We start from the raw sequence: 115,343 nt of genomic DNA on the forward strand, positions 1-115,343 counted from the left end.
CGCCGCCTGCAACGCGGCCACCTTCTCCGGATCGACGTCGATGCCGATGACCTCATGACCCAGCTCAGCCATGCACGCCGCATGGACGGCTCCGAGGTACCCACACCCGATGACAGTCATCCGCATGACGCGCACAGTAGCGACCCGTACGCGGCGTGAACACATCCTCGTCCGTTCGGGGCGGTGAGATCCTCGTCTCGCGCAGGTGTCGTGACGGTCCCGGGCCGGTGGTGTGACAGAGCACGCAGGAACTCGTGACACCCTGTCACTCAAGATTCGGCCGTTCGGGGTCGAGACCTGCAGCTGACGGCACGTCCCACCGGAAGGTCACCATGCGCTTGCGTCCTCGTTCCCTCGGCCTCGCGGCCGCTCTCGCGCTCAGCACGGCCCTCGTCGCCGGGGGTGCGCCCGCCACCGCCAGCCCCGGCGCCACCCTCAAGGCGGCCGAGGGGAACCGCGTCTACGGCGCCGACCGCGTCGGCACGGCCGTCGCGGCCTCGAAGTCCTACCCGAGCCAGGGGGCCGACGGCGTCGTCCTCACGCGCTCGGACACGTTCGCCGACGCCCTGGCCGGCGCTCCGCTCGCCTCCGACAAGGGCGGCCCGCTGCTCATGACGTCGCGCACGGCGCTGCAGCCCGAGGTGGCCGCGGCGATCCAGGACGTCCTCAAGCCCGGCGGGACGGTGTACCTGCTCGGTGACACCAACGCGCTGTCCGCCGGTGTCGAGAGCGCCGTCAAGGCGCTCGGCTTCACCACCCGCCGGGTCGCCGGACCCGACCGCTTCGCCACCGCCGTGGAGATCGCCAAGCTCCTGCCCGGGGCGCAGACCGTCTCGGTCGTCACCGGCTGGAACTTCCCCGACGGCCTGGCCGCCGGGGCCCTCATGGGCGTCGTCGAGCGCGACGCCGGCCGCAGCATCGGGGTCGTCCTGCTCAGCGACGGCGCCAGCCTCGGCGCCGCGACGCAGAACTACCTGAACTCGCGGTCCTTCGCGACGAAGCTCGCCATCGGCGGCACCGCCGTGACGGCCGTGGGGCGCGGCACGACCGGGTGGGCCCAGCTCGCCGGGAACGACCGGTACGAGACCGCCGGTCTCGTCGCCCAGCAGTTCACCTCCAAGGCGTTCTTCGAGGACGAGACCACGGTGATCGGCGTCGCCACAGGCGAGAACTGGCCGGACGCCCTGTCGGGGTCGGCCCTGCTGGCCTACGCCGGCGGCCCCATGCTCCTGACCGCCAAGGGGTCCCTGCCGGACAGCACGCGCAACGCCATCGGCGTGCTGAAGTCCGACGCCACCTCGAACGGGAAGTCGATCCAGACCGTCCTCGTCTTCGGTGACCAGAACGCCGTCTCGAACACCGCCTACGACGCGGCGGTCGCCGCGGCGAGCTGATCCCCCCGCTCAGCTCCCGGCAGGCCCGTCACCCTCGCGGTGGCGGGCCTGTTCCGGTGGCGGGGCCTCGTCGAGCGCCAGCCGGCGGGCGAGCTCGGTGACCGTCTCCTCCAGGTGCCGGGCGCGGCGGTAGGAGGAGACGACGAACCCCAGGAACGCGATCACCAGCCCGTACAGCAGCAGGTCCGCACCGCGGCCCACCCCCACGACGTTCGCCGCCGCGGTCACGGCCGTCGGGACGAGGATGCTGGCCACGGCGAGCGCCACGAGCGCGGCCAGCAGCAGCCGTCGCACGGCCTGGTGCCGGGCGCCGGCGGTGCTGCGCACGAGGACGACCCCGACGACGAGCACGACGACGATGAGCAGGACCTGGATCGCGAGCACGGCTACCCCAGCAGCGTTTCGACGAGGATGTTGACGCTGTTGAGCACCGACTGGCCCTTGGACCGGGAGTAGTCGGTGTAGAGGACGTGCACCGGCTGCTCGGCCCAGCGCAGGTCCGAGCGCCCGACCTGGTGGACGATCTCGCTGGCGTGCGCCATCCGGTTGTGCCGGATCCGCAGCCTCTGCGCGCCGCGGCGGGAGAACACCCGCAACCCGTTGTGCGCGTCCGTCAGGCGCAGCCCCGTCGTCCGGTTCGTGTACACGACGGCGGCGCGCAGCACGAACCGCTTGAGCCGGTCCAGCTCGGTGCGCCGGTCCAGGAACCGGCTGCCGAACACCACGTCGAGGTCCTCGGCCTCCAGCCGCCGCACCATCGCGGCCGCGTCCTCGACGCGGTGCTGGCCGTCGGCGTCGAACGTGACGACCGAGCGCGTCCGAGGGTCGCGCAGGGCGTAGGCGATCCCGGTCTGCAGCGCCGCGCCCTGGCCCAGGTTCACGGCGTGCCGGACGACGACGGCCCCGGCGCGCTCGGCCTCGGCGGCGGAGGTGTCGGTGCTGCCGTCGTCGACGCACACGACGTGGGCGAAGCGCTCGCGCAGCCCCCGCACGACGTCGCCGATGACGCTCGCCTCGCAGTACAGGGGGACGACGACCCACGTGTCGTCGAACCCGGCGGCGTCGGGGCGCGGCGGGCTCGGGGCGGAGGAGCGGGCTGAGGTGGTCACGGCCCGTCCATCATGGCGCGTCCGGCACCCCACCGGCCGCATCGGCGAGGATGACGCGCGTGAAGTCCCTGCTGTCGACCGTCCGCACGCTCCTCTCGCTCCTGCCGGCGGGCAGTTCGCGGTTCGTGGCGGTCTACTGCACGGCCCAGGCGCTGCTGTCGGTCTTCGACGTCGCGGCCCTGGGGCTGCTGGCGGTCCTGCTGCCCGCGGCGGTCGCCGGCGACGGCCGGCTCGCCCTGGCGCTGCCCGTGCTCGGCGACCGCGTCAGCACCGTGCAGCTCATCGTCCTCATCTGCGTCGCCAGCCTGCTGCTCGTGGTCAAGTCCCTCACCCAGCTCGCCCTCGTGCGCTGGGGCGTCGTGCGCTTCGCCGCCCACGAGGTCGACGTCGCCGACCGGCTCGTGCGCGCCTACCTGTCCGCGTCGTGGGCCTACCGGCTGCGCGCGTCGTCCGCGCGGGCGGTCCGGACCGTCGACGAGTCCCTCAACCAGGCGTTCAACGGCTTCCTCATGCCGTTCTCCAGCCTCGTCGCCGAGGTCGCCTCGCTCGTGGCCGTCGGGGTCGTCGTCCTCGTCGCCGCCTGGCAGACGGCGATCGTCGCGGCCGTCTACTTCGGGCTCGTCGCGGTCCTGCTCTACTCGGTCATCGCCAAGCGCGCCGCCGTCGCCGGGCGCACCGCGACCTCGGCCAGCGTCGACACGATCCGGCTCGTGCAGGAGTCCTTCGCCACGACGAAGGAGATCACGCTGCGCGGCCGCGGCGACCAGCTCGCCGGGGTCGCCCGCGAGGTCCGCACCGGCAGCGCCCGCGCCCGCGGGATGGCGTTCTTCTACTCCGTCGGCCCGCGCTTCGTGCTCGAGGCCGCGCTGCTGGGCGGGTTCCTCGTCGTCGGCGGTGTCGCCGTGCTCACCCAGGGCGTCACGCAGGCCGTCTCGGCCATCGGGCTGTTCGCCGTCGCCGGGTTCCGCGTCGTGCCGTGCCTGACGCGGCTGCAGTCCGTCTTCGCGACCATGCACGCCCACGAGCCCAACGCCCACGAGGTGCTCGACGCGCTGCGCGAGACCGGCGCCGCCGACCGCGAGCCCGCCCGGTTCGACCCCGTCGACCACGTCGGCCTGCCGCCGGGGGCCGTCGAGATCGTCCTGGACGACGTCACCTTCGCCTACCCCGGCAGCGACCGCCCCGCCCTGGCCGGGGTACGGGTGCGCATCCCCGCCGGGGCGCGCGTGGCGGTCGTCGGGCGGTCCGGGTCGGGCAAGTCCACGCTCGTCGACGTCGTCCTCGGCCTGCTGACCCCTTCCTCGGGTCGCGTCCTCGTCGGCGGGACCCCGCTGGCCGACGTCGCCGCCGGGTGGCGCGGGCGGATCGGCTACGTGCCGCAGGAGGTCGCGCTGCTGGACGCCGACGTGGCCGCGAACGTCGCGCTGTCCTGGCGGCGCGAGGAGGTCGACGAGGCGCGCGTGCAGCGGGTCCTCGCCGACGCCCAGCTCACCGACGTCGTCGCGGGCCTGCCGCAAGGGCTGTCCACGCCCGTGGGGGAGCGCGGGCTGCGGCTGTCGGGCGGGCAGCGCCAGCGCCTCGGCATCGCCCGCGCCCTCTACACCGACCCGAAGGTGCTCGTCCTCGACGAGGCGACGTCGGCGCTGGACGCGGCCACCGAGGCCGCCGTCACCGCCACCGTCGCCGGCCTGCACGACGACGTCACCGTCCTCGTCGTCGCCCACCGGCTGGCCACCGTGCGGGACTGCGACGCCGTGGTGCTGCTGGAGGAGGGGCGGGTCGTGGACGTCGGCACGTTCGACGAGGTCGTCGCGCGGGTGCCGGACTTCGCCGTCCAGGCGGAGCTGTCGGGGCTGACGGGCAGCCCCGGCGTCTGAGGCGGCGTTCCCGGTACGCCCGCGCCGGGAGCGGTCGGTGGGCCATGCTCGGGGGGTGAGGACCGCCCTGGCCGCCGGTTACCTGGCCGCGCAGGCCGTCGCGGTCCCGGCGTGGTGGGCCGGGCTCGCGCTCTCACCGGCCTTCCGGCGGCGGTTCGAGCTGGGGGACCGGGCCGTCCTGGACTCCTTCGCCCCCGGCGACGTCGCCCTCGCGCTCGCCTCGGCGACGGCCACCGGCCTGGTCCTGGCGCGGCACCGCGCCGCGGGACCGGCGGCGGACCTCGTCCTGGGACTGGTGGCGGTCAGCACCGCCCGCACCTGCCGGTGCGCCGCGGCGAGCCGCAGCGGAGCCCTCGGCGTCGTCGCCATGACGGCCGCCACGGCGGGCAGCGCCGTGGCCCGGGTGCTCGTCCGGTGAGGCTGTACCGGGTCGCCCGGCCCGCGAGCCACCGCCGGCACCTGGGCAAGACCCTCGCCTGGATGCTCCTGGTCTGGACGCTCGCGCTCGTCGCGCTGCCCGCGGTGCTGCGGACCGCCGAGCGCTGGCTGGGGGTCCCGACGCGGCACCTGCCCGCCGGCCGGGCCGTCGGGGTCGTGGTCCTCGTCGCGGCGAGCGCGCTCGGGGTCCGCTGCGCGTTCGCGATGGCCCGCGGGGAGGGGACGCCGGTGCCGTTCGACGCCGCCGCCCGCCTCGTCGTCGCCGGCCCCTACCGGTGGGTGCGCAACCCGATGGCGGTCAGCGGGGTGTCGCAGGCCCTCGGGGTGGCGCTGCTGGTCGGCTCGCCGTCGTACTACCTCGTGCCGCCGGCCGGGGCGCTGCTGTGGCACCTGGTCATCCGGCCCTCGGAGGAGCGGTTCCTGCTGCTGCGCTTCGGCGCCCCCTACGCGCGGTACCGGGAGTCCGTCCCGTTGTGGGTGCCCGCGCGGCTACGGTGGGGCCGGTGATCCAGCACACCGTCGTCTTCACCCTGGTCCACGAGCCCGGGTCCCCGGCCGAGACCGAGTTCCTCGGCGCGGCCCGGCGCGACCTCGGAGCCCTGGAGGGGGTCGGTGACTTCACCGTCCACCGGCAGGTCAGCGTCAAGAGCCCCGGGTCCTGGCAGTTCTCGATGGTCTTCGCCGACCAGGCCGCCTACGACGCCTACGACGCGCACCCCGTCCACCGGGCCTTCGTGGCCGACCGCTGGGCCCGGGAGGTCGCGGAGTTCTCCGAGCACGACTTCGTGCGCTGGGACGGCTGAGGGGCCACCGCCCGGGAGCGGCGGGCCCTGATCGCGCGGACCGCTGGGTAGGGTTGCCGATCGTGTCGCCGCTGGTCCGCATCGCGACGCGGACCTACCCGCCGGACGTGGGGGCCGCGTCGTTCCGGCTGCGCGCCCTGGCCCGGGCCCTCGTGGCCCGCGGGTGCGACGTGGAGGTCCTTACCGCGTCGGCGACCCGCGCCGAGACGGCCGACCCGGGGGTGCGCACCCGTCGCCTGCCCGTCCTGCGCGACGGCGACGGGGTCGTCCGCGGGTACCTGCCCTACCTCTCCTTCGACGTCCCGCTCGCCGCGCGCCTGCTCACCGGCCGCCGTCCCGACGTCGTCGTCCACGAGCCGCCGCCGACGACGGGGGTCGTCACGCGGGTGACGTCCCGCCTGCGCGGGGTGCCCTACGTCTCCTACCTGCCCGACGTGTGGTCCCAGGGCGCCGTCGCCGCCGGCGCCCCTGGGCCCGTGCTGCGGGCCGTCGCGCTCGCCGAGCAGACCTCGCTGCGGGGGGCCGCGCGCGTCCTGGCCGTGACGCGGGGGATGGCCGAGGAGGTCGTCCGCGGCGGGGTCGACGCCGCGCGCGTGCGCGTCGTCGGCAACGGGGTCGACGTCGACGTGTTCCACCCCTCCTGCGGGACGCCCGCCGGGCAGGGGATCCGCGTCGTCTACAGCGGCACGATGTCGGAGTGGCAGCGCGCGGAGGTCTTCGTCCGCGGCTTCGCCCGGTTCGCCGCCGACCACCCCGGCGCGACGCTGACGATGGTCGGCGGGGGCGTCGACGTGCCGCGGCTGCGGGAGCTGGCCCGCACGGTGCCCGGGGTGGAGCTGCCCGGCACCGTCCCGCCCGAGCGGGCCGCCGCGCTGCTCGCCGGCGCCGACGTGGCGCTGGCCTCCCTCGTCCCGGGCAGCGGGTACGACCTCATGTCCCCGACCAAGGTCTTCGCGGCCACCGCCTGCGGGACGCCGGTGCTGTTCGCCGGGGTGGGCAGCGGAGCGGCGCTCGTGCGCGAGCACGACCTCGGCCGGGCCGTCGACCACGACCCCGCCGCCGTCGCCGCCGCGCTCGCGCAGGTCCGGACGCCCCCGCCGGAGCAGCGCGAGCGCCTGCGCCGGTGGGCGCTCGAGCACGGCTCGCTGGCCGCCGCGGCCGACCGCGCCGCCGACGCCGTCACCGACCTGCTGTGAACCCCGTGACCGTGGTCACGGGCGGCTCGGCGGCCCAGGACGCCCTGACCCTGCTCGTCGCCGCCCTGTGGGTCCTCGTCCCCGGCGCCGCCGTCCTCGCCGCCGCCGGGGTGCGCCGGCTGCCGCTCCTGCTCGGTGGCGCACCCACCGTGTCGATCGGGGTCTCCACGGTCGCCGCCAGCGCCACCGGCGCGACGGGGACCCGGTTCACGTGGTGGGGCGTCCTGGCCGCGGCCCTGGTCCTCGCGGTCCTGTCCCGGCTGGTGGGCGGCCGCGCCCGCGCGGCCGAGGGGCCCGCCCGTGGACCGCTGCTCGCCGGGGGCGTCCTCGTCCTCGCGGCCGCCGCCACGACGTGCGAGCTGTTCCGGCGGGGGGTGGGGGCCCTGTCCACCCCCTCGCAGGAGCACGACACGATCACCCACACCCTCATCACCGCGCGCATCCTGCGGACCGGCGACGCCGCCCCGTGGCGCGCTCAGGCGATCGACGTCGTCACCGGCACCCCCGCGCAGTACTACCCCGACGGTCTGCACCAGTGGGCCGCCCTCGTCGCCCAGAGCGCCCGCGTGGACGCCGTCAGCGGCCTGAACGCCACGAGCGTCGTCGTCCTCGCGCTCGTCCAGACCCTCGGGCTGCTCGCCCTCGCCGACCGCGTCCTACCGCCGCGGTGGCTGCCCGCCGGGGGCGTCGCGGCCGTCGCCGCCTCGCTCGCGTACCAGCCGCTGCTCGCCATGCACCACGACTCCGGGGCCCTGCCCAACGCGGCCGCCGTCGCCCTGGCCCCCGGGGCGGTCGCGCTCGTCCTGCCCCCGCGCGAGGACCTGCCGTGGCGCGGGGTGCTCGGCCGGGTGCCCGCCCTCGCCCTCGCCTGCGCCGGGGCCGTCACCGTCCACCCCAGCGCCGCCCTCACCGTCGGCAGCGGCGTGGCGGGGGTGTGGGTCGTCGAGGTCGTCGTGCGCGCCGGGCACCGGCAGCGCCCGGTCGGTGCCCGGGACGGGCGGTGGCTGGCCGGTCTCGTCGTCACCGGGGCGCTCGCCGGAGCCCTGGTGGGCACCTCGCTGCTGCAGGCCGCCTCCGCCGGTGGCGGGTCCAGCTCCCGCTTCGAGCGGGACATCCCCGCCGAGTCGCTGCCCGACGCCCTGCACCGCGTCCTCACCCTCCCGCTGCAGGGCGGCATCGACCCCACCTGGACGCAGGAGCAGTGGGTCCTCGCCGTGGCGGTCCTCGCCGGGGTCGTCCTGGCCGGGCGCAAGGCCGCACCCGTCGCGGTCGTCTGGGCCGTCTGGTCGGCGTTCGCGGTCGCCTACCTCGTGGGCCTGCGGGGCCCCGGCCTGGACCTCGTGTGGGACTCGGCGTGGAACTCCTACTACCGCGTGGCCGCCCACGCCAGCCCCTGGGCGTGGACGCTGGCCGGGGTCGCGGTCGTGCGGGTCGCGGACCGGCTGACCCGCGGGGGCCGGGGCGCACCCGCCGTGGCGGCCGTCCTGGGGGTGGCGCTGCTCGCGGGGGCGGCCAGCGAGTCGGCTCCCACCGAGGTGCGGGCCCTGCGCGAGCGGTACGCCGACCCCGCCTACGAGCGCATCGACGCCGACGACCAGGCCGCCGCCCGGTACCTCGCCTCCGTCGTGCAGCCCGGCCAGCGGGTGATGAACTCCGGCAACGACGGGTCCACCTACGCCTACGTCCTCCAGGGCGTCCCGGTCCTGGCCACCACCGCCGTGCCGCTGGCCTCCCAGCCCGACGTGCGGGTCCTGGCCCGCGACCTGCGCGCCAGGACCCCGCAGGTGCTCCAGATCGTGCGGCGCGACGACGTCGCGTGGGTCGTCGTCGACGCGCTGGCGCCGGGTCTGCCACTGCGGCCGGCCGACGCGGAGTTCTTCGGCGTCCCCGGGTACGCCGTGCCGCCCGGGCTCGTCGACCTCGACTCCGCCCCGGGCTTCCGCCGCGTCTTCACCAGCGGGTCGGTCGGGGTCTGGGCGATCGAGGGTCAGGCGCAGGGCTCGTGACCTGGCACCCTGTGGCGGTGCCCCGCGCCGTCCCCGACCCCCACCAGGCCGCCGGTGCGACCCCGGTCCCCGAGAAGGTCGTCGCCGTGGTCGTCGCCCACGACCGCCGGGACCTGCTCCTCGCCGGGCTCGACGCCCTCGCGGCCCAGACGCGCCGGCCCGACGCGGTCGTCGTCGTCGACAACGCCAGCGGTGACGGCTCGCCCGCCGCCGTGCGGGAGTGGGCCGCCGCCCGCGACCTGCCTCCCGGCCTGCTCGTGGACCTGGTCGAGCTGCCCCGCAACACCGGCGGCGCCGGCGGGTTCGCCGCGGGTCTGGCCCGGGCCGTCCACCGGCACGCCGCGGACGCGGTCTGGCTCATGGACGACGACACCGTGCCCCGGCCCAGCGCGCTCGCCGAGTCGCTCACCGCCCTGCGCCGCACCGGGTCCGCCCTCGTGGCCAGCCGCGTCGTGTGGACCGACGGCCGCGACCACCCCATGAACACCCCCCGTGAACGGCCCGGCGCGGGCACCGCCGAGGTCCGCGCCGCCCGCGCCGCCGGGTGCGTCCCGGTGCGCTCGGCCAGCTTCGTCGCGGTCCTGCTCGACGCGCGGGCCGTGCGCGAGGAGGGTCTGCCGCAGGCCGCCTTCTTCCTGTGGAACGACGACTTCGAGTACACGGCGCGCCTGCTGCGCCACCGCCGCGGCGTCGCGTGCGCGGCCAGCGTCGTGGAGCACCGGACGAAGGTGTTCGGCGGTGCCGACGCCGACCCGGGGGAGCGCTTCGTCCTCGAGGTCCGCAACAAGCTGTGGACCTTCACCCGGTCCCGCCCCCTCGACACCCGCGACACCGTCCTCTACGGCGGGGCGACCGCCCGCCGCTGGGTGCGCACCCTGGCCCGCTCCCGGCGCCGCGACGTCCTGCTGCGCGGCCTCGCGGACGGGCTGCGCCAGGGCCTGGGGCGGCCCGCGCCCACCGCGACCGTCCTGGCCGGGCTCGGCGAGGTCTCCGACGACGTCCGCGCCGTCGAGGCCGGGGCCGGCCGCGCCCCCCTGGTTCCCGCCGACCCGGCCACCGGGCTGCCCCGCTTCTCCGTCCTGCTGCCGGTGTGGGCGCGCGACGACGCCACCCAGCTCCGGCGCGCGGTCGACAGCGTCACGGTCGACCAGGAGGTGCGCCCCGAGGAGGTGCTCGTCGTGCGCGACGGGCCCGTCCCGGCGGACCTGCGACGCGCCCTGGACGACCTCGCCCAGCGGCCCGGGGTCCGGGTGCTGGAGCTGCCCGCCAACGTCGGGCTCGCCCGCGCGCTGGAGGAGGGCTTGCGGTGCACCACCTTCGACGTCGTGGCCCGGATGGACGCCGACGACGTCAGCCTGCCCGGCCGGTTCGCCGCCCAGCTGCCGCTCATCGCCGCCGGGGCCGACCTCGTCGGCGCGGGGCTGCTGGAGATCGGCGCGCACGAGGACGACGTCGTGGGGCGCCGGGTCCCGCCGACGGGTGCGGCGCAGATCGCCCGGTACGCCCGCTTCCACGACCCGTTCAACCACCCGACGGTGGTCTACCGCCGCTCGGCCGTGGCCGCCGCGGGCGGGTACCGGGACCTGGACCTCATGGAGGACTACTGGCTCTTCGCGCGCATGATCGCCGCGGGGGCCCGGGTCGAGAACCTGCCCGAACCGCTCGTGAAGTACCGCGTGGGGGCCTCGCCGGACGCCGGGTCCTACGCCCGTCGCGGGGGGCTGCGGCTGTTCCGCTCCGAGCTCGCGCTGCAGCGCCACCTGCGCGCGGAGGGGTTCACCACGCCCGGGCAGGCCGTCCGCAACGTCGTCGTCCGCGGCGGGTACCGCTTCGTGCCCACGCGCGTGCGCACGGCCGCCTACCGCACCCTGATCGCGAGAGGGGGGAGCCGGTGACCGCCGTCTCCGACACCGCACCGCCCGCCGACCCGAAGGCCCCGGCCCGAATCCCGGAGGTCCGCTCGATCACGGGGCTGCGCATCGTCGCGGCCGTCTGGGTCCTGCTCTTCCACTGGAAGTTCACCCCGCTGCCGGACTGGGAGCGGGTCCGGGCGTTCCTCACACCCGTCACCGACTCCGGCCACCTCGGCGTCGACCTCTTCTACGTCATCTCCGGCTTCGTCATCACGCTGACGTACGTCGAGAAGATGGGCCGCCGACCCCGGCTGGGCGGCTGGCTGCGCTTCTGGTGGGCCCGGATCTGCCGCGTCTGGCCCGCGTACGCCGTCGTCGTCGTGCTCTTCGGGACCTGGCTGCTGTGGCGGCGCAGCGTCGACCCCGCCTTCTACGCCTACCAGGGCGTCCAGCCCGACCTCGGCTGGCGCAGCTGGGTCGAGCAGCTCCTGCTGGTGCAGCTGTGGCACCGCCCCGACTTCGACGGCGCCAGCTTCGTCGGCGCGACCTGGTCGGTCTCGGCCGAGATGGCCGCCTACGTCGCCTTCCCCGTGCTCGCCCTGGTGCTGTGGCGGCTCAAGCGGCTGCCGTGGTGGGTGCTCGTCGCGGGCGCCGTCGCGCTCATGGTCCCCGCCGCCTGGCGCAGCTACGAGACGGGTGTCATCTACTGGGACTACAGCTGGCTGGAACGGATCTCCACCTGCTTCGGCGCCGGGGCCCTCGTCTGCCTGGCCGTCCGCAGGCTGCAGGCCGGGCCGGTCTCCGGGCCGCGCGCGGCGCTGTGGGCGCCGCGCGTCGCGTGGGTCCTCGTGCTGGAGGCCGTCCTCGTCGTCGGCTGGGCCGCGGGCCGGCCCTACGACCGCTTCGCGACCGTCTCGGTGCTCTTCCCCCTGCTCATCGGGGCGCTCGCGCTCACCGACCGCGGCCCCTCGGCGCTGCTGTCCAGGCCCTCGATCGTCCTCGGCGGGCGCATCTCCTACAGCGTCTACCTCGTGCACGTGCCGGTCTACGAGATCTTCTGGACCTTCCAGCGGACGGTGCCGCAGATCGCGCCCGGCGGGCCGTGGACCAGCTTCCTCGTGCCGAACCTGCCGGTCGTCGCGATCGGGCTCGGGTGGGTCCTGTGGAGGTTCGTCGAGGAACCGGCCCGACGGCGCCTGCGCGACCTCGGCCGGGCGCGTCGCCTGCCGCGGGAGAGCGGCCGGGACGGTTACGCTGACGCCACCATGACCCATGCCGCGCCAGAGCACAGCCCTGCCCGAGGGGACGGCACCGCCCCCGCGACCTCCGCGACCCGGACCGAACGACAGAGGGTGACCGAGCAGTGAACGCAGACCTCGTCGTCGTCGGATCGGGCTTCTTCGGGCTCACCGTGGCCCGCCGGTGCGCGGAGGACCTCGGGCTGAAGGTCCTGGTCATCGACCGCCGCGACCACATCGGCGGCAACGCCTACTCCGAGGCCGAGCCGGAGACGGGCATCGAGGTGCACCGCTACGGCGCGCACCTGTTCCACACCTCCAACGAGCGGGTCTGGCAGCACGTCAACCGGTTCACGAAGTTCACGCCCTACGTGCACCGCGTGTTCTCGACATACTCCGGCGGCGTCTACTCGATGCCGGTCAACCTGCACACGATCAACCAGTACTTCGGCAAGGCCCTCGGTCCGGACGCCGCGCGCGCCCTCGTCGCCGAGCAGGCCGGGGAGATCGACACCGCGGCCGCGGACAACTTCGAGGACAAGGCGATCTCGCTGATCGGGCGCCCGTTGTACGAGGCGTTCTTCAAGGGCTACACGGCCAAGCAGTGGCAGACCGACCCGCGCAACCTGCCCGGGGCGACGGTCACCCGCCTGCCGGTCCGCTACAGCTACGACAACCGCTACTTCAACGACACGTACGAGGGTCTGCCCGTCGACGGGTACACCGCGTGGCTGGAACGGCTGGCCGACCACGAGAACATCGAGGTCCGGCTGGGCACGGACTTCTTCGACGCCTCCCAGGAGGTCTCGAAGGGCAACGTCACCGGCAACGTGCCGGTCGTCTACACCGGCCCGGTGGACACCTACTTCGGCGACGCCGAGGGGCAGTTGTCCTGGCGCACGCTCGACTTCGAGCAGGAGGTCCTGCCGGTCGGCGACTTCCAGGGCGCCCCGGTCATGAACTACGCCGACGAGGACGTGCCCTACACCCGGATCCACGAGTTCCGGCACTTCCACCCCGAACGGGACTACCCGAAGGACAAGACCGTCATCATGCGGGAGTTCTCCCGCTTCGCGGTCGCCGGCGACGAGCCGTACTACCCGGTGAACACCCCCGAGGACCGGCAGAAGCTGCTGGCCTACCGGGACCTGGCGTCGCGGGAGCAGGGTGTCCTGTTCGGCGGCCGGCTCGGGACGTACAAGTACCTCGACATGCACATGGCGATCGGTGCGGCCCTGTCGATGGTGGACAACAAGCTGGTGCCGCACTTCAAGGACGGCGCGGCCCTGGTGGCCGGGGGAGTGGACGCATGACGACTGTGACGCACGGGAGCGACCTGCACCTGCAGGGGACGGCGGGCCTGGCCCCCGACGACGGCGCGTGGCGCGAGGTCCACCGCATCGTCTTCCCCAGCAAGACCGACATCGACGTCCTGCCGCTGTACGTCGACTTCTCGCAGTCGGAGGGGTACGCCTCCGCGGACACCGACTCGATGGAGTTCGTCGGCACCGGGGTGGCCGAGTCCGACACCGAGGCCGCCGGTGACCGCCGCACCCTGACCGTCCCGGCGGGCAAGCGCTACTCCCTGGGCTCGTACTTCAACGCGTTCCCGGCCAGCTACTGGCGCAAGTGGACCCGCGCCGAGAAGGTCCGGTTCGCCGGCACGTTCTCCGGCCACGGCACCGTCACGCTGTTCAAGTCCAACGCGCGCGGCTCGCGCCAGCGCATCACCTCCTGGCGCGTGGAGGGCGAGGCGCGACTGGTCGAGGAGCTGACGCTCGCGCCGTTCGCCGACGGCGGCTGGTACTGGATCGACGTCGCCGGCGGCGGCGAGGCGCTGACCCTCGTCGAGGCCGCCTGGAGCGCGCCGGTCGCCGACCAGCCGGCGGGCAAGGCCTCCATCGGCGTCACGACGATGAACCGGCCCGACTACTGCGTGAAGACGCTGAACGCGCTGGCGGCCGACGCGTCCGTGCTCGAGGTCCTCGACGAGATCGTCATCGTCGACCAGGGCACGCAGAAGCTGCGCGAGCACGAGGGCTACGAGGAGGTCGCCGCGCGCCTGGGGTCCAAGCTGCGGGTCATCGACCAGGCCAACCTCGGCGGGTCCGGCGGGTTCGCCCGCGGCATGTTCGAGGCCGTCCGGGGCGAGCGGAGCAAGTACGTCCTGCTCCTGGACGACGACGTGAACATCGAGCCCGAGGGCATCGTCCGCGCCGTGCAGTTCGGCGACGCCTGCCGCCAGCCGACCCTCGTCGGCGGGCACATGTTCGACATGTACGACCGCTCGGTGCTGCACACCCTGGGCGAGTCGGTGAACCTCTACCGGTTCTTCTGGGGCCCGGCCCGCGGCCTGTACCACGGTCACAACCTGGCGGCCTCGAACCTGCGGCAGACGCCGTGGATGCACCGGCGCGTCGACACCGACTACAACGGCTGGTGGATGTGCCTCATCCCCGTCGAGGTCGTCAAGGAGATCGGGCTCTCGCTGCCCGCCTTCATCAAGTGGGACGACGCAGAGTACGGCCTGCGGGCCATGGAGCACGGCTACTCCACGGTGTCCCTGCCGGGCGCCTGCGTGTGGCACGTGTCGTGGAACGACAAGGACGACACGATCGACTGGCAGGCGTACTACCACGAGCGCAACCGCTTCCTCGTGGCGCTGCTGTACTCCCCGTACGAGCGTGGTGGCCGGCTGTTCCGCGAGAGCAGCTACACCGACGTCAAGCACCTCATCTCCATGCAGTACTACGCCCAGACCCTGCGCAACCGGGCCCTCGCGGACCTGCTGCGCGGGCCGGGCCACCTGCACGAGACCCTCGGCACGACGCTGCCGGCCATCCGCGCCGCCCGCGCCGAGCACCCCGACGCGCAGGTCGAGGCCGAACCGGACGCGTTCCCGACCCCCAAGCGCGGCAAGCCCGCGCACAAGGGCAAGGAACCCCGGCCGCCGAAGAAGGCCACGCTGCTGCCGTGGGCCGCGCAGGCGGCGCTGCGCCAGCTCAAGCCGGTCAGGCCCGAGGCGACGCAGCGCCCGGACACGACGCTGGCCGCCGCCGACGGCAAGTGGTGGGAGCTGTCCCTGTACGACTCGGCCGTCGTCTCGATGGCAGACGGCAAGGGCGCGGTCTGGTACCGCCGCGACGCGAGGAAGTTCCGCGCGCTGCTCGCCGAGTCCGCCGACCTGCACCGCCGGATGCTCACGTCGTGGCCGCAGCTGCGGGCCGCGTACAAGGAGGCGCTGCCGGAGATCACGTCCATGCAGGCGTGGGCGCAGACGTTCGGCGTGGACCTCTCGCAGCCGGCGGAGAACCGCTGATCGTGGCCGTCGACACGACCGCACCGCTGGTAGCCCCGGGCCACGGCTCGGGGCTGCTGGACGTCGTCCGCTACCGGTACCTGCTCAAGCTCCTCGTCCGCAAGGAGATGCGGGTCCGGTACCGCGGGTCCGTCATGGGCCTGCTCTGGTCGTACGTGAAGCCCGGCGTCCAGTTCGCCGTCTTCTACTTCGCGATGGGGGAGTTCCTCCGGCTCAACGAGTCCGTCCCGAACTTCGCGGTCTACCTGTTCTCCGGCATCGTCGTGATCAACTTCTACACCGAGGCGTTCGGCAACGCGACGCGCTCGGTCGTGGGCAACGCACCGCTCATCAAGAAGATCTTCCTGCCGCGCGAGCTGTTCTCGGTGTCCTCGGCGTGGGTGGCCTCCATCCACTTCCTGCCCCAGCTCGTCGTGCTGCTCATCGCGTGCGTGGCGACGGGCTGGCGGCCGGGTCCGGTGCAGCTCCTCGGCGGGCTCCTCGGGTTCGTCATCGTCGGGGTCCTCGCGGTCGGGCTCGGGCTGCTGTTCGGGGCGATCAACGTCCTGTACCGCGACTTCGAGAACATCGTCGACCTGCTGCTCATGGTCGTCACCTGGACCTCCCCGGTCCTGTACGACTGGCAGAAGGTCGCGGCCGCCGTGGGCGGTCCGGACTCGTGGTTCATGACGCTGTACCAGCTCAACCCCGTGACCGCGGCCGTGGAGCTGTTCCACTGGGCGTTCTGGTACCCCACGGGCGGGGTGCGGGAGGCCGCCGTCCCGCCGCCGCTGCCGCCGCACCTGCTGTGGTCGGGGCTGTGGGGCCTGCTCATCGCCGTCGTGCTGCTCGCGGTGGGGCAGGTCGTGTTCCGCCGCATCGAAGGCCGTTTCGCCCAGGAGCTGTGATGAGCGTGACGATGTCGAACTCAGGATCGAACCCCGGGTCGAACCCCCACCCCGGCCGGGCCGGCGCCCCCGGGCCCGGTGCCCCCACCGCCATCGAGGTGCGCGGGCTGGTCAAGGACTTCACCCTGCGCCACAACCGCTCCCTCAAGGAGCTGGCGATGGCCAAGATCCGCAAGCGGCCCATCTCGGACAGCTTCCGCGCCCTGCACGGCGTCGACCTGACCGTCCACCAGGGCGAGTCGGTGGCGCTGCTCGGGTTCAACGGGTCGGGCAAGTCGACCCTGCTCAAGCTGATCTCCGGCGTCATGCGCCCCGACGAGGGCACCGTGGGCGTCCGCGGCCGCATCGCCGGGCTCATCGAGGTCGGCGCGGGCTTCCACCCCGACCTGACGGGCCGGGAGAACGTGTTCCTCAACGGCGCCATCCTCGGGATGGACGAGGCGACGATCACCGCGCGGTTCGACGACATCGTCGCCTTCAGCGAGATCGAGCGGTTCATCGACACCGAGGTGAAGTTCTACTCCTCGGGGATGTTCCTGCGGCTGGCGTTCGCCGTCGCCGTGCACACCGACCCCGAGGTCTTCCTCATCGACGAGATCCTCTCGGTGGGCGACGAGCCGTTCCAGAAGAAGTGCCTGGCCCGCATCGAGGAGCTGCGCGCCGAGGGACGCACCCTCGTCATCGTCAGCCACGACCTCGACATGGTCGCGGACCTGTGCACGCGCGGGATCCTGCTGGAGCAGGGCCGCGTCGTGGCCGACGACACCGCCGAGCGGGTCGTCGCCCGGATGCGGGGGCAGGGGTGAGCAGTCCGGTCACCGACCGGGTCCGGACGGAACCGACCGGCCGGCCGGTCTCGCGGGTGGGGGCGCTCGTCCCGGCCCTCGTCGTCGGCGTCCTGGCGGCCGCGACGTTCGTGCTGCTGCGCACCGCCCTCGTCGACGACGCCTACATCACCCTGGCCTACGCGCGGAACCTCGCGCTGCACGGCACGTGGGGGCTGCTGTCGGACGTGACCTCCAACACCGCGACCTCCCCGCTGTGGGTGCTGCTGCTGGGGGCGGTGACGTTCGTCGTGCGCCGGCCCGTCCTCGCGCTCGGCGTCCTGCACGTCCTCGTCGCCGTCGCGTTGACCCTGTCGCTGACGTCGGCCGCGCGCCGGACCCGGCTGCCCGCGTGGGTGGGGCCCGTCGCCGCCGTCGCGGTCGGGGTGAACCCGCTGCTGCTCAGCTCCGTCGGGCTGGAGTCGGCGTTCCTCGTCCTCCTGCTCTCGCTGCTCCTGCTCACGGCCGTGCAGGGGCGGGCGCTGCCGTTCGGCCTCGTCGCCGGGGCGGTGTTCCTCACGCGGATGGACGCCGGCGTCGTCATCGCCGTCGTCACGCTGCTGACCCCGGCGATCCTGCGCCGGGTGTGGGTGGCCGTGCCCGCCGCCCTCGTCGTCGTGCTGCCGTGGATGGCGTGGAGCTGGTTCGCCCTCGGCTCGGCCGTCCCCGACACCGTCGTCATCAAGACGCTGCAGAAGTCGTGGGAGCAGTACGACGTCACCAACGGCGCGCAGATGTACGTCGAGGTCTACGGGCTCACGGCCGTGCTGGCGTTCCTGCCCGTCGTGCTCGGGGGTCTGGGCTGGTGCGTCCTCGCGGCGTTCGCCTGGACCGGCCGGCGCGCCGGGGACGGGGCCGGGCCCCGGCTGTGGCCGTGGCTGATGCTGGGGCTCGGGGGCCTGGCGCACTACGTCGCGCTGTCCCTGCTCGGGGTCCCGCCCTACCACTGGTACTACGCGGTGCTCCTCGCGCTGTCGACGTTCACGGCCGTGGCTGCGCTCGGGGTGCTGTTCCGCTCCGTCGAGGTCCGGCCCGTCGGGCTCGGCGCGGCCGCGGCGGCCGTGGTCGTGTGCGTGGCGAGCGTCGGGGTCGACCTGCGCGCGGGCACCCCGTGGCGCATCGCGCCCATTCAGACGAACTGGGCCGAACCGGCGCAGTACACGCAGATCGCCCTCGACGTGCAGCAGGTGCTGCGCGAGCGCGGGGGCCCGCAGCACGTGGGCTCGCCCGGGGAGGTGGGCCACCTCGCCTACGTCTGCGACTGCGTCGTGGACTACTTCGCCGACCCCGCCCGCGTGCAGCCGATGATCGAGCAGGTCGAGGCCGAGGCCTCCCCGCTGGGCCGCCGGCTGCTGGAGTGGAACTTCACCCACCGCGACACGGCCGCCGAGCCCGTCCCCGTGGCCGGTGACCTCTTCCGCTTCGACCGCGGCACCGAACCCCCCGCGGCGCGCGACCTGCCCGCGTGGCCGGTCACGACGACGTGGGACATGCCCCTGTCCGACATCGTCCTGCTCCCGGCGGGTGGTCTGTGAACGCAGTGGAACGGGTGGCCGCGCTGGACCTGCGGGTCCTGCGGGCCGTCCAGGAGAAGGTCGCCCTCCCCGGCGCCGTGCCCGTGGCGAGGGGGCTCTCGCACGCCGGTGAGCACGCCGCCGCGTGGATCGGGATCGGCGCGGCGGGGTTCTGGTGGGACCGCCGTCGCCGCCGCGAGTGGGCCGTCGCCACGACCGCGGTCGTCGCCGCGCACGGCGCCTCCGTCGTCCTCAAGCGCGTCGCGCGCCGGCACCGCCCGCTGGACCACCACGTCCAGGTCCGCGTCGGGACGCCGAGCCGGTGGAGCATGCCGAGCTCGCACGCCACGTCGACGACGGCCGCCGCCATCGCGTTCGCACCGCTGCTGCCCGTCCCCACCTGGCCGCTCGTGCCCGCGATGCTGGCCTCCCGGCTCGTCCTGGGCGTGCACTACCCCAGCGACGTCACCGCCGGTGCGGCGCTCGGCGCGGCGACGACCGTCGTGGTCCGCCGGGTCGCCGCCGGTCTCGCGGAGCGGTCCGGGTGAGCGTGACCGGGACGTCCCCCTCCGTCCTGCCCGGGTGGTTGCGGGCGATGCGCCCGCGGCAGTGGGTCAAGAACGTCCTCGTCCTGGCGCCGGTGTTCCCGGCCGGGGAGCAGGTCGGGCTCGACACCCTCACCGGCGTCGGCGTGGCCTTCGTGCTGTTCTGCCTCGTCTCCAGCGCCGTGTACCTCGTCAACGACGCCAAGGACGTCGAGGCCGACCGCGCCCACCCGCGCAAGCGGTTCCGGCCCATCGCCGCGGGCGAGCTGTCGGCCCGCACGGCCGTCGTCCTGGCCGCCGCCCTGGCGGTCGTCAGCCTCACCGGGGGCCTGCTCTGGCAGCCGATGCTCGGCGTCGTCCTCGCCGTCTACCTCGCGATCCAGCTCGCGTACTGCTTCGGCGTCAAGCACGAACCCGTCCTGGAACTGGCCTGCGTCGCCTCCGGGTTCCTGCTGCGGATGCTCGCCGGGGGGACCGCGGGGGACATCCCGCTGTCGGGGTGGTTCCTGCTGACGACGGCGTTCGGGTCGCTGTTCATGGCGGCCGGCAAGCGCTACGGCGAGGCGCGCCGCGGTGAGCTCACGGGCGAACCCGTGCGCCGCGTCGTGCAGCGGTACACGACGACCTACCTGCGGTTCGTGTGGACGCTGGCCGCGACCGTCGTCGTCACCACGTACGCGCTGTGGGCCGTGGAGGTCCTCGTGCCGCAGTCGGGCACGCAGCTCGCGACGCTGACGGTGGTGCCGTTCATCCTCGCCGTCCTGCGGTACGCGGTCGACGTCGACAGGGGCGCCGCCGAGGAACCCGAGGAGATCGCGCTGCACGACAAGGTGCTCCTCGTGCTGGCCCTGGCCTGGTGCGGGTCGCTGCTGCTGGCGGTGTGGCTGTGATCCGGGCCGTGACGCAGCACCACCGCTTCGGCGAGGTCGTGCGGTTCCTCGTCTCCGGCGGCATCGCCTACCTCGCCGACCTGCTCGTGTTCAACGTGCTGCTGTTCTCCGGCGTCGGCTCGGCCTGGTCCAAGGTCGTCTCCAGCGTCATCGCGATCTTCATCGCGTTCCTCGGGTCGCGGTACTACACGTGGCGCGACCGGCGCAGCGCCCACCCGGGCCGGGAGTACGCGCTGTTCTTCCTGTTCTCCGCGATCGCGGCGGGGTTGCAGCTGCTGTGCCTGGTCATCACCCACTACGGGTTCGGCTGGACGTCGCCGCTGGTGGACAACCTGTCCGGCAACGTCGTCGGCATGGCGATCGCCATGGTGTTCCGCTTCGTGACGTTCCGGACGTTCGTCTTCCCGGACCGGTCCGCCTCGCGTGCCTGACCGCCGGACCTGGCTGCCCGCCGCGGCGGGCGCCGCGCTGGCGGTGGTCCTCGTCCTGTCCGGGCTCGGGCAGGAGGCGTGGCAGCGCGGGTACGACCTGGCGGTCTACCGCGACGGGGCCCGCGACCTGCTCGCCGGCCGGGACCTGTACCTGCGCGAGACGTACCGCGGGCACTGGTTCGTCTACCCGCCGTTCGCGGCCGTGCTGTTCCTGCCGCTGCTCCTGCTGCCGCCCGCGGCCGACCTCCTCGTGTGGGACGCCGTGCTGCTCGCCGTCACGGCGTGGGCGTGCCGGAAGGTGTTCGGGTCGGTGGCGGCGGGGTGGTTCGTCGGCCTGGGGACCGCGGTCGTCCTGGTGAGCGACCCGTTCCGCGAGGCGCTCGTCCTGGGGCAGGTCAGCCCCCTGGTCGTCGTGGGTCTCGTCGTCGGCTGCCTGTACGGCGGTCGCGGGGGAGCGGTGCTCGCCGGGTTGTCGGGGGCGGTGAAGGTGACGCCCGCGCTCGTCGTCGTCGCGTTCGTCAACCGGCGCGCCCGCTGGTGGTTCGCCTCGGCCGTCGCCGTCGTGGGCCTGGCCGCCACCGGCGTCGGGGTGCTCGTGGCGCCGGGCTCGGCGGTCTCCTACTTCGGCTCGCTCGTGTGGGACTCCGCGCGCGTCGCGGCACCGGGGACCACGACGAACAACTCCCTCGCCGGGGCGTTCGCGCACGCCGGGCTGTCCTCGGCGGTGAGTTCGGCCCTCGGGCTGGTCCTGGCCGTCCCGCTGCTCGTGCTCGTCGTCGTGGTCGCGCTGCGCGCGGACTGGCTGGAACGGTCCGACCGGTTGCGGTTCGGTCTGCTCGTCTCGCTCGTGACGTGCCTGGTCTCGCCCGTGACGTGGTCCCACCACGCCCTCGCCGCCCCGATCGCGGCCGTCGCGCTGCTGGCGTGGGGGCGGGTGCGCTGGCTGGTGGTGCTCGCCGGGGTCCCGTGGCTGCTGCCGGTGCTGCACTGGGGCGCGCTCGCCGCGCAGACGCGGCCGGTCTCGCTCCTCGTCCTCGTCGCCCTCCTCGCCCTCACGCCGGGCGGCCCTGCGCGTGGACGTCCCGCACCGCCCGCAGCCACCGCTCCCGCTGCCGCACCACCTGCTCCCAGCTGAACCGCAGGACCTGCAGGCCGAGACGGCGCAGCTCCACGTCCAGCAGGTCGTAGCGGGCGACGCTCTCGAGGGCCGAGCCGCACTCGGGGTCGACCCACACGACCAGGCGGCGGCGGGGGTCGTTGCGGTTCATCGCCGCGGCCGCCGCCTGCAGTTCCTCCAGGGCGAAGCGCGGCGGGAGGCAGCGCAGGCAGTCCAGGACGGTGGTCAGCGGATCGGTGCACCCGTCGAGGTCGCGCACCGTCCGGCGGTGGACCGTCGTCCCGGGCCAGGAACCCCTGGAACCGCGCGGGCAGGTGACGTGCGGTCGGGCCGGTGGGTCGACCAGGTCGAGACCGGTGGCGGTCGCCGCAACTCGCCGCTGCGCACGGCCGCCGTCAGCGCACGACGAGGCGTCATCGTGAGCAACCGCGCCGTTCGGGCGGCGCCGCCGCGAGCGTGGACGGCGTCGAGGGGTTCCACGGCACGACAGCGTGCCCGAGGAACGCCGCGCGTGCGTCGACGCCTGTGGACGACGGGGCGGGTGTGCAGGAACGCTGCACCCGTCCGCCGTGGAGGGCCCTCAGCGGGCCTGTTCCCCGGCGTGTCGAGCGATGGGTGCAGCGTTCCTGCACAGGGTCTTCGTGCGGGTCAGACGCGGGCGACCTTGCCGGTCGTGGAGCTGAAGCTCAGCGTCCCGCCCTGGAACGTCTGGGTGAGCGTCGAGCCGTTCCACACCTCGTCACCGGTGGGCATCCCGAGGGAGCCGTTCTCCCAGCCCTGCGCGGCCCACGCGTCGTAGACGGCGCCGCGGACGGCATGGGCGCCGGTGGTGGGGCCCCAGTAGATCGACCCGCCCTGGAACCGGTTGAACCAGCCGCGGCCGCCGGCCAGGGCGGTGTCGCCGGTCACGGGGAAGCCGAGACCGTTCTCCCAGCCGAGCCGGGCCCAGGCGTCGCGGATGGCTCCGCGGGTGAAGTGCGCCCCCGTGGCGGGGGACCAGTAGACGGAGCCGCCCTGGAAGTGGGTGAACCACCCCCGGCCGTCGGGCGTGGGGGCGTCGGAGGTGGTCGGGAAGCCGAGGCCGCCCTCCCAGCCCAGCCGGGCCCACTCGCTGCGGATGGCGCCGCGGACGGCGTGCGCCCCCGTCGCGGGGGACCAGTAGACCGACCCGCCCTCGAAGTGGTTGTAGTACCCGCCGCCGCGGGGGGTGCGGGTGTCGCCGGTGGTCGGGAAGCCGAGGCCGCCCTCCCAGCCCAGCCGGGCCCACTCGCTGCGGATCGCGCCCCGCACGTCGTACGCGCCGGCCGCGGAGGCGTAGATCGAACCGCCGGCGAAGTGCTGGTAGGACCCGAGGCCGTTCGGCGTCGCCAGTTCGGTGCTCGTGGCCCCGCCGAGGGGACCGGACGCGCCGCCGAGGGCGCCGTAGCGCTGCTGCACGGCGCTGACGATCGAGAACCAGTCCGAGCGCAGGCCGCCGAGCTGACGGATCCGGGTCCCGGTCAGGGTCGCGGTGCCGTTCGTGCACAGCAGCTTCGCCGAGGTGACGCGGCCGCCGTAGTCGCCGCGGCCGTCACGGGCGGTGATGACGAGGCCGGTGGCCGTCCCGGCGTTCCCGCACCCGGCGTCGAAGTTCTTCGCCGGGACGGTGGCGGACCAGTCCGCGACGCTGGCCCCGGCGGCCGCGCCCGGGCCGGAGAACGGGTCGGCGCGGGCGGTGAGGTACGGCTTGGACCCCGCGACGGTCCAGCCCCCGTTGGAGGAGGAGAACTGGGTGAAGGCGACCTTGCCGCCGTAGGTGCGGATCTCCCCGGCCGTGGCGGCGATCGCCGCGTTCGTCGAGGACGGGGTGGTCCAGGTGGTGGCACCGGTGCGGTCGCGCAGTTCGGCCCCCCGGTACACCTGGCAGGCGGTGGTGTCGCAGATGTCGGTCTGGGACTGCGGGTTCAGGACGGACATGGCGTAGCTGCGCGCGGCGACCGCCTGCGCCTGGAGGGCCTCGGGGTGGAAGGACGCCGGGGACTCGGCCGGGACGACACCACGCAGGTACGTCTCCAGCGGCACGTCGTTGACGACGGTCAGCTTCGAGCCGGTGACGATGCGGATGGTGCCGTCGTAGCGGACGAAGGTCCCGTCGCCCTTCTGCAGCAGGACGCCGTCGGGACCGCTGACGGTGACCGTGCCGCCCCAGTTCTGCCGCCGGACCTCGGACCCGTCGGACGCGGTGACGGTGGCGGCCAGGCCGTTCCCGGCGGGGGCGACGACCAGACGTTCACCGGGCCCGAGCTTCTCGGCGCTGGAGGACAGCGTGAGCTGCGCGCCGGTGGGGGCGGACACGGCGACGGCGGCGTTGGCGAAGGCGGTGAGGCCGACGCGCAGGGTGCGGTCGGGCTGGTCCCCCACGGACGTGCCGGGGTAGTAGAAGTCGAGGATCGCCCGGTGGGACTGCCCGGACAGGGCGCGCGACTGCGCCCCCCACTGCGACATGCCGATGCCGTGGCCGTAGCCGTGGCCGACGAACGCGAAGCTGCCCCCGACGGCCGGGCGGACCTCGTCGGCGTGCGCGGGCAGCGTCGTGAGGGTCGTCAGGGTCCCCGTGGTGAGGGCGACGGCCGTGGCCGCCAGGGCTCGGGTGAGGCGACGGGTTCGGGTGCGCACGGGGTTCCTCCTGCGGTTCAGTTGCCGGTGTAGCTGGTGGACGTGGTGCGCCGGGCGGCGTCCCAGGTGATCGAGCCGCCCTGGAACTCGACGCGCAGACCACCGGGGACGGGACGCTCGTCGCCGGTGGGGAACCCGAGGCGGCCGTTCTCCCAGCCCTGCCGCGCCCAGGCGTCGCGCAGGGCGCCGCGGACGGCGTGCGCCCCCGTCGCGGGGGACCAGTAGACCGAGCCGCCCTCGAAGTGGGTGTAGTAGCCGGCCTCGCCCGGGGTGCGGGTGTCGCCGCTGACGGGGAACCCGATGCCGTTCTCCCAGCCGAGCCGGGCCCAGTGGTCGCGGATCGCGCCCCGCACCTCGAAGGACCCGGTGGCGGGGGAGGAGTAGATCGAGCCGAACTGGAAGTGGTTGTACGCCCCGGGACGGCGGGGGGTGCGCAGTTCGTCGGTCAACGGGACACCCAGGGTGCCGACCCCGCCGATCTTCTCGAACCGGGCGCGGATGCCGCCGTGCACCTCACGGACGGGGGTCGTGGGGGAGGAGTAGACGGTGCCGTGGCGGTAGTCCTTGCGGGCCACCCCACCGGCGGCGGTGGTGCGCCGGCCGCCGACGTCGGCGCCGAGGACGGACCGTTCGGCGCCCAGGGCGATCCAGTGCCCGTGCAGGGGGTCGGTGGTCCCCGTCCACCAGGACGTCTCGCGGGCGGCGCCGGAGAACGTCAGCGAGAGGTGGACGTGGTTCGTGTGCGGGTCGGCTCCGGTGTACGGCTGCCAGCCCGCGCCCGCCTGGTACGTCTTCCACACCTGCTGGTTCCAGATGACGTACATGACGCCGAGGCGGCGGGCGTTGGCGGCGACGTTCCCCCGCTCGTCGGTCGCGAGCAACCAGGTGAGGAACTCCCCGGCGAGCGCGGCCTGGGTGGGGTCGCTCGCCTCGAGCATCCAGTCGACGGCCCGGCCGTCGGAGTGCTCGGAGACGGGGACGCCGTTCGCCGGGCACGCCCGGGCCAGGCCCAGCGTCTGGCGGCCGTACGCGTCGCGGATGAGCTGGGCGAGCGCGAGGGTCCCGGGCTGCGGTGGTGCGCAGGTGATCGGAGCCTGGTAGCGGGGGAAGGCGTCGACGTCCGCGGGGAGACCGCCGGGGACGCGGGGGGCGGCCTGCGCGGGCAGGCCGGTGGCGAGCAGGCCCCCGGCCAGCAGCGCGGCGAACCCCGCCCGCAGCGCCGCCCGCGACCCGGCCCGCCGCGACCGTCGGCGCCTCACGTCACTTCTTCTTCACGGTGAACTTGTTCGTGGACCGCGTCCACGTGAGGGTGCCGCCCTCGAACTCCAGGCGGGTGCCGCCGTCGACGGACACCTCGTCCTTGGTCGGGAACCCCAGGAAGGAGTTCTCCCAGCCCAGGGAGGCCCACGTGTCGCGGAAACCGCCGCTGACCGCGTGCGCCCCGGTCGCCGGCGACCAGTACACCGACCCCTTCTGGAAGTGGTTGTAGTACCCCTTGCCGTTCGGGGTGCGGGTGTCGTCGGTGGTCGGGAAACCCAGCCCGTTCTCCCAGCCCAGGGCGGCCCAGCGGTCCCGGATCGCGCCGGTCGTCCAGCGCGCCCCGGTGGCGGCGGAGTAGTAGATCGAGCCGCCCTGGAAGTGGGTGTACCAGCCGCCCCTGACGGACTCGTCGCCCGTGACCGGGAAACCGGCGGGGCCGCCCTCCCAGCCCATGGACGCCCACTTCTGCCGGATGGCGCCGCGGACCTCGCGGGCCCCGGTGGCCGGGGACCAGTAGATCGACCCGTTCTCGAAGTGGTTGTAGAACCCGCCCTTGGCGGGGGAGTCGTCGGTCGTGGGGAACCCCAGGCCCGTCTCCCAGCCGAGCTGGCCCCAGCGCTGCAGGATCGCTCCGCGGACGGTGTGCGCGCCGGTGGCCTTGGACCAGTAGATCGCGCCGCCGGAGTAGAACCGGTAGGACCCGCCGCCGCCCGGGACGTCGTTCTCGGGGGTCGTGGGGCCGCCCAGCGCACCGGCTCCGCCGACGGCGTCGTACTTGGCGGCGATGGCGGTGATGGAGGCCCCGCCGAGGAGCTGGGCGACGCGGTCGCGGATCCAGCCCATCTTCGTGAACCCGACGTTGCCCGGGCACGCGGTGAACCCGACGTCGCGGTGGGCGTTGATGGTGCGCAGCTTGGCGGTGGTGCCGCGCGCGTAGCGGGCGGTGCCGCCGCCGGCGGAGGTGAGGTAGGTGGTGCCGTCGGCGGGCACGCCGTACATCGACAGCTTCCAGGCGATGACCTGCGCGACGGACTCCAGGCACGCGGAGCTGGGGGCGGCCGAGGTGAAGTCGCCCATCATCGAGACGCCGAAGGTGTCGACGTTGAAGCCACCGGCGTGGGCGCCGACGACGGCCTTGGTGATGCCGCCGGCGCGGCCCTCCCAGATCCCGCCGAAGCGGTCGACGACGAAGTTGTACCCGAGGTCGGCCCAGCCCAGGGAGACCGTGTGGTAGCGGTACATGCCGCGGATGACCGACGGCACCTCGGCCTGGCTGTAGGTGCCGCCGTCGGCGGTGTGGTGGACCACGACGGCCTTGATGGTGTCGCTGTAGCCGGCCCCGCCCTTGCGCAGGGACTCGTCGGCGCCCCACTGGGCGCGGGTCCTGACGGTCGGCTGCGGCAGGACCTTGGGGGAGGCCTTGGTGGCGAGCGTGTCGGCCCCGCCGGGTGCCTCGGCGGGGCTCGACAGCGTCGTGCGGGCCAGGGCGGAGGACTCCCCGGCGTCGACGAGCTGGAGGTGGGCGTCGGCGACGTCGACCTTCGGCAGCCGGACCTGGACGGTCGCGCCGGTGCCCAGGGCGCCGACCCACAGGGGGTCCGAGGCGGTGACCGAGCGGCGGCCCTCGGCGGTGTCGGGGTCGGGTTCGGAGTCGTTCAGGGGCAGGTCGCTCCAGGCGGTCCACGTCCCGCCGGCCGTCCGGGTGCGGACGGAGATCGTGTCGGTGGAGGCCCCCGAGGGGAACGTGACGCCGACCATGTGGCCGCCGTCCACCTCGACGCCGACGACGGTCAGGCCGGAGCCGGCGCCGGCCTCGCTGGACAGCAGGGCGGCCGAGCGCTGGGCACCGAGGGGGAAGGCGCGGGTGGAGCCGCCGACCTGGAGGGCGGCGGGGGTCAGGGCGCTGGCCGAGCCGGCGCCGGCGGCGAGGGAGGCACCGAGGACGCCGGTGCCGACGGCCCCGGTCAGCAGGGCGCGGCGGGACAGGGGGGTCTGGACGGACCGCATCGGGTTCGTTCCTCTCTGGCGGGGGCGGTGCTCACTGCCGGTGTTCGCTGCGTGTGGGGCACACCCACACGGGCGAACGCTCGGCCTCGGCATCGGCGCGTCGACTCCCGACCTTGAGCGTGTCGCTCCCGGGAGGTACCCGGTGCGTCACGCAAAGTAGGGGACGATGCCCGTGGTGTACAAGGTGCCGGAGTGGTCAACCTCGTAACACCTCTGTGGTCACTCGTTCACTCTACGTCACAATCGGCGCAGGAGTCCCAGGTCTTGAGCACGTTTCCGGCACTGGTTCTCCGGGGAAACGACACAGCCCCCCGTGCCCCGCAGGGGGTTCGGAGGGCTGGTCCGGCGCAGGTTCAGCGCGGGGAGAGCTGGTGGTCAGAGGCGGAACAGGCCCGGGCCAGTCCGGGCCCAGCGTGTTCACAGGGTGGGTTCGGGGGACGCCCGCCCGGGTGTTCCGTCACTCCCAGTCACCAGACGGCTCGGGGTCAGCGGGCGCGCACCACCCCGAGCTGCGACCCGCCGAACCCGGGGAAGATCGTCTGCAGCGACCCGGCCCCGCAGCGCTTCTGCAGCACCTCGCCGATGACGGCGCGGTAGTCCGTGGTCCCGGCCAGGTCGCCGTCGACGAGGCGGTCCGCGCCCAGGCCCGGCCACGCGCCGTGCACCCGGCCGCCCACGACCCCGCCCCCGAGCAGCAGGACCGCGTTGCCGTGGCCGTGGTCCAGACCCCCCGAGGCGTTCTCCTCCACGCGGCGGCCGAACTCCGACAGCGTCACCAGCGTCGTCGAGCCGAACGCCGGCCCCAGGTCGGTCGCGAACGCCGCCAGCGCCGAGGACAGCTCGGTCAGCTTGTCCCGCATCCAGCCGCCGTCGACGCGTCCCAGCCCCGCGTGCATGTCCCAGTCGCCGTAGTCCAGGGCGATGACCTGCACGGGCGCCCCGGACTTCTTCAGCAGCGCCGCCTGCGCCAGCGCGCGCCCGAGGTCGGAACCGGGGTAGGCGGCGCCGTTCGCCGGCCCGGCCCCCGTCCCCGGCAGCTTCGCGACGTCCTCCATCGCCCTCAGCAGGGTGTTCGCGGGAGCCGCGACCTCCGGGCGGGCACCGGTGTGCATGCGGCGCAGCGCGGCGTGCCACGTCGGGCGGTCGTCGCCGGGGCCGATGAGGCTGAACCCCTCCAGGGACGTCGTGGTCGTCTCCTGCGCCGGCCCGGCGAACGAGCGCGGCGGCTGGTTCGAGATGCCCACCGCGTTCAGGACCGACCCCGTGCCGAGCGAGCCGATCGTCCGGTCGATCCAGCCGGTGCGCACCGAGCTGCCCGGCGCCGCCGTCTCCATCTGCTCCATGGCGGCGAAGTGCGACCGCGTCGGGTCCGACTGCCCCACGGCGTGCACGACGCCGAACGTCCCGCTCTTCCAGAACGGCACGAGGGGGGCCATCGCCGGGTGCAGCCCGAACATCTGGTCCAGGCCCAGCAGGGTCGAGCGGGGGACCGCGATGGTGGGCCGCGCCGCGTAGTAGGCGCCGTCCCCACCGGGCACGACGGCGGACAGCCCGTCGAAGCCGCCGTGCAGGCTGAGGACGACGAGGGTCTCCCCGTTCCACCCGGGGGCGGCGAAGGACACCTGCGTCGAGACGTCGCCGACGGCGTACGTCGTGACACCGGCGGCGGCGGCCGCCAGGGCCGTGCGCAGGACGGAGCGGCGCGAGAGGAGGCGGGAGCCCTCCTCGCAGCCGCAGTGCGGGTCGTTCCGGGTGCCGGCGGTGCTCACGGGACTCCTCAGCGGATCGTGAAGGACGGGGTGTCGAGGGTCAGGGCGACGAGGTAGCGCAGGTTGTCCCGCACCCACCGGTCCCCGGCCGAGCAGGGCGAGCCCTCCGACCGGCCGGCGTAGAGCAGGAGCCCGGCCTTCTCGTCGGCGGTCAGCCGGCTGCCGGTGATCCGCACGCCCAGGGCGTCGACGAGGCCGCCGAACGTGGGGGGGATGCTCGCCAGCAGCTGCAGGGCGGGGGTGAAGCGCAGCTCCGGCGGGTACCAGCCCGCGGCGAAGTCCATGTGCCGGTTCCAGCGCGCGAGCGTCCCGCTGGGCGAGGTCCACGCGGCGGCGACGTCGGGGTAGCCGTTGGGGGCGGGCCACGCCATCGGCGCGTGCCCCTGGTCCAGCACGTGCCAGTAGATCTTGGTGATCCCGCCGACGCCGCCGGTCTCCATGCCGGTGCCCAGCGTGCGCAGCGTCGCGACGTAGTCCTCCTGCGGGGTGCGGACCTTCTGCCCCGCCGAGGCCCAGAAGTGGGGGGAGTCGAACATTGTCCGCAGGACCGGGACGACCTGACCGCCCGTCTGGACCCAGGTGCGGGCCATCGCGTCCAGCAGCGCGGCGGGCGGGGTGTCGGAGACGAAGCGGGTCGCGAGCTTGCCGCACAGGCGGCGGGCCGTGACGGGGTGGACGGCCAGCCAGCGCAGGTAGGCGTCGATCCACCCGTCGCCGTCGGCGGCCGAGTGCGGCGGGACGGTGAAGCCGTAGACCGTCCGGCCGCCGCCGTCGTGCCGGCCCGCCTCGTAGACGCCCCCGCCGTCGCGACCGACGGTCAGGCCCGTCAGCAGCCGCGCGGAGCCCTTCACGTCGGCCTCGGAGTACCCGGACTCCACGCCCAGGGTGTGCAGCTCGAGCAGCTCGCGGCCGTAGTTCTCGTTGGGCCGGGCCGCGGTCGAGCTCGCGTTGTCGAGGTAGGTGAGCATCGCGGGGTGCCGGGCCGAGGCCACGAGCATGTCGCCGAAGGTGCCGAGGGCGTGGCGGCGGACGACGTTCCGGTCGTAGTCCTGGCGGCTCGCCCAGACCTCCGAGCTCGGGTTCGTGACGTGCAGGACGTTGTTCCAGACGTCGACGACGACCTCGAACAGCTGCCGGGTGCTCCAGATCTGCCGGGCCAGCGTGAGGCGGCCCGTCTCGAACATGGCGTTCCACTCCGTCGCGGCGTAGCCGCCGGCCCACAGGTCCTGGGCCGAGCGGCCGTAGAACCGCATGCGGCCCGCGAAGGCGTCGACCGCCCCGTCGTCCAGCGCCGCGGGGTCCAGCTGCCGGTCCAGCCAGGCCGCCGTCCCGAGGCGGGCCACCTCGGCGAGGGAGTCCGGGGTCGGCCCCCACGTCGCCCGCCGCAGCAGGTGCAGCTGGTCGGCCGGGGCCTCGTGCGCGAACGGGGCGGGCGCCGCCCGCCGGCGGCCGCGGGGGATGAGGGGCGAGGTGGGCACGGCCACTTCTCGGCAGACGATCTCCGCGGCTTGAGCCGGACGGGTGGGGCCGGCGACCGCGCCCGGCGCTGCGCGCCGTCCACGCAGCTCCCGCCGGTCGCGCAGCTCCCGCGGGGGCGGTCATGCTCGGGGACCGTGACCCGGACCACCCGCCAGATGCCGCCGACCGCGCCGACGACCGGGTCGGCCCGACCCGTCGGCGGCGGCGGCGGAGCCGGGCGGGGCGAGCGGCTCCGGGCGCTGGACGCGCTGCGGCTGCTCGCCGCCCTGGCCGTGCTGGCCTTCCACTTCACCGCCCGCGACCACACCCGCTGGGGTGCGCTGACCGGCGACGTGTTCCCGCACCTGTCCGCGGTCACCGCCTACGGCTACGCCGGGGTGCACCTGTTCTTCGTCGTCAGCGGTGTCGTCATCACGGCCTCGGCCGGGGGTCGCGGCCTGGCCGCCTTCGTGGCCTCCCGGGTCAGCCGGCTCTACCCCGCCTACTGGGCCGCGGTCCTCCTGACCGCCACCCTGCGCTGGGCCTGGCCGGGGTTCGGCGACCGCACCCCCGCCCAGGTCGCGGTGAACCTGACGATGTTCCAGGACCTGTTCGGGGTGCCCCGGGTCGACGGCGTCTACTGGACGCTGTGGGTGGAGATGCAGTTCTACCTGCTCGTGGCGGTCCTGCTGCTGGTGGGCTGGAGCCGCCGGCGACTGCTGGTGGCGGCGACGTGGGTCCCGGCGCTGTGCACCGCGGTCGTGCTGGCCGTCCCGCGGGCCGCGGGGGTGGTGACGCTGCTCGGGTACGCCCCGCTGTTCGCGGCGGGGATCGTGCTGCACGTCCTGCACCGCGACGGGCCCACGGTCCGGCGCTGGCTGCTGCTGGCCCTGACGACGGCCCAGGCCGCGCTCCTGGCCGCCTTCGCGCAGGCCCCCGCGGTGGGGGACCTCGTCAGCCGGACGCCGGTCTCGCCCGTGGTCCTCGCCGCGGTGGTGACCGGGTGCGTGGGGCTCGTGGCGGTCACGGTGCTCGTGCCGCGGGTGCGGGCGGTGGACCGGCGGTGGCTGACCGCCGCCGGGGCGCTGACGTACCCGCTGTACCTGACGCACGAGTACGTCGGGTGGGCCCTCATCGAGGTCCTCGCCCCGCACACCGGCCGCTGGGTCACCCTGGCCCTCGCCGTCACCGGGTGCCTGGTCCTGGCCCGGGCCGTCCACCGCCTCGTCGAACGCCCGCTGCAGCGTCCGCTCCGGTCGTGGCTGCTGGCCCGGCTGACCCGGGCCGCCCCGGAGCACCGGCGGCCACCGGGCTCAGCGGGGTGAACCGGACGGTCCCCACCGGTCGTCGAGGTGGTCCAGCGCCAGCAGGACGTTCGCCGCGCTCCACCCCAGGGGTGCCGGCCCCGCCGGCGACCCGTCCGGCAGGACCTTCTCGGAGATGCTGCCCCCGGCCGCGCGGTGCGCGTCCAGCCACGACAGCCAGTGCTGCGCCCGCGCGTGCCGGCCGCAGGCCGCGGCGGTGGACGCGACCAGGGAGACCTCCGGGGTCCAGGAGATCCCGTCGTCCTTCCACCCCACGCCCGGGGCGAGCCCGCCGGCGGGCCGGGCCGCGTCGCGCTGGTAGGTCCTCCAGGCCGCCAGCACCCCGGGGCGGGCGGCCGTGGTGAACGGCGGCAGCAGGAAGCACGTCGACGCGCACGGCCCCGTCCCGTCGCCGTCCCCGTCGGACTCGGCGTAGCGCTGGTACCCGCTGGGGGCGAACGCCGCGTGCACGACGTCCTCCTGCCGGGCCGCGGCGCGGTGCAGCCCGCGGGCCGCCGCGGCCATCCCCAGGTGGTCGTGCACCAGGGCCGCGTGCCGCAGGCCGAGCAGGATGACCGCGGCGGTGCCCAGCGTGAGCCGGCGCTCCCGGCGTTCCCAGTAGTCCGAGGACGGCGACGGCAGCCGGGCGCCGTTCTCCGTCTGGCGCAGCAGGTAGACGCTGGTGCGTCGCAGCAGCGGTGACAGCGGAGCGGGGGTCAGGCCCGGGTCGTCGAGGTCGGCGGGGCGCTGGAAGGGGCTGCCGGGCGCCGTGAGCACCTCCGCCACCGCCCACGCCGCCCACCCGGCACCGTCGGCCTGCGCGTGCCGGGAGTCCGGGGCCCGCCCCGTGCTGTCGTACCGGGCCTCGAACCCGCCGTCGTCGCTGCGGTCCTGGACCGCGCGCAGCCACGCCAGGATCGAGACGGCCTCCCGCAGGTGCCCGGTGCGCGCGAACGCCGCCGCGGCGAACGCCCCGTCCCGGGGCCAGGAGTAGCGCCAGGCCCCCGCGGGACCGGCGATGAACGTCTCGGGGAACTCCCCGGACCCGTTGCGCTGCAGCAGGCGCCGCAGGTCGACCAGGGCCTGGCGGGACATCGCCTCGAACGCGCCGCCGACGCCGGGGACGCGACCGGCGGCCACCCACGCCCGCTCCTGGTCGGCGACGGCGGACCAGTCGGGATCACCGGGCCACCCCCGCAGGCCGGGCAACGCCCCGGCGTCCGAGCGGGGCCACCACAGCGCCGCCGCCCCCGCGGCGAGCGCGCCCGCCGCGGTGCCGGCGAGGAGCGCGCGGCGGTCCGGGTGCCGCCGGGTGCCCCCACGGGCCGCCGCCGACGCAGGCTGCAGCGACGGCGCGACGTCGTCGGGGAGCCTGGAGCGCACCGCGACAGTCTCCCCCAGGAGCCGGGCGTGACGTTCCCGCACCCCCGGAAGCGTTGGAGCCGTCGGGACGCACGACACCACCTCGGCGTGGCCGGCAACGTGACGGTGGACTGACGGTGGCGACGGTCAGGACTCCGGCTGACGCCGGATGTACTCGTCCATGTGCGGGACGGTGAACTGCAGCAGACCGCGGTCGGGTGCGTAGATGAGTCCCTTCTTGATGAGCCCGTCACGCGTGACGCTGAGGTCGCTGGGCTTCCTCTTGCCGAGCCTGGTCACGAGGTCGGCGATCTGGCTCCGGCCGGCGTCTTCGGCCATGGCTCGCATGAGCGTCTTCTGCGCCGGTGTCGCCCGGTTCCAGCGGGAGTGGAACAGGCTGTCGTCCAGCACCGCGGTGGCCTCGGCGATCGCCACCTCCGCGTCCCGGAGATTGATCACATCGGGACCGGTGGCCAGTCGCCACGCCTGGTCGCCGAAGACCTGGACGAAGTAGGGGTAGCCGCCGGAGACCTCCACGAGCCGATCGAGGGCGGCCCGTTCGTACCGGACGCCTTCTTCCGCGGCGGGGTCCGCGAAGGCCGCCCTGGCGTCGGTCGTGGACAGGGCACCGACCTGCACGAAGTGGAACCGCTCGGCGTAGGAGCGCACCTCGGCGAGTCGTGCCGGCACGTTGGGCAGACCCGCGCCGTAGAGGTGGAACGGCCAGTCGTTCTGCGCGGCACGGTGCTGCACGGAGATGAGGGCGCTCAGCGTCGCGGGGTCGAGGTCCTGGATCTCGTCGACGAAGACCCCGAAGCCGGTTCCGCTCTCCCGCAGGGCGGGTACGACGTCGTGCACCAGTTCCTCGAGGTCCAGCTCGGGGTCCCCGGTGTCGCCGCGGCCGCGGCTGGGGTCCACATCCAGGCTCAGTTCGACCCCCGATGCGCCTGCTGCGACCGAGAACGAGCTGAGGGTCTCGAGAGCGCGCCTCCAGGACTCGCTGAGCGACGACCGCCGGCCAGCGGTCCTGCGGGCTGCCGCGACGAGACCCCGGGCGAGGCGCTGCTTCGTGCGGTGCTGCTCCGCCGCCTCCTGCTTGCCCTCGATCTCGACCGTCAGCCAGCCGGCCGACTCGGCCTGAGCGTGCAGGGCCTTCAGCAGCACCGTCTTCCCGACCCCGCGGAGACCGTGGAAGATCGGAGCGGTGGCGGAGCGGCCGCGAGCGGTCCGGTCGACGACGACCTGCCCGGCGGTGAGTTCGGAGTCTCGACCGACCAGAGCGGGGGGACGCTTGCCGGCGCCGGGGGTGTAGGGGTTGAACCTCTGGTCCATGCGCCCACCTCTCTCACGTCGTATAACAAGATTTATTATACGAGGTCAGAGAGCTTGACGCACGACTCCGTGGGCGGGCTCAGCCCGCGCCGCGCGCCCCCGGGTCCAGCACGTACAGCTTGACGCTGAACGCGCGCTTCTCCTCGGTCGAGACGAGCTGGTAGTCCTCGTCGAGCAGGCGTTTCAGCTCGCGGTCCTCCGGCGTCTTCGTGACGACCTGCCCGACACCGCCGATGACCCAGATCCGGCCCACGCCCGCCACGTGCCTCCACAGCTGCGGCGCCTCGACGGTCGTGCCGACCAGGGTGGAGGACTCCGTCGCCGTCCGCTCCAGCGCGATGTCGTCGAGCCGGGCGAAGTCCTCGGGGTACAGCTGCGTGAGGACGCGGTAGCGGTACTCCCCGTCGGGCAGGAACAGCAGCCCGTCCCCGGGGCGGGCGTGCGCGGCGACGTAGGCCGCCGTGCCCCGCAGGTCCTCGGCGTGCCCGATGGTGGGGGAGCGGAAGACGAACTGCATGTGCAGCCCGGTCACGGTCATCACCGCGACCAGGAGCCCGGCCAGGCCGGCCAGCAGGCGGGGGCGCAGCCGCACGGTGACGACGGCCGCGAGCGCCAGGCACGTGCCGGGGGCGACGAAGACGAGGTAGCGGGTCGTCCAGAACGGGGTGACCTGCGAGATCGCCCACAGCAGCGGCCAGGGCAGGACGCCCCACAGCAGCCCCACGAGGACGAGCCGGCGGGCCCGGCCCCGCCACACCGCCGCGGCGACGGCGAGCGCCGCGGCGGCGACCGCGACCGGCGAGGAGCCGAGGGCGAACAGGACGTGGCTGCCGAGCTCGGCGAGCGCGGGGCGCCGCAGGAAGGCGACCTGCCCGCTCTGGGCGTCCTGGGCCAGCAGCAGCGGGACGGAGACGAGCAGCCCGGCCAGGGCGGCCGCGGCCGCGCGGGCGCAGGTGCGGCGGCCGGCGGCGAGCGCCCACCCGGCCTGGGCGAGCAGGACCAGCGCGGCCACGGTGTTGAGGGCGATGAGCACCGGCACGGACAGCGCGTACGCGACCCACCAGCGACGGGTGGCGCGCGCCGAACCGGCCCGGACGAGGAGGTAGGTGCCGAGCGTGGCGACCAGCGTGGCCAGCGCGTAGGGCCGGGCTTCCTGCGCGTACCGGCTGACGAACGGCATCGACACGAACAGCGCGGCCGCGGTGGTCCCGGCGAGCCGGGCGGTGCCCGGTCCGACGGCCCCCGCCGCCAGCCGGCGCCCCAGGCCGTAGAGCACCGGGGCGGTGAGGGCGGCCGCGACGACGGAGATCGAGCGGGCCTGGACGACGTCGACGCCGGACCCGAACAGGGCGTGGGTCAGGAAGTAGAAGGGCGCGTGGACGAGGTCGACCGTCTGCACGAGCGCCCAGATCTGCTCGGGCGTGCGGGAGGCGACGGCGATCGTGACGGCCTCGTCCCGCCACGGGCTCGGGGTGCCGAGCCGCCAGGAGAACACCACCGCCGCCGCGACCGTCGCCACGACGCCGACGAGGAGGTCGGCCCGCCCCCGCGCGGGACGCAGGGGCGCCGGGGCGGGGCCCCTGTCCCGGCCGGGACGGCGACGCGCCGCCGGGACCTCACCCACGGCCGTGGCCGGGGCGTCGGGGCGGGTGTGCGTGCTCGACAGGGGGACCTCTCAGTTCAGCTGGGCGGTGCGGGCCGGGCGCCGGTCAGATCGGCAGCTTGCGGAACACGGGGGCCGGCACGTGCCGCAGCGCGGACATCACCCACCGCATGGGCTCGGGGGCCCAGACGGTCTCCTTGCCGGTGCGGACCGCGTCCACGGCCACCTCGGCGACCTGCTCGGCGGACACCGACAGCGGGGCCTTGTCGAGGCCTGCGGTCATCTTCGTGGTGACGAAGCCGGGTCGCACCACGACGACGCGCACCCCGCTGGGGCGCAGGGCCTCGCGCAGACCGGTGAAGAAGGCGTCGAACCCGGCCTTGGAGGAGCCGTAGACGAAGTTGGACCGGCGGGCACGCTCACCGGCGACGCTGGACAGGGCCACCAGGACGCCGTGGCCCTGGGCCCGCAGCCGGGCGGCGAGGTGCACGCCGAGGTTGACGGGCGCGGTGTAGTTGACGGTGGCCACGTCGACGGCGGCGCGGGCGTCCTGCCAGGAGACCTCGTTGTCGCCCAGGACGCCGAAGGCCAGGACGGTCACGTCGACGTCGCCGTCGGCGAACGCCTCCTCCAGCACGCGCTCGTGGCCGGGCAGGTCGGTGGCCTCGAAGTCGACGGTGCGCACCCGGTGGCCCCGGCGGTGCAGCCGGGCGACGGCCTCGTCGCGGCGGGCTCCGGCACGGGCGGCCAGGGTCACCTGCAGCGGACGCTGCGGGCTGAGCCGCTCCACGATGGCCAGGCCGATGTCGGAGGTACCCCCCAGGAGGAGGACGGAGGAGGGGTTCCCGAGGGCGTCGATCACGGTGCTCGACCCTAGCAACGCCGTCCGGGGGTCCCCGGCGAACGGACGGCCCCGGCCCCGATCGTGAGCCGACCGTGACCCGTGACCGGGTGCCGGTAACCTCCTGCGGTGATCCGCCCCCGCTCCTGCCCCCCGTCCCCGGGCAGGCCGTGAGCGGCGTCCTCACCGGTTTCGTCGTCGTCGCCACGCTCGTCGCCGTCGGGTACGTCCTGGGGCGCACGGGGGTCCTGGGGCCCACGGGGCAGGTCGTCGTGTCCCGGCTCGTGTTCTTCGTCGGGTCGCCCGCGCTGCTCGTCCAGACCCTCGCCGGGGCGGACGTCCGCTCGCTGCTGTCGGCGCAGCTGATCGTCACGGGTGCCTCGGTGCTCGTCGCCCTCGGCCTGTGGCTGGTGCTCGCCCGGTGGCGGTTGCGGCTGGGCCGGGACGTCCTCGTCGTCGGCGGGCTGAGCAGCTCCTTCGTCAACGCCGCCAACATCGGCCTGCCCGTGGCGGCCTACGTGCTGCAGGACCTGACGGCGGTGCTGCCGGCGATGCTGCTGCAGATGGTCGTGCTCACCCCGCTCGCCCTGGGGGTCCTGGACGTCGGCCGGCACCGCGGGGGGCCGAGCGCCCGCCGCCTGCTGGCGCCGCTGGCCAACCCGGTCCTGCTGGCCAGCGCGGTCGGGATCGTGCTGTCGCTGACGGGCTGGCCGGTGCCGACGGCGCTGGCCCAGCCGCTGGACCTGCTGGCCGGGTTCGCGATCCCCGGGGCGCTGGTGGCGTTCGGGTTGTCCCTGCACGGGCGCAGCACCCACGGGTGGCGGGCGCCGGAGGTGCTCCTGGCCAGCGTCCTGAAGGCGTTCGTGCAACCGGCCGCCGCCTACGTCGTGGCCCGGTTCGCGCTGGGCCTGGACGAGCAGACCGTGTTCGCCGCGACGGTCGTGGCGGCGCTGCCGACGGCGCAGAACGTCTTCACCTACGCCGTCCGCTACGACGTCGGGCGCGACCTGGCCCGCGACACCGTGCTGGTGACGACGGTCCTGGTCGCGCCCGTGCTGGTCCTCGTCAGCGTGCTCCTGCCGCACTGACCCGCTCTGCGACCCGCGGCCCGGGATCCCGGTGGTCCCGGGGCTCGGGCAGGGGTCGGTACTAGCGTGTCGTGGTGAGCGGCGCCCCTGCACCAGCGCGAGCACGGCCGTCCCCGTCGTTCCCGGTGCGCTCGGCCGCGCCGCCCGCCCTCTGGTTCCTGCTGTCGCTGCTGCTGTACGCCGGCACCGGCTCGCTGCGCTACCGGGCGGGACGGGTCGGCTCCTACGACCTGGGGATCTTCGCCCAGGCCGCCGAGGGGTGGGCCGCCGGCGACGGCCCCGTCTCGGACCTGCGCGGACCCGGGTACCTGCTGCTGCAGGAGCACTTCAGCCCCGTCACGGTGCTGTTCGTGCCCGGCTGGTGGCTGTGGCCCGATCCGCGCAGCCTCGTCCTCACGCAGGCCCTGGTGCTGGCCGTCGCGGTCGCGGTCGTCGCCGTCGCTGCTGCCCGCCGGCTCCCACCAGGCGCGGCGGCCGCGCTGACGGCCGCGTTCGCCGTCTCGTCCGGGGTCCTCGACGCGGCCCGTTTCGACGTGCACGAGGTCGCCTTCGCCGCGCCGCTGCTGGCGCTGGTCTGCTCGGCGGTGCTGGAGGACCGGCCACGGGCCGCGTTCTGGTCCGCGGCGCCGCTGCTGCTGGTCAAGGAGGACCTGGGTGCCACCGTCTGCGCCCTGGCGCTGGTGCTGTGGTGGCGCGGGCACCGCACCTGGGCGGTGCGGACCGCCGTTCTCGGCGTGGTCGGCGGCCTGGTCGGTGTCGGGACCGTCGTCTGGTTCAACCCCCAGCACACCGTGCCGTTCCTGGGCTTCCTCACCGGCGCAACCGCCACCGCGGACACGCCGCTGAGCGCCCGGCTGCTGGAGGCCGCCGCGCTGGTGGGGTTGCTGGTCCTGACCGGTGGCGTGGTGTGGGTGCGGTCCTCGCTGGCGGTGCTGGTGGTGCCGACGCTGCTGTGGCGCCTGGGGTCGAGCAACCCCAGCTACTGGCTGTCGCACCTGCACTACGACCTCGTGCTGATGCCCGTGATCACCTCCGCCCTGCTCGACGTCCTCAGCCGTTCCCCCGTGGCTCGTCTCACGGCTGGTCCGGCGGTGCGTTCCCGAGCGTGGGTGCGGCCGGCGGCGTTGACGTGCGCGGTCGCCACGGCCGCGGTGCAGCTGGTGGTGCACCCTCCGCTGCCCCGGCCGGCGCAGGCGTGGTCGGCCGACGTGCCGGCACAGGTGCAGGCCGCGGCCGCTCTCATCCCGGACGGGGCGAGCGTGGCCGCGGACAACAACACCGGCCCCTACCTGGTGTCCCGGTTCCGGGTGCGGATGTGGTCCTACGACCACAGCACCCGAGCCCGGTGGATCGTGGTCGACACCGCTCGCAGCTCCTACGTCGCGCCCCTGGAGGGCAAGGCAGCGACCGTGGCGGCGCTGCGCCAGGTGCCGGGGGTGAGCGTGGAGCAGGTCGGCGACTACGCCGTGATCGGTCTGCCGTGCGAGGGCTGGGTGCGGCAGGTCCAGCCCGCGGCCCCGCGGCCGCAACCGACTCCGGTGTGGGAGTCCGGGTGTTCCTGAACAGCGGGACGGCACGCACCCGGCCGCGCCGCCTCAGCGGCGCCACGCCTCCCAGGCGCTCGTCACGATGTCGTGCAGGCTCTTCGTCGCGCTCCACCCCAGCGTGGAGGTGATGCGCTCGACGTCGGCGATCAGCTGCGGCGGGTCCCCGGGGCGGCGGGCGTGGACGACGGGGTCGACGTCGACGCCGGTGACGGCGCGGACCTCGGCGAGCACCTCCAGCACCGAGGCGCCCGTGCCGGTGCCGACGTTGAACGTGTCGAAGGGGCGCTCGTCGGTGCCGAGGTGGTCCAGGGCCGCCAGGTGCGCCTGCGCGAGGTCCAGGACGTGGACGTAGTCGCGGATGCACGTGCCGTCGGGGGTGGGGTAGTCGTCCCCGAACACGGCGGGTGCCTGCCCGGCGTCGAGCGCGGAGAACACGATGGGGATGAGGTTCATGACGGCCGAGTCGCCCAGGTCGTCCCAGCCGGCACCGGCGACGTTGAAGTAGCGCAGGTTCGCCGTGCGCAGCCCCCAGGCCACCCCGGCGGCCCGGCTCATCCACTCGCCCACGAGCTTGGTCTGGCCGTAGGGGTTGATGGGTTCGGCCGGGCCGTCCTCGCGCACGACCGCCGTCGACGGGGCGCCGTAGGTGGCCGCGGAGGAGGAGAAGACGAGCCGGCCGACACCGGCGGTCTCCATGGCCTGGAGCAGGTTCGCCATCCCGCCGACGTTCTGCGACCAGTACCGCGCGGGCTGGGCCACCGATTCCCCGACCTGCTTGCGGGCGGCGAAGTGGATGACGGCCTCGACGTCGTGCTCGGCGAACGCCGCCGCCAGGGCCGGGGCCGCGGCGTCGGTGCCGAGGTCGACCTCCACGACGGGCGCGTCACCGACCCGCTCGGCCCGCCCGTTGGACAGGTCGTCGACGACGACGACGTCCGTGCCGCGCTGCTGCAGCAGCCGCACCACGTGGGACCCGATGTAGCCGGCACCGCCCGTCACGAGAACGCTCATGGCAGCGACCGTACTCGAACGCGTGTGGCAGCCTGCCCGGTGTGCTGAGACTGACCAACACCGTCCAGCCCTACGCCTGGGGCTCGACGACGGCGATCCCGCGGCTGCTCGGCCGCGAACCCGACGGCCGCCCGCAGGCGGAGCTGTGGATCGGTGCCCACCCGGGGGCGCCGTCGCTGGCCGACGGCGTGCCCCTGGACGAGCGCATCGCGCAGTCCCCGGAGCGGTTCCTCGGCCCCGACGGCGGGCAGCGGCTCGGTTTCCTGCTCAAGGTGCTCGCGGCGGGGGCGCCGTTGTCGCTGCAGGCCCACCCCGACAGCGCGACCGCCGCCCGCCGGTACGCGCAGGAGGAGGCGCGGGGAGTCCCGGCCGACGCCCCGCACCGCCTCTACAAGGACGACTCGCACAAACCCGAACTGCTGTACGCCCTCGAACCGTTCGCCGCGATGGCCGGTTTCCGCTCACCCGGTGCGGCGCACGACCTGCTCGCCGGGCTCGAACTGCCCGCGCTGCCGCCGGACGCGCGCGAGGTGTTCGACGGTCTGCTGGACGTGCTCGCCGGGTCCGACGTCCCGGCCGCGCTGAAGGAGGCGACCCGGTTGCTGCTGACGGCGCCGGCCGAGGCCGTCGGCCCGCTCGTCGAGGCCGTCGCCAGCGCGTGCGCGGACTCCGACGACCCGTCGGCCGAGTGCGTCGTGGAACTGGCCGGGCACTACCCGGGCGACGCGGGCGTGCTGGTGTCGGTGCTGCTGAACCAGGTGCGGCTGGCCCCCGGGGAGGCGCTGTACCTGCCCGCCGGCAACGTGCACGCCTACCTGTCCGGCACCGGGGTGGAGCTGATGGCCAGCTCCGACAACGTCCTGCGCGGCGGGCTGACGCCCAAGCACGTCGACGTGCCCGAACTGCTCGACGTCCTCGACTTCCGCGAGCTGCCGCCGCCGCTGCTGGCCCCGCGGGACGTCTCGCCCGTCGAGCAGGTGTTCTGCCCCCTGCCCGACTTCGCCCTCACCGTGCTGACGCTCGGTCCCGACGAGCGCTGGGAGCGGCCGGTCCCGAGGGCCGTGCTCGTGCTGGAGGGCACCGCCCGGCTGACCTCGGCGGCGGGGTCGCTGGAGCTGGGGCGGGGGGAGAGCGCGTTCGTCACGGCCGCCGAGCACCCCGTCACCGTCAGCGGGGCGGGCCGGCTCGCCGCGGCCTCGCCCGGGGACTGACCATTCCGCCCGTCCGTCGGGTCTGCCGCCCGTCGTGCCCCGGCACCCGCTGCGCCGCCCACGGCGCGGGGGACGTCCACGACCGGGCGGTCTGGCGGCGCTGATCGTCGGTGCCGTCGCCGCGCCTGGACGACCTCGCCGGGGGAGCGCTCAGCCTTCCCCGGCGTAGAGCTCGCCGGCCAGCTCGGCCAGCGCGGGTGCCCACGCCGGTCCGGCGTCGCGCCACCACCCCAGCCAGACCGGTACCGGGTCGGCGTCGACGACGGGGCGGTAGACGACGCCCGGCCGCTGGTGCTGCCACGTCGTCGCCTCGGTGGTGATGCCGACCGCCTGCCCGGCGGCGATGAGGGTCAGCCACTCGTCCACGCCGCGGGTGTCGCGGGTGGCCGCCGGCACCGTCCCCGGCGGCCACAGGTCCCGGGTGGTGGTGCCCGTGCGGGCGTCGCTGCCGATGACGGCGCCGTGGAAGTCGTGCAGGCGCACCCTGCGCCGGCGGGCCAGCGGGTGCGCCGAACCGACGGCCGCCCACCGGCTCTCGGTGCCCAGCAGGGCGGTGGCGAACCGGCGCCCGTCCAGGCGGCGGCGGGTGACGGCGACGTCGACGAGGCCCTCCTGCAGGCCCGCCGTGCCCGTGCTCGTCTGGGTGAAGACCAGCGTGGATCCTGGGTGCCGCTGCCGCCAGCGCTCCTGCAGGACGGTGGTGTGCCGCCCCAGCGCGGCCCAGGCGTACCCGACCCGCACCTCGCCCTCGAGGCCGCCGTCGTCCCGGGCCAGGCGGGTGATGGCGTCGACCTCCTGCAGCACCCGGTGGGCGTGCACGGCGATGCGCCCGCCGGCCGCGGTGGCGACCGCGCCGCGGGGGGTGCGCTGCAGCACGTGCACCCCGAGCTCGCGCTCCAGAGCGGCCACCAGCCGGGAGACGGACGCCTGGGTGGTGCCCAGGGCGATCGCCGCGTCGGTGAAGGTGCCCTCCTCCAGCACGCTCAGCAGGGCCCGCAGGTGACGCACCTCGACCGCCATGCGCTCAGCGTATGGGGGCGCCGGCCGGTGCATTTCGCGCCGACGGCGCACGGCGGCAGCCTGCCGGCATGGACGTCCCCCTCGGGTCCCGCGAGTCCACCGACCCCCACCCCGGCCCCGACCGCCACCCCGGCCGCGACCCGGGCGTCCGGGGGCCGGGTCGCGGCCGGGGGGTGGTGACCGCCCTGGTCGGGGCCACGGGCAACCAGCTCGGCGCCGGTGTCGGTGCGTCGGCCTTCGCCGCGATCGGCCCGGCCGGGGTCGTCGCCGTCCGCCAGGTGGTCGCCGCGGCCGTCCTGCTGCCGCTCGCCCGGCCCGCGCTGCGGCGGATGGGGTGGTCCCAGTGGTGGCCGGTGCTGCTGCTGGCGGTGGTCTTCGCCGGCATGAACCTGGCCCTCTACACCGCCGTCGACCGGGTCGGGCTGGCGCTGGCCGTCACGCTGGAGTTCCTCGGCCCCCTGGTGCTCGCCCTGGTCACCTCCCGCACGCGCAGGCACCTGCTCATCGCCGTCGCCGCGGCGGCCGGGGTGTACGTGCTGGTCCTGCCCGGCCCCTCCAGCGACGTGGGCGGCATCGCCGTCGGTCTGGTCGCCGGGGCCTGCTGGGCGGCGTACATCGTCCTGAACCGCACCGCCGGGGCGCGCCTGCCGGGGGTCCAGGCCCCCGCCCTGGCCAGCGGGGTGTGCGCGGTGGGCTACCTGCCGGTCCTGGTCGTCCTCACCGTCGACGGGCGCTGGGACGGCGCCACCCTCACCCGTGCCCTGCTCACCGGGGTGCTGTCCTCCGTCCTGCCCTACGCGGCCGACCTCGTCGCGCTGCGCACCGTGCCGGCGCGCTCGTTCGCCGTCCTGTCCAGCACCCAGCCGGCGCTGGCCGCCCTGGTCGGCCTGCTCCTGCTCGGCCAGGGCCTGCGCGCGCACGAGTGGGCCGGGATCGCCGTCATCAGCCTCGCCAACGTCGCGGCCCTGGTCACCGGACCGCGCCGGGGCGGGCCGCGCCCCCGGCCCGCCCCGGCGCGCTGACGTCCCCGGCGAGGGCCCGGACGTCGGGGTCTACTCCTGCCCGGGCGCCACGACGGTCGTTGGGCGTGCCGGCTCGCCGTCCCGCTGGGCGGGCTGCCCCGTGAGGTTGCGCAGCAGTTCGGTGACGTCCACCCCGGTCGTGCGCCGGACGACCTCGAGGGTCTCGGTGAGGTTCGACCCCACCTGCCGCGACAGCTGGGAGGCGCCGTCGGTGGAGATGACGGTGAGGTCGGAGATGGCCGACATCGGCGCGGCGAGTTCGTGGGCGACCCGGGGCAGGGCGTCGACGACCATCTGCGCGACCGCGGCCTCGCCGTACTGCTCGAACGCCTCGGCCCGCAGGCGCATCGTCTCCGCCTCGGCCTCACCGCGGGCGCGGGTCGCCGCGGCCTCCGCCTCGCCCTCCAGGCGGGTGGCGTTCGCCAGCGCGGTGCGCCGGTCGAGCTCGGCCTGACCGGCGACCCGGACGCGCTGCGCGTCGGCCTCGGCGGCCAGCTTGATGCGGTTCGCCTCCGCGGTCGCGGACAGTTCCACGCGGCGGGCGTCGGCCTCGGCGTTGGCGATGTCGGAGGCCTTCTTCGCCTCGGCCTCGAAGATCTCCGAGTTCCGGCGCGCCTGGGCCTGCTGCTCGGCGTCGTAGCGGCGGGCGTCGGCGGGTTTGCGCACCTCGGTGTCGAGCTGGCGCTCGGTGAGCGCGGCCTGGCGCTCGGCGACGCGTTCCTGCTCGAGCAGGACCTCCTGGTCGCGCGCGGCCTTGGCCAGCACCCCGGCCGCGGCGGCACGGGCCTGCGCGGTGTCCGTCTCGGCCTTGAACTCCGCCTGCCGCAGCGACAGGTCCCGCTGGGCGCCCGAGACCTTCTCCTGCGCGCGGGCCTCGGCCTGCTGGGACTCCTGCAACGAGTTCGCCTCGGCGATGGCCGCGTTCTGCGCCGCGATCGCGGCCTCGGGGCGACCGAGGTCGCGCAGGTAGTTCACGTCGTCGGTGACGTCCTGGATCTGGAACGTGTCGAGCACCAGGCCCTGGTTCGTCAGCGACGTCTCGGCCTCCTCGGCCACGCGGGAGGCGAACGCGGCGCGGTCGCGGATGATCTCGTCGACCGTCAGCGTCCCGACGATGGAACGCAGCGACCCGGCCAGGACCTCCTGGGTGAACGACTCGATCTCGTCCTGCTGGTGCAGGAAACGTTGCGCCGCAGCGCGCACGGAATCCTCGGTGCCGCCGACCTTGATGATGGCCACCCCGTCGAGGTTCAGCCGGATGCCCTTGGCCGAGACCGCCCCACGGATCTGCACGGAGATGCGCCGGGAGGCCAGGGACAACGAGTACGCCTGCTGCACGAACGGCAGGACGAAGATGCCGCCGCCCATGACGACCTTCTGCCCGGACAGGTCGGTGGAGATCTTCCCCGTCTCGGGGTTGGTGACGGGCCGGCCCTTCTGGCCGACCACGACGAACGCCTCGCTCGGGCCGGCGATGCGGTACCGGCGCACGATCGCGACGGCCAGCAGCACCACGACGACGACGGCCGCGGCCACCAGGATGACGGCGGGGGTCAGGAACTCCACGACGGTCCTCTTCTCAGGGTTCGGAACTGGTTCAGGGGAGGGGTTTCACCTGGACGGCGGTCGCGGACACCTCGGCGACGACCTCGACCTCGGCACCGCGGGCGAGGGTGACGTCGCTGACGGCGCTGCGCTTGACCGTCGTCCCGCGCAGGCGCAGGTTCACCTCGCCGAACGCCCCGGGCCTCGTCGCGGGGGTCGTCACGTACCCGCGGGCGCCCAGGATCGAGACGTGCGTCTCGGGGTCCTCCCGGCGCAGGGTGCGGACGAGCCCGCCGACCCCGGCCACGGTCGCGATCCCCACGCCCGCGCCGAAACCGGCGGCCTGCGACGTGGTCCACCCGAACGAGGTCTGCGCCAGGGTCGCGGCGAGGCCGAACAGCGCCAGACCGCCGGACAGGGACGTCAGGGACAAGAACCCGCCGGCGATGTCGAGCTCGAACGCCTCGAAGACGCCGTCGAACACGAACGAGACGAGGCACACGACGAAACCCACGACCGCGAGCACGACGAACACCGTCACGCCGATCCCGTGCACGGTCACCCCCGACCACCCCTGCCCCGGACCCTACAGGGTCGTTTCCCCTCCGGGCGGTGGTCCCGCGGTTCCGGGACGGGGTTCTGGCCGGTGCCGGGCCGTGGGTTCCAGGTCCGCGAGTGACGGAGCCCCGAGCGGCGGGGCGTGCCCGGCCCGCCGCGCGGGTCAGGGGGCCGGACGCGTGCGCAGGACGGCCGTGGTGCGCTCGGAGGCGACGACGGACCCGCCGAGGGCGTCGAGGCCGGGGGCGAGGACGACCGACCCCGCCCTGGCCCACGCCGCCAGCGGCCCCCGCACGACGTCACCGGGACCGGCGTCGGTGAGCAACCGCACGCCCACCGGCCAGTCCGCGCCGAGGGTCTGCGCCTCGCCGAGCAGCCGGCCGTGGGTCAGCGCCGGGGCCTCCAGCGCGGGGTCCTCCGGCCCCGGGGCCGCCATCGGGACGTGCGTGTCGCCGTACCCGGTGACGACACGGGCGTAGTCGAGCACCCCCGCCGGCAGCTCCTGGTCGAAGCGGGTCGCCAGGGGCAGCAGCGAGACCGCGATCCGGTCCTGGGAAGCGTTGCGCTGCATCGCCTGCACCGAGGAGGACACCAGGACGTCCGCGGGCCGGTCCGCGCCGTGGCGCACCGCGGCCCCCGTCGCCCAGGCCGCGAGCTGGAACACCGGCGTGCGCCAGTGGGTGGGCAGGTCGATGGCCACGACGGAGCCGGGCCCCACCTCGAACTCCTCCTCGAGCAGGTTCGCCGTCTTGGCGACCCACGTCGCCAGCACCCGCGCGGACAGCTCGACCCGCTCCCCGGAGGAGGCGTGGTCGGCGGCGTACCAGGTCAGCCGCGGTGCGGTCGGGTCGTCGTCCAGCAGGCGGCGCAGCACGGGGAGCACGCCGTCACGGTACGCGGGGTGCCGGGGCGGACCTGCGGGGGCGAGGGCGGGGTCAGGGCGGGGGCGGGGTGGCGGCGCCCCGCTCGACGACCGCCCGCAGGTGCTCGGCCCGTCGCCGCAGGAGCCGGCGCAGGTACGGCTCGGCCACCCACCGGACGGCGAGGGCGCCGAACGGGCCGCCGGGCAGCGCCAGCGCCACCCGGTCCGTCATCCGGGTGCCCCGGCCCGTGGGGGTGAACAGGTGCTCGTGGCGCATCCGGCGGAAGGGGCCGCGCACCTGCTCGTCCACGACCCGGTGCGGGCGCTCCGCGACGCTCACCCGGCTCGTCATCGTCCACCGCACGCCGAGGTGCCGGGCGGTGAACGTCACCTCCTCGCCCTCGGCCAGCGTCCGCCGCCCCGTGCTCGTGGTCGCGCTCTCGCCGCTGCCGCGCAACGAGTCCGCGTGCACGTCCACGTCCAGCACGAGGTCGTGCAGCACCTCCGGCGGGGCGGCCACGTCCGTCACGACGACGATCACGGCCCCAGTCTGACGGTAGGTTCTGCCGGCGTGAGCAGCACCGGGAGCACCGCCGCGGGAACCCTTCTGACGCGGGTCCCCGTCGTCCTGGCCGCCGCCGTCGCCGCGCTCACCGCCGTCGCCGTCCCCCTCGTGCTGCTGGACCTGTGGACACCCGCCGTCGCCGTGCCCGTCGGGCTCGTCGTCGCCGCCCTGGCCGGCCGCCTGGCCTGGGGCACCCCCGTCGTCGCCGCCGGCTGGTGGTCCGCCGGGGGCAGCGCCGCCCTCGCCGCCGGGGCCGGGGCCTGGGCCGCCCTCACCCACGCCGAGCACGTCGTCCTGCGCCGCGACGCGGGGTCGATGGCCCTCTACGCCCACCACCTCGCCACCCGCCACGGCCTGCCCGTCGACGCGTCCGTCCCGGCCCTCGGCGGTGCCGCCGCGCTCGCGGACCCGAACCTCACCCTCGCCTCGCCGGCCTTCTACCAGGTCGGTGACCACGTCGTCCCGCAGTTCCTCCTCGGGGCCCCGGCGCTGTACTCCCTGGGGGACTGGGCCGGCGGGTGGACGGGGATGTTCGTCGTGCCGGGGGTCCTCGGCGCCTTCGGCGTCCTGGCCGTCGCCGGGTTCACGGCCCGCGTCGTCGGCCCCCGCTGGGCACCGCTGGCCGCGGCCACGCTCGCGCTCGCGCAGCCCGTCCTGCACGCGAACCGCTCCACCTACTCCGAGCCCCCCGCGCTGCTCGTCCTGTTCGGGGCCGCGTCCCTGCTCGTCGCGCTGCTGCCCGCCACCGGCCGGACCGCCGCCCGCCTCGGCGGCGGCGCCGGGCTGCTCGTCGGCGCCTGCGGGTTCGTCCGCATCGACTTCCTGCGCGAGGTCGCGGTGCTCGTGCCCGTCCTCGCCGTCCTGCTCGTCGTCCGCCACCCCGGCGCCCGCGCGCTGCTGACGGGGACGGCGCTGGCCTCGGCGCTCGCGATCGCCGCCGCGCTGCTCACCTCGCGCCCCTACCTGGGGACGATCTCCGGCTCGTTGCTGCCGCTCGTCGCGGGGCTGGTGCTCCTCGCGGTCGCGAGCGCCGTCGTGGTGCGGCTGGCCCGCCGCGGCGTCCTGGCCCGGCGGTCGTGGCTGACGAGCGAGCGGCTGCCGACCGTCCTGGCCGTCGTGCTCGGGGTGGTGCTGGCCGTGCTCGCGAGCCGGCCGCTGTGGCTGGTCGTGCGCCAGGACCCGCAGGACTCCGGCAGCAAGCTCGTCGCGGGGCTGCAGCTGGCGCAGGGGCTGCCGGTCGACGGGGGCCGCACCTACGCCGAGCACTCGGTCGACTGGATCGCCTGGTACCTGGGCTGGCCGGCGGTGGTCCTCGCGGGGGCGGCGGCCGTCGCCGCGCTGCCGCGGGTGGTGCGGGCCGTCCAGGGGCGGGGTGGGCTGCCGGTGTGGACGGCCCCGTACGTCGTGGCCCTCGGGTCGACGCTGCTGACGCTGTACCGGCCGGGCATCACCCCCGACCACCCGTGGGCCGACCGCCGGTTCGTCGTCGTCGTGCTGCCCGCCGTGGTCGTCCTGTCCGTCGCGGCGTGCCGGTGGGTCGTCGTGCGGTACGCCGGTGAGCGGCTGACGTGGCTGCGCGCGGCGATCGCCGTCGTCCTGCTCGTCGGGCCCGCCGCGTGGGGCACCCTGCCCGTCGCCACCCAGCGGACCGAGGTCGGCGAGCCCGCCGCGGTCGCCCGCGCCTGCGCGAGCTTCGCCCCCGGTGACGTCGCCCTCGCCGTCGACCCGCGCTCGCGCAACGAGTGGCCGCAGGTGCTGCGAGGGACCTGCGACGTCCCGGCGGCCTCGCTCGTCGTCCCCACCGGCCAGGGCCGGCCCGGGACGCAGGAGTACTGGCAGGCGCTGCGCGCGGCCGTCGACCGCGAGGCCGAGCGCGTGCGCGCGGCCGGCGGCACCCCCGTGCTCGTCGCCGCCGGCGGGGACACCGACCCCGTCGAGGTGCTGCTGCGCCTGGGGGTGCAGGAGCCCCGCGTCGTGGTGAGCCGGCGCACGAGCGAGGACGAGCGGGTGCTGACGCGGCGCCCGGACGGGGTGCAGCGGATCGACGTGCGGCTGGTGACGGGCACCGCCCCCTGACCGCTCTCGTGGTCGGTCAGGGCGAGCGCGGCGACGGTGGGCGGCGGTAGGTCGCGTCGGGCTCGCGCTCCTCGTTCCCGCCGCCGTCACCGGTCGCGACGAGGTGGAAGCCGTGCCGCTCGTAGAGGCGGCGGGCTCCGACGTTGCGCTGGAAGACGTGCAGCAGCAGCGCGCCACCGACGGCGTCCCGCCGGGCCAGGACGTGCTCGAGCAGGAGCGTCCCGGTCCCGCGGCCCCAGGAGCGGGGGGCGACGTAGAGGTGCTGCAGCCAGGCGCCCTCGACGGCGGCGAACCCCAGCACCGCGCCGTCGTCGTCGCGGGCCAGGTGCACCTCCTGCCGGGCGAGCACGACGTCCGCGACGAACGCGCGGGTCTCCTCGTCGGTGTGCAGGTGGGGCAGGTACCTCATCGTGGCGCGGGCGGCGAGGAAGACGTCGGCGACGGCCGGGGCGTCCGCGGGGGTCGCGGGGACGATGCGGGGCACGGCCCCATCGTCGGGGACCTCGCCGTCGGCGCCCACAGGTTTCCCGCGGGCTCTCCTGGTGGGTGGACCGCGGGGACGGGTTGGACGGGACCACCGGTGGGTGTCCCGATCCGGTCGCCTGGACGACCCCCTCGGGCCACCGACGGCTCACTCCACGTCGATGCGATCCGTGGTGACACCGATGGGTGTCCAGATCGCGTCGGGCGCGGGCGGCGGTCAGCCCGGCAGCGTGGCCCGCGAGCAGCGCGCCACGTACTCCAGCGCCAACGACCCGACCTGCCGCAGCCGGTCCTGCGCCTGCGCCCGCACGTCGGCCAGCACCTCCTCGCGCCGCGCCTCGTCGAGGGCGATGACCCAGCTGCGCGAGCGCGTCAGGTCCAGCAGGGACTCCACGGTCACGGGGTCGGACCAGCGGACGTCGTAGCGCTCGACGGGCCCGAAGGGCGCGCCGACGCGGGGGGCGAGGCTGCCGAGCTGCTCCTCGCCGGGGCCGTCGAGCAACCGGTCCAGCCGCGCGATCCAGTCCACCCCGGCGTCGCGGACGTTCCACAGCAGGCCGAGCCGGCCGCCGGGCCGCAGGACGCGGGCGACCTCGGGGGCCGCCGTGGCCGGGTCGACCCAGTGCCAGGCCTGGGCCATGAGGACGGCGTCGAGGCTGCCGTCGGGCAGCGGGATCGACTCCGCGGTCCCGTCGAGCACGTCCACGCCGGGCAGGACCCGCGCGAACGTCTCCCGCATCCCGGGGGTGGGCTCGACGGCGACGACGTCCACCCCGCGCGCCACGAGCGAGCGCGTCAGCTTGCCCGTCCCGGCGCCCAGGTCCAGCACCCGCAGCGGCCGGTCGGCGGGACCGCCCAGGGGCGCCGGCGGCAGCAACCAGTCCAGGGCCTCGCCGGGGTAGCCGGGGCGGGCGCGGTCGTAGACGTCGGCGACCGCGCCGAAGGAGCGGGCGCGCTCTTCGGCGGACACGGGGTGGCTCACGGGGCCATCGTGCCGCCCCGCGCCGACGTCCCGGGAACCGCCCCACCCCTGGGTAAGCTCTGCCCGCCATGCCTGTCGAAGATGAGGTCCAGCCCCCGAGCGGACCGGCGCCCGTCGCCACGATCGTGCTGCCCTGCTACAACGAGGAGGCGCACGTCCTGCTGGAGGTCCAGCGCATCACGAAGGCCATGGACGCCGACGGCATGCCCTACGAGCTGCTGGCGGTCGACGACTGCTCCACCGACGACACCCTGCAGGTCCTGCGCTCGGTCGAGCACGAGTACCCGCACCTGCGCGTCGTGGGGTTCCGCCGCAACGGCGGCTCGGGCACCGTGCGCCGCATCGGCACCCAGATGGCGCGCGGCGAGATCGTCGTGTGGACCGACGCCGACATGTCCTACGAGAACGAGCGCATCCCCGAGCTCGTCCGGGTGCTGCTCGAGGACGACTCCTACGACCAGGTCGTCGGCGCCCGCACGACGGAGGAGGGCACGCACAAGGCCCTGCGCGTCCCGGCGAAGTTCGTCATCCGCAAGGTCGCCGAAGTGCTGGCGCGCCAGCGCATCCCGGACCTGAACTCCGGTCTGCGGGCCTTCCGCAAGTCGGTGTCGCTGCCGTACCTGCGGCTGCTGCCGGCGGGCTTCTCCTGCGTCACGACGATCACGCTGTCGTTCCTGTGCAACCAGCACGACATCAAGTACGTGCCGACGAGCTACGCCAAGCGCGCGGGCACGTCGAAGTTCCACTTCACCAAGGACGCCTACCGGTACATCCTCCAGGTGCTGCGGATGATCATGTACTTCGAGCCGCTGCGGGTGCTCATGCCGGTCGCGCTGTTCCTGTTCGGCCTCGGTTTCCTCAAGGGCGTCACCGACATGGTCCGGCACGCGTTCTACTTCCCGGCCAACACCGTCCTGCTGCTCGTCTCCGGGTTGCTCATCGGCGCCGTCGCGCTGCTGGCCGACCTCGTCGTGCGCTCGCGGGACAGCGCGTGAGCCCCGACGCCGCGGGCGGCCCGCGGCGCGTGGTCGTCCTCGGCCCGGCCCACCCCGGCAAGGGCGGCATCGCGGTCCACACCACCGAGCTGGCCCGGCACCTGGCCGCCGGCGGCGACGACGTCAAGCTCGTCTCCTGGGCCAGGCTCTACCCCGGGCTGCTGTACCCCGGGGAGGTGGCCCTGCCGGACGCGGTCCCCGAGGTGCCGGAGTTCACCCCCACGCTGCGACCGCTGTCGTGGTCCTCACCGGCGTCGTGGTGGCGCACGGGGCGGCGCATCGCGCAGGCCGACCTCGTCGTCATCGCCCACGTCGTGCCGCTGCAGGTGCCGGCCCTGCTGACGGTGCTCGCCGCGATGCGCTCGGCGCGTTCGGGTGCCCGCACCGTCGTCGTCGCGCACAACGTCCTGCCGCACGAGCCGAACCCGGGCGACGAGCTGCTCGTGTCCCGGCTGTTCGCCGCCGTCGACGGCGTGGTCGTGCACTCCGAGGCCCAGGCCGCGCTGGCGCACACCCACGGCGCCCGCCGCGTCGTCCCGGCCGACCTGCCCCCGCACCTGCCCGGTGGCCCCAAGCTCGCCGGTGAACCCGGCTCGCGGGTGCCCCGCGACGGCGGGGTGCGGCTGCTGAGCCTGGGCGTCGTCCGCGAGTACAAGGGCCTGGACCTGCTCCTGGAGGCGCTGGACGAGGCGCACCAGCGCGGGTTCGACGCCCGGCTCACCATCGCCGGGGAGCTGTGGGGCGCCGCGGGCCGGCGCGTGCGCGAGCTGGCCACGGCGCCGGGGACGCGCGGGCACGTCGACCTGCGCGAGGGGTACGTCCCGGCGGCCCGCATCCCCGAGCTGATGGCCACCCACGACGCCGTCGTGCTGCCCTACCGCTCCGGCACGGCCTCGCAGAACGCCCTGCTCGCCTTCGCCCACGGCCTGCCGGTGCTCGCCACCCGCGTCGGGTCCTTCCCGGCCCAGGTCCGCGACGGCGTCGACGGCGTCCTCGTCGAGCCCGGCAGCGCCGCCGCCCTGGCGCAGGGCCTCCTGAGCCTCGCCGGCGGCGGGCTGCAGGCGCTGCGGGAGAACGTCCAGGCCCCCGACCTCGACGCCCCGTGGGACGCCTACCTCGGCGCGGTCGACGAGGCCGCGCTCGGCGGGACGGCCGCCGCCCCGCCCGGGGGCAGGGCCCTCGCCGTCGCCAAGCGCGGCGCCGAGCACGCCCTGTGGGCCCGCGTCGGCGTGCAGCGCCGGGTGGGGGAGCAGCTCGCGACCCGCCGCCTGGCAGCCGCCCCCGCCGCCCGCCCGGTGCCCTCGGGCGTCCCGCGCACCGGTGTCCTGCACGACGGCGCCGAGGTCGCCGACGCGCTCGCCCAGACGAAGCGCCTGCACCTGCCCGCCCACCCGGACGCCCCGAAGAACTGGGACGCCCTCGGCGCCGTCGCGGCCGTCCTCACCCTCGCCGACGACGGCTCCCGCACCGCTCGCGTCCTGGACGCCGGGTCGGCGCGGTACTCGCCCGTCCTGCCGTGGCTGCGGCTGTACGGCCTGGGCCGCACCCGCGGCGACCTCGCCGGCATCAACCTCGAGTTCGGCGCGACCGTGCACCGCGACGGGGTGGAGTTCCGCCGCGGCGACGTCACCGACACCGGCCTGCCCGACGGCTCGCTGGACGCCGTGACCTGCATGTCCGTCATCGAGCACGGCGTCCCGATCGCCGGGTTCCTCACCGAGACCGCCCGCGTCCTGCGGCCCGGTGGGGTCCTCGCCCTGTCCACGGACTACGACTGCGACCCGCCGGACACCACGGGCGTCACCGCCTACGGCGCCCCCGTGAAGATCTTCTCCCCGGCCGACCTGCGCGACCTCGTCGCGCTCGCGGCCCGCGTCGGTCTCGACCTCGTCGGGGAGCTGACGGACGACGTCCTGGCCCACCCCGAGCGTCCCGTGCACTGGAAGCGGACCGGGCTGGACTACACGTTCGTGCTGCTCACCTTCGTGCGGCGCTGAGACGTGCCGTCCCGGCTCCTCCCCCGTCTGCTGGGCGTCCTGCGCTCACCCGTGCTGCGGGCGGGGTTCCTCCTCCTCGCGCTCGCCCTGGCCGCCGTGTACGTCGTGCGCGACCGGGCCGCCATCGCCGACGCGTGGTCCCGCCTCGACGCGTGGTCGGTCCTGCTCGCGCTCGTGCTGTCCCTGGCCAACGTCGCCCTCTCGGGGGCGTCGTGGCGCGCCGTGCTGGCCGACCTCGGCTCCCCGCTGCCCGTCGGCGCCGCCGCGCGCGTGTTCTTCGTCGGCCAGCTCGGCCGGTACATCCCCGGCACCGTCTTCCAGTTCGTCGCGCAGGCCGAACTGGCCCGCGACCACGGGGTCCCGCGCCGGCGCACCGGCTCGGCCCTGGCCGTCGCGCTGCTGGTGTCCATGACGACGGCGTCGCTGCTGGTCACCGGGGTGCTCCCGCTCGCGCTGCGCGGGCGCGACATCGCCGGCTGGGAGTGGACCGGCTGGCTGCGCTGGGCCACCCCGCTGCTGCTCGTCCTCCTCGTGCCGCAGGTCATCAACCCGCTGCTGCGCGTGCTGCTGCGGCTGGCGCGGCAGGAACCGCTGGAGCACCGCATCACGCTGCGCGGCCTGCTCGCCGCCGCCGGGTGGGCGCTGGCCTCGTGGGGCGCGGTGGGGGTGCAGGTGTTCGTCCTGGCCCGCGCCGTCGGCGCCGACCGGCCGGTCGGTTCGATGCTGGCGCTCGCCGTCGGCGGGTACGCGCTGGCCTGGATGGTCGGGTTCCTCGTGGTCCTGGCCCCCGCCGGGGCCGGGGCCCGCGAACTCGTCCTGGGGGCCGTCGTGGCCCTCGCGACCGGCTCCGGGGGAGCGGCCGTCGTGGTCCTCGGCTCGCGGGTCCTGCTGACCGTCTCCGACCTGCTCCTGGCGTTCGCGGCGCTCGCCGGGCACCGTGCGGAGATCGTCGCCAAGGCCCGGGCGGCCCGTTCGCCGGAGTGATCCAGCAGGTGTCGATCTGGTCACGAAGGGCACGGTGGCCCGGTTTGGATTGGTCATCGGGCGCACTTCTCGGCAGGGTGAGCCGCCGGCACGCGTCCTGACCCCGACTTCCTGGGAAGTGATCGAGCATGCGCCGCAGATCAGTCCTCGCCACCCTGGCCGCCTCCCCGCTCGTCGTGGCGGGGTGCAGCGCCGGCGAGCAGGTCGACACCGGGGACGGCGACTCCGGCGGGGGTGCCGGCAGCGCGTTCGTCGCCGCCATCAGCGCCCAGCCCGACCAGCTCGACCCGCACAAGACGACCGCCTACCCGGCGTTCCAGGTGCTGGAGAACGTCTACGACACCCTCGTGGTGCCCAGCCCCGACGACCTGTCGATGCAGCCGTCGCTGGCCACGGACTGGGAGACCAGCGACGACGAGCTGACCTGGACGTTCACCCTCGTCGAGGGCGCCACCTTCCACGACGGGACCCCGTTCACGGCTGAAGACGTCGTGTTCTCCTACCGCCGCATCATCGACCAGCAGCTCGCCAACTCGGCGCGCTTCGCGACGGTCGCGGACATCTCCGCGCCGGACGAGTCCACCGTCGTCATGACCCTCACCCGGCCGACCCCGAACCTGCTCTCGCGCATCGGCGCGTTCAAGGGCATGGCCATCGTGTCCAAGGACGTCGACGAGTCCACGCTGACGACGCAGGCCAACGGGACGGGGCCGTTCTCGCTGCAGGGGTCCTCGGCCAGCGAGATCTCGCTGAGCCGGTTCGACGACTACTGGGGGGACGCCCCGCAGATCGGCGGCGTCACGTTCCGGTTCCTGCCCGAACCGGCTGCGGCGCTGACGGCGCTGACGACTGACCAGGTGCAGTGGACCGACAACGTCCCCCCGCAGCGCGTCGCCACCCTCGACGACGACGAGTCGGTGGAACTCGGTCAGGTCCCTAGCGTCGACTACTGGTACCTGGCGATGAACTGCGCCAAGGCGCCGTTCGACGACGTGGCCGTGCGCCGCGCCGTCGCGTTCGCCGTGGACCGCCCGGCCGTCACCGAGGCCGCGAAGTTCGACACCGCCCGGCCCAACCAGACCGCCATCCCCGAGGGCAGCGAGTGGTACTACGACTACGCGCCCTTCGAGACCGACGTCGACCAGGCGCGGTCGCTGCTGCAGCAGGCAGGGGTGCAGACGCCGCTGACGATGGGCCTCATGGTCACCTCGGAGTACCCCGAGACCGTGACCGCCGCGCAGGTCCTGGCCAGCCAGCTCGAACCCCTCGGCATCACCGTGGACATCCAGACCGAGGACTTCGCGACCTGGCTGGACCGGCAGGGCCGCGGCGACTTCGACGCGTTCATGCTCGGCTGGCTGGGGAACATCGACCCGGCGGACTTCTACGAGGAGCAGCACCGCACCGACGGGCCGAACAACTACCAGAAGTACTCCAACCCCGTCACCGACGACCTGCTCGACCGGGCGGCCGTCGAACCGGACCAGGGTACGCGCAAGTCGCTGTACGACCAGGCGGCCAAGCAGATCGTGGACGACGTCTCCTACCTCTACCTCTACAACCCCGACGCCGTGCAGGTGTGGGAGCAGGGGATCACCGGGTACGAGGTGCGGGCCGACAAGGCGGTGAACTTCGACACGGTGGTCCTGCCGTCGTGACGGGTTTCGCCCTCCGGCGGACGCTGCAGGCGCTCGTCGTCCTCGTCGGCGTGAGCGTCGCGGCGTTCGCCCTCGTGCACCTCGTGCCGGGCGACCCCGTCCGGCTGGCGCTGGGGACCCGGTTCGACCAGGCCACCTACGACGCGCTGCGCGAACGGGCTGGCCTGGACCAGCCGCTGATCACCCAGTTCTTCACCTGGTTCGGCGGAGCCGTCACCGGCGACCTCGGCGTCAGCTTCCGCTCCGGTGACCCCGTCACCCTGCTCATCCTGGAACGGTTGCCCGCCACGGTGTCCCTGGCCGCGGCCTCGATCCTCGTGGCCCTGCTCATCGCCGTCCCGCTCGGGACGGCCTCGGCGCTGCGACCCCGGTCGGTCCTCGACGGGGCCGGCACGGTGCTGTCCCAGATCGGCATCTCGGTGCCGGAGTTCTGGATGGGCATCATGCTCATCCTCGTGTTCGCCGGGACCCTGGGCTGGTTCCCGGCCGGGGGGTACGTCCCGCTGAGCGAGGACCCCGCCGGCTGGTTGCGCTCGCTCGTCCTGCCGGCCGTGACGACCGGGCTGGTCTCGGGCAGCGTCCTGACGCGCTTCACCCGGTCCAGCGTCCTGGAGGCGCTGTCGGCCGAGCACGTGCGCACCGCCCGGGCCAAGGGGCTCGGGGCCCGCGCCGTCCTGAACTGGCACGTCCTGCGCAACGCGCTGCTGCCCCTGGTCACCGTCACGGGCGTGCAGCTGGCCTACCTGCTGTCGGGCGTCGTCGTGGTGGAGATCGTGTTCGCCTGGCCGGGCCTGGGGCAGCTCGCCCTGCAGTCGGTGCAGTCGCGGGACTACCCCGTGCTGCAGGGGGCCGTCCTGCTGTTCGCGCTCGTGTTCCTCGTCCTGAACCTGGTGGTGGACCTGCTGTACTCCAAGCTCGACCCGAGGATCAGCGCGTGAGCGCCGCGACCGGTGCGCCGGGTGCCGCCCCGGGCGCCGCGGTGGCGGGCCCGCGCCGGCGGCCGTCCCTGGCGGGCCTGCGGCTGCTGCTGTCCTCCCCGCCGTCCGCGGCCGCCGCGGTGGTGCTCGTCGTGGTGGTTCTGGTGGCCCTGTTCGACGACCAGATCGCCCCCGCGGGGGCCAACGACGTCGACGTGGCCCAGCGGTTGCAGCCGCCGGGCCCGGGGCACTGGTTCGGCACCGACGACCTCGGCCGCGACGTGCTGTCCCGGGTCGTGCTGGGGGCGAAGGTCTCCTTGCAGGTCGGGGCCGTCGCGGTGGGGTTCTCCCTCGTCGCCGGGGTCCTCGTCGGGTTGTTCGCCGGTTTCTACGGCCGCTGGGTCGACACCGTCCTCATGCGCCTCATGGACGTGCTGTTCGCGTTCCCGGCGATCCTGCTGGCCATCGCCGTCATCGCGGTCCTCGGGCCGGGGACGACGAACGCGATGATCGCCATCGGCATCACCTACACCCCGGTGTTCGCCCGGGTGACGCGCTCGGCGGTGCTGGGGGTGCGCGAGACGGTGTACGTGCGGGCGTCGCGGTCCGTGGGCGCCCCGGACCTGCGGCTGCTGTTCCGGCACGTGCTGCCGAACGCGGCCCCGCCCGTCATCGTGCAGACCTCGGTCAGCCTGGCGTTCGCCGTCCTCGCCGAGGCCGCCCTGTCCTTCGTGGGGCTGGGGACGCAGCCGCCGGACCCGAGCTGGGGCCGGATGCTGTCCGAGGGCCGCGGGTACATCGACCTCGCCTGGTGGATCGCGGTGTTCCCCGGCCTGGCCATCGTCCTGCTCGTCCTGTCGTTCAACCTGCTCGGCGACGGGTTGCGCGACGTGCTGGACCCGCAGCAGCGCAGCGCCTTGCAGGCCGGGAGGCGCACGTTCGGCGGTCGCCGCGGGAGGGGGTCGCGATGAGCGTCCTGGAGGTCCGCGACCTGCGGGTCGAGCTGGACACCCCGCGCGGGGTGGCGCACGTCGTGAACGGCCTGGACTACACCGTCGACGCCGGTGAGACCGTCGCGATCGTGGGGGAGTCCGGCAGCGGCAAGAGCGTGTCCGTCATGGCGCTGCTCGGGTTGCTGCCCGGGCACGCCCGGGTCACCGGGTCGGCCCGGTTCGAGGACCGCGAACTCCTCGGGGCGAGCGAGGCCGAGTTGCGCACCGTGCGCGGCAACGGCATCGGGATGGTGTTCCAGGACCCGATGACGTCGCTGAACCCCGTCCTGACCATCGGCCGCCAGGTGGGGGAGGGGTTGCTCGCGCACCGGCTCGTGACCTCGAAGAAGGCCGCGCGCGAACGGTCCGCCGAACTCCTCGCCGACGTCGGGCTGCCCGATCCGCGCGGCGTCCTGGACCGGTACCCGCACCAGTTGTCCGGCGGGATGCGCCAGCGCGTCGTCATCGCGATCGCCCTGGCCGGGAACCCGCGGCTGCTCGTCGCCGACGAGGCGACCACCGCCCTCGACGTCACGGTCCAGGCGCAGATCCTCGACCTCGTCGCCCGGCTGCAGGACGAGCACGGGACCGGCGTCGTGTGGATCACCCACGACCTCGGCGTGGTGGCCGGCACCGCCGACCGGGTGCTCGTCATGTACGGCGGGCGGTGCGTCGAGGACGGGTCGGTCGACGACGTGTTCGACGACCCCACCCACCCCTACACCCGCGGTCTGCTGGGTTCGCTGCCGTCGCTGGAGTCGGCGGGGGAGGACCTCGTCGCGATCCCGGGGACCCCGCCACCGCCGACGGACCTGCCGCCCGGGTGCGTGTTCCACCCGCGCTGCCCCGTCCGCGGGGACGCCCGGTGCGCCACCGAGCAACCGCCGTTGACGCCCGTCGGGGGTTCCGACAGCCACCGGGCGGCCACGTTCTACGGGCTGGAGGGGCGATGACGACCGACACGACGACCGGCACGACGAGCGACGTGCTGGTGCGGGCCCGGGACCTGCAGGTGCACTTCCCCGTGCGGTCCACGGGGGTGCGGCGCCGGACGACCGGGGCCGTGCGCGCCGTCGACGGCGTCGACCTGGACGTGTTCCGGGGCGAGACGCTGGGACTGGTGGGGGAGTCCGGGTGCGGGAAGTCCACCCTCGGCAACGCGCTGCTGCGGCTGGTGGAACCCACGGGCGGTTCGGTGGAGTTCGACGGCACCGACGTCACGGGGTTGTCCTCACGGGACCTGCGCGCGCTGCGCCGCCGGGCCGTCATGGTGTTCCAGGACCCGTACGCGAGCCTGGACCCGCGCACGACGGTGGGGCAGACGATCGCCGAGCCGTTGCAGGTGCACGGCCTGCACCGGGGGGCCGGTGCCCGCGCCGCCCGCGTCGCCGAGCTCCTCGACCTCGTCGGGCTGGACCCGTCGGTCGCCTCGCGCTACCCCCACGAGTTCTCCGGCGGCCAGCGCCAGCGCGTCGGCATCGCCCGCGCCCTGGCCGGCGAACCCGACTTCGTCGTGTGCGACGAGGCGATCGCCTCCCTCGACGTCAGCGTGCAGGCGCAGGTCCTGAACCTCCTGCGCTCGCTGCAGCGCGAGCTGGGCCTGACGCTGCTGTTCGTCTCGCACGACCTGGCGGCCGTGCGGCACCTGGCGGACCGGATCGCGGTCATGTACCTGGGGCGGGTCGTCGAGGTCGCCTCCGCGGCCGACCTCGCCGCCGACCCGCAGCACCCCTACACCCGGGCCCTGCTGTCCGCGGTGCCCGTGCCGTCCCCGGCGCGCGAGCGGCGGCGCGAGCGGATCGTGCTGTCCGGCGACGTGCCCTCGGCGGCGCGCGTGCCGTCGGGGTGCCGGTTCCGGACGCGGTGCCCGCAGGCGTTCGAGCCGTGCGACAGCGTCGACCCGGCGCTGCAGGGTGTGGGTGGGAACGGCCACGTCGGGGACGGCCACGTCGGGGACGGCCACGTCGGGGACGGCCACGTCGCGGCCTGCCACCTGCACGGCCTGGTGCCCGCCGGCGACTGAGGCGCACCTCGCTGCCACGGCGTGCCCCCGGGGTCGGGCGCACCGCCGGGGTTCCGCCTCGTTGCCTCCTCGGGGTTGATGATCGGCCCCGGGGAGGCAACGAGGCCACCCACGCTCCTCCGCAGCGAGGCCGCGATGGCCCGACGCGGTCGTCGTGGGGTACGCCGTCGGTCCCGCCGTGCTGGCCAGCCCCGTGCTGTCCGCCCTCGGCTACGTCCCGGTGGTCGCCCTCGTCCTGGCCGGGTCCTCCCTGGCCACCCGGCCGCCCGCGCGGCGACCGGAACCGGTGGCCCCGGCGCTTACCGTGGAGGCGTGAGGCCGGACGGGGAGCTGCGCTGGGCGCCGGGCCGCCCCGTGCCCGTCGCCGCGATGCTGCGGCCGCTGCGCCGCGGCGGGGGCGACCCGACCTTCCGCCAGGACCCCGACGGGTCGGTCTGGCGCGCCACCCGCACCCCCGACGGACCCGTGGTGCTGCGGGTGCGGGCCCACCCGGCGGACGCCTCGGTGCACGCGCAGGCGTGGGGGCCGGGCGCGGACCGGGCCCTGGGCGGGGTGCCCGAGCTGCTCGGCGCCGCCGACGAGACGTGGGCCGAGTTCGTGCCCCGTCCCGAGCACACCGTCCTGGTGGAGTCCTGGCGGGCGCACCGGCACTGGCGCGTGGGCCGCACCGGGGCCGTGTTCGAGGCCCTGTCGGCCTCGGCGCTGGAGCAGGTCGTGACGAGCGTGGAGGCGTTCGCCGCCTGGCGCCGCCTGGTGAGCAGGTTCGGTGAACCCGCCCCCGGCCCGGTGGGTCTGCTGCTGCCGCCGACGCCGCAGCAGTGGTCGCGGGTGCCGTCCTGGGAGTGGTTGCAGGCCGGTGTCGAACTGCGCCGCCGGAAGGTGACGATCCTGGCCGCGTCCCGCGCGGCCGGTCTCGAGCGCACGCTGGCGATGCCCCCCGACGAGGCCGACCGGGCGCTGCGGTCGCTGCCGGGGGTGGGGGTGTGGACGTCGGCGGAGGTCCGCCAGCGCGCCCACGGGCACGCCGACGCGTTCAGCTTCGGGGACTACCACGTCGCGAAGGACGTCTCCTGGGCGCTGACGGGGGAGGTCCTCGACGACGCCGGCTGCGCCGAGGTCGTGGAGTGCTACCGGGGGCACCGGTTCCGGGTGCAGCGGCTCCTGGAGTTCGCCGGGGCCCGCCGGCCGCGGCGGGGTCCGCGGATGACGGTGCCGACCCACACGCCGAACCGGGCCCTGCGGGCCGCGCGGGCGGTGCGCTGAGCCCGGCTCGGCCGGCGAGCGCGCCGGGCCCCGGCGGTCCCGGGCCTACTGCGCGGTGTGGCCCGCGTCCACGGGCAGGGCCGCGCCGGTGACGTAGCTGGCGGCGTCGGAGCACAGCCACAGCACGGCGGCCGCGATCTCCTCCGCCTTCCCGAGCCGGCCCAGCGGCACGCCCGCGGCGGCCGCGGCGGTGTCGAGCTCCCCACCGGCCGCCATCCGCGCGACCATGGGGGTGTCGATGGTGCCGGGGCAGACGGCGTTGCAGCGCACCCCGTGCCTGCCGTACTGCAGGGCGACGGACTTGGTCGCGCCGATGACGCCGTGCTTGGTGGCGTGGTAGGTCGTGCGCCCGTCGCCGCCGACGAGACCGCCGAGGGAGGAGCAGTTCACGATCGCCCCGGAACCCTGCCGGCGCATCTGCCGCAGTTCGTGCTTCATCGAGGCCCACACCCCCTTGAGGTTCACCCCGACGATCGCGTCGAAGGCCTCGAGGCTCTCCTCGGCGGAGTCGACCGGCGGGAGCATGATGCCGGCGTTGTTGAACGCCATGTCGAGGCCGCCGAAGGTCTCGACGGTCGTCTCGACGGCGGCGGCGACCTGGGCCTCCTCGGTCACGTCGCACCCGATCGCGACGACGTGCCGGCCCTGCGCCCGCAGCTCGTCGGCGAGGGTCCGGGCCGCCTCGGCGTCCACGTCCACGACGGCGACGTTCGCGCCGGCGTCGGCGAAGGCGCGCACGGCGGCCTCGCCCATGCCGGCGCTGCCGCCGGTCACGAACGCGGTCCGGCCGGTGAAGTCGTAGGTGACGGACATGCTGGGTGTTCCTCCGGGGTGTGCGGGGTGTGCGGGGTGTGCGGGGTGTGCGGGGTGTGCGGGGTGCACCGGGTCGTCAGCCGGCGGCGGGCACCGCCTCGATCGTGACGGTCGGCCGGCCCTCGCCCTCGACCAGGGCGTCCAAGGGGTCCGAGACGTGGCCGAGGACGACGAGCCCGGCCGACCGGGGGAAGTCGCGGTAGAAGAGGGCGAGGTTGCCCCAGGGGGCGTAGTAGGCGATGTCGCCGGCCGTGGCCGCCGCGGCGTCGGGGGAGCCGTCGGTGCTCAGCCGGCCGGGCAGGTCGGCGACCTTCTCGGTGGCGTGGAAGTCGGCGAGGGTCAGGGTCAGCGGCAGCATGGCCGCGAAGTCGCGGGCGGCCGCGCTGTCGTTCAGCGTCGCCGCCAGCGGCGTGCCCTCGGTGGTGGTGATGCGGATGTCCACGGGTGCGGTCATCTCCCGTCGTCGGTGGGGTGGTGGTTCGTGCTCGTGCTGGTGCTGGTGGTGGTGGTGGTGGTGGTGGTGGCTGCGGCGCGTCCGGTGCCGGCGGTGAGCAGGACGACGACGGCGGCCAGGACGGCGAGGGCGGCGTAGCCGAGCGCGATGGTCTGCAGCCCCGTCCCGGCGGCGCTGAGCCGTCCCGAGACCAGGCTCGGCACGGCCGCCCCGCCGTAGGAGAACAGGTAGACGGTGGACATCAGCCCGGCGCGCTCACCGGGGCCGATCCGGTGCAGCAGGCCGCGCACCGAGCCGGTGAAGGCCGCGCCCTGCGCGGCGCCGGCGACGATCCCGCAGGCGATGACGGCGGTGACGCTACCGGTGCGCAGCCCCGTCACGACGCCGGTCACGGCCAGCGCGAACACGACGATCCCGGCCCGCTGCGCGTTCGGGGGCCGCAGCCGGCCGGTCAGCGGCCCGCCGAGGGCGTAGGGGGCCATGAAGGAGGCGAAGACGACGCCGGCGACCAGCGTGCTGCGGGTGCCGAGGTCCTGCGCGGAGATCGTGGGGCTGAAGGCCTGGTAGAAACCGCCGAAGGCCCAGGTCCCGCAGAAGACGGCGACGGCGGCGGGCAGCAGGGGCCGGATCGACCGGGGCAGGTGCACGCGCGGGCGCAGCGAGGCCAGCGCCCCCGCGCGCCGGTCCACGGCCTCGGGGCCCAGGGCCAGCAGCACGGCGCAGACGGCCAGCAGGGCGACGACGGCGAGGTAGGGGGTCTGCTCCGGGGCGGGCCCGTGCTCGGCGAGCGCCCCGGCGCCCAGCGCGCCGAGGGTCAGGCCGACGAGGGGGGAGCCGGCGACGGCGGTCGCGCCCAGCCAGCTCGGCCGGCCCGGGGCGAGGTCGACGATGCCGGCGGCGACGGCCGAGGAGCCCAGCCCGCAGGCCAGGCCCTGCAGGAAGCGGCCGGTCGCGAGGACGCCGAGGCCGGTGACGTCGAGCAGGGCCAGGGAGCCGGCGGCGGCCAGGCCCAGGGCGGTGAACCCGACGGCCTTGCGCCCGACGTGGTCCGAGAGCCGGCCCAGCACGACGAGGGCGAGCATGACGGCGACGAAGTAGGTCACGGCGGCGACCGACAGGTCACCGGTGGTGAGCCCGTCGGCGGCGCGGTACCGCTCGTAGAGCGGGATCGGCGCGCCCGAGGCGGTGAACACGACCACCAGCGAGGCCACGGCGGCGGCGAAACCGAGCCGCCGGCGCGGCAGCACCCGCTCGGGGGCGGCGGTGCCGGTGCTCGGTGCGCTCATCTCGGGGTCGTCCTCGTCGTCTGCGGTGCTCGGGCGCGGTGGGCGCGGTCGGTCCCCTGTCCGCCCCGTCGGCCCCCGGCCGAGCCGGGCCCGTGACCACCCGGTGGACCCGGCCGGGGACGGCCCCGGGGGGACTCGCCGGACCGGGTGGGCCCGGGACCGGGGGGGGACGGTCAGTCGTCCTGCTCGACGATGTTCTTCAGCACCGTGGTCGCGCCCATGCCGTTGGGCCAGCCGGCGTAGAAGGCCAGCTGCAGCAGGGCCTCCTTCAGCTCCTCGTCGGTGACGCCGTTGCGCCGCGCGTAGGCGAGGTGGAACTGCAGCTGCTCCATCTTCCCCAGGGCGGTGAGCGCGGAGATGGTGACGAGGCTGCGGTCGCGCTTGGACAGGCCCTCGCGCTCCCAGACCTCGTCGAAGAGGACCTTGTCGGTGTAGTGGACCATCCCGGGGGCGAAGTCGCCGAAGGCGTTCTGCCCGCCGGTCCAGCCGGTGCTCTCCTGCTGCTCAGCCACGCTGTCTCCTCTCGTCGGGGCGGGATCCCTCCCGCACGGGCACCATGCAACCGCGCTCCGGGCGGGTCTGCCAGGCACGGTCGTGAGGGGGTACCGCCAGGGCCTGGCACGCCCGGGCGGACCCCGGCCGCGCGGGTGCGCGCCGGGTCAGCCGCCGGCGTGGTCGTCGGCGGCCCAGCTGGCCAGGATGCCCAGCCGCTCGGCCGAGGCCGTGCCCGGCGCGGTCGTGCCGATGCGCAACGTCAGCGCCCGGTCACCGGCCGGCACGAGGTCCTCGCGGACCAGCTCCAGCTCCCCGACCAGGGGGTGGGCGACGACGACGCGCGGCCGGTGGGGGGCGCACCGCCGGGTGCTCGACCAGCGGGTCCGGAACGGGACGCTGGTGGTGGACAGCTGCCCGACGAGCCGGTGCAGGGTCCGGTCGTGCGGGTCGCGCGCGGCCGCGGTCCGCAGCCGGTGCACGTGCTCGTCGGCGACCCGGTCCCAGTCGGGGTAGAACGCCGTCGAGGCGTCCTCGTCCAGGAAGAGGAACCGCGCCAGGTTCGGTCGGTCGTGCCCGAGCACGGGGGCCAGCACCGCCCGCCCGAGCGGGTTGGTCGCGACCACGTCCAGCCGGTCGGTGAGGACCGCCGCGGGGGTGTCGGTGACTGCCGCGAGGGCGGCCCGCAGACCGGGGCGCAGCCGGGCCGGGGGCGTCGTCCGGTCGGCGCGGCCGCCGACCCCGCGGGAGGTCATCACCCGAGTCCACGCCGGTGCCCGGACGTGTGCCAGTCCCCGCCGGTACCCCCGCAGCCCAGGGTCTGCCACCGGCGTGCGGTCCGTGGTGCCCTGGACCGGACGCCCGCACCGCCCCCGCCCGTCACGGGTTCCCCCCCCCCGCCGGCGGACCGGCCGGTGCCCTCGCCCGCCACCAGGGAGGCAGTACCCGATGACCGACACGATGCGCGCCCTGATCGCCGGACGTGGACCCGACTGGGTCCTGGACGACGTGCCCGTCCCGCGGCCCGGACCCGGGCAGGTCCTCGTCCGCGTCCGGGCCGCGGCGGTGAACAACGCCGACCTGCCCCTGCTCGCCGCGGCCGACCCCACCGCGGGTGGGCACGGGGACGAGTTCGTCGCCGGGTACGAGTACGCCGGGGAGGTCGCCGCCGTCGGGGCGGGCGCCGGCCACTGGCGGGTGGGGGACCCGGTGATGGGTTCGATCCCGTCGTCGTTCGCCGAGTTCGTCGTCGCCGACCACCGGTTCGTCGTGCCCCGCCCGGCGGGGCTCGCCCCGCACGAGGCCGTCGCGCTGCCGACCGGTCTGCTGACCGAGCACGGCGCTCTCACCGTCGCCGGGTTCCGGCCCGGCCAGAGCGTGCTGGTCACGGGCGCCTCGACCGGCATCGGGCTCGTCGGCGTCCAGGTCGCGAAGGCGCTCGGCGCCTCCCGGGTGATCGGCACGACCCGCAGCCCGGACAAGCGGGACCTGCTCACCTCGGTCGGCGTCGACGACGTCGTCGTCACCGGCGAGCAGGACCTGACCGGGGCGGTGCTCACCGCCACCGGCGGCGAGGGGGTCGACGTCGTCCTCGACCACGTCGGCGGCCGGGTCTTCGCCGACTGCCTGCCCGCCACCCGGCACGACGGGCACGTGGTGAACATCGGCCGGCTCGCGGGCCCGGCCTCCACCGTCGACCTCGACGCGCTGTCCTACCGGCACCTGAGCGTCCACGGCGTCTCCTTCGGCTTCACCCGGGCCCAGGAGACCGCGGGCGTCGTCGCCGGCCTGCTGCCCGAGGTCCTGCCCGCCGTCGAGCGCGGGGCGGTCCGTCCCGTCCTGGACCGGGTCTTCCCGGTGGACCGGGCGGGGGAGATCGCCGCCCACGTGCGCTCGGGGCGGGGAACGGGCAAGGTCGTCGTCGCGCTCGACGGCTGACCCGGCCGTCGTCGGGGGCCCGCGCCAGAGGTGGTACCAGCAGGGTCTGCCACCGCCCCGGTGACCGACCTAGCGTGGAACCGCACGCGAACGGACGAGCGAAGGAAGAACGAGGAGCGGCATGGAGCACGCGCACCTGGGACGCTCGGGCCTGCTGGTGTCCAGGATCGCCCTGGGCACCATGAACTTCGGCGACGCCACGGGCGAGGCCGAGGCCCACGAGATCCTCGACGCCGCCCTCGAGGCCGGCGTCAACCACATCGACACGGCCGACGTCTACGGCGGCCCGCAGACCCCGGACATGGTCCAGGGGTACGGGACCTCCGAGGAGATCGTCGGCGACTGGTTCGCCCGCACCGGCCGCCGCGACGAGGTCGTGCTGGCCACGAAGGTCTACCAGCCGATGGGGACGGGGCCGAACGACCGCCACCTGTCGGCGTACCACCTCAAGCGCGCCTGCGAGGCGAGCCTGCGGCGGCTGCGGACCGACCACATCGACCTGTACCAGATGCACCACGTCGACCGGGACACCCCGTTCGAGGAGATCTGGCAGGCGATGGACCAGCTCGTGACCGAGGGCAAGATCACCTACGTCGGCTCGTCCAACTTCGCCGGCTGGGACGTCGCCACGGCCCAGCTGACGGCGAGGTCGCGGAACTCCCTCGGCCTGGTCTCGGAGCAGAGTTTCTACAACCTCGCGAACCGCGCGGTCGAGCAGGAGATGATCCCTGCGCTGCAGCACTTCGGGGTCGGGCTGCTGCCGTGGAGCCCTCTGTTCCGCGGCGTCCTCGCCGGCCGCGACCCGGGCCCGGACGCGGTGCGCCGAGGTTCCGACGGCGCGCAGGCCGAGCGCCGGCGCCTCGCGGACCAACTCGCCCGCTACGAGGAGTTGTGCCACCGTCTGGGGTACGCCCCCGCGCAGGTCGCGCAGGCGTGGTTGCTGCACCAGCCCGCCGTCTCGGCGGTCATCGCCGGGCCCCGGACGACCGCCCAGCTGCGGTCCTCGATCTCCGCGCTGGAGATCGAGCTGGACACCGCGACGCTGGCCGAGCTCGACCGCATCTGGCCCGGTCCCGGCACCGCGCCGCAGTCCTACGCCTGGTGACGCCGCGCGCCCGTGACCTCGCGAGAGACCGACCGGTGACCGACCGCGGGGCACCGGCAGAACACGCAGGAAACTCAGGAAACTCAGAACACGCAGGAAACCTGGAGGAACGATGACGAGCCCCGACGACTTCGACCAACCCTTCCCGACCGGCGAGGCCAACGACGCCTTCGCGCAGTACTTCACCGGGCAGAGCTACCTCGCCCCCCTCGCCGGGGGGAGCGTCCCGGTCTCGAACGTCTCCTTCGAGCCGGGGTGCCGCAACAACTGGCACGTCCACCACGGCAGCGCCGGTGGCGGCGACCAGGTCCTGCTGTGCACCGCCGGCTCGGGCTGGTACCAGGCCGAGGGCGAGGAGCCGGTGAGCATGGTCGCGGGGTCGGTGGTCCGCGTCCCGGCCGGTACGAAGCACTGGCACGGCGCGAAGGCCGACGCGTGGTTCAGCCACCTGGCCTTCATCACGCCCGGGGAGGGCGTCAGCAACGAGTGGCTGGAACCGGTCACCGACGAGGTGTACGGCCAGCTGTCCACGAACGACGGGAAGTGAAGAGGAACACCATGAGCACCCTGGACGAGACCTACACCCTGACCGGCGGCGTCGAGATCCCCAAGCTGGGGCTGGGCACCTGGTTCATCGACGACGACCAGGCGGCCGACGCCGTGAAGGCCGCGATCGAGGTCGGGTACCGCAACATCGACACCGCCCAGGCGTACGGCAACGAGCGCGGTGTCGGTGAGGGCGTGCGCACCTCCGGCGTGCCGCGCGCGGACCTGTTCGTGTCCACGAAGCTGGCCGCCGAGATCAAGGACTACGATGGCGCGGTCGCGGCCATCGACGGGTCCCTGTCGACGATGGGCCTGGACTACGTCGACCTCCTGCTCATCCACGCCCCGCAGCCGTGGGACGACTTCCGCGGCGGGGACTACTCCGAGGGCAACCGCCAGGCGTGGAAGGCCATGGAGGAGGCCCTGCAGGCCGGCAAGGTGCGGGCCATCGGCGTGTCCAACTTCCTCCAGGAGGACCTGGACGACCTGCTGGAGACGGCCACCGTCACCCCGCACGTGAACCAGGTGCTGGTTCACGCCGGCAACACCCCCACGGAACTGCTGGCCTACTGCGAGAGCAAGGGCATCCGCGTCGAGGCGTACTCCCCGATCGCCCACGGCGAGATCCTCGACAACGCCGAGGTCAAGGCGATGGCCGAGACGTACGACGTCTCGGTCCCGCAGCTGTGCATCCGCTACGTGGTGCAGCTCGGCACCGTGGCCCTGCCGAAGACGGCGAACCCCGACCACATGCGCTCCAACGCGCAGGTCGACTTCGTCATCTCCGAGGACGACATGGCCACGCTGCGGGACCTGCACGACCGCGACTACGGCGACAGCTCCGCCTTCCCGGTCTACAGCGGCAAGTGAGGCACCGTGCCCCCGCCGACCGGGCCCTCGCGGCCCGGTGGCGGGGGCACCCGTGCGTCCGCCCCGCCCGGGGTCAGCCGCTGAGCGCCGCCGCGCCCTGGACCTGCCCGGCCAGCCGGCGCATCCGCTCCTGCGACGGGGTGTTCGGCTCGGCGCTGTAGGCGGTGAGCGTCAGCCCCCGCTGGGCGGGCATCGCCAGGGCGTCCATGCTCAGGTGCAGGTCGCCGACCACCGGGTGCCGGAAGTCCTTGTAGCCGCTCTGGTGCAGCCGCACGTCGTGCCTGGCCCACAGGGTCCGGAACTCCTCGGACCTGGTGGACAGCTCGCCCACCAGCTCGGTCAGCCCCTCGTCCGAGGGGTCGCGGCCGGCCTCGGTGTGCAGCAGCGAGACGGCGACCTCGGCGGCCTCCTGCCAGTTCGGGTAGAGCCGGTGCGCCCCCTCGTCGAGGAAGCAGAACCGCGCCAGGTTCACCGGGCGCGCGGGGTGCGCGAACGCCTCCGAGTAGAGCACCCGGCCCAGGGGGTTGATCGCCAGCACGTCGAGGCGGCCGTTGCGGATGAACGCCGGGATGCCGGTCATGCCGTCCAGCAACCGCTGCAGGCTGTCCGAGACCTGCCCGCGTCTCCGGCGCGCCGACCTCGGCGCCGGTCCCGCGGCGCGGGCGAGGTCGAACAGGTGCTCGCGCTCGGCGTCGTCCAGCTGGAGCGCGCGCACGAGGGCGTCGAGGATCCCGTCCGAGACCCCGGCCAGGTCACCGCGCTCCAGCCTCGTGTAGTACTCCACGCTGACGCCGGCGAGCAGCGCGACCTCCTCGCGGCGCAGGCCCGGCACGCGGCGGGTCCCCCCGAAGTCCGGCAGGCCGGTGTCCTCCGGGCGCAGCTTGGCCCGGCGGGTCATGAAGAACTCCCGCGTCTCGGCTCGGTTTTCCACGCTCCGACGGTAGTTCACCCGGACCGGCCGGACCGTCTCGGCCCGGGTCAGCGCGGCAGCTCGACGGCGCGCACGAGGACGCTGCCGGGTTCGCGGTCCACCAGTCCGACGAGGAACTCCGTCCACAGCGCCGCGAGCACCCGCTGGGTCAGCGCGCCGAGGGAGAACTCGTCGCCGGCCTCGACCCGCAGCCCCGGCCCCTCCCGGCGCACCGCGCCACCGGAGACGGGCCCGGCGGCGAGGGCCACCTCGGCGGCCCGGTCGAGGCGGTCGGTCAGGGTGCCGGGCACCACGGGCGGGGGTTCGACGCCGCCGGCGCCCAGGGCCGCCCGCACGGCCTCGACGTGGCCCAGGCGGAACCAGTCGCCCGCCCCGGAGCGCACGAGGGAACGGGCCCCGGGGCCGGGGTCGTCCAGGGGCAGCACGAGGTCGGCCAGGCCGCGGAACAGGGCGGCGGGCACGCCCTCGGCCTTGCCCTTGACGAGGTCGGCGGCAGCGGCCAGCTCGTCGACGACGGCGCGCGCGGTCACCGACAGCTCCCGCCCGGAGGCGTCGAGGCTGCCGCGCAGGTCGTCGAGGGCGTCGAGCCCGGCGGCGCCGAGGGCGAAGTCCGTCTGCCCGGCCCGCCACGGCCGGCCGGCGGTGTCGGTGACGACGACGCCGACGACGGCGCCGGTCAGCTCGTGCAGCCGGGCCCGCAGGGCGCGGGCCGCGGCGTCGGGGTCGTGCGGCAGCGTCAGGACGACCTCACCCTCGACGTTGGACGCGTCGACCCCGGCGGCCGCCATGACGGGACCGGCGGCCGACTCCACGATGCGCGCCGTGCCGGTGGGGGTGCGCCGGGCGGCGACGAGGCGCCGCGACTCGCGCAGCACGACGTCGTCGCGGTCGGTGGCGGCCGCGGTGAGCCCGTCGGCCTTGGACACGACCTTGCTGGAGACCGCGATGACGTCGCCGTCGCTGAGGGAGGCGCGCTGGGCGTGCAGGGCGTCGACCACGAGGGCGGCGACGTCGTCGCCGGCGTGGACCTCCCCGATGCCGGTGAGCCCCACGACCTGCAGGTGGCCGGGGGAGTGGTGGGCGCTCACGCGGCGCGCTCCCGGCCGGCCAGCTCCAGCCCCAGGTCCAGGGCGGCTCCGGCGAGGTCGGCCGTCGCGGCCGGCGAGCTCATGAGCAGCGGGCGGCGCCGGACCACCAGGCCCGGGCGCGCGGGCGCCTCGTCGCCCTCGGCGATGAGCCAGCCGTCGAGGAAGTCGGCGTACAGGCCGGCGACCGCGGCCGCCGTCGTCGGGACGCCGACGGCGGCCAGGCAGGCGTCGGCCATGCCGCGCACGGGGGCCCCGGCGATGACGGGGGAGACCCCGACGACGGGGGCGGTCGTCTCGACGAGGGCCTGCCGGACGCCGGGCACCTGCAGCACCGCGCCGATGGACACGACGGGGTTGCTCGGCGGCAGGACGACGACGTCGGCCTCGCGCAGCGCGTCGAGCACGCCGGGGGCGGGGGTGGCCCGCTCCGCGCCGACGGCCTCGATGCGGACGGCGGGGACCGCGGCGTGCAGCCGGACCCACCACTCCTGGAAGTGGACGCGGCGCACGGCGCCGCCGGGGCCGTCGGCGAGGTCGACGTGGGTCTGGACCACGTCGTCGGTCATGGGCAGCAGGCGCACGCCCGGGCGCCACCGCTCGCACAGCCGCGCGGTGACCTCGGACAGGGTCGCTCCCTCGGCCAGCATCCGCGTCCGCACCAGGTGGGTGGCGATGTCTTTGTCGCCGAGGGTGAACCACGAGGGTTCGGCGCCGTAGGCGGCGAGCTCGTCGGCGACGCCGGACGTCTCCTGCGCCCGGCCCCAGCCGCGGGCCTCGTCGATGCCGCCGCCCAGGGTGTACATGACGGAGTCGAGGTCGGGGGAGATCCGCAGTCCGTGGAAGGTCACGTCGTCGGCGGTGTTGCCGACGACCGTGACGTCCGCCCCGCTCCGTCCGGGGTCGGGGGAGGCCGCCAGGTGGGCCAGCAGTCCGCGCAGGAACCGGGCCCCGCCGACACCGCCGGCGAGGGCCGTGATCCGCAGGGGTCGGCCGGGTCCGCTCACGTCGCTCACGGTGCTCATCATCCCCCGTCGCCCTCCCGGGCCCTCCGCCTCACCCGTCCGGTCGCACCCGCGGGGCGCGTCCGGGCACGCCTCGGGAGCACCCCGGGAGCACGTCGGGGCGCGCCCGGTGTGACGGGTGTGACGAGTGTCCTCGCGAGTGCAGCACGAGGTACCACGCTGGGCTTGACTCTGCGGGACGACACGCGTGTAATTCTCTTAGTGGTGGTCGCAGGGTGACTGGCACATCACCGGCAGTGACGGGACGAGGCTGTGGGGGCCACCAGTGAGTGACGACGTCGAGTACCTCGAACCCGAGGACGAAGCCGAGGACGTGACCGGCGAGGGCGCGGCGGGTCCCACGAGCGCCGACGGCCGGCCCGAGCTGACGCTCGTGGAGATGACGGGGGGCCTGAGCGGGCTGTCCGGCCTCACGCCGGAGGACCCGGGCTGGCAGGAGCTGGCCCTGTGCGCCCAGACCGACCCCGAGGCCTTCTTCCCCGAGAAGGGCGGGTCCACCCGCGAGGCCAAGCGCGTCTGCCAGTCCTGCGAGGTCCGCCAGGAGTGCCTGGAGTACGCCCTCGGCAACGACGAGCGCTTCGGCATCTGGGGTGGCCTCAGCGAGCGCGAGCGCCGCCGCCTCAAGCGCCGCATCGGCTGACGGCCCCGCGCGGCGACGCTCAAGCCGGTTCCCCGGCCTGCCGAGAAGACAGGTCGGGGAGGACCGCCGGACCTCCGGGAGCAGGAGGGGAGCGATGAACCAGTCGATCTGGGAGCGGCGCCAGGCCGTCGCCTCCCGCCTGGAGGGTCACGTCCGCACCGAGCGCGCCGTGCGCGACGAGTTCGAGACGGCCCTGGCCGCGGCGTCCCTCGACGCCCGGGACGTCGACCCCGACGGGCACCTGGGCCGGGCCGTCGCCGCGGTCGCCCACCTCGCCGCGGGCGCCCCGGGGTTCGACGTGGTCCTGGGGCTGGCCTCCGGCGACCACGGCGTGCGCGTGCAGGCCGGTGCGGACGGGCGTGCGCAGGTGCAGGTCGTGGAGCTGAGCACGCAGGAGTCCGCTCCCGTCGCCGTGGCCTCCGAGCTCGCCGCCCTGCTGTGGCAGCGCTGACCCGCCCGACCTCCCGGCAACGATTCAGCAATCATCCGTTCGGCCCCTGAAGGGTCCTCGCGGACCCGACGATCACTCTTCCAGCGCCGGTTCCCCGGCGAGCACGTCACCGATGACTGTCCGGTGCGCCGCCTCCGCCGAGGGCGCTCCGCTGGAAGAGGAGCAGGGATGACCTTCTTGTTGCGCCGCGTCCGGGTGGGCGCACGCTTCGCCATCGCGTTCGGGGTGATCCTGGCGCTGACCCTGCTCACCGGCGTGGTCGCCTACGTCGGGAACCAGGCCCAGCACCGGGCCGTGGAGCAGACCCGGGAGACCTCCCGGGTCGTCCAGTACGCCACGCAGCAGAAGTTCTGGGGCGCCGACGTCTCGGGCTGGCAGACCGGCGTCGCGTTCGACACCTACCGCGTCGGCGCGCAGGCCGCCCTCGACCCGTCCTCGGCCAACTTCGCCGGCCTCGAGAAGGACAAGCAGGCCCTGCGCCTGGACCTGCTGACCGCGCCCCTGGACATCATGACCCCGGGCGAGCAGGACATGAACAAGCAGCTCATCGCGCTGTGGGACAACTGGTTCGACTTCGACAACCGTGCGGTCATCGCCTACCGCGACGGTCGCGTCGCCGACGCCGAGGGCTACCTCAGCAACGGCCTGGCCGCGTTCCAGGACATCGTCACGGTCACCGACCAGCTCACGGCCTCCGTCACGGCGCGCGACGGCGCCGCCCAGGCCGCCGCCACGCGCACCGCGAGCCTGGCCCAGGGCTTCATCGTCGGCTTCGCCGTCCTGGCCGTCGTCCTCGTGGCCCTCATGCTGCTGGCCCTCATCCGCACGGTCGTCGTCCCGTTGCGCGCGCTCACCGCCCGCGCCGACGAGGTCGCCTCCCAGCGCCTGCCCGAGGCCATCAGCGCCGTCCGCGCGATGCCGGCCGACGCGACGCCGCCCACGCTGCCCGCGTTCTCGGTCACCACGAAGGACGAGCTGGCCGACCTGGCCGTCGCGTTCAACCACGTCCAGGACAGCGCCCTGGACCTGGCCGTCGAGCAGCACCGCGCCGACCGCGCCGCCGCCGAGATGCTCGTCAACCTCGGCCGCCGCAACCAGAACCTGCTCAGCCGGACCCTGGCCTTCCTGGCCGACCTCGAACGCGGCGAGCGGGACCCGCAGGTCCTCGAGAAGCTGTTCAAGCTCGACCACCTGTCCACCCGCGTCCGCCGCAACGCCGAGTCGATGCTCGTCCTGGCCGGCGCCGAGCAGACCCGCGCCAAGTCCCGCCCGGTCAAGGCGGCCAACGTCGTGCGCGCGGCCCTGGCTGAGATCGAGGACTACTCCCGCGTCGACCTGTCCACCCTCGACGACGTCACGCTGCACGGCAGCGCCGCCGCCGACACCACCCACCTCATCGCCGAGCTGCTGGAGAACGCCACCGCGTTCTCGGCCGGCAGCACCCGCGTCGTCGTCACCGGCACCGCCACCGGCGAGGGCGGCTACCGCATCGCGATCGCCGACGCCGGGATCGGCATGAGCGCCGAGGAGCTCGACGAGGCCAACAGCCGCATCGCCTACGCGGCCCTGACCCGCCCCGACTCCCGCCTGCTCGGCCACCACGTCGTCGGTCTGCTGGCCGACCGCTGGTCGATGGGCGTCGTCCTGTCCGCCGGCGCGAGCGCGGGCGTCGTCGCCACGGTCGAGCTCCCGCCGTCGCTGCTCGTCGAGGCTCCCGCCGCAGCCCCCGCCACGGCGTCCGCGCCCGTGGAGGTGGCCCCCGTGACCGCGCCCGTGGTCGCGGTCGCCGAGCCCGAGCTCGTCGCCGCCGTGCAGGCGGTCCAGGCCGCTCCCGCGCAGGCCCTCGCGGCCCCGGTCGCTCACGCGGCCCCGGTCGCCCCGGTCCCGGCTCCCGCGCCGGCCCCGGGTCCGCAGACGGCTCCGGTCGTCCCGTCCGCCCGCGTCCGCGGCGCCCAGCTCGGCGAGCTCGGTCGCGACCTCGGTCGCACGGCCGACACGGGTGCGGGCCCCGTCGTGGCCTCCCCGCCGGTCGAGGTCCCCGTCCAGGCGCCCGTGGTGCCCACCCGCGTGCGCGGCGCCCAGCTGCCCGACACCGGGGAGGACGCGGCCGCCGCCGCGACGACCCCGCGTTCGGCCGACCAGGTCCGCCGCGGCCTGTCCGGCCTGCAGAGCGGTGTCTCCCGCGCCCGCCGCGAGAGCGCCGAGCTCCACGGCACCGGGTCCACCGGAGCGTCCACCGAAGCGTCCACCGAGAGCGAGTGATCATGAGCGTCAGCACCGTCAGCCAGAACGCGCAGGACGTCAACTTCCTGCTCGAGCGCTTCGTCGAGCAGACCCCGGGCGTGGAACAGGCCATCGGGGTGTCCTCCGACGGCCTGCTCATGACCATGCGGGCCGACCTGGTCCGCGCCGACGCCGACAAGCTCGCCGCCACGGTGTCGGGCCTGACGACGCTGGCCGTCTCGGCCTCGCGCCTGCTGTCCAAGGGGCCGCTGAGCCAGGTCATCACCGAGTTCGGCTCCGGCTACCTGCTGGTGTCCTCGATCGCGGGCCGGGCCTGCCTGGGGGTCGTCACCTCGGCCGACTGCGACCTGGGGCTCGTCGGCTACGAGACCACCATGCTCGTCGAGCGGGTCGGGTCGCTGCTGACGCCCGAGCTCGTCACCGAGCTGAAGACCTCCCTGCAGCTGTGAACCGCGACGCGCTCGACGGGTTCGAGGACTTCGACGAGTTCGACGAGTTCGACCGCCCGTTCCTCGGGGCGGGAGCCGCCGCTCCCGCCCCGGCCCCCTCCGCCGCCCCGGCGGCGCCGGAGGACGGGCGGGAGGACGAGGACGGGCAGGAGGGGCACGAGGAGGTCCGCGCCTACCTCCTGACGGGTGGTCGCACGGGTGGTGGCGCCGCGGGCGTCGCCATGGAGACCACCGCCGTCCTCACCCCGCTGGGGGAGCGGGCGGTGGCCGAGCGGTCCCTGGCCTTCGAACCCGGTCAGGTCCTGCAGGTCTGCGCGCAGGCGCGGTCGGTCGCCGAGGTGGCCGCCCTCGTCGGCGTCCCCCTGGGCGTGGCCCAGGTCCTGGTCGGCGACCTCGTCGGCCGCGAACTGCTCATCACGACGTCCACCGCGAAGTCCCTCGCGTTCGACGTCTCGTTCATCGAGAGGTTGATCAACGGTGTCGCTGCCCTCTGACGTCCGGCCGTCCGTCCCTGTCGAGGTCGCCGTGAAACGACCGCCCATCCCGGTCAAGATCCTCGTCTCCGGCGGTTTCGGGGTCGGCAAGACCACGACCGTCGGGGCGCTGTCGGAGATCGAGCCGCTGAGCACCGAGGCCGCCATGACCTCGGCCTCGGTCGGGGTCGACGACGCGGGGGAGGGCAGCCAGAAGACGACGACGACGGTGGCGATGGACTTCGGCCGGGTCACCATCGACGACAGCATCATCCTGTACATGTTCGGCACCCCCGGGCAGGACCGGTTCGGCTTCATGTGGAACGACCTCGCCGACGGCGCTCTCGGCGGCATCGTCCTGGTCGACCCCAGCCGGATCGACGACTGCTTCGTGGCGCTGGACTACTTCGAGAAGATCGGCCTGCCGTTCGTGCTGGCCGTCAACTCCTTCGCCGGTCGCACCCAGCTCACGCTGGACCAGGTGCGGGCCGCGGCCAACGTCGACCCCGCCGTCCCGGTCGTCGCCCTCGACGCCCGCAGCCGCGAGGACGTCAAGCGCGCCGTCCTGACCCTGCTGCAGCTCATCCTCTCGCGGGCCAAGGCGGCCTGAGCCCACCCGTCACGTCACTCGCCGTAGCGGGGGTCCACGTCCTCCGGCGGCAGGTCCAGCAGGTGCGCCACCTGCTCGACCACGACGTCGGCGACGAGGTCGTCGAGGTCGTCGCCGTCGGCGCGCGTCTCCAGGGGCCGGCGGTAGAGCACCACGCGGGCCGGCCGCTGCCCCTGGGCCGGGAACAACCGGCCCAGGGGCACGACGTCGTCCTCCCACGGGGCCGGGTCCGAGGGGGGCACGTCCTCGACGGCGAACTCGACCCCCGCCAGCTGCTCGGCCCAGCGCCGCTCCAGCAGCTCGACGGCGTCCAGCACGAGGTCGTCGAACCGCTCCGCGCGCGTGCGGGCGGCCGGCAGCGACGCCGGCAGCAGGGGTCCGCGCAGGCCGCGGCCGTGGCGGTCACGGCGTCGGCGGGGGCGGGTCTGAGCCCGGCGTCGGAGGACCACCGGGCGAGAGTACCCGCGGCGCGCCCCCTCGGCGGTGAGCGGCGCGGTGGGCGGCGCGGGCCCGCGCCGGGGGGTAGCGTGCCGCGCGTGACCACCCGCACCCCAGGAACGAACGCCTCCCGCCCGGGAGCCGGCCGATCCACCGCCCCCAGCGCCCGGCGCTGCTCGCGGACCGCGTGCGGGGGCACCGCCGTGGCGACCCTGACCTACGTGTACTCCGACTCCACCGCCGTGCTGGGCCCGCTGGCCACGTTCGCCGAACCCCACACCTACGACCTGTGCGCCGTGCACGCCGAACGCCTCACCGCCCCGCGCGGCTGGGAGGTCGTCCGGCTGGCCCCCGAGCTGCTCGAGGCGGCCAAGCACCACGACGACCTCGACGCCCTCGTGGACGCCGTGCGCGACCACCCGCTCGGCGGGCGGGGCGCGGGCGCCATCGACCCCGACGCCCCGGCCGTGCGCCGGGGGCACCTGCGCGTCATCGGCGACCGCGACCGGCGCTGACGCGGCGCCCGGGAGCGGGCGCGAAGTCACCCGCTGGGACGTCTCAGCTGCGCCGGGGGCCCTGCCGATGGACACCCGTGCCAGCCGCTGACGCGCCCCGAGCCACCCGACGCCCCCGTGCCGCCCGGACCGCCCCGCCGCTGGGTTCGCTGACGCAGGCGGCCCACCGCGAGAGCGCCGTGTGCGCCCACTGCGGCAGCGAGCGCGTCACGCAGCTCACCATGTCGCTCACCGACGGCACCCCCGTGCAGTTCACCTCCTGCCACGTCTGCGAGGAGCGCAGCTGGACGTCGGCGGCCGGTCCCCTGAGCGTCGACGGGATCCTGGAGCGCTCCCGCAAGCGCTGAGCCACCCGACCGGGGCAGCGCCCGGGTCTGCGGCACCGCCCCGGGCGCGGCGCCGCTTGTAGGCTCCCCAGCGTGAGCGCCCCGACCGTGAACCTGTCGTCCGTCATCAAGGCCTACGACGTCCGGGGCACCGTCCCCGACCAGCTCGACGCCCGCGTGGTGCGCGCCGTCGGGGCCGCCTTCGCCGAGGTCGTCGTCCTGCCCGAGACTCCCGCCGGCCAGGGCCCCAAGGCCGTCGTCGGCTACGACATGCGGCCCTCCTCCCCGGAGCTGTCCGCCGCCTTCGCCGACGGGGTCGCCTCCCGCGGTGTCGACGTCACCGTCATCGGCCTGTGCTCCACCGACGGCCTCTACTTCGCCAGCGGGTTCCTCGACGTCCCCGGCGCCATGTTCACCGCCAGCCACAACCCGGCGCAGTACAACGGCATCAAGCTGTGCCGCGCCGGCGCCAGGCCCGTCGGGCAGGACACCGGGCTGTCCGCCGTGCGCGACCTCGCCCAGAGCTGGCTCGACTCCGGTGAGGTCCCCGGCGGCACCGGTGCCGTCGGCACCGTCGACGAGCAGGACCTGCTGAAGGCCTACGCCGCGCACCTGCGCTCCCTGGTCGACCTCACCGGTGGCCGCCGCCTGCGGGTCGTCGTCGACGCCGGCAACGGCATGGGCGGGTTCACGGCCCCCGCGGTCCTGGGCGACGACGCGGGGCTGCCCGCCCTGCCCCTGGACGTCGTGCCGCTCTACTTCGAGCTCGACGGCACCTTCCCGAACCACGAGGCGAACCCGCTGGACCCGAAGAACCTCCTCGACCTGCAGGAGGCGGTGCCCGCCGAGGGGGCCGACATCGGCCTGGCCTTCGACGGCGACGCCGACCGCTGCTTCGTGATCGACGAGAAGGGCGACCCGGTCAGCCCCAGCGCCGTCACCGCGATGGTCGCCCGCCGCGAGATCGCCAAGGAGCTGCGCGCCGGCCGCCGGCCCGTCGTCATCCACAACCTCATCACCTCCCGCGCCGTGCCCGAGCTCGTCGCCGCCGACGGCGGCACGCCCGTGCGCACCCGCGTCGGGCACTCCTTCATCAAGCAGCGCATGGCCGAGGAGGGCGCCGTCTTTGGCGGTGAGCACTCCGCGCACTACTACTTCCGCGAGTTCTGGTCGGCCGACACCGGCATGCTCGCCGCGATGCACGTCCTCGCCGCGCTCGCCGAGCAGGACCGCCCGCTGTCCGAGCTCGCCGCCGAGTACGAGCTGTACGCCGCCAGCGGCGAGATCAACTCCACCGTCGACGACGCCGCCGCCGTCACCGAGGCCGTCGTCGCGGCGATCACGCAGACCGCTGCGGCGCAGGGGGAGGAGGTCGAGGTCGACCGGCTCGACGGGGTCACGGTGTTCCACCCGGCCTCGGAGGCGCAACCGATGTGGTGGTTCAACCTGCGCGCCTCGAACACCGAACCGCTGCTGCGGCTGAACGCCGAGGGGGCCGACGCGGCGACCATGGCCCTCGTCCGCGACCGGGTGCTCGCGATCGTCCGCGGGGAGTCCGCGTGAGCGCCCCCGGGAACTCCGCCGGGGGTTCGCCCGCGACCGACTGGGTGCTGGAACTCCTGCGCTGCCCGCTGACGGGCCGGCCCCTGCACCCCGTGAGCGTCGACGGCGCGAAGTTCCTCGCCACCGACGACGGCATCCGCTACCCCGTCGTCGACGGCGTCCCGGTGCTGCTGACCGACGCCGCCCTCGACGTTCCGGCGGACCGGTCGTGACCGCCCTCGACGAGACCCTGCTCGCCGACGGGGACGCCCTGTCCGCGGCCGACGTCGGCGGCGTCCTGCGCGCCCTGGCCAGCGCCGGGGCCCAGGTCCGCGAAGCGCTCGACCTGTCCGCCGAGGCCGGGGTCTCCCGGCTGGCCGACGACGACCGGCCCCGCGCCGTCGTCGTGGCCGCCCTGGCGGGCAGCTCCGCCGTCGCCGACGTCCTGCTCGCCCTCGCCGGCCGCGGCTGCCCCGTCCCCGTCGTCGTGCGGCACGGCGGCCCCCTGCCCAGCTGGGTCGGCCCGCTCGACCTCGTCGTCGCCGTCTCCCTGTCCGGTCGCGCGCCCGGGCCGGTGGCGCTCGCGGTCGAGGCCTCCCGGCGCGGAGCCCGGGTCGTCACCGTCGCGGGGGAAGGGTCCCCGCTGGCCGAGGTGGGGTCCCGTCAGGGCAACGTCCAGGTCCGGCCCGCCCGCGGCGTGCGCGCCGACGGCGGCGACCCGCGGTCCTCGCGCGTCGCGCTGTGGTCGCTGCTGACGCCGGTCCTGCTCGCGTGCGACGCCATGACGCTGCTGAGCGCCGGCCCGGCCGACCTCGCCGGGGTGGCCGACCGCCTCGACGCCGAGGCCGAGGCGTCCCGGCCGTGGACCGAGACCTTCGTCAACCCGGCCAAGGGCCTCGCCCTGGAACTGTCCGGCGCCGTCCCGGTCGTGCTGGCCGACGGGGACCTCACGGCTGCGGCGGCCCGCCGCGCCGCCTCGATGCTGTCCCGCACCGCCCGCGTGCCCGCGGTCAGCGGTGCGCTGCCGGACGACGCGAGCGAGGTCGTGGCGACCTTCGGCGGTCCCTTCGTCGCCGGTGCCGACGACGTCTTCGCCGACCCCTTCCTCGACGGGCCGGCGGGGCCGCGCCAGCGGCTGGTCGTCCTGCGCGACGCACCCGCCGCCGTGCGCGACGAGGACCGCCGCCTGGCCGACGCCGTCACCCGCACCGCCTCCGACGCGGGTGTGCTCACGTCGGAGGTGGTGGCGGAGAACGGGTCCCCCGCGCAGCGGCTGGCCCAGCTCATCGCCCGCACCGACTTCGCGGCGACCTACCTCGCGCTGGCCTCGGGCACGGACCCGGCCCGCTCACCCCAGGTGGCCGACCTCAAGGACCGGCTCGGCTGAGGCGTCCGGCACCACCGGGGCGAACACCTCCCCGGCCGGGACCGGCCGGGCGAAGTGGAAGCCCTGCAGGACGTCCGCGCCCAGGTCGCGCACCAGGGCCGCGGTGCTGCCGTCCTCGACGCCCTCGGCGACCACGTCCATCGACAGGCGGTGGGCGAGGTCGACGAGGGCCTGCACGATCGCCGCGTCGGCCGGCGCCTGCGGCGCCGCGACCACGAAGGAGCGGTCGATCTTCAGCTCGTCCACCGCCAGCCGGCGCAGCATCGTCAGGGACGTGTAGCCGGTGCCGAAGTCGTCGATGGACAGCCGCGCCCCCGCGGCCCGCAGCGCGGCCAGCACCGTCGAGGCGGCTTCGGGGTCGCCCAGGAGAGCGCTCTCGGTGACCTCCAGCGTCAGCACCCCCGGCGCCAGCGCGTTCTCGGCGATGGCCCGGCGCACCGCGTTGACGAGGGAGGGGTCGCCGAGGACGACGGGGGAGAGGTTGACAGAGACGGACACGTCGTGCCCCTGGGCCCGCCAGGCGGCGCACTGGGCGGCGGCGGTGCGCAGCACCCAGTGGGTCAGGCCGACGATGGCGTGGCTGCGCTCGGCCAGCGGGACGAACGCGCCGGGGCCCAGGAAACCGCGCCGGGGGTGCTGCCAGCGCACGAGGGCCTCCAGGCCCACGGTGGCGCCGGTGCGGGCGGCCACGAGCCGCTGGTAGTGCACCCGCAGCTGGCCGTCCTCGATCGCGGCGGGCAGTTCGGCGTGCAGCCGCAGGGCCTCCGCGTCGACGGTCGCCTCCCCCTCCGCGACGGCCACGCGGTGCTGGTGGTCGGCGGCGTGCACGGCCGCGACGTCGGCCAGGGCGAGCAGCGCGTCGACCTCGCGACCGTGCTCGGGGGCGCAGGCCACCCCGACGGAGACGTCCGGGCGCAGCCGCAGCCCGTGCTCGGGGCCCTCCCCGCGCAGGACCACGTGCTCGCTGAGGACCTGCCGCAGGACCCGGCCCTCGGCCCGGCCGGTGCGCGCGGGGTCCCCGTTGCCGTCCAGCTCGGCCGGCCGCACGACGGCCAGGGTGTCCTGGTCCAGCCGGGCCACGACCGCTCCCGGCAGGTCGGCGGCGCGGCGCGCGCACTCGGCCAGCACCTCCTCCGCGGCGTCCGGGCCCAGGGCCAGCCGCAGGTCGCGCAGGTCGTCGAAGTGGACCACGCTCACCGTCGCCTGGGCCTCCAGGCCCTCCCCCTCCTGCAGCGTCCGCGCGCAGGTCTCCAGCAGACCCGCCCGGTTCAGCAGGTCCAGGCGCACGTCGCGGCGGGCCCGGCGGGCGGCCAGCCGCAGCAGCGAGCGCACGCCCAGGACCGGCAGCACCGTGACGGCGGGCAGCACCACCAGCCACCCCGCCACCTGCCCCGGGTGGCCGGAGGCGACGAGCGCGGCCGGCAGCAGCGCGAACGGCAGGGCCGTGGCGAGCACCACGGCCCGGGCGGAACGCAGGAACGGGACGTGCGCGGCGCTCACGGAGTACAGCGCGACGAACACCCCCACCGCGGGCGAACCGTCGGCGCAGTACACGAGCAGGGAGGTCGACAGGGCGGCGGAGACGATGGCGTTGCACGGGCCCGGCAACGGCCAGGTCCGGGTCAGCAGCAGCGCGGCACCGCTGAGGAGCCCCGCGGCGGCGATGAGCAGGACGCACGTGCCGCGCACACCGGTCCAGGTCGGGACCAGGGCCACCGACGCGGAGATGAGGCTGGTGACCAGGTACTGCACGGCCACGACGCGGCGGCTGAGGCCGTCGTCGTCGAGGTGGGGCGTCCGGTCGCGCTGGGTGTTCGGCACCTTCTAGAAATCGGAGGCCGGGCGCGGCGGGTGCATCGGCCGTTCGGGTGACGCCGGCCCCGGGTGATCGTCCCGGAACCCGGAACCCGGAACCCGGCACCCGGGCCCGCCGGGGTCCCGTCGAGGTCCCCGCCGAGCATCACGGTCTCTCAGACCTGTTGCAGCGCAGCGGCTCCGTCCCGAGCCAGTGCCGCGATCCGCCGGGAGGCCAGCCCGTCGCCGTACGGGCTGGCGGTCGTGGCGATGCGCGCCAGCGACTGCGCCGACAGCATCCGCTCGGCGTGGGCCACGAGGTCACCCGGTTCGCTGAGCACGGAGAACCCGGCCGCGACGGACTCCGGGCGCTCGGTGCTGGTGCGGACCACCACCAGGGGTTTGCGCAGCACGGTGACCTCCTCCTGCACCCCGCCGGAGTCGGACACCAGCAGCGAGGCGCTGCGGGCGAAGGCGAGGAACGTGCGGTGGTCCACGGGGGGCAGCACGCGCACCGCCGCGGGCACGGCCACGTCCCACGCCGCGAGCGCCTTGCGGGTGCGCGGGTGCAGCGGCAGGGCCACGGGGGCGCCGAGCCGGCCCAGGCCGTCCAGCAGCGCGGTCAGCCGGGCGGGGTCGTCGGTGTTCTCCGGGCGGTGGACCGTGGACAGGACGAACCCGGCGTCCAGGCCGTGCCCGGCGAGCAGCCGCGCGGTCTCCGCCTCGTCCGGCAGCAGTGCCGTGACCGCCTCCACCACGGGGTTGCCGGTGACGAACACCGACCCGGCGGGCACGGCGCCGTCGAGGAGGTTGCGGGCGTTCTCGGGCGTCGCGGCGCAGTGCACGTCGGCCAGCGCCGAGACCAGGAGGCGGTTCGTCTCCTCGGGCATCGCCCGGTCGTGGCTGCGCAGCCCCGCCTCCACGTGCACCACCGGGATCCCGAGGTAGTGACCGGCCTGGGCGCCCGCGTTGGTGGTGTTGGTGTCGCCCTGGACGACGACCGCCCGCGGGCGGGTACGGGTGAACAGCGCGGACAGCTGGTCGACCATCGTGGCCACCTGCTGGGCGCGGCTGCCGCCGCCGACGCCCGTGACGGCCGGGGTCAGCGGGGACAGGCCGCAGGAGCGGAACACCGCGTCGGTCAGCTCGGGGTCGTAGTGCTGACCGGTGAAGACGGCCCGCCCGTCCTCGCCGAGGGCGTGCAGCACGGGGGCCAGCTTGATGATCTCGGGCCGGGTGCCGAAGACGACGGCGACCTCCCCGGCGGGGTGCTCAACCACGGTGGGTCCCCTTCACGTCGAGGATTTGCAGGACGGGGCGGCGCAGGCGCAGGCCCACGGCGACCAGGGCCGCCGCGGCCAGGGGCAGGGCGGGGCCGGGCAGGGCGTCGGTGGGGACGGTCCGCGCGTTCGGGCCGCACGTGACGGCGCCGACCGACAGGGTCGTCAGGCTCCCGACCAGGGACAGGTCCAGGGCGGAGGTGCTGACGCCGTCGGGGGTGGGGTTGCCGAGGGAGTTGAGCTTCAGGGTGGCGACCAGGGGGACGCTCACGGTGGTGCCGGGGGCGGCGTGGTCGGCCAGCGTGGCCGTGACGGCCGCACCGCGGTGCACCTTGGCGTTGACCAGGCGCACCCCGGCCGTCGGGGTGCCGCCGGCGGCGGCGGAGCAGCTCGCGACGATCGCGTCGGCCTTCAGCACGGTGGGGGTCAGGCCGCCGGCCAGCACGATCTGCACGCCCTGGCCGGTGCCGGGGGCGACCACGCACCTCCCGTCGGCCCCGATGGTCAGCGAACCCCCCGACCCGACGAGACCGGCGCACGCCGCGGAGGTTCCCAGGGGGGTGGCGGTGGCCCGCTGCACCAGGACCCCGGCGGTGATGAGGTTCTGCGTGCCCAGGAGCGACAGCGACGGGGTGGGGTCCCCGCTGGTCGAGGTCGTCGTCCCGTCGGAGTTCGCCGTCACCGGCCCGGAGGAGAGCGCGGGAGCACCCAGCAGGGACAGCGTCGCGGCCGTGGCCGTGGAGTCCGCGGTGTCCGCCGCGGCCGGGCCCGCGACGGCCAGCCCGAGGGCGGCGGCTCCGGCGATCCCTGCCGCGAGCAGGCGACCCCGGCGGCGGGGTGCGGTGTTCTCGTCCATGTCCTGCTCCTCAGCGGCGCGGGACGGGGGTGGGGGGGGGGGTGGGGGAGGGGGTTCCCGCGACGGGCCGGTCGTTGGCCCGGGCGGTCTTGTGCCACTCGCGGCGGCCCCGCAGGACGCGGAACAGGGCGCGCCAGGCGCAGATCTGCAGCAGGTAGCCGTAGCCGATGTTCGCCACGCCCATCCACAGCGCGCCGCGGCGGGTGACGAACGTGCCGCAGCGGGTGCGGTAGAAGGCGCCCCACAGCGCGTGCGGCAGGACGCCGAACAACAGGCCGAGCGGGACGAGCCCCCAGGCGCCCGCGAGCAGCCAGCGGTCCGGGCCCTGCGGGTCGGTGAACGCGTACCAGCACGTGACGGCCGCGGTGAGGGGGAACACCACGCTGCCGAACACCTGCGAGAACGGGACCCACATGTAGTGCGCGATCTCCAGCGCCCCGGGGATCGAGATGCGCTCGGAGTTCAGGACGCCCCACAGGTACCGCAGGCACTGGATGTTCCCCTGCGACCACCGGGTCCGTTGCCGCAGCAGGGGTCCGACCCGGTTCAGGCCGTCCTGGGCGACGAAGGTGTCGTGGCAGTACTCCGTGCGGTGCCCGGCCAGGAGGACGTGCAGACCGAGTTCGAAGTCCTCCAGCAGAGCGCCGTGCCACGGGGTCCCGTGGTCCCGGGCGACGTCGTCGAGGGCGGTGAGGCGGGTGAACTGCCCGTTGCCGCCCATCGCGACGCTGCCGGTGCGCCGGCGCAGGAACTGCATCGCCGCGATGGGGCCGGCGAACTCCAGGTCCTGCAACCGGACGAGGAGGTGGTCGCCCTCGGTCCGTGCCCGGGAACCGACGAGCCGGTCGAGGTCGGTGCCGACGAGCGCGTCGACGTCCTCGGTGATCCGCACCTGCACCTGCACGGCCCCGACGGTCGGGTCGCCGAACAGGGTGGGGCCGGAGATGACGTCGGGGCAGAACTGCTCCAGGCGCCCGTCGGCGTCGACGACGCCCACGACGACGCGGGAGCGGTCGGCACCCTCGGGCAGTTCGGCGCGGATCCGCCGCCACGCCTCGTTCAGCGCCTCGCCCTTGCCCTGGCGGGCCTGCGGGGGGCGGCGGCTGACGACGCGGACCTTCTCGTGCCGGGTCGCGAGCCAGGTGAGTAGTTCGTGGGTGTGGTCGCGCGAGTCGTCGTCGATGCACCACACCGTCGCCTCGGGGAAGGTGTCCAGCAGGTGCTGGACGGTCCCGACGACGACCGTCTCCTCGTCGAGGCAGGGGATGAGGACGTGCCAGTCGAAGTCGGCGCGGTCGCCGAGCTCCACCTCGCGGTGGCGCAGGAACGGGCGCAGGACGGTGATGACGTAGCTGAGGAACAGCACGCACAGCACGAAGGCCGCGGTGTTCAGCAGGGCGAGCCCGAGGTGGACGCTGCTACCCACGGCGCACCACCTGCGCCCCGCGGGTCAGCAGCACGAGGAACGTCAGCCCGCCCAGCACGATCCCGACGGTGCTGACGATCGAACCGGCCAGGACGTGGGTGGCCCCGTAGCCGCGTTCCAGCCCCCACAGGTGGATGCCGGTGGCGATCGTCAGCAACCGCAGCTGGTTCACGGCCGCGACGACGACCGCGGCGATCCCCAGCGAGCCGAGGGTGACGACGGCCGACATCCGCCGCACCGGCAGCAGCAGCCCCGCCACGAGGACGAACGGCACGAGCAGGACCACGGCGCTGCACCCGATGGTCACGGTGTGCCCGGCGAGGACCCCGTCGACCCGGTAGAGGGTGTTGTCGGCCAGGCAGCGCGCCTCCGGCCCCCAGGTCCGCCGGACCAGGAAGGCGGAGGCGCAGGCCTCGGCGTGCCGCACGGCGCGGTCGTGAGCGAGCAGGGCGACGGTGCCGGCCAGCAGCGCGAGGGTCGCCGCGGCGCGCACCGGACCCACCTGCCGCAGCACGGGGGCGAACCGGCCGGCGCGGGAGGAGACCACGGCGGCGTTCACGGCGGCGTTCACGGGTTCCTCCCGTCGCGGCGCGCGGTGTAGAGGCGCTGCTCGGCCAGCAGCCAGACGCCGCCGAGGTCGTCGGCCTCACCCGACGTCGCCCACGCGCTGGTCGCGCAGAACCCCTCGGCCCGCAGCGCGGCCGTCACCTCCTGGGCGGTCCCGGGGACCGCGTCGGGTTCGACGTCGGGCAGCACGGCCCCGAACTGGCGGGCGTTGAGCCGGGAGACCAGGGCCCCGGGCAGGGCCCGCACGATGGACTGGGTGGCCCGTTGCAGCCGGGCGGCGGAGCGGACGAGGCCCACGTCGACGACCAGCAGGGCGACGGGGACACCGCGTTCGGCGCTGCGCCGGTCCTCCTGGCGCAGGACGGCACCCCAGCCGGTGCGGCTGGACAGCGAGGTGACCTTGTCGGCGGCCTGGCGGCGCACGGACTCCCGCTCGCGGGCCCGCTGGGCGTCGTCGTCGCGCACCTCGGCCGCGAGGGTCTGGGTGAGGAGTTCGCTGAAGGCCCGCACGACCGGTTCCAGCCCGGGGGGCACGACCGGGTCCGGCCGGCTGCTCCAGCCGGCGAGGACGCCCAGGAGGCGACCGTCCGCGTCGCGCAGCGGCAGGCCCGCGTAGGCGGTCATCCCCAGGGCGGTGGCGTAGGGGGCGCGCGCGTAGTTGGGGACCGCGGCCAGCACCGGGACGACGGCCGGGCCGAGCCCGTTGACCATGCGGCGGCAGGGCGTGGCCGACCACGGCACCCGCCGGCCCACGACGACGGACCGCGCCTCGGCCGAGACGGCCAGCGGCAGCAACGTCTCGCCGTCGACGCGCCCCAGGTACCAGGTCTCCAGACCGCTGATGCCCGCGAGGGCGTCGACCACCTGCCGGGCGCTGCGCAGCAGCGAGGTGTCGGTCGCGTCCTGCGGGGCCGGGCGACGGGCGCGGGTGCGCAGCACCGCGGTCGCCGGCGACGGCCGGGCGCTGCGAGCGGCGAGTTCCACGAGGTTCACGGGGAAGGTATCGGCCCCGGGGGAGCGTGACCTGATGCGCCGAACGAGTACTAGAATTCTACAAAGTTTTCGGCAGGGGGGTCTAGAAGACGGTTCCGGATGTCGATGCCTGCACCGTGACTCCTCCTCCTGCCGCCACGGGCCGGCGCAGCTTCCGCCGCCGGGCCGCCGTCGTCGTCCTGCCGGTCGTGGTGCTGCTGGCCGGTGCCGGCAGCAGCGTCGGGGTCAGCCTGGGCCTGGAGGCGGCCGGCGCCGAGCGGGCCGACCAGGCCAGCAGGGTGCTCGTCGCCCAGCAGGGCACCGCCCTGGGCGCCGCGGTGCGCCAGTACAGCTCGACCCTGGACGCCCTGAGCCGCGGGATCGGGGAGCGACCGGGGATCGACGACGCCCGGTTCGAGTCCCTGGCCGCCGTCGCCGACGCGCTGCCCGGGCTCTCCAGCCTCAGCTACACGGTGCCGGTGCCCGCCGACGCCGCGGCGGTGGCCGCCGCCCAGGACCGCCTGCGCGCCGAGCTCGGCGCCCCGATCACCCTGCAGCCGGCCCGGACGGACGTGGGCGAGCACCGCTTCATCGTGGGTTACCACGGCGTGGGCAACCGGGAGACGCTGCGGGGGGTCGACGCGGCGGCGCTGCCGATGGTCGCCGCGGCCGCCACGGCGGCGAGGACCTCCGGTGCCCTGTCGGTCTCGGCGCCGTACGTGCTGCTGGCCGACCAGACGCGACCGGCCGAGGAGCAGCAGCAGTCGGTGGTCCTCGTCGAACCCGTCGTCGGTGGCCGCGGGCAGCCCGACGCCGGTGAGTTCCGCGGCTGGGTGGCCGGGGCGTTCCGGCTCGGTGACGTCCTGTCCTCCAGCACCCGTTCGGCCGGCGGTGTCGACGGCCGCCTCCAGCTGTTCGACACGACCGACGCGGCCCACCCGGTCCTCATGGGCGAGGTGCCCGCCGAGGGGCGGTTGTCGGACCGGCCGCCCCTGCGCACCGACGTCATCGCCGGGACCCACCGCTGGACCCTGTCCACCGTGCCGACCGCGGCGGCCGTCGACGGGGAGACCGGCCAGGCCCCGTTCGTGGTGCTCGTGGGCGGCACCGCCGCGTCCCTGCTGCTGGCGGCCCTGCTGTTCTCGCTGACCGCCGGCCGCGAACGGGCCACCCGCGAGGTCGAGCGGGCGACCACCGAGCTCGCCGGGGAGGTCGCCTCCCGTCGCCGCAGCGAGGAGGCGCTGCGCACGCGCGAGGCCGAGCTCGACGCCTACACCACCGTCGTGGCCGACCGGCTGCGGCTGCCGCTGTCCCGGCTGTCCGACATGGCCGGCGCCGCCCGCGAGACCGAGGCGTGGACCTCGGCGGACTGGCAGGCGCGGCTGGACCGGGTCGAGCGCCGCCTCGACACCGCGCGGCGCCTCGTGGACGACCTGCTGCTGTACGCGCGGGTCGGCGGGATGGACCTCACCGAGCGGACGGTGGACCTGTTCGCGCTCGGGACCCTCGTGGCCGACGGGCAGGAGGCCCTGTCCGCCCACCTGCCCGCGGAGCTGCAGCCGCGGATCGAGGTCCAGCCGCTGCCGGAGGTGATCGGCGAACCGTGGTTGCTGCAGCAGGTGCTGCAACGGCTGGTGGACAACGCCGTCGTGCACGCACCCCCCGGGCAGCAGCCCGTCGTCACCCTGAGCGCGGACCTGACCGGCTCCCGGTTCCGCGGGGAGGTGTGGCGCATCGAGGTGCGCGACCGGGGCCTGGGGATCCCCTCCGAACGCCGGGCGGGCGTCTTCGAGCCGTTCGCGGGCGAGGACGCGGAGGTCGAGCGGCGCACGAACCACCTCAGCCTGGCGCTGTGCCGGCGCATCGTCCTGCGGATGGGCGGTGACATCGGCCTCGAGGACGACCCCCGCGGCGGCAGCGTGTTCTGGTTCACCCTCCCCGTGCGCACCACGGCCGGCCGGCCGGTCGCGCAGCTGCCCTCCGCGCGCCCGGCGCCCGCCACGGTCTGAGCGCCGCGCCACCTGCGGACGCGTAGTCTGGAGGGCGCTCCGGCGCGCGGTGATGCCGCTCGAGGGCCCAGAGGGGCCGTGCCGGGGGAACGTCACGAACCGTCGCGAGAGGACGAGAATGTCTTTCGAGTACCAGGTCCGGGACCTCTCCCTGGCCGAGGCCGGACGCCACGAGCTGCGTCTGGCCGAGCACGAGATGCCCGGGCTCATGGCGCTGCGCGCCGAGTTCGGCCAGTCCCAGCCGCTGGCCGGGGCCCGCATCGCCGGCTCCCTGCACATGACGGTGCAGACCGCCGTCCTCATCGAGACCCTGGTCGCCCTCGGCGCGCAGGTCCGCTGGGCCAGCTGCAACATCTTCTCCACCCAGGACCAGGCCGCCGCGGCCGTCGTCGTGGGCTCGGGCACCCCCGAGGCGCCCGCCGGCGTCCCGGTCTTCGCCTGGAAGGGCGAGACGCTGCAGGAGTACTGGGCCCTGGCCGAGCGCATCTTCGACTGGGGCACCGACGCCGAGGGCCACCGCGTCGGCCCGAACATGATCCTCGACGACGGTGGCGACGCCACGATGCTCGTCCTGGAGGGCAAGCGCTTCGAGGCCGCCGGCGCGGTCCCGGCCACGACGCCGGAGGACTCCGAGGAGTACGCCGTCGTCCTGGAGCTGCTGCGGGGGAGCCTCGCGCAGGACCCGCAGCGCTGGACCCGCGTCGCCGACGGCATCCGCGGCGTCACCGAGGAGACCACGACCGGCGTGCACCGCCTCGCGGAGTACCACCGCAACGGCGTGCTGCCCTTCCCGGCGATCAACGTCAACGACTCGGTGACCAAGTCGAAGTTCGACAACAAGTACGGCACCCGGCACTCCCTCATCGACGGGATCAACCGCGGCACCGACGTCCTCATCGGCGGCAAGACGGCCGTCGTGTTCGGCTACGGCGACGTCGGCAAGGGCTGCGCGGAGTCGCTGCGCGGCCAGGGCGCGCGCGTCGTGGTCACCGAGGTCGACCCCATCAACGCCCTGCAGGCCGCGATGGACGGGTACCAGGTCGTCCGCCTCGAGGACGTCGTGCGCACCGCCGACGTCTTCATCACCGCGACGGGCAACAAGGACGTCGTCATGGCGGCCGACATCGCGAAGATGAAGCACCAGGCCCTCGTGGGGAACATCGGCCACTTCGACAACGAGATCGACATGCTCGGCCTGTCCCGGATCCCGGGCGTGGAGAAGATCGAGATCAAGCCGCAGGTGCACGAGTGGCGGATCCCCGCCTCCGGCACCGGCGACGACGCGGTGCAGGCGCACAGCGTCATCGTCCTGTCCGAGGGCCGCCTGCTGAACCTGGGCAACGCGACGGGGCACCCGAGCTTCGTCATGTCGAACTCGTTCGCCAACCAGGTCGTCGCGCAGATCGAGGTGTTCACCAAGCCCGACGAGTACCCCGTCGGCGTGCACCGCCTCGCCAAGAAGCTCGACGAGAAGGTGGCGCGCCTGCACCTGGACGCGCTCGGCGTCCGGCTCACCGAGCTCACGAAGTCGCAGGCCGAGTACATCGGCATCGACGTCGAGGGCCCGTACAAGCCGGAGCACTACCGCTACTGAGGTTCACCGTCGGCGCCCGGTACCCCTGCGGGGTGCCGGGCGCCGTCGTTCCCGGCGCGGCGGTCGGGCTCCGGCGCGCGGACGGCGTCCGCAGGCCGCACGATCTGACGGTGAGCGAGAGCACCCCCCACCCCCTCGGCGTCTCCCTGCGCGAGGACGGGTTGAACGTGGCCGTGTACTCCGAGACGGCCGAGGCCGTCGACGTCGCGGTCTTCGACGACGACGGCGCCGAGACGCGCCACCGGTTGGACCGGCGGACGGGGCACGTGTTCCACGGCCTGGTCCCCGGCGGGATCGGGACCCGGTACGGGTTCCGCGTGCACGGGGAGTGGGAACCCGGCGAAGGGTTGCGGCACAACGCCGCCAAGCTCCTGCTCGACCCCTGGGCGCGGGCCGTGGAGGGTTCCTGGGGTGCGGGGGAGGAGACCTTCGGGCACACCTTCGCCGACCCCGAGCAGCGCAACGACGCCGACTCGGCGGCCTCGGTGGCCAAGGCCGTCGTGGTCGACCCGGCCTTCGACTGGGGCGACGACGCCCCGCCGCGCGTCCCGTACGCCGACACCGTCGTCTACGAGGTCCACGTCAAGGGGTTCACCCAGCGCCACCCCGACGTCCCGGAGGAGATCCGCGGGACGTACGCGGGCCTGGCGCACCCGGCCGCGATCCAGCACCTCGTCGACCTCGGCGTGACGACCGTCGAGCTGCTGCCGGTGCACCAGTTCGTGCAGGACTCCCACCTGACCGAGAAGGGGCTGCGCAACTACTGGGGCTACAACTCGATCGGGTTCTTCGCCCCCCACCACGAGTACAGCTCCGCCGGTGACGGCGGCGGGCAGGTGGCGGAGTTCAAGCAGCTCGTCAAGGCCCTGCACGCCGCGGGCCTGGAGGTCGTCCTCGACGTCGTCTACAACCACACCGCCGAGGGCAACCACCTGGGGCCCACGCTGTCCCTGAAGGGGATCGACAACGGCTCCTACTACCGCGTGGTGGAGGAGGACCCGGAGAACTACTTCGACACCACCGGCACCGGCAACTCCCTCAACGTCTCCCACCCCGCGGCCCTGCAGCTGATCCTGGACTCCCTGCGGTACTGGGTGACCGAGATGCACGTGGACGGGTTCCGGTTCGACCTCGCCACGACGCTGACCCGCCAGTGGGGGGACGCCCACGTCCACTCCGCGTTCCTCGACATCGTCCACCAGGACCCGGTGCTGGCGCCGGTCAAGCTGATCGCCGAGCCCTGGGACACCGCCGGCTACCAGGTGGGGGGCTTCCCGGCCCGCTGGTCGGAGTGGAACGGCAAGTACCGCGACGACGTCCGCGACTTCTGGCGCGGGCAGGGGTCCCTGGGCGAACTCACCCAGCGGATCACCGGCAGCCCCGACGTGTACGAGGCCGACCGCCGGTCCCCGCTGTGCAGCGTGAACTTCCTCACCGCCCACGACGGCTTCACCCTGGCCGACCTCACCGCGTACGACGAGAAGCACAACGACGCCAACGGCGAGGGCGGTGCCGACGGCGAGAGCGACAACCGGTCGTGGAACTGCGGGGCCGAGGGACCCACCGACGACGAGGGCGTCAACGCCCTGCGCGCCCGGCAGCGCCGGAACATGCTCACCACGCTGCTGCTCAGCGCGGGCGTGCCGATGCTCCTCGGCGGGGACGAGTTCGGCCGCACCCAGCAGGGCAACAACAACGCCTACTGCCAGGACGACGAGATCTCCTGGTTCGACTGGTCGACCGTCGACACCGACCTGCTGACCTTCACCCGCGACCTCATCGCCCTGCGCCGGCAGACCCCGGCCCTGCGGCCGCAGTGGTTCTCCGGTGCGGCCGGGCCGAACACCGTCTCGCTGCGCGCCGACGGGGAACCGATGGGTCAGCAGGAGTGGGACGACACGAGCGCTCGCGCCTACGCCGTGCAGTTCCAGGCCGAGGGTTCGCCCACGGTGCTGCTGCTCGTCAACGGGGCCACCAACCCCGTCGAGTTCACGGTCCCGCCGGCACCGGGCGCCCCGTGGACGCTCGTCGTGTCCTCCGACCCGCAGCAGGAGGTCGGCCGCGAGGTGGCCGAGCTGCTCGTGGGGGAGTGGTCGACCACGGTGCTGCGCTCGGCCTGACCCCGCGGGCGGCCCCCTGGCACGATCGTGGGGTGCTGAGTCCTCACCGCTGGCCGCCCGCCGTCGAACCCGAGGACCTCGGGGCCGTCGTCCACGGCCCCGTGGTCCTGGCCCGGGCCCCCGGCATCGTCGCGGCCCTGCGGTGCGTCTTCGCGCACACCGACGGGTTGTCGCTGCCGTTCGTGCTGCGCGCCGAAGGCGTCCAGGCCGAGGCGGCGCTGCGGCAGAGCCAGTGGGGCGGGATCGACGAGGACGGTCCGCAGGGCTGGTCCGAACCCGCGCTCGCCGTCCGCGTCGGCGGGCACGAGGGGTTCGTCGACCCTTCCCAGGCGCGGGGGTCCGGCGGGGAGGACGCCTACGACCTCGACGCGACCTTCTGGCTCGACGTCCGGCCCGAGGAGGTGGCCCGCGACCACCGCCTGGAGCTCACCGTGGCCTGGCCGCAGGCGGGTCTGCCGGAGACGACGACGGTGTTGACGCTGCGCCCGTGGGCGGCCGGAGAGGTCCTGCCCCTGCTCTGAGGCACCGCCCCGACCCCCCCGGGACGTCAGGGACGCCCGATCGTCCGTTCCAGCTCCCGGGTGCGTTCCTCCCGGCGCGACATCCGCGCGAACTCCCGGTCCCGCCGCTCGACGAGCACCGCGACGAGGAAGCGCTCGGGGTCGGTGCCCGGCGGCGGGGCGGGGGAGACGTGCGCCAGCAGCGCGTCGGCGAGCTGCACGCGCAGCGCCTCGCGGGAGGCGGGGTTGAGCGTGCCGGTGCGGGCCAGGAACTGCCGGGCCGCCGTCACCACGGGCAGCGGCAGCCGCCCGATGTCGGCGGTGCGGGCCCAGCCGGCCAGCTCCGGGGGCATCGGGGGCAGCGGCCGGTGCCGGGCGGCCGTGCGCTCGCGGACCACGTACGTCCCCGCCAGCAGGTCCCCCAGGCGCTTGCCGCGCGCGTTGACGAGCGAGCAGATGATGGCGGGGCTGCCCGCGAGGGCCCACAGCTCGAAGAACCCCGTGACGGCGCGCACGAGGCAGTGCCGGAACCGCACCGGCCCGCCGTCGTCGCGGACGGCGCGCACGCCCATGACGAGCTTGCCGACCGACCGGCCCCGCGTCGCCGTCTCGACGGCGGCGGGGATCCCCACGAGGCACAGCACCACGACGCTCAGCCCCAGCGCCGCCGTCGTCGCCTCGCTGCTGTCGCTCAGCAGGGACGTCGAGGCGAAGACCGCGGCGAGCAGCACGATCCCCACGACGACGGCGTCCAGGACCGCGGCGAGGGTGCGGGAGGCGAACGACGCCGCGCGCAGGCCGAGCACGACCGCCTCGCCCGTGACGATCTCGCCGACGGGCTCACCGACCGGCACCCCCGCGGGTGCTCCCACCGGTTCCGCCGCGGTCGGGGCGATCGGCTCGCCCGCGGGCGGGGGGACGGGGCTGCTCACGGCGCCCACGGTACCGACGGGCGCCGCCGGGGCCCGCGCCGCCGCCGGCGCTACGGTGGGCCGGTGGACTCCCACGGAGCGTGGACCTCGCCGGTGCGGGCCGCCGACGTCGCCGCCGCCGGCCTGCGGTTCTCCGGTGTCGCCGTCGAGGCCGACGGCGCCCTGTGGTGGGCCGAGGGGCGCCCCGACGAGGGTGGCCGCGTCGCGGTCCTGCGCCGCGGCCCGGAGGGCGAGATCGAGGAGTTCGCCCCCGACCTGGACGCGCGGACCCGCGCCCACGAGTACGGCGGGGGTTCCTGGCTGCCCGTCCCCGGCGGCGGGCTCGTCCTGGCCTCCGTCGCCGACCAGCGCTGGTTCCACGTCCCCGCTCCCGGTGCCGAACCCCGCGCCCTCGTGCCCGACGACGGGGTGCGCTACGCCGACCCGGTGCCCTGGGGCGGGGGAGTGCTCCTCGTCGCCGAGGACCACCGGGCGACCGGCCGCGGCGGGGCGTTGCGCCGCAGCCTCGTCCACGTCCGGCTCGACGGGGCCGGGGCCACCGCAGGACCCACCGAGCTGTTCACCGGCCCCGGGTTCCTCGCCGCCCCGCGCGTGTCCCCGGACGGCCGGCGGCTCGTCTGGACCGGCTGGGACCACCCCGACATGCCCTGGCAGCGGACGCTGCTGTGGACCGGGGAGCTGGCGGCCGGCCCGGACGGTCCGCGGCTGGGCGGGGCGCGCGTCCTCGCGGGTGCGGACACGCGCGAGTCCCTCGTCCACCCGGGGTTCGCCCCCGACGGGACCGTCCTCGTCGTGAGCGACCGCAGCGGGTTCTGGAACCTCTGCGAGGTCGGCGCGGACGGGGCGCTGCGGGCGGTCCTGCCCGAGGACGCCGAGCAGGGTTTCCCGCCGTGGACGTTCGCCACCACCTCCTGGGCCGCGCTCGGGGACGACCCGGACGACGACCGGATCGCCCTGCTGCACGCGGCGTCCGGCGACGCGGGCGCGGTGGGCCACCGGCTCGACGTCGTGCACCGGCGCAGCGGCCGGCTCGACGTCCTGGACCTGCCGTTCACGGCGTACCTGCCCGCCGTGTCCGCGGCCGGCGGCTGGATCGGGGCGGTCGCCGCGTCCCCGGAGCTGTCGGCGCGGGTGGTCCGCGTCGCCGCCGCGGACGGGACCGTCCGCACCGCCCGGACGGCCGGACCGTCGCCGGACCCGGCGTACCTGCCGGTGCCGGAGTTCTGCACCGTCCCCGGCGAGCGCGGCCGGTCCGTGCACGCCTACCGGTACCCGCCGACGCACCCCGACCACCCGTGCGACGGCCCGGCCCCGCACGTCCTGTTCGTCCACGGCGGGCCGACGGCGCAGTCGCTGGCGGCGTACTCGCCGGAGGTCGCGTTCTTCACCTCCCGCGGCATCGGCGTCGTCGATGTCCAGTACGGCGGGTCGACCGGCTACGGCCGCGCCTACCGGGAGGCCCTCGACGGGAACTGGGGGATCGTCGACGTCGAGGACTGCGCCGCGGTCGCGCGCCACCTCGTGGCGCAGGGCCTGGCCGCGCCAGGCGAGGTCGGGATCCGCGGGGGCAGCGCGGGGGGTTTCACCGTCCTCGCCGCCCTCACCGGGACCGACGCCTTCACCGCCGGGACCTCCTACTACGGCGTCGCGGACCTGCGCGCCCTGGCCGAGGACACCCACGACTTCGAGTCCCGCTACCTGGACTCCCTCGTCGGCCCGCTGCCCGCGGCCGCCGACGTGTACGCCGAGCGCGCGCCGCTGCACCACGTCGACGGGTTGAGCTGCCCCGTCCTGCTGCTGCAGGGCGCCGACGACCCCGTCGTCCCGCGCCGGCAGGCCGAGGCGTTCGCCGACGCCCTGCACCGCAAGGGGTTGCCGCACGCGCTCGTCGTGTTCCCCGGTGAGCAGCACGGGTTCCGGCGGGCCGAGAACATCGTCGCCAGCCTGGAGGCGGAACTGTCGTTCTACGGGCAGGTGTGGGGCTTCGACCCGCCGGGGGTGCCGCGGCTCAGCCTGCGCTGAGCGGACCCGGGTGCGCCGGCGCCGGGTGACGAGCCACCTCGCGGGAAGCCCCCGCGCCCGTCCTGGGCCGGCCACGTGCCCGGACGTTAGCCTGCCGGGGTGGACGTCGACGCCTTCCGAGCGGTGCACGAGCACGAGTGGTCACGGTTGCGCCGGCTCGTCGCCCGCCGCCGCCTCGACGGCGCCGAGGCCGACGAGCTCGTCGTCCTCTACCAGCGCACCGCGACCCACCTGTCGGCGTTGCGGTCGGCGCAGTCCGAACCGGTGCTGCTCGACGAGCTGTCGACGCTGCTCGTCCGCGCCCGGGCCCGGCTCACCGGTTCCCGGTACACCGCCTGGCGCCAGCTCGCGCACTACGCGACGCGCGGGTTGCCCGCCGCGCTGTGGCGGTTGCGGTGGTGGACGACGGGGGCGTTCGCCTTCACGACGGTCGTCGCCGTCGCCGCGGGGGTGTGGGTCGCGGGGGACCCGGCGGTCCAGGCGAGCCTGTTCGGGTCGGACGAGAACATCCGCCAGCTCGTCCAGAACGACTTCGAGAACTACTACAGCGAGTACTCCAGCACCGCGTTCGCCGGCCGGGTCTGGACGAACAACGCGTGGGTCGCGGCGACGTGCATCGCGCTCGGGGTCACCGGTCTCCCCGTCCTGGCCGCGCTGGCGTACAACGCCGTGAACGTGGGCCTGCAGGGCGGGTTGCTCATCGAGAACGGGCGCGGGGAGGTGTTCTTCGGCCTCATCCTGCCGCACGGGATCCTGGAGCTGACGGCCGTGTTCGTCGCGGCGGGAGCCGGGTTGCGGTTGTTCTGGGCGTGGGTGGCGCCCGGCCCGCGCAGCCGGTCCGGTTCGCTCGCGACGCAGGGGCGGGCGATGTTCGGCGTGGCCCTCGGGCTCGTCGTCGTGCTGTTCGTCTCCGGGGTCATCGAGGGTTTCGTGACGCCCTCGGGTCTGCCGACGTGGGCGCGCATCGGCATCGGGGTGCTGGCCGAGGTCGTCTTCTGGACGTACTGCCTGGCCCTGGGCCGGCCCGCCGCCCGCGCGGGGGAGACGGGCGACCTCGAGGAGCGCTACGCGGGCGACTCCCTGCCGACGGCGGGCTGAGCGGCCGCCGACGACGCGCTGCCCAGCAGGCTGCGCGTCAGTTCCTCGGCGTCGGACAGCAGTTCCCCGAGCGCGGACCGGACGTCGTCGTCGGTGACGTCGTGCCCGGCCTCGGCTCCCACGAGCACGGCCCGGCGCAGGAGCTCGCGCGCGAAGCTCGCCGTCACGCCCCCGGTGCGGTCGGCGGCCTCCTCCAGCACCTCGGCGGAGACCGGCAGTCCCCGCGCGTAGAGCCGGAACAGCGCGCTGCGGGCCGCCCGGTCCGGCAGCGGCACCTGGACCGCGAGGTCGACCCGGCCCGGGCGCTGCGCCAGCGCGCGTTCCAGCAGGTCGGCGCGGTTCGTCGTCAGCAGGAACGCGACGTCGGCGTCGCCGTCGAGACCGTCCATGGCGTCCAGGAGCTGGAACAGCAGCGGCCGCTGCCCGGGGTCGAACCCGCGGTCCTCGGCGACGAGGTCGCAGTCCTCCAGCACGACGATCGCGGGCTGCATCGCGCGGGCCAGGTGCGCGGCCGTCGTGACGTGGGCCAGGGCCTCCCCGGCGAGCAGGACGACGGTGCTGCCCTCGGCGCGCGCCACGAGGTGGCGGACCGTGAGGGTCTTGCCCGTGCCCGGCGGCCCGTAGAGCAGCACCCCGCGTTTCAGGTGCTGACCGGCCCCGGACAGCCGCGCCGCGTGGGCGCCGACGCCGACGACGTGCCGGGCGATGCGGTCCAGCGCCCCCGGCGGCAGCACGACGTCCTGCGCCGCGACCTGCGGCCGGTGCAGGAACGTGATGCCCGCGTTGTGCGGTTCGTAGGGCGAACCGGAGAACGACAGGACCTGCCCGCGCAGCACGCTGCGCTCGAGCATGAGCCGGCGCACCTCGGTGATGAACGCGGCGACGACGGCCTCGTCGGGGCAGACGACCTCGATGCTGCTGGACTGCCCGAACTGCCGCTGCGCCGCCCGCTGCAGCAGGGCGACGGGCGTGCCCTCGAAGTGCAGCATCCGCACCCCGAAACCCACGGCGCGCCGGCTCGTGTCCGGTCCCGTCGGCAGGTTCACGCGGTCGACGGCGCCGAGCCCGAACCGCGCCCACGGTCCGCCCAGCAGGTCCGAGAACGAGTGGTGGGCGCGCTGGTCGCCGCCGCCGACGCCGACGACCCGTTCCCCGCCGCCGCGTTCGGCCAGCAGCGTCAGCGCGATGTCGAGGTCGACGAACTGGTGCTCGGGGACCTCCTCGCGCACGACGGGCAGGTCCCCGACGGCGACGCCGAGGTGCTCGCCGACGACGTCCCCGACCTGGGGTCCGCCCCGCCCCGCCTCGGTCAGCGGGGAGTGGACCACGTCCTCCAGGTAGCGGCGCACCAGCCGGGCCAGGTCGATCGTCTCCTCGTCCACCCCGCGATCATGGCGGTGGCACCAGCCGCAGCGCCAGGGACTTGCGGAACGGCGCGAGGTCGACGAGCGCGCGGTCGGGGTGGACGCGGTTCGTCAGCAGGACCAGGCACGTCCCGGCCCCCGGGTCCAGCAGCAGCGACGTCCCGGTGAACCCCGTGTGCCCGCGCTGGGTCGGGGCGGCCATCCACGTCGGGTCGCCCGTCCGCAACCCCTCGCCGACCTCCAGCGTGCCCGCCAGCAGCGCGCGGCCCAGGGCCAGGACGTCCTCGGCCGTGCCGAACAACCCGGCGTTGCCCGCCGGCCGGGCCAGGGACCGGGCGAACTCGTCGTGCACGACCCCGCGCGGCGTCCCGGCCTCCGTGGCGAGCACGGGCCCCGCGGCGGGCCGGTCGGCGAGCCCCCAGTCCAGCCCCGGGGTCCCGAGCGGGCCGCTGACGAAGTCCTCGACGAGGGAGTCCAGCCCCTGCCCCGTCGCCTCCTCCAGCAGGTGCCCGAGGGTGACGAACCCCACGCAGGAGTAGCGGAAGACCCGCCCCGGCGCCGACGCCAGGGGGGTGTCCAGGGCGCGCTGCAACCGCTGCGCCGGGCGCAGGTCGGTGCGGCGCCAGACGTCGGACTGCGCGGGCAGCCCCGAGGTGTGCGCCACGAGCTGGCGCGGGGTGAACCCCCGCTCGGTGGGCCGGTCGAGGTCGACCGCGCCGACGTCGGCGAGGGCGTGGGCGACGGCGGCCACGGCCACCTTCGTCAGCGACGCGAGGTCGGCGCGGGTCCGGGCCTGCACGGGGGTGTCGTCGTCCCGCGCGAGGGTTCCCGCGACCGCCCGGTGGACGCGTCCGGTGGCGTCGGCGAAGGCGGCGGTGGCACCCGTGAACGACCGGCGGCGCACACCGTCGGCCAGCGCGTCGCGCAGGACGTCGCCGGGGGAGGGGTCCGGGCCGGGCACGGGGCGCACGCTACGCCGCCCCGCACCGCCCACCCGCGGACCGGGCGGCTCAGGTGGGCAGCGCCGACCGCGACCACGTCTCCCACAGGCGCGCGTACCGACCGCCGAGGGCGAGCAGCTCGTCGTGGGTGCCGAGCTCCTCGACCCGTCCCGCGGCGACGACGACGATCCGGTCGCAGACGGCGGCCTGGCTGAGCCGGTGCGCGACGACCAGGGCGGTGCGCCCGCGCACGACCGCGACGGCCGCCTGCTCCAGGTCCCGGGCCCCGGCGCTGCCGGCCTCGGCGGTCGCCTCGTCGAGGACGACGACGGGCGGGTCGCGCAGCACGAGCCGGGCCAGGGCCAGCTGCTGGGCCCGGGCGGGTGGCAGCGGCAGCTCACCGGGCCCGACGCGGGTGTCCAGGCCGCCCGGCAGCGCGGCCACCCAGTCCTGCGCGCCGACGACCGCGAGCGCCGCGTGCACCTGCGCGTCGCCGGCGCCGGGACGGGCCAGGGTGAGGTCCTCGCGCAGGGTGCCGGTGAAGACGTGGGACTCCTGGGCGATGACCCCGATGCGCTCGCGGACGGCCTCGGCGTCGAGGTCGGTGAGGTCGGCCGAACCCCGCGGCCCGGTCAGCGTCACGGTGCCGGCCGTGGCGGGGAACACCCCGGCGACGAGCGCGGCGAGCGTGGTCTTGCCCGCGCCGCTCTCGCCGACGACGGCGAGGGAGGTCCCGGCGGGCACGTCGAGGTCGACGTCGCGCAGGACGGGCACGGCCCCGGGACGTTCGTCGTAGACGTGCCGCAGCCCCCGGACGACCAGCCCGACCCGCTCGCGGGGGGCGCGGGCCAGCACCGCCGGGTCCGCGGGCGGGTCGGCGGGCAGGTCGACGACGCCCACGAGCCGGTTGAGGGCGGCGGCCGCCCGGGAGACCTCGTCGAAGGACAGCAGCAGCGTGCCCAGCGGGCCGAACAACCGGTGGAACAGCAGTGCCGCGGCGGTGACGGCCCCGACGGTGACGACGTCGCCGCGCACGAGCCAGAACCCCGTGAGCAGCAGCGCGGACAACCCGACCGCCTCGGCGCCGTTCATCGACATGGAGAACCGCGCGAACGTGCGCAGGGCCGCGCGGGAGGCCCCGACCGTGCGCTGGGAGGCGACCGCCACCCGGTCGCCCTGCAGGTCGGCCATCCCGTACGCGTGGACGGTGGGGGCGCCGTGCAGGGACTGCAGGACGACCTGCGAGCGCGCCGCCGCCACCGAGCGCTCGGCGGCGTAGAGGGGCCCGGCCTTCGGCAGGTACCAGCGCAGGCTGCCGGCGTAGACGGGGAAGACGACGCAGAAGGCCAGCGCGAGGCGCCAGTCCAGGGACAGGAACCCGACGGCGGACAGCAGGACGGTGACGAGGGCGGTCAGGACGTTCGCGCCGAGCTGCACCGAGGCGGTGAACAGCTCCACGTCCTCGGTGACGCGGGAGGCCACGTCGCCGGCCCCGGCCCGTTCCAGGACGCGCGGGCTCATCCGCAGCGAGCGGTCCACGACGCGTTCGCGCAGGTCGGCGGCGACGGCCGCGCCGAGGCGTTCGGCGTCGCGGCGGGCCAGGGCCGTCGTGAGGGCGGTCAGCAGCGCCACGACGGACAGCTGCGCGACGAGCGGGGTCAGCGACTGCCCGGCCCGGACGACGTCGACGGCCCGGCCCAGCAGCAGGGGCAGCGCGACGGTCCCGGCGCTGGAGAGCAGGGTCGTCGTCAGGGCGCGGACGAGGTCGGCCCGGTGGGCGGCGGCCGTCCGCCACAGCACGGCCGCCGAGCGCCGGCCCGGGGCGACGGGCAGCGCCACGGGTCCCGCCACGGACCCCGTCGTCGCGCTCACCGCGTCACCGCCGCGGCGTAGTCGGGGTCCTCGAGGAGGTCGTGGTGGGTCCCGGTGGCGTGCCGGCCGCCGGCGGTCAGCAGCACGACGCGGTCGCAGCGCGAGAGCAGCAGCGGGGAGGACGTCACGAGGACGGTCGTCCCCGCCCCGGCCCGCAGGCCCCGCACGCCCGCCGCGACGCGGTCCTCGGTGACGGCGTCCAGGGCCGTCGTGGGGTCGCGCAGGACGAGCAGCTCGCGGTCGGCGGCCAGGGCCCGGGCCAGGCCGATGCGCTGGCGCTGCCCGCCGGAGACGTTCGTCCCGCCGTCGTGCAGCGCCAGGTCGAGGTCGGCCGGTGCGGCCGCCGCCTCCAGGGCCGCGGTCAGCGGGACCCCGCGGCCGGCCGGCACCGGGCCGGAGGCGAGGGCGTCGGCGACGGTCCGGCCGAGCAGGACGGTGTGCGCGGGTTCGACGAGCGCCCCGGGGACGGCGGCGAAGGCGGCCGTGACGGCGTCGGCGGTGGCGGTGTCGGTCGTCACGACGCCGAGGACCTCCCCGGCGACGGTCGGGACGGGCACGGGGACGGGCGGGGCCGGGGAGTCGTCCGGCGGCCGGCGCGGGCCGCCGGGGCGCAGCAGCTCGGCGACGCGGCGGGCTCCGGCCCGGGACACGGCGAGCTGCTGGACGCAGAAGCTGATGTTGCGCACCGGGTCGGCGAGGAAGCTCGCCATCCCGACGACGGTGACGAACTCCCCGACGTCGAGCCGTCCGCGGGCCACGAAGGTGCCCGCGACGGCGGCCGTGGCGACGAGGACGGCGCCCGTGGCCAGGGTGCTGACCCCGACGACGACGGACGTCGCCCCGGCCGCCCCGACGGCCGCCCGGCGAGACAGGGAGCTGGCGTGGTGGTAGCGGCGCACGGCCTCCGGGACGCCGCCGAACCCGCGCAGGGGCCGCAGCCCGGCGAGCAGGTCGGCCGCGACGGCGGCGGCCAGCCCGGCCGTGCGCTGCCGGTCGTGCACCCGCGCCTCCAGGCGCGGGGTGAGGGCCTGCAGCCCCAGGACCAGCAGCGGCACCGCGACGAGCAGCCCGAGCCCGAGGGCCACGTCGATGCGCAGCAGGACGACGGCGGCGACGAGCAGGCCGAAGCAGCCCGAGGCGAGGAAGCTGACGAGGCCGAGGGCCTCGGCGGTGTGCCGGGTGTCCGAGGTCGCCACGGACAGGGCGTCCCCGACCTGCCGGTCGCGCAGGACGGCCGGATCGCGCAGGACGGCGCGGACGACGGCGGTCCGCAGGTGGTGGGCCTCGTCGAACTGGGCGCGGTCGATCACCCAGAACGCGAACGTGCCCGCCGAGCTGAGGACGGCGAAGAGCACGAGCACCCCGGCCACGGACAGCGCGATCGCGCCGACGTCACCGGTGGCGACGGCGCGGGCGACGGCCAGGCCGATCGCGACGGGGACGAGGGCTTCGCACGTCTGGTGGACCATCGAGGACCCGCAACCGACGGCGACCGCCCGACGGTGCCGGCGCAGCACGTCGAGGACGGGACGGGAGGACATCGGGACGGGCTCCATCGGGCTCGGTGCGGTGGGGTGTGAGGGTGACCTTACCTGCTCAGCCGGGTCGGGGTCCGCCCGCCGGGGGCGCGGTGTTGGGCCGGAAGCGGTAACCCCGCGGGCGACGCTTCACCGCGCCGGGGCCGGGGCCGATGGTGCAGTGGCGGGGGCGGACGCCCCCGTCCGGATCTCACCGCAGACCGCACACCGGACCGCACACCAGGAGGACCCCGTGGCCACCGTCGACGAAACGCTCAAGGGCGCGCTCGAGATCGAGGGGGCCATCGCGGCCGCCCTCGTCGACTACGAGTCGGGCATGTGCCTGGGGTCCGCCGGGGGCGGCACCCTGGACCTGGAGATCGCCGCCGCCGGGAACACCGACGTCGTGCGCGCCGAGCTGCGCACCCTGCAGCGCCTGGGCCTGGACGACACCCCCGAGGACGTCCTCGCCACGCTCGGCACGCAGTTCCACCTCATCCGCCTGCTGCAGAGCAAGAACGGGCAGGGCCTGTTCCTCTACCTCGTCCTGGACCGCGGCCGCGCGAACCTGGCGATGGCTCGCCGCCTGCTCACGGTGCTGGAGCGCGGCATCGAACTCTGAACCGCGCCCGGTCCCGCACCGGTCCCGCACTCGGTCCCACGCCGTCGCAGCCGTGGGACCGGCGTGGCGGTCGTCAGGGCGACCCCGGTGCCGTCCTCACCTCCGTCCTCACGTCCTCAGAGCCGGCCCGCCGCCTTCAGCGCCAGGTACCGGTCCGCCAGCGCCGGAGCCAGCTCGTCCGGCCCGGCGTGCACGACCTCCACGCCCAGCCGCGTCAGCAGCCGCGCGGTCCGGTCGCGCGTCGCGGTGGCCGTCTCGGCGGCGGCGGCGGTGTAGACGGCCTCGGCGTCCGAGCGGCCCCGGGCCAGCGCCCGCAGGGCGGGGTCGTCGACCGCGGCGAGCACGACGGTGTGCCGCGTCGCGAGCTGCTCCAGCACGCCGAGCAGCCCGGAGTCCAGCACGGAGGAGTCCAGCGCGGTGAGCAGCACCACGAGCGCGCGCTGGCGGACGGTCGTGCGCACCTCGGTCGCCACCGCGTCCCAGTCCGCCTCCACGAGGGAGGGTTCCAGCGGGGCGAGGGCCTCGACGAGGGAGGGCAGCAGGTCCCCGCGCGAGCTCCCGCGCACCCGCGCCCGCACCCGCCGGTCGTGGGCGACGAGGTCGACGCGGTCCCCGGCGCGGGCGGCGAGCGCGGCGGTCAGCAGCGCGGCCTCGATCTGCGCGTCGAGCCGGGCGGTGGGGTGCTCACCGTCCAGGCGGGCGGCCGACGTGCGGGAGGTGTCGACGACCAGGAGGACCCGCCGGTCCCGCTCGGGGCGCCAGGTCCGCACGACGACGGCCTGCCGGCGGGCGCTGGCCCGCCAGTCGATGGAGCGCACGTCGTCGCCGTCGACGTAGTCGCGCAGGGAGTCGAACTCGGTGCCCTGGCCGCGGTGCTGCACGGCGCTGCGCCCGTCCAGCTCCCGCAGCCGCGCCAGCCGGGACGGCAGGTGCCGGCGGGAGGTGAAGGGCGGCAGGACGCGCAACCGCCCGGGCACGGGCGCCGACCGCTGCCGCGCCGCCAGGCCCAGCGGGCCGCGCGAACGCACGGTCACGCGGTCGGCGAGCCGGTCGCCGCGGCGGGTGGGGACCAGCTCGACGGCGAACCGCCGCCGTTCCCCGGCCGGCACGTCGAGGGCGTGCCGGGTGCGCCGGGCCCCGGCCGAGGGCACCCACGCGTCGCGCAGCACCCCGCGCAGCCGCTTCGCGCCCACGTTCTGCACCGTGAGCTCGGTCGTGCGGGGTTCACCCAGCCGCACGGCCGGCACCGGTGCCCGCACCACGCTCAACCGCGCGGGTGAGGGGGCCAGGACGACGTCGAGCCCGACGAGCACGACGCAGACGGCCGTCCAGACGCCGACCGCGGCCCACCCGGGCCAGGCCACGACGAGGACCAGGCCGGCCAGGGCCAGCCAGACGGCGCGTCCGGTGAGCGCCACGTCAGCGCGGGACCGGGACGGAGCCGAGGACGGAGTCCAGCACCGCGTCGACGCTCACGCCGTCCAGCTCGGCCTCCGGGCGCAGCTGGACGCGGTGCCGCAGGGTCGGGCGGGCCAGGGACTTCACGTCGTCGGGGGAGACGTAGTCGCGCCCCGACAGCCACGCCCACGCCCGCGCCGTCGCCAGCAGCGACGTCGCCCCGCGCGGGGAGACGCCGAGGGCCAGCGAGGGGGACTCCCGCGTCGCCCGGCACACGTCGACGACGTACCCGAGCACCTCGCGCGAGCACTGCACGCGGCGGACGGCGTCGGCGGCGATGGCCAGCTGCTCCGGCGTCGCCACGGCCCGCACCCCGGCCGCGGCCAGGTCGCGGGGGTCGAACCCCGTGGCGTGCCGGGCCAGCACCTCCACCTCGTCCTCGCGGGGGGGCAGCGGCAGCGTCAGCTTCAGCAGGAACCGGTCCAGCTGCGCCTCCGGCAGCGGGTAGGTGCCCTCGTACTCGACGGGGTTCTGGGTCGCGGCGACGATGAACGGGTCGGGCAGCCGGCGCGGTTCGCCCTCGACGGAGACCTGCTTCTCCTCCATCGCCTCCAGCAGCGAGGCCTGCGTCTTCGGCGGCGTCCGGTTGATCTCGTCGGCGAGCAGGATGTTCGTGAACACCGGGCCCTCGCGGAAGGAGAACCGCGAGCTCTGGGCGTCGTAGACGAGGGAGCCCGTGACGTCGCCCGGCATGAGGTCGGGGGTGAACTGCACGCGCTTGGTGTCCAGGGCCAGCGAGGCCGACAGGCTGCGCACGAGCAGCGTCTTGGCCACGCCCGGGACGCCTTCCAGCAGCACGTGGCCGCGGCACAGGACGGCGATGACGAGGCCGGTGACGGCCGCGTCCTGGCCGACGACGGCCTTGGCCACCTCCTGCCGGACGGCGCGCAGGGCCTGCCGCGCGTCCTCGACGGCCTCGGTCGAGGGGGTTTCGCTCACGGGGTGTCCTCCGGTCGGGTGGTGCGGGACGGGTGCGTCGGGGGGGCCTGCGCCGAGGTGGGGCCCGACCCGGCCCGCACGTCCCGTTCGAGGGCGTCCAGGTCCAGGGCCAGCCGCACGAGGGCGGGGTCGTCGCGGGGGTCGGCCCCGGCCAGGAGCTCGTGCACGGCGGGTGCGGGACGGCCCGTCACCCACGCCACCTGGTCGGCCACGTCGGGCACGCCGGCCCGCGGGTCCAGCCCCGTCCAGGCGCGCAGGCGGCGCAGCGTCGCCTCCCGCAGCGCCTGCGCGGCCCGGCCGGCGGCGCGGGCGCTGGCGTAGAGGCGGCCGTGACCCTCGACGGTCTCGGCGGCGCGCACGAGGACGGGCAGCGGCTCGCTGACGAGCCGGCCCAGGCGCCGGCCCCGCCACAGCAGCAGGACGGCGCCGGCCAGGGCGAGGACGGCGACCGAGGGCCACAGCCACGGCGGCAGCAGCGCCGTGAGCGGGACGGTGGGGGAGTCGGTGTCGAGCGGGTCCGGCAGGTACCAGACCAGGTCCCGGTGCGCCCCGAGCGTCCACAGCGCCAGGGCGGCGTTCCCGTCCTGCGCCACCCACCGGTTCGTCAGCAGCGAGGGCTGCCCCACGACGGTGAGGGTGCCGGGACCCTCGCGCAGCGGGCCCTGGACGTAGGACCCCCCGTAGCAGGCGGTCGCGCCGTCGGAGGCGGCGTACGTGGGCCCACCGGCGCGGGCCGGGCCGGCGGCGCGGGCCGCGGGCAGGTCGCACCCGGGGTCGCGCACGCCCGTCCGGGCCTCGCCCGTCGCGCGGACCGCCCCCGTCAGCGCCTCCAGGGTCCCGGCGTCCGGCCGCAGCAGGACGAGGTCGGCGCCGCTGGCGGCGAGGCGGTCCCACCGCTGCGCCGACAGCAGGTCCGGTCGCGTCACCAGCAGCGTGACGTCGTCCGCGGCGCCGAGCCCGCCCAGCGCGGCGTCGAAGCTGCGGGCCTGGTCGACCCGCACCCCCTGCTCGGCCAGCACCCGGGCCACGGCGCGACCACCGGAGGGGGCGGCCGACTCCGGGGAGAAGACGGCCTCGTCGGTGCGCGGGGTGAGCAGGGTGACGAGCACCGCCGTCGCGACGAGCGCGAGGACCAGCAGGGCGGCGCCGCGGTGGCGGCGCACCAGCCCCGCCGCACCGCCGGCGCGTCCGGTCCCAGCGCTCACGCGCGCGGCCCGGCGGTGGCGTCGAGGGCGACGGGGCGGGCGGCGCCGACCCGGCGCACGACCTCGCGCAGGTCGTCGTCGGTGCCGGCGGTGGCGGGGCGACCGCCGTAGCGGACGTCCTCGAACGTGCGCGCGGCCCGGTGCAGCGCGGCCGCGCAGTCCGGCAGCGCACCGCCGGCCTCGGCGGCGATCTCGGCGGCGGTGCGGCCGGGGCGGACGTCGAGCAGGGCCCGCTCCTCCAGCGAGCGCACCAGGCCGCGGAAGCGCTCGGCGACGGCGAGGGCGTGCTCACCGGCGGCGGCCGCGGCGTCGGCGCGGGCGAAGTGCGCCGAGGCGGGTTCGGGGGCGGCCTCGAAGACGGGGCCCTGCGGGGACTGCCGGGCGCTGCGGCGCAGCGGTCCCCCCACGAGCAGGACGACGGCCGCGAGCGCGACCAGGAGCACGACGACGACCAGGACGGAGGTCCAGCCCGTCCCCAGGCCCGGCACCGAGACCTCCTGCAGCCGCTCCCACAGCCAGGACCAGGCGCGCGCCAGCCACGACCCCTGCGACTGGCGGTACTCCGGGCCCGCCAGCTCCCGGGCGAGCCACCCGCGCGCGCCGGCGCGGTCCGGCCGCACCGGCACCTCCGTCGAGAGCGCGGGCAACCCCGTCAGCACGAGGGCCTCACCGCAGCGAGGCCCGGTGCAGCTCGACGTCCAGGCCCTCGCGCCGCATCCGCAGGTCCACGTAGAGCAGCGCCGTGACTGAGGCGAGGAAGGGGTACGCCACGATGCTGCCGACCATCGAGCCGAGCGTCGTGATCGACTGCTGCACCAGGACGGCGCCCGTGCTCGCGGGGTCCCCGACGGCGGCCGAGACGATCCCGCCGACGAGGCTGAACGGGAAGCCGACCGCGGCGACGACGGCGTACACCACGGCCGCGGTGAGCAGCTGGATGCCGAACAGGCGCCAGAACGAGCGGCGGGTCAGCCGGAAGGAGCGCCGCAGGGCGGCGCCGATCCCCAGTTCCTCCAGCAGCATCGCCGGCGTGGCCATCGACCACTTCACCCACAGGTACGCGGCGCCGACGGCCCACGCCAGGGCCCCGAGCACCGCGGCCGCGACGCCCAGGCCGATCCCGGTGCCGGAGTCGGCGAACACCAGCAGCAGGACCCCCGGCGCCAGCGTCACCAGCCCGACGAGCAGCGAGGCCAGGGAGACGACGAGGGAGAGCCCGACGAGCCGCAGGACCCGCGGCCGGCACACCCGCCACAGCTCGGCGAACCCGACCGTGCGGCCCAGGACGGCGCGGCTGACGCTCGTGATGAGCATCCCGTTGAGCACCTGCACGGCCACGAGCTGCAGCACGACGCTCACCCCGATCAGCGGCAGCGAGCGCTGGACCAGGGAGAACACCTCGTCCGCGCTCACGCCGGCGGGGCCCGCCTCGAGGCGGTCGAGCAGGCCCATGGCGTCCCGGGTGGTGACGACGGAGGCGAGGAGGCTGACGAGGGAGGTGGCGACGACGACGATCGCCGACAACCCCACCATCACCTTCGGGTTCTGCCGGAAGGCGCGGAACGCCCCGTCCCAGACCTCCCCGAGCCCCAGCGGGCGCAGGGGCACGATCCCGGGGCGCGGGGCCGGCGCGCGGGACGACCCGGGACCGGCGCCACCGGCCGGGCCGCCGGGCGCGGTCCCCCAGCCGCTCACCGGCGCGGCGGGGGCGGGTTCACCGGGACCGCGCGCACCCCGCGCACCGGCGCCGTCGTCCGGCCGCTGCCACTGCTCGTCCCCCATGCTCCGACATCGTGCCAGAGGGCGTCGGCGCGGTCGGGGGAGCCAGGAGGTGGACCCCCGCGCGGCGCGGCGCGGCGTGGTGATCACCCGCGGACGCGCCGCGCGAGGCAGGATGACCCCATGAGGGGACGCGTGCTCGTGGTGGACGACGACACCGCGCTCGCCGAGATGCTCGGGATCGTGCTGCAGGGCGAGGGGCTGGAGACGCGCTTCTGCGCCGACGGGGACGAGGCGTTGGCGGCGTTCCGCTCCACGCGGCCCGACGTCGTGCTGCTCGACCTGATGCTGCCCGGCACCGACGGCATGGAGGTGTGCCGGCAGATCCGCGCCGAGTCCGGGGTGCCGATCGTCATGCTGACGGCCAAGAGCGACACGGTCGACGTCGTGCTGGGCCTGGAGGCCGGCGCCGACGACTACGTCGTCAAACCGTTCAAGCCCAAGGAGCTCGTGGCCCGCGTCCGGGCGCGGCTGCGCACGGCGGGCGAACGCCCGCCCGAGACCCTGCGCATCGGCGACCTGACCGTCGACGTCGCGGGGCACTCCGTGCGCCGCGACGGCCGCTCGCTGCCGCTGACCCCCCTGGAGTTCGAGCTGCTCGTCACCCTGGCCCGCAAGCCCTGGCAGGCGTTCACCCGCGAACTCCTGCTCGAACAGGTCTGGGGCTACCGGCACGCGGCCGACACCCGCCTGGTCAACGTCCACGTCCAGCGGTTGCGCTCCAAGATCGAGCGCGACCCCGAGCACCCCGAGATCGTCGTGACCGTGCGCGGGGTGGGGTACCGCGCCGGGCCGCTGTGACGGCGGCGACGAGCGCGGGGACCTGAGGGTGGGACGGCTGCTGGCCCGCTGGCGGGCCTCGCTGCAACTGCGCGTCGTCGTCCTGACGACCATGCTCGGCCTCGCCGTCGTCGTCGGGGTGGGCTCGTTCCTGCTCGACGGGATCGCCGACGGCCTCGTCGCCGAGCGGCAACGGGTGGCGCTGGCCGACGCCGCGCGCAGCGCGCAGACGGCCCAGCAGCAGTTCGACGCGGCCACCACCACGAGCTCGGCCGAGGTCGAGCAGCTCGCCGGGGACGTCGTCTCGTCCCTGGAGGGCGCGGGCCCGGACCGCGTGCGGGGGGTCGTCCTGCTGCGCGCGACGGGTGCCCCCGACACCGCCGCCAGCGGTCAGGTCGTCGTGCGCGACGTGGCCTCCGAGGGGCTCGACGCCGCGGACGTGCCGATGGCGCTGCGCCGGGCCGTGGTGGCCTCGGACGTGCAGCAGCTGCAGATCGTCGACCTGCCCGACGCCTCCGGGGCCCCCAGCCTCGTCGTCGGCTCCACCGTCACCCTGCCGCGGGCGGGGGAGTACGAGCTGTACTTCGTCTACTCCCTGGCCAGCGAGGAGCAGACGGTCTCCCTGGTGCGCACCACGTTCGTCGGCGGCGGCATCGCGCTGGTCCTGCTCGTCGGCGCGGTCGCCTGGGTCGTCGCGCGCACGGTCGTCGAACCCGTGCGGGAGGCCGCCGGGACGGCCGAGCGCCTCACCGGCGGGCACCTCGACGAGCGGATGCGGGTGCGCGGCACCGACGACCTGGCTCGGCTGGCCCGCGCGTTCAACGAGATGGCCGCCGGGATGCAGCAGCACATCGAGCAGCTGGAGGAGCTGTCCCGCCTGCAGCGGCGGTTCGTCTCCGACGTCAGCCACGAGCTGCGCACCCCGCTGACCACGATCCGGATGGCCGGGGAGGTCCTGCACGACGCGCGGGAGGGCTTCGACCCCGCCTCGGCGCGGTCGGCCGAACTCCTGCTGACCCAGCTCGAACGGTTCGACACCCTGCTGTCGGACCTGCTGGAGATCTCCCGCTTCGACGCCGGAGCCGCCGCGCTGGAACCGGACGCGCAGGACGTGCGGGTCCTGGTGCACCACGTCGTGGAGTTCACCACCACCCTCGCCGACCGCCGGGGTTCGACGGTCTCGGTCGGCGAACCCGCCGGGCCCTGCACGGCCGAGGTGGACGCCCGGCGCATCGAGCGCGTCCTGCGCAACCTCGTCGGCAACGCGATCGAGCACGGCGAGGCCCGGCCCATCGAGGTCACCGTCGCCTGCGACGAGCACGCCGTCGCGGTGGGGGTGCGCGACCACGGGGTCGGGTTGCAGCCGCAGCAGCTGCCGCGGGTGTTCGACCGGTTCTGGCGCGCCGACCCCGCCCGCGCGCGCACCACCGGCGGCAGCGGGCTGGGGCTGGCCATCGCCCTGGAGGACACCCGGCTGCACGGCGGCTGGCTGGAGGTGTGGGGCAGACCCGGCCAGGGCTGCCACTTCGTCCTGACGGTCCCGCGGGTGGCGGGCCGCTCGCTGCGCTCCTCCCCGCTGCCGGTCGTGCCGCTCGGCTGGCGCGAACCCGTCGCGGCCCTGCCCGCCGGACCGGGGCGGGGGACCTCGTGAAGCGCCGCACCGCCCTCGGGGTCGCGGGGCTGCTGGCGCTCGCGGGCTGCGGCGGGGTGCCCCGTTCCAGCGACGTCGTCAGCGGTTCGCGCATCGAGGCCGACCCGCGGGTCGGCCTGCTGCAGGTCATCCCGGCCGGCCCGGTCCCCGAGGCCGGTCCCGTCGAGGTCGTGCGCGGTTTCCTGCGGGCCGCCGTCGGCGCCGACGACGACCACGCCGTCGCCCGGGAGTTCCTCACCGCCGACGCCGCGCAGTCCTGGCGCGCCGACGCCGCCACGACGGTCGTCGCCACCGGGCCGGACCTGTCCCTGGTCTCCCAGGACCCGACCGGGGCGGTCGTGTCGATCACGGTGACGGCGACGGCCGTCGTCGACGAGGCCGGGCACTACGTCGAGCAACCCCCCGGGGCGACGTCGACGCGACCGGTGCGGCTCGTGCGCGAGGACGGGCAGTGGCGGCTGGCCGAACCGGGCGACGGGATCGTCCTGACCGCGCTGGACGCCTCCCGCACGCTGCGGTCCTTCCCCGTCTTCTTCGTGACCGCCGGGCCGGCGCCGCGGCTGCTGGCCGACGTCCGCTGGTTCGGCTACGACTCCTCGGTCGCGACGCGCATCGTCCGGGCGCTGTTGCAGGGGCCCTCGGACTGGCTGGCCCCCGCCGTGGTCTCGGGGGCCCCGCGCGGTACGTCGCTGCGGGTGGGCACGGTGCCGGTCTCGGCCGGCACCGCGACGGTGGACCTGTCCGACCGGGTGCTGGAGGCCGGTCCGGCGCAGCGGGCGGTGCTGCTCGCGCAGCTGCGGGCCAGCCTCACCGGCCTGCCCGAGGTCTCCGACGTCACCGTCACCGTCGGCGGGGCCGAGCTGAGCCGCAGCGGGGCCCCGGGCGCGGACCTGCCCCGCTCGACCGTGCCCGTCGACACCCGCCTGGTCCTGCTGGGCCCGCAGGGGCTGTCCCGCTGGGACCGCGCGGGCGTGGTCCCGGTGGAGGGCACGGGGCCCGGCCTGGAACCCGGTGGCGGTGCCGCCCACCCCGCGGCCGGTTTCGACGGGTCGACCTACGCCGTGCTCACCGACGACGCCCGCGTCGTGCGGGTGCAGACCGTCGGCGGCCCCCTGCAGACGGCCGTGACCGGCCGCGGGCAGCTCGTGCCGCCCGCCGTCGACCGCTTCGGGTGGGTGTGGACCGCCGCGACCGCGGCCGGTCAGGACCCGCTCGTGGTCCCCGCCGCCGCGCCGTCCACCCCGGCGCAGGCGGTGCAGGCCCCCGCCGGCGGCCTCGGCGGGGAGCTGGTCCGGCTGCGCGTGGCCCGCGACGGGGCGCGGCTGCTCGTCGTCGCGCGGGACGAGGCGGGGGGCGTGCACGTGCGCGCGCACGGGATCGTCCGCGACGGCGCCGGCGTCCCGCTGCGGCTGGCCGGCGGCACCGCCGACCTCGCCCCCGGCGCCGGGGACGTCCTGGACGCCGCGTGGCTGGCCGACGACGCCGTGGTCCTGCTCGTGCGCGACGGGCAGGGCCGGACCGCGCCCGTGCTGACGCCGGTCTCCGGCCCGAGCAGCCGGTTGCCCGACGTCCCGGGCGCGGTCTCGCTGGCCGGCGGCTGGTCCGACCGCGACGTCGTCGTGGGGACCGGTGAGGGCAGGCTGCTCTCCCGCAGCGGCGGTGGCTGGATCGGCGTCGCCGACGGTCGCGACCCCTCCTACCCGGGGTGAGGTCGGGGTGCGGGCTGTGGACGGCCCCACCCGCTCCCGGCGCCGCCGCAGCAGGCTGGGCGACGTGTCCCCTCCCGCGCTCCCGGCCGCCCTGACCGCCGTGACCGACCTGGCCGACCTGGTGTGGCCGGCGCACTGCGCCGGGTGCGGCCGGCCCGGCCACGTCTGCTGCCCCCCGTGCTCCCGGGCGCTGCGGACGGGGGTCGTCACCGCCCTGCCCGACGGGACCCGCGTGCGCGGGTGCGCCCCGCACGACGGCCCGGCCCGGCAGCTGCTGCTGGCCGTCAAGGAGCGCGGGCGCGCCGAGGCCCGGCCCGTGCTGGCCCGGGCCCTGGCCGACCAGCTGGGCGAGCTCGTCCCCACCGGCCCCGTCCGCCTCGTCCCCGTCCCGACGCGCCGGGCCAGCCGCCGCGCCCGCGGCGGTGACCTCGTGGCCGACCTCGCCGCCCGGACGGCCCACCGGCTGCGGTCCACCGGCCGCGACGCCGGGGTGGAGCGGTGCCTGCGGCTGGTGCGCGCGGTGCACGACCAGACCGACCTCGACGCGTCCGGCCGCCGCGCCAACGTGCACGGCGCCTTCGCCCTGCGGGGCGCACCACCGACCGGTCCGTGCCTCGTCCTGGACGACGTCGCCACGACCACGGCGACGGCCCGGGAGGCCGTCCGGGCGTTGCGCGCCGGTGGCGTCCGGGTGGACGGCGTGCTGACGGTGACGCTCGCGCGGGTGGGCGGGTGAACCGGCCGCGGCGCTCGGGGGGAGGGCGCGTCCCACCTGGGCAGCCGGGGGGCGGGGGGTCTAGCGTTGGCCCATGGCGGCCAGCGACGGGGTCCGGGGCACCGCTCCCGAGGGTGCGCACCCCCTCTCCCACGCCTGCCCGCCTGCTC

106 protein-coding genes are annotated in these 115,343 nt (G+C 75.4%); 60 read left to right on the forward strand and 46 right to left on the reverse strand.

Going from position 1 to position 115,343, the window contains the following annotated elements; translation table 11 throughout:
• Window positions 1-126: 3-hydroxyacyl-CoA dehydrogenase NAD-binding domain-containing protein (locus tag AB2L28_RS19170; RefSeq protein WP_370720704.1), on the reverse strand; the 126-nt coding region annotated here is incomplete at its 3' end.
• Window positions 127-332: 206 nt separating this feature from the next.
• On the opposite strand from AB2L28_RS19170, the gene AB2L28_RS19175 reads away from it, so the two are divergent.
• The gene (locus AB2L28_RS19175) at window positions 333-1,394 is read left to right on the forward strand and encodes a cell wall-binding repeat-containing protein (RefSeq protein ID WP_370720596.1); all 1,062 of its coding nucleotides are present in this window, start codon (window positions 333-335) and stop codon (window positions 1,392-1,394) included.
• 9 nt (window positions 1,395-1,403) lie between these two features.
• On the opposite strand, the gene AB2L28_RS19180 is transcribed toward AB2L28_RS19175, so the two are convergent.
• Both AB2L28_RS19180 and AB2L28_RS19185 read right to left on the reverse strand, forming a co-directional pair.
• Window positions 1,404-1,778, reverse strand: a complete 375-nt coding sequence (locus AB2L28_RS19180) for a DUF2304 domain-containing protein (protein ID WP_370720597.1) — start codon at window positions 1,776-1,778, stop codon at window positions 1,404-1,406.
• 2 nt (window positions 1,779-1,780) lie between these two features.
• A complete protein-coding gene (locus AB2L28_RS19185) occupies window positions 1,781-2,503 on the reverse strand; it encodes a glycosyltransferase family 2 protein (RefSeq protein WP_370720598.1) in 723 nt (240 codons plus the stop codon).
• Window positions 2,504-2,562: 59 nt separating this feature from the next.
• Between AB2L28_RS19185 and AB2L28_RS19190 the strand changes: the two genes are divergently transcribed.
• The 17 genes from AB2L28_RS19190 to AB2L28_RS19270 all read left to right on the forward strand — a co-directional run bounded on the left by AB2L28_RS19190 (window position 2,563) and on the right by AB2L28_RS19270 (window position 21,459).
• A complete protein-coding gene (locus AB2L28_RS19190) occupies window positions 2,563-4,380 on the forward strand; it encodes an ABC transporter ATP-binding protein (RefSeq protein WP_370720599.1) in 1,818 nt (605 codons plus the stop codon).
• A 55-nt stretch (window positions 4,381-4,435) separates the two neighbouring features.
• Window positions 4,436-4,798, forward strand: coding sequence for a hypothetical protein (locus tag AB2L28_RS19195; protein WP_370720600.1), 363 nt, complete (start codon window positions 4,436-4,438; stop codon window positions 4,796-4,798).
• Window positions 4,795-5,325: a methyltransferase family protein gene (locus tag AB2L28_RS19200; RefSeq protein WP_370720601.1), complete on the forward strand. Its 531-nt coding sequence runs from the start codon at window positions 4,795-4,797 to the stop codon at window positions 5,323-5,325. The genes AB2L28_RS19195 and AB2L28_RS19200 overlap by 4 nt, the downstream gene beginning before the upstream one ends.
• Window positions 5,322-5,621 (forward strand): Dabb family protein, encoded by a 300-nt coding sequence (locus AB2L28_RS19205; RefSeq protein ID WP_370720602.1) that lies wholly within the window; start codon window positions 5,322-5,324, stop codon window positions 5,619-5,621. The genes AB2L28_RS19200 and AB2L28_RS19205 overlap by 4 nt, the downstream gene beginning before the upstream one ends.
• 62 nt (window positions 5,622-5,683) lie before the next feature.
• Entirely contained in the window at window positions 5,684-6,817 is a 1,134-nt protein-coding gene (locus AB2L28_RS19210) for a glycosyltransferase family 4 protein (RefSeq protein ID WP_370720603.1), read from the forward strand.
• On the forward strand, window positions 6,814-8,823 hold the full coding sequence (locus AB2L28_RS19215; RefSeq protein ID WP_370720604.1) for a DUF6541 family protein: 2,010 nt from the start codon (window positions 6,814-6,816) through the stop codon (window positions 8,821-8,823). Before AB2L28_RS19210 ends, AB2L28_RS19215 begins: the two co-directional genes overlap by 4 nt.
• Before the next feature lie 17 nt (window positions 8,824-8,840).
• A complete protein-coding gene (locus AB2L28_RS19220) occupies window positions 8,841-10,718 on the forward strand; it encodes a glycosyltransferase (protein ID WP_370720605.1) in 1,878 nt (625 codons plus the stop codon).
• Window positions 10,715-12,043: an acyltransferase family protein gene (locus tag AB2L28_RS19225; protein WP_370720606.1), complete on the forward strand. Its 1,329-nt coding sequence runs from the start codon at window positions 10,715-10,717 to the stop codon at window positions 12,041-12,043. The genes AB2L28_RS19220 and AB2L28_RS19225 overlap by 4 nt, the downstream gene beginning before the upstream one ends.
• On the forward strand, window positions 12,040-13,227 hold the full coding sequence (gene glf, locus AB2L28_RS19230) for a UDP-galactopyranose mutase (RefSeq protein WP_370720607.1): 1,188 nt from the start codon (window positions 12,040-12,042) through the stop codon (window positions 13,225-13,227). Before AB2L28_RS19225 ends, glf begins: the two co-directional genes overlap by 4 nt.
• A complete protein-coding gene (locus tag AB2L28_RS19235) occupies window positions 13,224-15,233 on the forward strand; it encodes a glycosyltransferase (protein WP_370720608.1) in 2,010 nt (669 codons plus the stop codon). Before glf ends, AB2L28_RS19235 begins: the two co-directional genes overlap by 4 nt.
• Before the next feature lie 2 nt (window positions 15,234-15,235).
• Complete coding sequence (locus AB2L28_RS19240; protein ID WP_370720609.1) at window positions 15,236-16,120, forward strand: ABC transporter permease; 885 nt, start codon at window positions 15,236-15,238, stop codon at window positions 16,118-16,120.
• Window positions 16,120-16,926 (forward strand): ABC transporter ATP-binding protein, encoded by an 807-nt coding sequence (locus AB2L28_RS19245; protein ID WP_370720610.1) that lies wholly within the window; start codon window positions 16,120-16,122, stop codon window positions 16,924-16,926. The genes AB2L28_RS19240 and AB2L28_RS19245 overlap by 1 nt, the downstream gene beginning before the upstream one ends.
• Window positions 16,923-18,479 (forward strand): hypothetical protein, encoded by a 1,557-nt coding sequence (locus AB2L28_RS19250; protein WP_370720611.1) that lies wholly within the window; start codon window positions 16,923-16,925, stop codon window positions 18,477-18,479. Before AB2L28_RS19245 ends, AB2L28_RS19250 begins: the two co-directional genes overlap by 4 nt.
• Window positions 18,476-19,006 (forward strand): phosphatase PAP2 family protein, encoded by a 531-nt coding sequence (locus AB2L28_RS19255; RefSeq protein WP_370720612.1) that lies wholly within the window; start codon window positions 18,476-18,478, stop codon window positions 19,004-19,006. The genes AB2L28_RS19250 and AB2L28_RS19255 overlap by 4 nt, the downstream gene beginning before the upstream one ends.
• Complete coding sequence (locus AB2L28_RS19260) at window positions 19,003-19,893, forward strand: decaprenyl-phosphate phosphoribosyltransferase (RefSeq protein WP_370720613.1); 891 nt, start codon at window positions 19,003-19,005, stop codon at window positions 19,891-19,893. Before AB2L28_RS19255 ends, AB2L28_RS19260 begins: the two co-directional genes overlap by 4 nt.
• An 8-nt stretch (window positions 19,894-19,901) precedes the next feature.
• Window positions 19,902-20,324, forward strand: coding sequence for a GtrA family protein (locus tag AB2L28_RS19265; RefSeq protein WP_370720614.1), 423 nt, complete (start codon window positions 19,902-19,904; stop codon window positions 20,322-20,324).
• Window positions 20,317-21,459, forward strand: coding sequence for a glycosyltransferase family 87 protein (locus tag AB2L28_RS19270; RefSeq protein ID WP_370720615.1), 1,143 nt, complete (start codon window positions 20,317-20,319; stop codon window positions 21,457-21,459). Before AB2L28_RS19265 ends, AB2L28_RS19270 begins: the two co-directional genes overlap by 8 nt.
• On the opposite strand, the gene AB2L28_RS19275 is transcribed toward AB2L28_RS19270, so the two are convergent.
• The 6 genes from AB2L28_RS19275 to AB2L28_RS19300 all read right to left on the reverse strand — a co-directional run bounded on the left by AB2L28_RS19275 (window position 21,377) and on the right by AB2L28_RS19300 (window position 30,610).
• Window positions 21,377-21,700 (reverse strand): PDDEXK family nuclease, encoded by a 324-nt coding sequence (locus AB2L28_RS19275; RefSeq protein ID WP_370720616.1) that lies wholly within the window; start codon window positions 21,698-21,700, stop codon window positions 21,377-21,379. The genes AB2L28_RS19270 and AB2L28_RS19275 overlap by 83 nt on opposite strands.
• A gap of 389 nt (window positions 21,701-22,089) precedes the next feature.
• A complete protein-coding gene (locus tag AB2L28_RS19280) occupies window positions 22,090-24,096 on the reverse strand; it encodes a SpoIID/LytB domain-containing protein (RefSeq protein ID WP_370720617.1) in 2,007 nt (668 codons plus the stop codon).
• Between the two features lie 17 nt (window positions 24,097-24,113).
• Window positions 24,114-25,355: an LGFP repeat-containing protein gene (locus AB2L28_RS19285; RefSeq protein WP_370720618.1), complete on the reverse strand. Its 1,242-nt coding sequence runs from the start codon at window positions 25,353-25,355 to the stop codon at window positions 24,114-24,116.
• A gap of 1 nt (window position 25,356) precedes the next feature.
• A complete protein-coding gene (locus tag AB2L28_RS19290) occupies window positions 25,357-27,363 on the reverse strand; it encodes an N-acetylmuramoyl-L-alanine amidase (protein WP_370720619.1) in 2,007 nt (668 codons plus the stop codon).
• A gap of 485 nt (window positions 27,364-27,848) precedes the next feature.
• Complete coding sequence (locus AB2L28_RS19295) at window positions 27,849-29,132, reverse strand: DUF1501 domain-containing protein (RefSeq protein ID WP_370720620.1); 1,284 nt, start codon at window positions 29,130-29,132, stop codon at window positions 27,849-27,851.
• A gap of 8 nt (window positions 29,133-29,140) precedes the next feature.
• Entirely contained in the window at window positions 29,141-30,610 is a 1,470-nt protein-coding gene (locus AB2L28_RS19300) for a DUF1800 domain-containing protein (protein ID WP_370720621.1), read from the reverse strand.
• 135 nt (window positions 30,611-30,745) lie between these two features.
• Here AB2L28_RS19300 and AB2L28_RS19305 point away from each other — a divergent pair, with 135 nt between their 5' ends.
• Complete coding sequence (locus tag AB2L28_RS19305; RefSeq protein WP_370720622.1) at window positions 30,746-31,915, forward strand: acyltransferase family protein; 1,170 nt, start codon at window positions 30,746-30,748, stop codon at window positions 31,913-31,915.
• Here the strand turns inward: AB2L28_RS19305 and AB2L28_RS19310 are convergent.
• The 4 genes from AB2L28_RS19310 to dprE2 form a co-directional block, all read right to left on the reverse strand.
• A complete protein-coding gene (locus tag AB2L28_RS19310; protein ID WP_370720623.1) occupies window positions 31,904-33,277 on the reverse strand; it encodes a glycoside hydrolase family 15 in 1,374 nt (457 codons plus the stop codon). The two genes, AB2L28_RS19305 and AB2L28_RS19310, sit on opposite strands and share 12 nt — an antisense overlap.
• Before the next feature lie 126 nt (window positions 33,278-33,403).
• Complete coding sequence (locus AB2L28_RS19315; RefSeq protein ID WP_370720624.1) at window positions 33,404-34,588, reverse strand: ATP-binding protein; 1,185 nt, start codon at window positions 34,586-34,588, stop codon at window positions 33,404-33,406.
• 79 nt (window positions 34,589-34,667) lie between these two features.
• Window positions 34,668-36,212 (reverse strand): glycosyltransferase family 39 protein, encoded by a 1,545-nt coding sequence (locus tag AB2L28_RS19320; protein ID WP_370720625.1) that lies wholly within the window; start codon window positions 36,210-36,212, stop codon window positions 34,668-34,670.
• A gap of 85 nt (window positions 36,213-36,297) precedes the next feature.
• Window positions 36,298-37,053 (reverse strand): decaprenylphospho-beta-D-erythro-pentofuranosid-2-ulose 2-reductase, encoded by a 756-nt coding sequence (dprE2, locus tag AB2L28_RS19325; protein ID WP_370720626.1) that lies wholly within the window; start codon window positions 37,051-37,053, stop codon window positions 36,298-36,300.
• Between the two features lie 149 nt (window positions 37,054-37,202).
• Here dprE2 and AB2L28_RS19330 point away from each other — a divergent pair, with 149 nt between their 5' ends.
• On the forward strand, window positions 37,203-38,120 hold the full coding sequence (locus AB2L28_RS19330; RefSeq protein ID WP_370720627.1) for an AEC family transporter: 918 nt from the start codon (window positions 37,203-37,205) through the stop codon (window positions 38,118-38,120).
• Window positions 38,121-38,194: 74 nt separating this feature from the next.
• Window positions 38,195-39,682, forward strand: a complete 1,488-nt coding sequence (locus tag AB2L28_RS19335) for a DUF2079 domain-containing protein (RefSeq protein WP_370720628.1) — start codon at window positions 38,195-38,197, stop codon at window positions 39,680-39,682.
• Between the two features lie 33 nt (window positions 39,683-39,715).
• On the opposite strand, the gene galE is transcribed toward AB2L28_RS19335, so the two are convergent.
• The gene (gene galE / locus AB2L28_RS19340; RefSeq protein WP_370720629.1) at window positions 39,716-40,678 is read right to left on the reverse strand and encodes a UDP-glucose 4-epimerase GalE; all 963 of its coding nucleotides are present in this window, start codon (window positions 40,676-40,678) and stop codon (window positions 39,716-39,718) included.
• A 41-nt stretch (window positions 40,679-40,719) separates the two neighbouring features.
• Here galE and manA point away from each other — a divergent pair, with 41 nt between their 5' ends.
• Window positions 40,720-41,889 carry a mannose-6-phosphate isomerase, class I gene (manA, locus tag AB2L28_RS19345; protein WP_370720630.1) on the forward strand — a complete coding sequence of 390 codons (1,170 nt, stop codon included), beginning with the start codon at window positions 40,720-40,722 and terminating at the stop codon, window positions 41,887-41,889.
• A 150-nt stretch (window positions 41,890-42,039) separates the two neighbouring features.
• Here manA and AB2L28_RS19350 read toward each other — a convergent pair whose 3' ends face one another.
• A complete protein-coding gene (locus AB2L28_RS19350) occupies window positions 42,040-42,909 on the reverse strand; it encodes a LysR family transcriptional regulator (protein ID WP_370720631.1) in 870 nt (289 codons plus the stop codon).
• A 68-nt stretch (window positions 42,910-42,977) separates the two neighbouring features.
• Between AB2L28_RS19350 and AB2L28_RS19355 the strand changes: the two genes are divergently transcribed.
• The gene (locus tag AB2L28_RS19355) at window positions 42,978-43,931 is read left to right on the forward strand and encodes an EamA family transporter (RefSeq protein ID WP_370720632.1); all 954 of its coding nucleotides are present in this window, start codon (window positions 42,978-42,980) and stop codon (window positions 43,929-43,931) included.
• Window positions 43,932-43,961: 30 nt separating this feature from the next.
• Here the strand turns inward: AB2L28_RS19355 and AB2L28_RS19360 are convergent, their stop codons facing one another.
• The 4 genes from AB2L28_RS19360 to AB2L28_RS19375 form a co-directional block, all read right to left on the reverse strand.
• Complete coding sequence (locus AB2L28_RS19360; protein ID WP_432526060.1) at window positions 43,962-45,497, reverse strand: flotillin family protein; 1,536 nt, start codon at window positions 45,495-45,497, stop codon at window positions 43,962-43,964.
• Window positions 45,498-45,528: 31 nt separating this feature from the next.
• Window positions 45,529-46,038: an NfeD C-terminal domain-containing protein gene (locus tag AB2L28_RS19365; RefSeq protein WP_370720633.1), complete on the reverse strand. Its 510-nt coding sequence runs from the start codon at window positions 46,036-46,038 to the stop codon at window positions 45,529-45,531.
• A gap of 159 nt (window positions 46,039-46,197) precedes the next feature.
• Entirely contained in the window at window positions 46,198-46,917 is a 720-nt protein-coding gene (locus AB2L28_RS19370; RefSeq protein WP_370720634.1) for a TIGR03089 family protein, read from the reverse strand.
• A gap of 52 nt (window positions 46,918-46,969) precedes the next feature.
• On the reverse strand, window positions 46,970-47,437 hold the full coding sequence (locus tag AB2L28_RS19375) for an SRPBCC family protein (RefSeq protein ID WP_370720635.1): 468 nt from the start codon (window positions 47,435-47,437) through the stop codon (window positions 46,970-46,972).
• Between the two features lie 30 nt (window positions 47,438-47,467).
• On the opposite strand from AB2L28_RS19375, the gene AB2L28_RS19380 reads away from it, so the two are divergent.
• Window positions 47,468-49,537 carry a hypothetical protein gene (locus tag AB2L28_RS19380; RefSeq protein WP_370720636.1) on the forward strand — a complete coding sequence of 690 codons (2,070 nt, stop codon included), beginning with the start codon at window positions 47,468-47,470 and terminating at the stop codon, window positions 49,535-49,537.
• 16 nt (window positions 49,538-49,553) lie between these two features.
• Here the strand turns inward: AB2L28_RS19380 and AB2L28_RS19385 are convergent, their stop codons facing one another.
• Window positions 49,554-50,021 (reverse strand): GNAT family N-acetyltransferase, encoded by a 468-nt coding sequence (locus AB2L28_RS19385; protein ID WP_370720637.1) that lies wholly within the window; start codon window positions 50,019-50,021, stop codon window positions 49,554-49,556.
• 216 nt (window positions 50,022-50,237) lie between these two features.
• Window positions 50,238-51,002, reverse strand: a complete 765-nt coding sequence (locus AB2L28_RS19390; protein ID WP_370720638.1) for a class I SAM-dependent methyltransferase — start codon at window positions 51,000-51,002, stop codon at window positions 50,238-50,240.
• A gap of 68 nt (window positions 51,003-51,070) precedes the next feature.
• Here AB2L28_RS19390 and AB2L28_RS19395 point away from each other — a divergent pair, with 68 nt between their 5' ends.
• The 10 genes from AB2L28_RS19395 to AB2L28_RS19440 all read left to right on the forward strand — a co-directional run bounded on the left by AB2L28_RS19395 (window position 51,071) and on the right by AB2L28_RS19440 (window position 61,831).
• Window positions 51,071-51,997 carry a glycosyltransferase family 2 protein gene (locus AB2L28_RS19395; protein WP_370720639.1) on the forward strand — a complete coding sequence of 309 codons (927 nt, stop codon included), beginning with the start codon at window positions 51,071-51,073 and terminating at the stop codon, window positions 51,995-51,997.
• On the forward strand, window positions 51,994-53,994 hold the full coding sequence (locus tag AB2L28_RS19400) for a glycosyltransferase (protein WP_370720640.1): 2,001 nt from the start codon (window positions 51,994-51,996) through the stop codon (window positions 53,992-53,994). The genes AB2L28_RS19395 and AB2L28_RS19400 overlap by 4 nt, the downstream gene beginning before the upstream one ends.
• A gap of 3 nt (window positions 53,995-53,997) precedes the next feature.
• Window positions 53,998-54,978 carry a lysylphosphatidylglycerol synthase domain-containing protein gene (locus tag AB2L28_RS19405; RefSeq protein WP_370720641.1) on the forward strand — a complete coding sequence of 327 codons (981 nt, stop codon included), beginning with the start codon at window positions 53,998-54,000 and terminating at the stop codon, window positions 54,976-54,978.
• 128 nt (window positions 54,979-55,106) lie between these two features.
• A complete protein-coding gene (locus AB2L28_RS19410; protein ID WP_370720642.1) occupies window positions 55,107-56,636 on the forward strand; it encodes an ABC transporter substrate-binding protein in 1,530 nt (509 codons plus the stop codon).
• Window positions 56,633-57,574: an ABC transporter permease gene (locus tag AB2L28_RS19415; protein WP_370720643.1), complete on the forward strand. Its 942-nt coding sequence runs from the start codon at window positions 56,633-56,635 to the stop codon at window positions 57,572-57,574. The genes AB2L28_RS19410 and AB2L28_RS19415 overlap by 4 nt, the downstream gene beginning before the upstream one ends.
• A 41-nt stretch (window positions 57,575-57,615) precedes the next feature.
• The gene (locus AB2L28_RS19420; RefSeq protein ID WP_370720706.1) at window positions 57,616-58,524 is read left to right on the forward strand and encodes an ABC transporter permease; all 909 of its coding nucleotides are present in this window, start codon (window positions 57,616-57,618) and stop codon (window positions 58,522-58,524) included.
• Window positions 58,521-59,498, forward strand: a complete 978-nt coding sequence (locus AB2L28_RS19425; RefSeq protein ID WP_370720644.1) for an ABC transporter ATP-binding protein — start codon at window positions 58,521-58,523, stop codon at window positions 59,496-59,498. Before AB2L28_RS19420 ends, AB2L28_RS19425 begins: the two co-directional genes overlap by 4 nt.
• Window positions 59,495-60,568: an ABC transporter ATP-binding protein gene (locus AB2L28_RS19430; protein WP_370720645.1), complete on the forward strand. Its 1,074-nt coding sequence runs from the start codon at window positions 59,495-59,497 to the stop codon at window positions 60,566-60,568. The genes AB2L28_RS19425 and AB2L28_RS19430 overlap by 4 nt, the downstream gene beginning before the upstream one ends.
• 154 nt (window positions 60,569-60,722) lie before the next feature.
• Window positions 60,723-60,884, forward strand: coding sequence for a hypothetical protein (locus AB2L28_RS19435; RefSeq protein ID WP_370720646.1), 162 nt, complete (start codon window positions 60,723-60,725; stop codon window positions 60,882-60,884).
• Window positions 60,881-61,831, forward strand: coding sequence for a DNA-3-methyladenine glycosylase family protein (locus AB2L28_RS19440; RefSeq protein WP_370720647.1), 951 nt, complete (start codon window positions 60,881-60,883; stop codon window positions 61,829-61,831). The genes AB2L28_RS19435 and AB2L28_RS19440 overlap by 4 nt, the downstream gene beginning before the upstream one ends.
• Window positions 61,832-61,876: 45 nt before the next feature.
• On the opposite strand, the gene AB2L28_RS19445 is transcribed toward AB2L28_RS19440, so the two are convergent.
• The 5 genes from AB2L28_RS19445 to AB2L28_RS19465 form a co-directional block, all read right to left on the reverse strand.
• A complete protein-coding gene (locus AB2L28_RS19445; protein WP_370720648.1) occupies window positions 61,877-62,644 on the reverse strand; it encodes an SDR family NAD(P)-dependent oxidoreductase in 768 nt (255 codons plus the stop codon).
• 76 nt (window positions 62,645-62,720) lie between these two features.
• Window positions 62,721-63,098 carry a cyclophilin-like fold protein gene (locus AB2L28_RS19450; protein WP_370720649.1) on the reverse strand — a complete coding sequence of 126 codons (378 nt, stop codon included), beginning with the start codon at window positions 63,096-63,098 and terminating at the stop codon, window positions 62,721-62,723.
• Window positions 63,095-64,384: an MFS transporter gene (locus tag AB2L28_RS19455; RefSeq protein WP_370720650.1), complete on the reverse strand. Its 1,290-nt coding sequence runs from the start codon at window positions 64,382-64,384 to the stop codon at window positions 63,095-63,097. Before AB2L28_RS19455 ends, AB2L28_RS19450 begins: the two co-directional genes overlap by 4 nt.
• A 173-nt stretch (window positions 64,385-64,557) precedes the next feature.
• Entirely contained in the window at window positions 64,558-64,827 is a 270-nt protein-coding gene (locus tag AB2L28_RS19460; protein ID WP_370720707.1) for a carboxymuconolactone decarboxylase family protein, read from the reverse strand.
• A 216-nt stretch (window positions 64,828-65,043) separates the two neighbouring features.
• Window positions 65,044-65,631, reverse strand: a complete 588-nt coding sequence (locus AB2L28_RS19465) for an MmyB family transcriptional regulator (protein WP_370720651.1) — start codon at window positions 65,629-65,631, stop codon at window positions 65,044-65,046.
• Window positions 65,632-65,824: 193 nt separating this feature from the next.
• Here AB2L28_RS19465 and AB2L28_RS19470 point away from each other — a divergent pair, with 193 nt between their 5' ends.
• The 4 genes from AB2L28_RS19470 to AB2L28_RS19485 all read left to right on the forward strand — a co-directional run bounded on the left by AB2L28_RS19470 (window position 65,825) and on the right by AB2L28_RS19485 (window position 69,335).
• On the forward strand, window positions 65,825-66,814 hold the full coding sequence (locus AB2L28_RS19470; RefSeq protein ID WP_370720652.1) for a quinone oxidoreductase family protein: 990 nt from the start codon (window positions 65,825-65,827) through the stop codon (window positions 66,812-66,814).
• Between the two features lie 121 nt (window positions 66,815-66,935).
• Window positions 66,936-67,919 carry an aldo/keto reductase gene (locus AB2L28_RS19475; protein ID WP_370720653.1) on the forward strand — a complete coding sequence of 328 codons (984 nt, stop codon included), beginning with the start codon at window positions 66,936-66,938 and terminating at the stop codon, window positions 67,917-67,919.
• Window positions 67,920-68,031: 112 nt separating this feature from the next.
• Window positions 68,032-68,466, forward strand: a complete 435-nt coding sequence (locus AB2L28_RS19480; RefSeq protein WP_370720654.1) for a cupin domain-containing protein — start codon at window positions 68,032-68,034, stop codon at window positions 68,464-68,466.
• Window positions 68,467-68,477: 11 nt separating this feature from the next.
• Entirely contained in the window at window positions 68,478-69,335 is an 858-nt protein-coding gene (locus AB2L28_RS19485; RefSeq protein ID WP_370720655.1) for an aldo/keto reductase, read from the forward strand.
• 73 nt (window positions 69,336-69,408) lie between these two features.
• On the opposite strand, the gene AB2L28_RS19490 is transcribed toward AB2L28_RS19485, so the two are convergent.
• The 3 genes from AB2L28_RS19490 to cofD are packed head-to-tail and all read right to left on the reverse strand — an operon-like array spanning window position 69,409 to window position 72,337.
• Window positions 69,409-70,266: a helix-turn-helix transcriptional regulator gene (locus AB2L28_RS19490; RefSeq protein ID WP_370720656.1), complete on the reverse strand. Its 858-nt coding sequence runs from the start codon at window positions 70,264-70,266 to the stop codon at window positions 69,409-69,411.
• Between the two features lie 47 nt (window positions 70,267-70,313).
• Window positions 70,314-71,354, reverse strand: a complete 1,041-nt coding sequence (gene cofE / locus AB2L28_RS19495) for a coenzyme F420-0:L-glutamate ligase (RefSeq protein WP_370720657.1) — start codon at window positions 71,352-71,354, stop codon at window positions 70,314-70,316.
• Window positions 71,351-72,337, reverse strand: coding sequence for a 2-phospho-L-lactate transferase (gene cofD, locus AB2L28_RS19500; protein ID WP_370720708.1), 987 nt, complete (start codon window positions 72,335-72,337; stop codon window positions 71,351-71,353). Before cofD ends, cofE begins: the two co-directional genes overlap by 4 nt.
• Window positions 72,338-72,755: 418 nt before the next feature.
• Here cofD and AB2L28_RS19505 point away from each other — a divergent pair, with 418 nt between their 5' ends.
• The 6 genes from AB2L28_RS19505 (at window position 72,756) to AB2L28_RS19530 (ending at window position 77,243) form a co-directional block, all read left to right on the forward strand.
• A complete protein-coding gene (locus AB2L28_RS19505; protein WP_370720709.1) occupies window positions 72,756-73,016 on the forward strand; it encodes a WhiB family transcriptional regulator in 261 nt (86 codons plus the stop codon).
• Window positions 73,017-73,110: 94 nt separating this feature from the next.
• Entirely contained in the window at window positions 73,111-73,467 is a 357-nt protein-coding gene (locus AB2L28_RS19510; RefSeq protein WP_370720658.1) for a hypothetical protein, read from the forward strand.
• 168 nt (window positions 73,468-73,635) lie between these two features.
• Window positions 73,636-75,729 (forward strand): HAMP domain-containing protein, encoded by a 2,094-nt coding sequence (locus AB2L28_RS19515; protein WP_370720659.1) that lies wholly within the window; start codon window positions 73,636-73,638, stop codon window positions 75,727-75,729.
• A gap of 2 nt (window positions 75,730-75,731) precedes the next feature.
• Entirely contained in the window at window positions 75,732-76,160 is a 429-nt protein-coding gene (locus AB2L28_RS19520) for a roadblock/LC7 domain-containing protein (RefSeq protein ID WP_370720660.1), read from the forward strand.
• Window positions 76,157-76,654, forward strand: coding sequence for a DUF742 domain-containing protein (locus AB2L28_RS19525; RefSeq protein ID WP_370720661.1), 498 nt, complete (start codon window positions 76,157-76,159; stop codon window positions 76,652-76,654). The genes AB2L28_RS19520 and AB2L28_RS19525 overlap by 4 nt, the downstream gene beginning before the upstream one ends.
• Window positions 76,644-77,243, forward strand: a complete 600-nt coding sequence (locus AB2L28_RS19530; RefSeq protein ID WP_370720710.1) for a GTP-binding protein — start codon at window positions 76,644-76,646, stop codon at window positions 77,241-77,243. Before AB2L28_RS19525 ends, AB2L28_RS19530 begins: the two co-directional genes overlap by 11 nt.
• A gap of 14 nt (window positions 77,244-77,257) precedes the next feature.
• Here the strand turns inward: AB2L28_RS19530 and AB2L28_RS19535 are convergent, their stop codons facing one another.
• Window positions 77,258-77,692 carry a metallopeptidase family protein gene (locus tag AB2L28_RS19535; protein ID WP_367638561.1) on the reverse strand — a complete coding sequence of 145 codons (435 nt, stop codon included), beginning with the start codon at window positions 77,690-77,692 and terminating at the stop codon, window positions 77,258-77,260.
• A gap of 87 nt (window positions 77,693-77,779) precedes the next feature.
• On the opposite strand from AB2L28_RS19535, the gene AB2L28_RS19540 reads away from it, so the two are divergent.
• The 5 genes from AB2L28_RS19540 to AB2L28_RS19560 all read left to right on the forward strand — a co-directional run bounded on the left by AB2L28_RS19540 (window position 77,780) and on the right by AB2L28_RS19560 (window position 81,451).
• Complete coding sequence (locus tag AB2L28_RS19540; RefSeq protein ID WP_370720662.1) at window positions 77,780-78,196, forward strand: DUF3499 domain-containing protein; 417 nt, start codon at window positions 77,780-77,782, stop codon at window positions 78,194-78,196.
• A 77-nt stretch (window positions 78,197-78,273) separates the two neighbouring features.
• The gene (locus AB2L28_RS19545; RefSeq protein WP_370720663.1) at window positions 78,274-78,543 is read left to right on the forward strand and encodes a hypothetical protein; all 270 of its coding nucleotides are present in this window, start codon (window positions 78,274-78,276) and stop codon (window positions 78,541-78,543) included.
• Window positions 78,544-78,615: 72 nt separating this feature from the next.
• A complete protein-coding gene (locus AB2L28_RS19550) occupies window positions 78,616-80,085 on the forward strand; it encodes a phosphomannomutase/phosphoglucomutase (protein ID WP_370720664.1) in 1,470 nt (489 codons plus the stop codon).
• The gene (locus tag AB2L28_RS19555) at window positions 80,082-80,297 is read left to right on the forward strand and encodes a Trm112 family protein (protein ID WP_370720665.1); all 216 of its coding nucleotides are present in this window, start codon (window positions 80,082-80,084) and stop codon (window positions 80,295-80,297) included. The genes AB2L28_RS19550 and AB2L28_RS19555 overlap by 4 nt, the downstream gene beginning before the upstream one ends.
• A complete protein-coding gene (locus AB2L28_RS19560; RefSeq protein WP_370720666.1) occupies window positions 80,294-81,451 on the forward strand; it encodes an SIS domain-containing protein in 1,158 nt (385 codons plus the stop codon). The genes AB2L28_RS19555 and AB2L28_RS19560 overlap by 4 nt, the downstream gene beginning before the upstream one ends.
• Here the strand turns inward: AB2L28_RS19560 and AB2L28_RS19565 are convergent.
• The 6 genes from AB2L28_RS19565 to AB2L28_RS19590 all read right to left on the reverse strand — a co-directional run bounded on the left by AB2L28_RS19565 (window position 81,413) and on the right by AB2L28_RS19590 (window position 88,367).
• Window positions 81,413-83,272, reverse strand: a complete 1,860-nt coding sequence (locus AB2L28_RS19565) for an EAL domain-containing protein (protein WP_370720667.1) — start codon at window positions 83,270-83,272, stop codon at window positions 81,413-81,415. The two genes, AB2L28_RS19560 and AB2L28_RS19565, sit on opposite strands and share 39 nt — an antisense overlap.
• A 149-nt stretch (window positions 83,273-83,421) precedes the next feature.
• On the reverse strand, window positions 83,422-84,525 hold the full coding sequence (gene wecB / locus AB2L28_RS19570) for a non-hydrolyzing UDP-N-acetylglucosamine 2-epimerase (protein ID WP_370720668.1): 1,104 nt from the start codon (window positions 84,523-84,525) through the stop codon (window positions 83,422-83,424).
• A complete protein-coding gene (locus AB2L28_RS19575; protein WP_370720669.1) occupies window positions 84,518-85,381 on the reverse strand; it encodes a hypothetical protein in 864 nt (287 codons plus the stop codon). The genes wecB and AB2L28_RS19575 overlap by 8 nt, the downstream gene beginning before the upstream one ends.
• 10 nt (window positions 85,382-85,391) lie before the next feature.
• A complete protein-coding gene (locus AB2L28_RS19580) occupies window positions 85,392-86,807 on the reverse strand; it encodes a glycosyltransferase family 2 protein (RefSeq protein ID WP_370720670.1) in 1,416 nt (471 codons plus the stop codon).
• The gene (locus AB2L28_RS19585) at window positions 86,800-87,378 is read right to left on the reverse strand and encodes a hypothetical protein (protein ID WP_370720671.1); all 579 of its coding nucleotides are present in this window, start codon (window positions 87,376-87,378) and stop codon (window positions 86,800-86,802) included. The genes AB2L28_RS19580 and AB2L28_RS19585 overlap by 8 nt, the downstream gene beginning before the upstream one ends.
• Window positions 87,375-88,367, reverse strand: a complete 993-nt coding sequence (locus AB2L28_RS19590; RefSeq protein WP_370720672.1) for a hypothetical protein — start codon at window positions 88,365-88,367, stop codon at window positions 87,375-87,377. The genes AB2L28_RS19585 and AB2L28_RS19590 overlap by 4 nt, the downstream gene beginning before the upstream one ends.
• Before the next feature lie 116 nt (window positions 88,368-88,483).
• On the opposite strand from AB2L28_RS19590, the gene AB2L28_RS19595 reads away from it, so the two are divergent.
• The 4 genes from AB2L28_RS19595 to AB2L28_RS19610 all read left to right on the forward strand — a co-directional run bounded on the left by AB2L28_RS19595 (window position 88,484) and on the right by AB2L28_RS19610 (window position 94,590).
• Window positions 88,484-90,355, forward strand: coding sequence for an ATP-binding protein (locus AB2L28_RS19595; protein WP_370720673.1), 1,872 nt, complete (start codon window positions 88,484-88,486; stop codon window positions 90,353-90,355).
• A 118-nt stretch (window positions 90,356-90,473) separates the two neighbouring features.
• Window positions 90,474-91,949, forward strand: coding sequence for an adenosylhomocysteinase (gene ahcY / locus AB2L28_RS19600; RefSeq protein WP_370720674.1), 1,476 nt, complete (start codon window positions 90,474-90,476; stop codon window positions 91,947-91,949).
• A 104-nt stretch (window positions 91,950-92,053) separates the two neighbouring features.
• Window positions 92,054-94,069: a glycogen debranching protein GlgX gene (gene glgX, locus AB2L28_RS19605; protein ID WP_370720711.1), complete on the forward strand. Its 2,016-nt coding sequence runs from the start codon at window positions 92,054-92,056 to the stop codon at window positions 94,067-94,069.
• A gap of 32 nt (window positions 94,070-94,101) precedes the next feature.
• On the forward strand, window positions 94,102-94,590 hold the full coding sequence (locus tag AB2L28_RS19610) for a hypothetical protein (protein WP_370720675.1): 489 nt from the start codon (window positions 94,102-94,104) through the stop codon (window positions 94,588-94,590).
• 26 nt (window positions 94,591-94,616) lie between these two features.
• Here the strand turns inward: AB2L28_RS19610 and AB2L28_RS19615 are convergent, their stop codons facing one another.
• Window positions 94,617-95,501 (reverse strand): RDD family protein, encoded by an 885-nt coding sequence (locus AB2L28_RS19615; protein WP_370720676.1) that lies wholly within the window; start codon window positions 95,499-95,501, stop codon window positions 94,617-94,619.
• Between the two features lie 63 nt (window positions 95,502-95,564).
• Here AB2L28_RS19615 and AB2L28_RS19620 point away from each other — a divergent pair, with 63 nt between their 5' ends.
• Both AB2L28_RS19620 and AB2L28_RS19625 read left to right on the forward strand, forming a co-directional pair.
• Entirely contained in the window at window positions 95,565-97,523 is a 1,959-nt protein-coding gene (locus AB2L28_RS19620) for a S9 family peptidase (RefSeq protein WP_370720677.1), read from the forward strand.
• 99 nt (window positions 97,524-97,622) lie between these two features.
• Entirely contained in the window at window positions 97,623-98,621 is a 999-nt protein-coding gene (locus AB2L28_RS19625; RefSeq protein ID WP_370720678.1) for a stage II sporulation protein M, read from the forward strand.
• Here the strand turns inward: AB2L28_RS19625 and AB2L28_RS19630 are convergent.
• Genes AB2L28_RS19630 through AB2L28_RS19645 form a run of 4 tightly spaced genes read right to left on the reverse strand, consistent with a single transcriptional unit; the run spans window position 98,588 to window position 104,339 of the window.
• Window positions 98,588-100,003, reverse strand: coding sequence for an AAA family ATPase (locus tag AB2L28_RS19630; RefSeq protein ID WP_370720679.1), 1,416 nt, complete (start codon window positions 100,001-100,003; stop codon window positions 98,588-98,590). The two genes, AB2L28_RS19625 and AB2L28_RS19630, sit on opposite strands and share 34 nt — an antisense overlap.
• 7 nt (window positions 100,004-100,010) lie before the next feature.
• Window positions 100,011-100,946, reverse strand: coding sequence for a serine hydrolase domain-containing protein (locus tag AB2L28_RS19635; RefSeq protein ID WP_370720680.1), 936 nt, complete (start codon window positions 100,944-100,946; stop codon window positions 100,011-100,013).
• A gap of 49 nt (window positions 100,947-100,995) precedes the next feature.
• Window positions 100,996-102,777, reverse strand: a complete 1,782-nt coding sequence (locus AB2L28_RS19640; protein ID WP_370720681.1) for an ABC transporter ATP-binding protein — start codon at window positions 102,775-102,777, stop codon at window positions 100,996-100,998.
• Window positions 102,778-102,794: 17 nt separating this feature from the next.
• Entirely contained in the window at window positions 102,795-104,339 is a 1,545-nt protein-coding gene (locus AB2L28_RS19645) for an ABC transporter transmembrane domain-containing protein (RefSeq protein WP_370720682.1), read from the reverse strand.
• Window positions 104,340-104,568: 229 nt separating this feature from the next.
• Here AB2L28_RS19645 and AB2L28_RS19650 point away from each other — a divergent pair, with 229 nt between their 5' ends.
• Window positions 104,569-104,937: a hypothetical protein gene (locus tag AB2L28_RS19650; protein WP_370720683.1), complete on the forward strand. Its 369-nt coding sequence runs from the start codon at window positions 104,569-104,571 to the stop codon at window positions 104,935-104,937.
• A gap of 116 nt (window positions 104,938-105,053) precedes the next feature.
• Here AB2L28_RS19650 and AB2L28_RS19655 read toward each other — a convergent pair whose 3' ends face one another.
• The 5 genes from AB2L28_RS19655 to AB2L28_RS19675 are packed head-to-tail and all read right to left on the reverse strand — an operon-like array spanning window position 105,054 to window position 110,321.
• Window positions 105,054-106,355: a DUF58 domain-containing protein gene (locus AB2L28_RS19655; protein WP_370720684.1), complete on the reverse strand. Its 1,302-nt coding sequence runs from the start codon at window positions 106,353-106,355 to the stop codon at window positions 105,054-105,056.
• 1 nt (window position 106,356) lies between these two features.
• Window positions 106,357-107,334, reverse strand: a complete 978-nt coding sequence (locus AB2L28_RS19660) for an AAA family ATPase (protein ID WP_370720685.1) — start codon at window positions 107,332-107,334, stop codon at window positions 106,357-106,359.
• Complete coding sequence (locus AB2L28_RS19665) at window positions 107,331-108,539, reverse strand: DUF4350 domain-containing protein (protein ID WP_370720686.1); 1,209 nt, start codon at window positions 108,537-108,539, stop codon at window positions 107,331-107,333. The genes AB2L28_RS19660 and AB2L28_RS19665 overlap by 4 nt, the downstream gene beginning before the upstream one ends.
• Window positions 108,536-109,198 (reverse strand): DUF4129 domain-containing protein, encoded by a 663-nt coding sequence (locus AB2L28_RS19670; protein WP_370720687.1) that lies wholly within the window; start codon window positions 109,196-109,198, stop codon window positions 108,536-108,538. The genes AB2L28_RS19665 and AB2L28_RS19670 overlap by 4 nt, the downstream gene beginning before the upstream one ends.
• Before the next feature lie 7 nt (window positions 109,199-109,205).
• Window positions 109,206-110,321, reverse strand: coding sequence for a glycerophosphoryl diester phosphodiesterase membrane domain-containing protein (locus tag AB2L28_RS19675; protein WP_370720688.1), 1,116 nt, complete (start codon window positions 110,319-110,321; stop codon window positions 109,206-109,208).
• 120 nt (window positions 110,322-110,441) lie between these two features.
• Between AB2L28_RS19675 and mtrA the strand changes: the two genes are divergently transcribed.
• The 4 genes from mtrA (at window position 110,442) to AB2L28_RS19695 (ending at window position 115,194) form a co-directional block, all read left to right on the forward strand.
• The gene (gene mtrA / locus AB2L28_RS19680; protein WP_370720689.1) at window positions 110,442-111,119 is read left to right on the forward strand and encodes an MtrAB system response regulator MtrA; all 678 of its coding nucleotides are present in this window, start codon (window positions 110,442-110,444) and stop codon (window positions 111,117-111,119) included.
• 28 nt (window positions 111,120-111,147) lie between these two features.
• On the forward strand, window positions 111,148-112,749 hold the full coding sequence (gene mtrB / locus AB2L28_RS19685; protein ID WP_370720690.1) for an MtrAB system histidine kinase MtrB: 1,602 nt from the start codon (window positions 111,148-111,150) through the stop codon (window positions 112,747-112,749).
• Window positions 112,746-114,458, forward strand: a complete 1,713-nt coding sequence (locus tag AB2L28_RS19690) for an LpqB family beta-propeller domain-containing protein (protein ID WP_370720691.1) — start codon at window positions 112,746-112,748, stop codon at window positions 114,456-114,458. Before mtrB ends, AB2L28_RS19690 begins: the two co-directional genes overlap by 4 nt.
• A 64-nt stretch (window positions 114,459-114,522) precedes the next feature.
• Window positions 114,523-115,194: a ComF family protein gene (locus AB2L28_RS19695; protein ID WP_370720692.1), complete on the forward strand. Its 672-nt coding sequence runs from the start codon at window positions 114,523-114,525 to the stop codon at window positions 115,192-115,194.
• Window positions 115,195-115,343: the final 149 nt, after the last annotated feature.

Origin of the sequence: Kineococcus mangrovi, from assembly GCF_041320705.1 — a bacterium.
In the GTDB taxonomy this organism is placed as follows: domain Bacteria; phylum Actinomycetota; class Actinomycetes; order Actinomycetales; family Kineococcaceae; genus Kineococcus; species Kineococcus mangrovi.

Bases quoted from the DNA above. Each gene is read 5' to 3' on its own strand.
- AB2L28_RS19175 (WP_370720596.1), top strand. From the start codon at position 333: ATGCGCTTGCGTCCTCGTTCCCTCGGCCTCGCGGCCGCTCTCGCGCTC.
- AB2L28_RS19235 (WP_370720608.1), top strand. From the start codon at position 13,224: ATGACGACTGTGACGCACGGGAGCGACCTGCACCTGCAGGGGACGGCG.
- AB2L28_RS19245 (WP_370720610.1), top strand. From the start codon at position 16,120: ATGAGCGTGACGATGTCGAACTCAGGATCGAACCCCGGGTCGAACCCC.
- AB2L28_RS19290 (WP_370720619.1), bottom strand. From the start codon at position 27,363: ATGCGGTCCGTCCAGACCCCCCTGTCCCGCCGCGCCCTGCTGACCGGG.
- AB2L28_RS19315 (WP_370720624.1), bottom strand. From the start codon at position 34,588: ATGGACCAGAGGTTCAACCCCTACACCCCCGGCGCCGGCAAGCGTCCC.
- galE (WP_370720629.1), bottom strand. From the start codon at position 40,678: ATGAGCGTTCTCGTGACGGGCGGTGCCGGCTACATCGGGTCCCACGTG.
- AB2L28_RS19350 (WP_370720631.1), bottom strand. From the start codon at position 42,909: ATGGCGGTCGAGGTGCGTCACCTGCGGGCCCTGCTGAGCGTGCTGGAG.
- AB2L28_RS19355 (WP_370720632.1), top strand. From the start codon at position 42,978: ATGGACGTCCCCCTCGGGTCCCGCGAGTCCACCGACCCCCACCCCGGC.
- AB2L28_RS19395 (WP_370720639.1), top strand. From the start codon at position 51,071: ATGCCTGTCGAAGATGAGGTCCAGCCCCCGAGCGGACCGGCGCCCGTC.
- AB2L28_RS19410 (WP_370720642.1), top strand. From the start codon at position 55,107: ATGCGCCGCAGATCAGTCCTCGCCACCCTGGCCGCCTCCCCGCTCGTC.
- AB2L28_RS19425 (WP_370720644.1), top strand. From the start codon at position 58,521: ATGAGCGTCCTGGAGGTCCGCGACCTGCGGGTCGAGCTGGACACCCCG.
- AB2L28_RS19430 (WP_370720645.1), top strand. From the start codon at position 59,495: ATGACGACCGACACGACGACCGGCACGACGAGCGACGTGCTGGTGCGG.
- AB2L28_RS19445 (WP_370720648.1), bottom strand. From the start codon at position 62,644: ATGTCCGTCACCTACGACTTCACCGGCCGGACCGCGTTCGTGACCGGC.
- AB2L28_RS19450 (WP_370720649.1), bottom strand. From the start codon at position 63,098: ATGACCGCACCCGTGGACATCCGCATCACCACCACCGAGGGCACGCCG.
- AB2L28_RS19455 (WP_370720650.1), bottom strand. From the start codon at position 64,384: ATGAGCGCACCGAGCACCGGCACCGCCGCCCCCGAGCGGGTGCTGCCG.
- AB2L28_RS19460 (WP_370720707.1), bottom strand. From the start codon at position 64,827: ATGGTCCACTACACCGACAAGGTCCTCTTCGACGAGGTCTGGGAGCGC.
- AB2L28_RS19465 (WP_370720651.1), bottom strand. From the start codon at position 65,631: ATGACCTCCCGCGGGGTCGGCGGCCGCGCCGACCGGACGACGCCCCCG.
- AB2L28_RS19470 (WP_370720652.1), top strand. From the start codon at position 65,825: ATGACCGACACGATGCGCGCCCTGATCGCCGGACGTGGACCCGACTGG.
- AB2L28_RS19475 (WP_370720653.1), top strand. From the start codon at position 66,936: ATGGAGCACGCGCACCTGGGACGCTCGGGCCTGCTGGTGTCCAGGATC.
- AB2L28_RS19480 (WP_370720654.1), top strand. From the start codon at position 68,032: ATGACGAGCCCCGACGACTTCGACCAACCCTTCCCGACCGGCGAGGCC.
- AB2L28_RS19485 (WP_370720655.1), top strand. From the start codon at position 68,478: ATGAGCACCCTGGACGAGACCTACACCCTGACCGGCGGCGTCGAGATC.
- AB2L28_RS19505 (WP_370720709.1), top strand. From the start codon at position 72,756: ATGACGGGGGGCCTGAGCGGGCTGTCCGGCCTCACGCCGGAGGACCCG.
- AB2L28_RS19510 (WP_370720658.1), top strand. From the start codon at position 73,111: ATGAACCAGTCGATCTGGGAGCGGCGCCAGGCCGTCGCCTCCCGCCTG.
- AB2L28_RS19515 (WP_370720659.1), top strand. From the start codon at position 73,636: ATGACCTTCTTGTTGCGCCGCGTCCGGGTGGGCGCACGCTTCGCCATC.
- AB2L28_RS19520 (WP_370720660.1), top strand. From the start codon at position 75,732: ATGAGCGTCAGCACCGTCAGCCAGAACGCGCAGGACGTCAACTTCCTG.
- AB2L28_RS19575 (WP_370720669.1), bottom strand. From the start codon at position 85,381: ATGGACGAGAACACCGCACCCCGCCGCCGGGGTCGCCTGCTCGCGGCA.
- ahcY (WP_370720674.1), top strand. From the start codon at position 90,474: ATGTCTTTCGAGTACCAGGTCCGGGACCTCTCCCTGGCCGAGGCCGGA.
- AB2L28_RS19645 (WP_370720682.1), bottom strand. From the start codon at position 104,339: ATGTCCTCCCGTCCCGTCCTCGACGTGCTGCGCCGGCACCGTCGGGCG.
- AB2L28_RS19675 (WP_370720688.1), bottom strand. From the start codon at position 110,321: ATGGGGGACGAGCAGTGGCAGCGGCCGGACGACGGCGCCGGTGCGCGG.
- mtrA (WP_370720689.1), top strand. From the start codon at position 110,442: ATGAGGGGACGCGTGCTCGTGGTGGACGACGACACCGCGCTCGCCGAG.